The organism is Pseudomonas reinekei (assembly GCF_001945365.1).
In the GTDB taxonomy this organism is placed as follows: domain Bacteria; phylum Pseudomonadota; class Gammaproteobacteria; order Pseudomonadales; family Pseudomonadaceae; genus Aquipseudomonas; species Aquipseudomonas reinekei.
This window is the reverse complement of the sequence record NZ_MSTQ01000004.1, coordinates 1-113,598: the sequence shown is the minus strand read 5'-3', so window position 1 is coordinate 113,598 and position 113,598 is coordinate 1. Positions and strand designations below refer to the sequence as shown.

The following is a 113,598-nucleotide window of genomic DNA, read 5'->3' as shown; positions in this document are numbered from 1 at the left end:
TCATCGACGACAGCACTCCCATGTTCTTCATATACTGGCAATGGATCGGCGACACGCTGCGCAGGGTGGCGAAACTCAGGTCCAGCGGCGTGTTCGTATCCGGACGCAACTTTGGCACCAGCGGCACGGGCTGGTAATCGGCATTGGGGATGATCCGCAGCCAATTGGTGCGATACAGCTCGCGCGCTTGTTCGGGAATATCTGACGCCGGGAAAAACAAGCCATTGAACAATTCCATCGACGGGGAGGATGCTTCGGCGATGACCTGACCGTGGCCTTCTTCCTCAAAACGGTAGATCAGCACCCGGTCGTAGCCGGTCATGGCCTGGATTTCCTTGACGCTGATGTCGTACAGCGTCTGCAGGGTGGTGGCCGCTTGCAGACGCTGAAGCATGCGTCCCAGATGAGTCTGGTTACCCGCAACGTTCAGCGTTTGGAAGTTCTCGACGTTGATTTCCAGCTCAAGGATCAGAACACCCTGATGGCGATGCAGCAAACCCACGAACGCGGTGTCATTGAGTCGAAAGTGCAGCGGCGGTACGTCGGACAGCGCGGGGTGCAGCAAGGCTTCGCGTACTTGTGCCGCTTCGGCGTCGCCGATCAAGCTCTCGAGGGGCTGACCAATCAGGCCTTGCGGCGCCCGGGCCAACAGGGTTTCGACGTTGGCACTGACCTGGATGATGCCCAATGCAGGTTCGCTCAGGGTCAGCAGCACACCGTGGGGCTGGATCGCACCGGGAAAACGAATCGGCTCGTCGGCGCAGTTGGCCAGCAGCTCTTCAAACGCGTCCATGTCTTGCGGGGTCATACCAGTACCTCCTGGATTTCGAGCCAGCGCTCGAAACAACTGAATGTGGTTTGTGCCGCTGCGACGACGGCAGCGCGCTCGTCGGCGCTCATCGGGCGAGTGCTCAAGTAGTGGATGAAGTCACGCCAGCGGCGACCGGTGGCAGCGCCGTAGATATCGAGAAAGGCCGCGCCGTTATCGGCTTCCAGGCCTAGCCGTGAGGCGATTTCCCGACGCAGAATCTGCCCACCGAGCGTCGCGCCTTCGAGCACATATAGAACGCCAAGGCAGGCTGAACGGGTGGTGATGAGCGGCAGTTGATCGCACTGGGGCAGGCTTGCCAGCGCGTCGGTGGATACACCCAGGGCTCGCAGGTCGGCATGCAAGGTCTGTGCTTTGAGACGGGGTGTCAGATCAAAGTCGGCCGGGATCGAATGGCTGTCCAGCAATGCGTTTTCCAGCGGCAGATAGAAGCCGTAATAGGCCTGCATCAGCCGTACAAAAGCCGGCGTATCGAGGGTGTCGGAGAAAAAGGGAAGGCGTTTTTCCAATGTGATGTGCAGTTCGGCAGTGCCGGCTCTGAGATCTTTAAGCACCGGTGGCACACAAACTTCACGGGCCTTTGCTTGCATGTAGATCGCTCTTGGTGAGGCCACATGGGGCCAGGCTTGGAGTGGGGCGTATAGGTCATTTTACCGTTCCAGCATCATAAGCCGGAATGAACCCCGATCTGAATTTGAGCGAGCTCTCCAAGAAAAGTTCTAACGGACATGTCGGTGTTCAATCAAGGTTATCAAGCTGGAAGGGGATGGTTGCTGTGACCAGGGGGCCGGCAATCGGCGTCAGCGAGGTTCAATTTGCGCCTGCAACTGACCACCAACAATGGATATTTCTTTGAATTTTTCCCCCTCGCGCAGAACGAACAACGCGTCCATCCCGCGTTCCTGAGCCAGACGTGGTCCTTCGGTTTCCCCCAGGACCAGCAACGCCGTGGCCCAGGCATCGGCGAGCATGCACGAGGCGGCCACTACGGTGACGGCCGCGAGCGGGTTGCACAGCGGCGCGCCGGTGGCCGGGTTCATGGTATGAGCATAGGACTGACCGGCCACGTCGACCCAGTGTCGATAGTCCCCGGAGGTCGCGATCGCGGCGTCGCCAAGTTCCATCACACCCATGACTGCACGCACGCCCCGGTCAGGCTTTTCCACCGCCACGGCCCAGTTCTGGCCGTCAGGTTTGACGCCCCGGGCGCGCATCTCGCCATCGATGCCGACCAGGTAGCGGGTGATGCCAAAACCTTCCAGGCAACGGGCCAACTCATCGACGCCAAAGCCTTTGGCGATGCCATTCAAATCAAGGTGCAGCGGCGCGCGTTTGCGCACCTGATTGCGTAACGGGTCGACCACCAACGCGGCGCTGGCTGACAGCCGGGTGCGCGGCGGCATCGTCGCGAGCGCCTGTTCTGTAACGGTCGGTTCTGCGGGGCCGAACCCCCAGGCATTCACCAGATCACCGACGGCAATGTCGAAGGCGCCGCCGGATTGCTGACTGACACGCAGTGCCGCTGACAGCACCGTTGCCAGTTCCTGGGGCACCGAAATCCATTGCTGCTCGGGGGCAGCATTGAGGCGGTTGAGGTCCGAATCGGGTTTCCAGGTGGACATTTGCTGGTCCACCCGGGCCACCGCGCACGCCAAGTGACGACCCACTTCGTCGGTATCTATTCCGGCCCCGGCATAGAACAGGGCAGTGTAGCGGTTGCCCATGGTTTCGCCGTTCAGGCTGTAGCGCTGCAACTCAGTAGACGTCTTCACGGTAGCGTCCTTGTGCCTTGAGGGTCAGCACCGTCAGGTTGAGAGGTGCCAACACCTCATCGAGGGCATGCATCACGCCTTTGGCCATTTCGCGACTGCCACACACCAGCACCTGGGCGCCTTTTTCAATCAGCCGGCGCAAGGTCAGGGCATCGCCGATCAGCCGGTCTTGCACGTAGCAGCGGTCTTGAGCCTGAGAAAAGGCCGCGCGCAATGCTGTCAGGCGCCGGTCGGCCAGGTACTGCTTGAGTTGCGGCTCGTAGAGGAAGTCCGAGGCCGGGTTGCGCCCGCCCCAATACAAGTGCATTGGGTGGTGGGCCGTGTTGTTGCGGATAAAACCGGCCAAGGGGCCGATGCCGGTACCGGCGCCGATCAGGATCACCGGGTGCGTACCCGATGCCGGACGAAATTGCGGGTTGGGCTGGATGAAGGCTTCGATCTGCGCGCCGATGTCCAGGCCATGAAGGAATTGCGAGCACATGCCACCGTTGTGTTTACGTACGCAGATCTCCAGCACGCCGTCCTGGGAACCGCTAGCCAGCGAGTAGAAACGCGGGATCGGGCTGCCCGGGGGCAGAATCCCGACCAGGTCGCCGGCCAGAAAGTCCGGCAGCTTGCCGGGTGCCTTGAAGCGCAAGACGTGGGTCGGTGCGTTCACCTGTTCACCGTAGACAATACGCTCTGTCAGCTCCAAGGGATGGGTCTGTGGCCGCTGCGGCGTATGGATCAGTGTCAGGTCATGCTGGAGCACTTCGCCCAACGCGTGGCCCCAGCGCGCAAACTCCTGAGGGGACTGGCGGTTAACGGTTTCTAGCCCCAGCAATGGCGAGCCGCCGGCCTGCAACATAGCGTCCTGCACTTGATGGGCGTACTGACAGAACTGCGCAAACTGGCGGTCGCCCAGGCCCAGCACCGCAAAGGGCAGGCCAGGCTTGAGGCCGGTTTTGGCCAGTCGCGCCAGGAACTTCGAAGCCGAGGCCGGTGCATCGCCGTCACCGTGGGTCGCGGTGAGGATGAACACCCGTTGGGCATTGCGGTAATCGCCGACCCATTCATTCATCGCCGCGCTGTGCACCTGATGTCCACTCTGGTGCAGGGCGTCGTGCAAGGTTTTGGCAAAACCCCACGTGCTGTTGTTTTCACTGCCCACCAGAATCACGCTGTCGGCGCGGTGGGCAGGGCTGTTGTGGCGAATGTTCGGGCCAGCCTTGCGGCGGCGCCACCACAACAGGAGGCCGGTCACGCTCATCAACGGCACGCAGAGGGCGCAGAGCCCCAGCGGCAGGCCCAGCCACCACAGGCCTTCGCCGGTGTGCAACTGGTAGATCAATTCATGGAGGTTGTGCATCGAGTCGTGGGCTTGATAGGACAGCAAGGCGCCACTGACCTGATCCACGTAGCCGTCGCCCTGAGCCGTGCGCAGGGAAAACACATCGCGCGGGTTGCCGGGACTCGGGTAGACCAGCTCGCGCAGGTCGTTCAGGTCGGTGGCCTGCAAGGCTTGCAGCTTCGCCACCGGCAACGCCGGGCCGGCGCTGACGTGGGTGGGAAAGGCGGGTTCACTTTGACTGCCGTCGGCGATAAAACCAAAAGTGGTGGCGGACATATAGAGCCCGCTGAGTGCTGACAGCAGTAGCCCGGGCAAGGTCAGTCGCCCGACCTCAGCATGCCAGCGCTGGCTGAAAGTGCCCCGCAGCGGCCGCAGCAGGTTGCGCCAGCCACCCAGGCGCCGAACCAGTAAGAGCGCGCCGGACACTGACAGCGTCAGCATGAACAGGGCGCCGATACCCGACACGCCATGGCCCGGCGTGCCAAGGAACAGCGAGCGGTGCAGGTCTTTCACCCAGCGGGAGAACGCGGACGGCTCGTAAGGGCCGAGGCCCTCGCCGCTCAGCGGGTCGACCTTTTCCGCTCCGGCCTGGCCGTTCTGGTTGTAGTAAACGATCACCGTGCCGGACGCTGAACGCTGGATCTGCTCCACGCCCGCGAAGTGGCTGGCAACGCGCCCGGCCAGTTGTCCGACGCTGAGTTGTCGGGCAGACGTGGACGTGCTGTGCAGGCGCTCCAGCGCCGGGTCGACAGACAGGATCGCGCCGCTGATGGCCAGCACCATGACCAACAGGGCGGCGATCAGGCCGGGAAGGGAGTGGAACTGGCGAAGCATGTTCAGCCTCCAGAAAGGGCAGGTGCTACAAATCGTAAGTAAAGGACTCGACATAGGTGCTGCCGGTCGCCGGCTGGCCTGCGCCCTTGGACGTCAGGGGCACGCTGACATCGGCGCGGGCGTCACGTTTGTCCTCGACGGCACTGTCGATGCGGATCTGATACCCGGCATCGATCAGGGTGTCTGCCAGTTCGACGCTGACTTTGAGCGTGCGCCCACTGCCGACACTGGCGCCGCTGACGCCGTCAAACTCGCTCGGGTTCATCCCGCTGCCACGGGCCCAGTCGCCCAGGTGCTTGTAGTACTTGGCCTTCTTGCCGGCCACCCACAGGGTTTTCTGGTATTGGCCGTTGGCGTCGGTCACGTAGATCGCCAGGTAGGCATCATTGCCGCTGTAGTCCTTGAGCTGGGTGGTCAGGGTTACTACCCGGGCCTGGGCCAACCCCGGCAGGGCAATGGCGCCGGCGAGACAGGTGGCTGCGATGATCTTTTTCATGAGGGTGTCCTTGTGATCGTTAGGTCGAGAGCCTGGACCTGCTTGCTGACAGCAACCTGAATCGCAGGAAAAACTCATCGACGGGTGAGGCGTCACTCGGTGAGCGGGCTGCCGAGATAATCCCTGGCATCGCCGTCGTCGCGGAAATGGATCTCGAGCGTGCGCAGGCGCAGCGAGGCCGGTGAGTAGCTGGCTTCGATGGCATTGCCTTTGCGGTCCAGGCCCTTGAGCTCGTAACAACCGTCGTCGACCTTGATGCGCTGCACGCTCCAGCCGTATTGCCGCTCTACCTGCTGACGCAAGGTTTCGCGCGGTTGCCATTCGCTTACAGGGTCGCTGCAGTCGTCACCGGCCAGGGCGTAAGCGCTGAGCAGCAGGCTCACCAGCGTGGCATTGGCAATAAAACCTGATTTCATGATCTGTCTCCTGCCGAGGTCGGCGTCTGTGGCATACCCTAAGGTGCATTCCTGACAACCAGCTGAATCTTCAGATTCACGTCAGGTAAGGCGATTAAGGTGCAGCAGGACAACCATCACAGCAGGTGCCAGATGCGGGTTTTATTGGTCGAGGACGCTCCAGGTTTGGGGGAAGCGGTGCGCGAACAGATCGCCGATGACGGCCACGCCGTCGATTGGGTGCAACGGCTGGACCATGCGCGCAACAGTGTGCGTACTACGCCGTACGACCTGATCCTGCTGGACCTGATGTTGCCGGACGGGCGCGGGCTGGACTTCTTGCGTCAACAACGCTCGGCGGGGGACGTGACCCCGGTGATTATCCTGACCGCACAGGATCAGATTTCCGATCGAATCGCTGGCCTCAACGCCGGTGCCGATGACTACCTGGTCAAACCGTTTGACCTGTTTGAGCTCTCGGCCCGAGTGGCGGCGGTGGCCCGGCGTTACAGCGGCAACCCCAATCCACAGATCAAACTCGGTGATTTGCAGATCGATATGAGTGCCCGCACGGTACAGCGCAGCGGTGCGACGGTGGACCTCACGGCGCGGGAGTGGGCGCTGTTCGAGGCGTTTGTGCAACGCCCCGGCGCGCTGCTGTCCAAGTCGCAGCTTGAAGAGCGGCTGTATGCCTTCGGTGCCGAAATCGAGAGCAATACCATCGAGGTCTACATCAGCCGTCTGCGTAAAAAACTCGGGCGCGACCTGATTGAAACCGTGCGCGGCATGGGCTACCGGTTGGCGGCCGCATGAAGTCTTCTTCGAGCCTGCAAAAACGCCTCGGCCTGGGGCTGACCCTGGGCATGACCTTACTGTGGCTGGGCGCAACTGTCGGCGCCTGGCTGGTGGTGCAACATGAGTTGAACGAAGCGTTCGACAGTGCGCTGGAAGAGACCGCGCAACGGATCTTGCCGCTGGCCGTGCTGGAAATCAGTAACCGGGAGGAACCCCGTGAAGCGCAGCACGTCGCGACGTTGAAAATGCACAACGAATACCTGACATACCTGGTGCGCGATGCCAGCGGCAAGATCCTGATGCAGTCCCACGACGCCAACCCGAAGATCTTCAGTAAGCGGCCGACCGAGGGATTTTCCACTTCTCAAAAGTACCGCTTGTATGGCGCCAGTGCATTGCGCCAGACGCTGTTCATCGAGATAGCCGAACCGCTTGGCCATCGTCGTGAAGCCGCGCGGGAGGCCTTGTTCGCCTTGTTGCTGCCTCTATTTTTGCTGATTCCCGTCAGCCTGTTGGGCACCTGGTTATTTGTGCGTTTCAGCCTGCGCAGCGTATTGGCTTACCGTCGTGCCATTGAGGCGCGCGGTGTGGGGGATCTGTCGCCGATCAAGGTGGCGCGCCTGCCGGCAGAAATCGATCCGGTGGCTGAGGCGGTCAACCACCTGCTGGAGCGCTTACGCAACGCCCTTGAGGCCGAGCGCAGCTTTACCGCCAACAGTGCCCATGAACTGCGTACACCGTTGGCCTCGACCCTGGCGCAGATCCAGCGATTACACCACGAAGCGCCCGAAGGTCCGTTGCGAGTGCGTGCGCAGAAAATTGAGAACGCGTTGCGCGAGCTTTCACGGCTTTCAGAAAAACTCATGCAACTGGCCAAAGCCGAGGGCGGCGGTTTGTTGTCAGAAACGCCACAAGACCTCATACCGTTGCTTGCCCACGGAGTGGACGAGTGGAACCAACATAGCGGGCAGCGCATCGTGTTGCAGTTGCCCAGCCAGGCCAGCGTGTACTCGACCATCGACCCGGACGCCTTCGGCATCCTGTTGCGCAACCTGATTGAGAATGCGCTGAAGTATGGTGCAACGGACCAACCGGTCCAGGTCAGTCTCACCGAACAGGCACAGCTTCGGGTCGTCAATAGCGGCCCGGTAGTGCCAGAGTCGGTATTAGAGCACCTGACCGAGCGCTTTGTGCGCGGTCACAGTGAAATCAGTGGTTCGGGGCTGGGCTTGGCGATTGCCAAAACCATCGTGCAGGGGGTAAACGCCAGAATGAAATTGTTATCTCCGGCAACAGGTCGGCAAGATGGGTTCGAAGTCTGCGTCTGGTTACCACTTGCCCCATCATGAAAAACTGAGAGGCTCGCCAGCGTTCCGCCAGACGAGGGGCAGCGAGCTAAAGGATGCAAGCGCACGCAAGCGAAGGTAAAGATCTATTGCAGCCGCTCATTGGCGGAATCCGGCAAAGATCCGCCAATGAGTCAGGGTTTTATCAGTAATCGCCTGGTTTACCTTCTGGCGCTGTGGCCGCAGTGATCACTCCGTGCGCGCAGAGGATCAGGTCTGCTGCCCGTTCGGCGATGACGACGCACGGCGCCATCGTATTGCCAATGGTAATTCGCGGCATGATCGAGGCATCCGCGATACGCAGATTATCGATCCCGTACACGCGCAGTTGATGGTCGACCACCGACATTGCATCTCGCCCCATTTTTGCGGTGCAGGACTGGTGCCAGAAAGTGACAGCGGAGTTGCGGATGAACTGCTCCATAGCGCGATGTTCCTTAGGCCCAGGCACCACTTCTCGTTTGACCAGCTCACTGAAGGCGCCGCTGTTACCGAGCTCTCTGCACAGCTCGATCGACGCGTACGCCGCTTTCACATCCTCGGGCGCACTCAGGGAGTTTGGCTCGATGATGGGGGCATCCAGTGGTCCGGCGCCCGACAAGCGCAAGCGTCCTCGACTGGCAGGCCTGGCCAGCCCCGCGAACATTGTCCAGCCATGTTGTGGCGGTTCAATGGCGACTTCCGGCGGAGGCGGCACCGCGAACGCGAGCTGGCACTGCAACAGGTCCGGGGCTTCGAGGCGACTGTCGCTTTTCCAGAACAAAGTGGTTTCGCACCCGCTGCCACCAACAGCCTGGGGTTGCAGGTACTCCCAGGTACAGCCAAAGGCCAGATGGTCCTGTAGATTCTCGCCCACGCCGGGGAGGTGATGGGTTGCTGCGATGCCGTGGTTTCGCAGTTCGTCTTCCGGGCCGATTCCCGATTGCATGAGCACTTTGGGTGTTTGTACCGCGCCCATGGACAGGATGACCTCGGCTGCGGCATAGAAGCACTGCCGTTCGCCTGCGATCACCACCTCGACACCGATTGCCCGTGTACCGACCAGCAACACGCGGGTAACCAATGCCCCTGTCAGAACCGTTAAGTTTGGAGAGTGCAGCCGTGGCTGGATGTAGGCGTCGAAGATGGAATCGCGCTTGCCCTGCTTGATGCGCAGGTCGGTAATGGCGACCCCGCCCGGGCCTTCCATCATTTCCCCATTGGGACTGTCGAATCTGGGGATGCCCAGACGGCTGGCCGCCTCCAGCGTCGCCCACGCGAGGGGTTGGGGTGTCTCCGGCTGTTCGACATGCACCGGGCCACCCGAACCACGCCGGGCAGGGTCAGGGATACCTTGCCAGTTCTCGATCCGACGGTAGTACTTGAGGACCGAATCGTAGCCCCAGGCCGGGTCGCCGGACTCGGCAGCGAAATGGTCCCAGTCTGAGCGGTGGCCGCGCGACCAGACCATCACATTGATGCTGGAGCCACCGCCGAGTCCCTTACCCATGCTCAACGAGAGTCGTCGACCATTGAGGTGTGGATTGGGCTGCCCCTCGAATGCCCAGTCGCGCTTTGAACCCAGGTTCATTGGCCATAGCGCCGGCTCGGTAACCTCGGGGCCCGAGTACCCTTCGCCAGCCTCAACCAGCAAGACGCGTGCGCTTTTCTGATCGGCAAGACGAGCAGCGACCACGCTGCCCGCAGTACCGGCCCCACACACGATGAAGTCATAGTGTTGATCATGCAGATGTTTCATGCGCGCACCCCGACTCGTCGCACTGGTCACTGCTTGCCAACGCTGTGCACTGCCTTGAGGATCACTGCAGCGACCTCAGCGGGTTGCGACTGCTGGGGAACATGACTGGCGTGCACCTCTGAAAGGGTGGCACCGATACGCTTGGCTGCAGATCGCTGAACGTCGGGGTGAATCATCCGGTCTTCCGTGGCGAGCAGATACCAGGATGGTTTGGCCTTCCAGGACGACACTGTCGTTTTATCGTCGAAGGCAGATGCCTTGATGGGACCTTGCGTGGCGGTCATGACGGCGGTCTGCGCTGCCGGGAGATCCTGGGCGAAATCCTTGGCCATGCCTTCTGGCGTCAAGTAAAGAAAACCGTTGCCGTCTGCCTTGATCTGGCTGATGCCTGGGGGCGTGGGCGCACCTTTACCTTGTTCGCCGCTGGTTTGCCCCGCCTCTGGCGCGAAGGCGGCGACATATACGAGCGCGCTGACCTTCTTGTCACTGCCGGCCTCGGTAATCACGGTGCCGCCCCAGGAATGCCCGACAAGAACCACCTTGCCTTGCTGGTTGCTCAACGCACGGCGCGTAGCGGCAACATCGTCGGCAAGCGAGGTGAGCGGGTTTTGCACGACCGTCACGGCCACTCCTTGGGCCTGGAGCAGTGGCACCACTTTGGCCCAGTCGGAGCCGTCGGCGAACGCGCCATGTACGATCACCACAGAAGGCGTTGTATCCTGCGCGTAGCTGGCGCTTGCGATGAAGGTACCGGCCAGTGCAAAGGCGAGGGTAGCGACTTTTGATTTGAACGTTTTCATTGGATGAGCTCCTGTTCGGGAGTTCAGATTCTGCTGATTGACCTGCGTTGCGGGCATCGGTCAATTATCCGACCCCGGGACCTTTTTTATGGAAAGTGCTTTGCAACTCAACATCTCACTGGGCGGGGCACTGGCGACGATCGCCCAGATCGGTGATCTGAGCATGGGCCAACCACTCGGTCATTCCCGGCGTGTTGCCGCACTGGCGCGGATGCTGGCGCAGGCCCGGCACGGCGATGGTGAGCACGTGAGGGTAGCGGAGCACGTTGCCTTGCTGCGCTGGTCCGGTTGCACCGCCAATGCTGAAGGCTTTGCGGACCTGCTGGGCGACGACGTCGATGGCCGCCGCGCGATGCTCGACTTGACACTGGGCAATGAGCAAATGAACGCGGTGCATCAGGCGACCCCGCTTGCCGTCGTGCACTGTGAGGTGTCAGGAGCCATCGCTGAAACGCTCCAGCTCGGTGCCGCCGTCGAGGAGGGCTTGTGTCGCGTGTTCGAAACCTACGACGGCACTGGCCGGCCGCTGGGTCTGACCCATGAGCACATTCCAGAGGTCGCCTATCAGGTCGTGCTGGCAGGCGATCTGGATATTCTCAGCCGCGCACACGGCCTCGACGCGGCTTTACGCTGGATCAAAGAGCAGTCGGATCGGCGTTATCCCGCGTCGCTGGTATCGTTGCTTCTGGAGAACGCCAAGGAGTGGCTGGCGAATCTGGACACCCTTTCGAAAACGGTTGACCACACGCCGGGGCAGCGTTGCGTCTCAATGACGCTGGTGGGAGACATCATCGACTTGAAGCTCCCTTGGCTGGCAGGGCATTCGCGGCAGGTAGCGCATGTAGCCGTGGAAGCTGCACGCCTGTGGGGGCTGCATGAACCCACGTTGACTGAAATTGGCAAGTCGGCGCTCATTTACGGTCTTGGCCGGGCCGCCGTTTCGAACCACCTCTGGAATACCGCAGGGACGCTGCCATACGGCGCCGCGGAGCGGGTACGCCTTGTGCCTTACTGGACGCAACAAGCCCTCAGACCTATCTCTGAACTGGCCGTGCCCGCAGAGATTGCAACCCATGCTTATGAACGACTCAACGGCAGTGGCTACTTTCGAGGTGTGGCGGGCGATGCGCTGTGTGCCAAGTATCGGCTGTTTGCCACGTCAGTTGCCTGGGTCGCGCTAAGGGAAACCAGGCCATGGCGCTCCGCCCACGGCGAAGCGGATGCTGCCAGGTTACTCAAACACGATGCTGACAATGGTTTGTTCGATAAAGATGTTTGCGAAGCAGTCATTGCCGCTGCAGGTGGCGAGCGTCGGATGCGTCAACCGAAAGCTTCGTTACTGACGACTCGCGAGTGCCGCATCCTCCTGGAAATCAGTCGTGGCGCCAGCAACAAGCAGGTAGCGCGGCTGCTGAACATCAGTCCGAGCACGGTTCGTACGCACATGGAAAGCATCTTTCGCAAACTGGAGTGCTCCACCCGCGCAGCCGCCACGTTGAAGGGACTGACACTGGGACTGATTGCCTGAGTCAGGTCAGGGGCTTAATCATGCGACCCTGTCCTGATCGACTTGACGGGTGCGTGCCAGGTCGATGAATGCCTTGGCCGCCGCAGACGGATTGCGGCGGTTCGGGTAGTACAGGCACAGCGTGTCCCTGGGCGGCGTCCATTCTTCGAGAACCCGCACGAACTGTCCGGCGTGGATTTCCTGCTCAACGTCCTGCGCCATGAAAAAGCCGAGCCCCATGCCTTCCTGCACGGCCACCTTGACCACACTGGGTTCATCCAGCGTCAGCGGTCCGCGCACATCGAGACGAGTCACTTCTCCGTCCCGCTCGAAATGCCACGGGAAGATCGCCCCATTTGGTAGTCGCACGCGGATGCAACGGTGCTGGAGCAGCTCGGATGGCGTTCGCGGTTTGCCGTGCTTTTCAAAGTACGCCTGGGAACCGACCACGGCATACCGTTGCGGCTGGCCGAGGGGGATCACGATCATGTCGTTCGGAACGAGACTTGCCGAGCGCACGCCGAAATCGAAGCAGTCAGCAACGATGTCCACCAGACGGCCTTCGGTGACGAGGTCGATGTGTACTTTCGAGTGATGCTGCAAGAACTCCATCACCAGGGGCATGAGCGCTGATCGGGCTGCGCTGGCGAACGCATTGATGCGCAGCGTGCCCGAAGGCCCGGCGTTATGCGATCGAACGGCATCGAGTGCGGCACGCAAATCCTGCAAGGCGGGCCCCACCTGCTCGAGAAATATCCTGCCCGCTTCGGTAATGGCCACGCTCCGGGTCGTGCGATTGAACAACCGCGATTCGAGGCGGGCTTCGAGTTGCGCAATGGTGTTGCTCAACGCGGTGGGGGAGACCTGAAGATCGATCGCGGCTTGCCGAAACGATCCCCGGCGTGCGACCGCTATAACCGCGTCCAGCTCGCTGAGGCCTAAACGGTCGTGTGACATGGATTGTCCTGAATATCGGGATTAGTCATACAGGTTTGTCCCAGTTGAACAAACTATCCGTCAGGTAGCAAGATCATTGCCGGTTACCCATCCAGGAGATCAGCGAATGAGCCTTCAGCCTGTCAGCAGCGTCGAATCGTACTTTGACCTCATCAGCGCAAGCGATCTGGGGGCTACTGAATGCTTGGCACCTCAAGCCTGTCATGCGTCGCTGAGGCAGGCTGCGCTCGGCGAGCAGCAGGTTCAGCAGCCGGGCGGGCTTTTACTCACCGGGCGCGAGCGTCGCATTCTCAGGGAGATCAGCGATGGCGCCAACAACAAGCAAGTGGCGAGGTCGCTGGACATAAGCCCGAGCACCGTTCGCACGCACGTCGAAAGTATCTTCCGAAAGCTGGAGTGCTCGACCCGCGCGGCGGCCGCCTTCAAGGCTGCGAAACTGGGGTTGATCTCCTGATCCTCGAGCTGGATGAATGCTTCATTGCATCAGGTACGCTGACAAAAGCGCCCAAGATCGCTTCATACAACCAGATTCAGGAGTACGAAACATGCCCCTTCAACTCCCCGACATCGTGAAGACGTACTTTGCGCACAACAAGGGTGGCGATGCAGCACAACTTGCGAGCGGCTTCAGCCCTGGCGCCACGGTAGGCGACGAGAGAAAAACATACGAAGGAATCGCTGCTATCAATGGAGGAGAGTGCGTCCCGGGTTAACCGAAAACGCACTCCACCATCACACAAGCAAGCAGAGGCCTACGGTCCAGGCTTGGCCGGTGGCTGCCCTCGCATGTAGGTTTGATGCCTCATCATGTTATCCATCATCATTTGCTGCATCCCCGTGTATCTGTCCATCATGTACTGGCGTTGACTCTTTTGCTCCGGGGTCAAGTTTGTGTAGTCCTGCCACCCCATCATGTGGCCGCCCCCGTTCATGTGTCCTTTGCCCATCATTCCCGGTCCCCACATACGGTTCATCATGCTCATTCCGGCTTGCATCGTGTTCCAGTGTTCCTGAAGGAGCTTCTGCCGCTGCTGGGGATCCTGGGTTTGCTGAATGTTCTCCATCTCTGCCTGCATCTTCTTGAAGGTGTCTTGCGCCTGAACCATCTGTTTATCGAACTCGGCAACATTCGGAGCTTGTTGTTGCGTCGGTGTCACTTCAGTTTGCTCTGCTGCTAATGCCCATGGAGGCGCTAACGAAGCGGTGAGGAGGAGCACGGCCAACCTGGTATTTTTCATGATGAGTTGCCTTAGTGGGGGGGGAGCTGAAGCAATTTCTCAATTAGCCGATTGCGGGGTTTGTGTCAGGCCGCATTCGCCAGAGTCAAAGACTTCTGCATGACCACTAAGTCATTAACAGAGCTGTCGCAAGCGACCTTGACCTGGATCAGATCCTGAAGTGTCAGACGGGCTGATCGGCGAGGAAGGTTGCGATCTCGCCGACGGTGGCCCGTGCTGTTCGTGTTACACCGATCAGCGTGGCAGAAGCCGAACCGGTCCACTCTCCGTAACCGACCATCCACAGCCTTGGCTCTTTGGTCGAGTGAGTGCCCTCGACCTCGACGCGGCCCTCGGTGTTGACCACCCCCAGAGAGTCCAGATGCTGAAGGGCTGGCCGAAATCCGGTGCACCAAATCACCGCGTCCACCGCAGATTCGCAACCATCGCCCCAAACAACCCCGTTGCAAGTGAAACGATCGAAAGGTCGTACAGACTTGAGAACATTGCGCTCTCGGGCTTCGACAACGGGTGGCACCATGACGATATCGCCCAGCCCACCCACTGGCTGTTCAATGACCCGCCCCGCCAATTGAGCTTTCCAGCGCTCGGTTGCACGTTCGAACAATACTCGCCCATCCACATCGTCAGGCAGGAACATCGGTTCAACCGGGGTCACCCATGTGGTCTCGGCGACCTTTGAGACTTCGGCCAGAATTTGTGCGCCTGAATTGCCGCCACCTACCACCAGCACCTTCTTGCCCGCAAACGCTTGTGCATCGACATAGTTCGCGGAATGTAACTGCTGTCCGGCGAAAAGCTCGGCATTGGGGTGGTGAGGTATGTAGGGATTGCTCCAAGTGCCTGTCGCGCTGACAACCACCCTGGTATCCCAATGCTTGTCGGCAGAACGTACACGCAGGCCAGATTCCGTGCGCTCAACCGACGTGACCTGCACCGGACGTTCAACCGGGAACTGGTAGCGCTGTTCGTACTGGTTGAGGTACTCGATTACATGATTTCGTGGCGGGTAGCCATCTTGCGCAGGTGACATCATCCAGCCGGGGATCGAACTCCAGGTGGACGGGGAGAATAGACGCAGCGAGTGCCAGCCATGTCGCCAGGCACCACCAGGCGCTTCCTGCGCATCGAGGATAACGAATGAAAGCTGAGTTCGACGCAGGAAATACGCTACTGCCAGGCCTGATTGGCCTCCACCGATAATGACCACGTCTAATGAGCTGGCGAGCGAATGCGTCATGAGGAAATCCTGGAGGGTAGAAACCGACAATACCAGTCTCCACCGGTACTCGACCAATCCACCCTTTCAACGGTTGCGCCGGGTCTCCAGCGCCGTAAACACCCACATACCAGTCAGCATGGCCAACACGAACACGATCACTTGCCAGTGTCCTGTCAGCAGAATGGCGACGGCGGGGCCAGGACAGATGCCCGCAATGCCCCAGCCGATGCCGAACAACAGGCTCCCGCCAATCAAGCGTGGGTCCATCTCGCGTTTGATCGGTAGCTGCATTGGCCCTCCCAGCAGCGAACTGGATTGTCGTCGCGCCCAGGCCAGCGGGCCAAGGGCTATGCCAATGGCCCCGATCATGACCAACGCCAGGGAAGGGTCCCAGGCACCGGCTAAATCCAGGAAAGCCAATACTTTGCTCGGGTTGGCCATACCTGCCAGAAGCAGGCCCAAGCCGAACAGAAGGCCAGCAATGAAGGCGGTCAGTCTGGTCATGCTCAACCCCCCAGCAGATGACGCAAGACAAACACGGTGGCGAAACCACTGAACATGAAACACGCCGTGGCGACCATCGATCGCGGCGAAAGGCGTGATAGGCCGCACACGCCATGGCCACTGGTGCAGCCCGAGCCGTAACGGGTGCCGATGCCTACCAATACACCGGCGACGATCAGTCCGAACCCGCCACTTTGGAACTCGATCGGCGGCAGCGTGGCGAACAAGCCCCATAGCAGCGGCGCGATGAGCAGGCCAAGGAGAAACAGCGCTTTCTCACTCACCCCCTCGCTCCCACGCTGTAAAAGACTGCCGATCAGGCCACTGATGCCGGCAATACGCCCGTTGGCAACGACGAATAGGCTGGCCGCCAGGCCAATCAAGGCGCCCCCTGCAAGAGATGACCAGGGAGTGAAGTTTTGCCAGTCGACATTCATGAAACTGCTCCGGAATAAAAATGTTGAGGGAATGGATGACTGGCAATCGTTCAGATTTTTTCCGGGGACACCACCCACACGCTGCAGGGCAACTTGTACAGAAGATGTTCCACCGTGCTGCCAACCAACCGCTCCATGCCGTGGTGACCAATTCGTCCCATGACAATAACATCGGTGTCATAGGCCTGCGCATAGCTGGACAGCACTTTGGCGGGATTGCCCATGATCATGTGCTGGTGTTCCGGTGGGATACCATTGCGTTCAGAAAGGTCGCGAAATGCATCAGCCTGCGCATCGAATAACGTCTTGGCTTTTGCCGAGGAGAAAAACGCCGAGCCATTACTGAAACCGAATTCGTCCGCGCTGATGCTGGAAAGGTCATGGGCGTAGATCACGTCCAGTACTGCATTACAGGTGCTCGCCAGTTTGGAGGCCTCACGCAGAATTCTGTCGTTGAAGCCCTTGTACTTGTCATCAGAATGAAACGGGTCAACGGCTGCGACGATCTTGCGCGGTAAAGCATGGTGCATATCACTGACAAAATGCAGGGGCACCGGGCATTCACGTAGCAGGTGAATATCCAGCGGCGTAAACATCAGGCGTGACAGCAGCGATTCGCGCTCCAGCGCCTTGATCAATACGGCCATCGGCTGTTCTTTGAGATGAATGAGGATCTCCTGCAAGGGTCTTTCGACCCAGACGACTTCCGTGGTGACGTGCACACCGATCTTGCGCAAGGGGCGGGCCTGGTCTTCCAGCCACTGACGATGGCGCTCGACATAGCCCAGCCGCATCTGTTCCAGCGCCTGTTCGTTGACCATTCCGGCAGTCGCCAGCCCTTCGAGATAATCGAACGCCACGATGTGCAGTGCAGCACCTGAAGCCTTGGCCAAGGCAGCGGCCCGGTCGAAGGCAGGGCTGTTTTCCATCAGCGGTGAGACGACCAGCATGAAGCGTAGTTGATCGGACATGACAGATCTCCGGTAGGTAATCGCTTGCCCCGATGGCTGCGGTGTTCTTGGGCCGTGAAGCCTTGAACCTAGCCTGCCGCTGTTCACGACGCCGGGTTTGATCTTTGTCAAATCCAGGGGACAGGATGGTATTGCCTCGACGTGTGGTCATCCGGACTTCAACCCATGATCAGATTGGTTGACCATTATCAATCTTTCGTCCGTGTTCCCGGCGCAGTCTTTGGGCTCGTGGATTGTTTACCCACCAGCGGGACGGTGTCATGAAGGTCGCGATTACGCCGAGAGGCTGTGCGCGCTGATTTTCGAAGCAATACGGAGGTCGCTATGATCATTGATATCGCGCAGAAACCGGCAAGCCATTGCTGGGTCGTGTGCATGGATGATTTTAAAGTGAGTTTCAACAGCCTGGGAGAAGCGCAGGCATTTGTCGGCCTGCTCAAGGCACGTATCGCGGCACCCCATGTCTGGCCCGGTGCCGTTGACACTGGTGATAATGGCAGGCACGGGGATTTCCTGACGGGTATCGCGCACGGCACTGATAAAAATCAAATGCTCAAAACCGGCAGCGATCAATCTGTGCCTCTATTACTGGATTGATTGGCCGCGTGCCGAGGTGCCCCATGTCGCAGACTCAACGTTTACTCTTGATCGCCCCTCCCGCCATGACCCGCACCCCGGCCTTCGACCGGGCTGCGGCGTTGGCGCGGGCGATGCAATTGCCCGTGCACATCGTGGCGTTCGACTATTCACAGGCCCTGGCGGTGGCCGGGTTGTTCGACCCGGAACAATTCGCGCTGGCCCGTGATGGCTATCTGCAAGCCCATCGCCAATGGCTCGCCGATCAGGCCGGATTAATGAGCAAGCATGGCGTGGAGGTCACCAGCGAGGTGGTATGGGTTCAGCATCCTTTCGAGGAAATCCTGAGCTTCATCAAGGAGATGCCGCTGACGCTGATCATCAAGGACGCTCAGGAAGAGTCGGCATTCAAGCGCGTTTTTTTCACCCCGCTGGATTGGCAACTGCTGCGCGATTGTTCTGTGCCGGTGCACCTGGTAACCACGCCATTGAACGCCCGGCCTCGTAACGTATTGGCCATCATTGATGTGCTGCGCGATGAGGATCAGGACCATGTGTTCAACGATCAGATTATCGACGCGGCGACGAAACTGGCCGCTGTCTGTGATGCCAGTCTTGAACTGTTGCATGTATATGACTGGACGGTTGTCTACGCACAGGACATGGGTTTTGGCGCATTGCCGTTGGCCACCGGGCTCTATGAAATGTTGGGAACGGCCCAGCATGAAGCATTTGCGGCCATTGCTGAACGCCACGGCGTGCCACCGGAGCGCAGGCACTTCATGGAGGGAGCCCCCGTGCCGAGTATTTGTGAGTTTGTCAGTGAGCACGACATCGATGTCATCGTCATGGGCACGGTGCAAAACAAGGGGTTGAGCAAACTGCTGGGCACCACCGCCGAGCAACTTCTGCATCGGGCGCCGTGCAGTGTACTGGCGATCAAACCGGGGAAAATGCTGCAATCGTGAGGGCTTGAGCGCCCCGCGATGAGCCGTTGGCCGGCACATCGCGGGGCGCCTTTCGTATGCGTCCGGCAAAGTCATCTAGCCATCCCGGAAAAGCCAGGACATCGTGTCCACTCAAATTTAGGTGGGCACCCGTTTTAGCGTACTGAGTGGGTATTCCATTCAGCGAACACGCCGTTCGTATTCCACCCCTTCAAAGCCCAGGTTCAAGAGTGTGTCCAGCCCGGCGTTTCAATCACCAGCGTGGCCCTCAGCCACAGCCTCAACTCAAACCTCGTCCACAAGTAGATTCGGTTGTCATCGCAGAAGAATGCGGCAAGCTTAGCCACTCTCGGAGTACTACGAATCTTTGGTGAGTGTCATTCGACGGCCATAAAGTTGAACGCCTTTTCGGTAACGAATTGGCCCGATGCCTCCCCGGTAAGGATACGGTTCATGTCCACCCCGAGGTCGAGTTTTCGGACATGTGCACCTTCAGTGAAGTCAAGCTTCTTTAAGTCCACCCAGAAGACGTTGGGTGAAGTTGCCGATTCGCCATAGAAGAGCATGCTTTTCTGATCAGCAACCACACGCCAACGGGTTGTGGAAAGATTCGGTGCTTCAGGAAGGCTTACGCCATAGGGTACCGAAGCGTTGCGGATCACGCTGAATACAGCGGCGTTGGCGATTCGCGGGTCGTCGCTTTGGGTTACCGCGTTGATGTAAAAACCCGCGCGCACGAAGCGGTCTTCGGAGCGGCCACTGCCGGGCAGGAAGTTGAGTGGGTCGACCGCGCTCCAGTATTTCTGGTTGGCGAGTTGGCTGCCATAGGGTGGGTCGTTCGTCACTACTTGGTACTTGCGGTCATGATGAATGCTCAGCTTTCCGCCGATCCACTCCAGCACAGCGCTGTCGCCGGAGGCATCGGAGAGCGTCAAATGCAACGGCGCGAGGCTGCCGGGTCGGCCGGGTACTTCACCGCTTACCACCTGCACGGGATGGCTGCGCGTATATTCGACCGCCTCTGATACCGTCGCGAACTGATCAAGATAGAACTGTGCCCAGATTGAGAGTGACATGCGAGGCGTCTTCCCGTCGTCCTCGGGAAACTCTGTGGCGTTCAGCCAAAGCAGGCTGGCGTTTAGGCCAGCCTCGTTCATGCCGTCAACCGTCGAAATGTCATAGCCAGACACGGCGAGGCTGCCGAACTTAGATGTCCATTCAAGTGAGCGCGAACCGGAGGCTCCATTGCGCTTCATCCCGCGAGGGAAGACCCAGAAGTTGCTAACCATGGCATCCTTGAAGTCCATACTGCGGCCGGTAATATTCCTCCCATCAGGGCCATGATAAACAGCCCTTGTACAGGCCTGGACTTCGGCGCATAGCAGGGCGGCGGCTGCAATTAAGGTGGTGAGCGTGATTGCGAATTTAGACATGGCGAATACCAATCCTTGGGACGGCTGTGTGAAGCCTTAGCTGATCAAAACTGATAGGTCATTCCGAGTGCCGGGCCGCTGAGGCGCGTGTCGTAGAGGTGGCCGTTGTAATCGTAATCTACGTCGAGCAACTTATAGCCTACGGAGGTGGAAAGGCTATCTCTGAAAGCATAATTAACGGTAACCAGAGCCGACCATGTGAAGTCGGAGCCTGCGCCAAACCCACCGATGTCGGCCTGACCCTGAACGGAGAGCTTTTGCGTAATGGGAAGGAATGCACGCAGGCCGACCAGTGGGTCGACCCAGCCGAAGCTTTCGCGGTAGCTGGCAGACTTGCTTAGGCCGCCAAGGCTCCCGGTAACCTTCATCCTGTTAGAGATGTGCCAAACGCGGGCGCCGGCCAGGGCATCGAGGCTGAGCCCAGGTGCATTGATGACCCGGTAACCGCCCATGAGGGTTGCGGTGAATTGTTTTGTGTCGACCTTCGCATCGATGTTGCCGCCTGGCGGTATTACGCCAAGGCCGGGAATCGAAAATGCAGGCAGCGGGCCGACATTATGTATATCTGTCGTATCGACATACATGATGTCGCCCGAGAGGACGAAGCGGTCATAGCGTCCCCAAACATTTATGAAGCCACCAAAGTTCAGATCATCCACTACGTCGGAGAACGGCTTCTCAACGCTAATTGTAGGGCCTCGTTGGAACGGCGAAACGCGGCCATCTAGGCGGGCAGCCCAAATATAGGGCGTGACCTGCAATGCCGAATTTTGGTGTTCCAATGGGGCATGCTCTTGCGTCACGTCGAGGGAGGTATCCTCGCCATGCGCGGCCTGTGCGCTGCCAATGGACAAGGCAATGACGACGGCATACCACGACGATAGAGCTTCGCTGGCGCAGGTAAAAATGGTCTTACCTTCAGCCCGGTGACGGGGGCTGTCCCGACGATCGGCCAGACTGCGTAATGGGGGGCTGTATCGAAATCGCATGATGCCTCCTTGTTTCATCTGCGGTAGCTAAATTACTAATATTCCTTGGTAAATTAGCGATGACGAATACTATAGTTTCTAGAAAGTGGTTATGCGTTGTGGCATCACGCACTGCGTGATTAAATCGCTTGCCAGTTATGCGGCAGCAACTGATCGATCTCACTCGCCCGCTGCGTCGGCAACCGCGCCAGCACATCCTTGAGATAAGCATACGGATCATGCCCGTTGATGCGCGCCGACTGGATCAGGCTCATGATGGCCACCGCCCGCTTGCCGCTGCGTAGCGATCCCGCAAACAACCAGTTAGACCGCCCAAGCGCCCACGGCCGGATCGAGTTCTCGATCTGGTTGTTGTCGATGGGTACAGCACCATCTTCCAGGTAGCGCGTCAGCGCTACCCAGCGTTTAAGGCTGTAATCCAGGGCCTTGGCCGTGGCCGAACCCTCGGGCACCAGTTCGCGTTGGGCCAGCATCCACTCATGTAGCTTTTCAGCGATGGGCACTGTTGTTTCCTGGCGTGATCGCCAACGGTCTTCGTCGCTCATTTCCTTGGCGTGTCGCTCGACTTCGTACAGCCCGCCAATCGATTGAAGCGCCTGCTCTGCCAACGGGCTTTTATTGACTACATGCAGGTCGAAGAACTTGCGGCGCGCATGCGCCATGCAGCCGATTTCGGTGATGCCCAGTTCGAAGCTGGCCTTGTAGCCGGCGAAGTCGTCACAAACCAGCTTGCCGTTCCAGGTGCCCAGGAAGTTACGCGCATGTTCGCCGGCACGGCTGGGGCTGAAGTCGTAGACCACGGCTTTGAGTGCCGAAAACGGCGTAGAGCTGTAGGCCCAAACGTAAGCGCGGTGGGTTTTCTTCTCGCCGGGCGCCAGCATTTGTACCGGCGTTTCATCGGCGTGAACGTGCGCCAGCAGGCCCACCGTGGGGATGCCCTTGTCGATTACTTGAGGCGGCACCGGCGCCTGGATCAGCGTTTCGCAGTGCCGGCAGGCCCATTTCCCACGCACATGCTGTTCGACAGTGAACACGCCCGGCGTGTATTCCAGCTTCTCGCTGACATCTTCACCGATGCGCTAAAGCTGGCAGCCGCACGCGCACTGGGTGTTCTCCGGCTCGTGATGGATCACAGTGCGTGGGAACTGCGGTGGCAACGGCGCACGCCTGGGTTGCTGGCGTGGTTCTGCCTGCGCGGGTGCTGGATGAAGGGCTTTTAACTCGGCCTCGATGGCTTCGAGATCAGTATTAAGCAGGTCATCGAGCAAGCTGCCTTGCGCCGGGCTGATCTGCTCGCTGCGTTTGGCGAAAGCTGAAAGGCAGCGTTTAAAGCCATGTAATTGCGCCGCCAGCACCGACTCGTTGCCAAGGCAACCCCAGCACCAGCGCCTGGAGTTGTTCGGGGTCGAGTTCGACCTCCATCCCACGATGTATACCTGGCCAGTGAAGTTTGCCCTGGTTCAAACGTCGCGCCGCCAGCCAGATACCGACGCCGTCGTGCACCAGGACTTTCGTTCGGTTGGCCCGGCGGTTGGCAAAGAGGTAGGCGCAGTGCGGCTTCGCCGCACCGAATACCGCGACCACTCTGGCCAACGCGGTCTCGGTGCCGGCACGCATGTCCATGGGCTCGGTGGCGAGCCAGATGGCATCAACGCGAATCATTGGGCCAGGCCACGAATGAAACACGCGCAGCCGTCCGGATCAGAGGCTGGCCACTTTACGGTGATGGACTTATCTCCCAGGTGTAGCGAGATGATCACCCTCTCTTCTGTTGCGCGCCTTGGTGCTGGTTTTACGGGAACGAAAGCCGGCAGTGTTGCGGGTGATTGATCCCGGTAAATCGGTAGCCACTTGCGGATTACATTGGCGTTGATGCCGTGATGGAGGGCTACGCTGGAAATCGTCGCTCCGGGTTGCAGGCATTCCTGGACGACTTGAGCTTTGAATGGTTTGGGGTAAGAGCTTCGTTGGCGCATGGAAATCCTGGCGATAAGGGCGATGGTGTCCGCTTACGCGGACACCATCGCCCTTAATACTGGAGTTCGGTAGGTGACTTGGCCGGACGCTTACCGCCTTTCTACAGGTAAAGCCGATGGATCACCTGACGGCTGTCGTCAGGATCATTGTGCGTTTCGAAGCCGAGCGCCTTGGCCAGATCGCGCATGGGGGCATTGCTGGACGAGTCCACTGAATACATTTGGCGAAAGCCGTTTTTGCGGGCGGCCTTGATCAGATGCTCCATCAGTAATGTGCCCAGACCCAGATGAGTCCATTCATCGGCCACCGTTACTGCGCATTCACACTCATGCTCGCGGGTGGCCGCGTAACGGCTGATGCCGATCTCGACCAGTTGCCCGTTGTCATGCACCAGGGCGATATAGGCCACACGCTGTTTATTGTCTGTGTCCATCAACTGATTGAGCATGGCATCGCCGGGTTCGTTTATCTGCGCGAGAAAACGCATGTGCCGGGATTCGGGAGACAGCCGTTTGATGAAGGCATATTCACGGCCGCGATCCTTTTCCGCCAGCGGTCGAATCAGTACGTGACGACCGTCCCTGAGTGCTTCGATCCAGTATTGGCCGTGGACCGCAGCGTAGGCGGCTGCAGCCCGATCATTGTGGTCTTTGACGGTAAGCATGGGGTGTTCCTCCAGTGCGGTTTGAAAGGTTGGCCCGCGGCAGAAGCGCCGCGTTTGAATCCTTTCTACACCGCTGTCGACGCTTGAATCTGATCTGGATCAGACGCCGGTGCCGGCGGCATTGATTGGCTTGTGCTTGATGTAAATCAAACCGCACGCAGGGATGACGCGCAGTCTTCAAGCATGCCGGCACGGTATGACCGGCGTCGAACGGAGGTGTGTGATGGGGCAATATCAACGTTTTCTGCTGATCGCTGACCCAAGCCTGCATCAGTCTCCTGCCCAGTTGCGCGCCGTCGCATTGGCCAAGGCGGCCGGGGCCGTGCTGGATGTGCGGGCCTTTGTCGAGCCGGCGCCGGTGGTGCATTTATGGCAGGAAAAAATCGACGACGCAGAGCATCAGCGTTATGTGCGGCGCTACCGTCGCTGGGAGGTCGAAGAGTTGGATCGGCTCGGCGACCTGGGCCTTGAGGTAACGGTCAAAGCCGTGTTCACCACTCATCCGCTGCTGGACATTTTGAAGACGGTCGAGGATCTCAAACCCGATCTGCTGATCAAGGATGTCACCCTCGAACCCGTGCTCAAGCGGGTGTTCATTACCCCGATTGATTGCCACTTGTTGCGTGAGTGCCCGATCCCTGTGCACCTGGTCAACCAGGTTCGCTACAGCCTGCCTCACAGGGTTGTCGCGGCAGTCGACCCGTTCGACCCTTCGACACATATCAGCGGATTGAACGACACCATCATTCAGACTGCCAACGCCCTGGCCCTGCAATGCGATGCGCCGTTGCACCTGCTATACGCCTACGATCTATCGCCGGCCTTCAACGGCGAGGCGCCACTGATCGGGGGCGGTTGGGGGGTGGATTTGAGCGAAGAGCTGCGTCAATCCCTGCACCAGGCCTTTATTACCCTGGCAGAACGCTATGGAGTGCCACCGGAGCGTCGGCATTTCGTCATGGGTTTACCGGTGCCGGTGATCAGTGAGTTTGTCGAGCAATACCTGGCCGACGTGGTGGTGATGGGCACCGTGCATCGAGTGGGGATCGACCGGCTGATCGGCAGCAACACAGAGCGAGCGCTGTACTCTGTGCCCGGCAGCATTCTGGCGGTCAGGGCCAATCGCTGACGCCTGACCATTAGCGGTTTGCGTCGTAGGTCCCCGTCCTTTGGAGATGGATCATGAGCCAGTATCAACGTCTATTACTGATCATCAATCCGGCGCTGCGTCATTCCCCCGCCGTGAATCATGCCGCAGCACTGGCCAAGGCCAGCGGCGCGAGTTTGCATATCACGGCGCTGATCCCCTCGCTCAAATGGTTATCGCTGCTTGAGGCGGGTGATCGAACCCTGGCCCGCGAGCAATACCTGCAGGAGCATCGCGGCTGGCTGGAGGCTCAGGCGCAGAACCTGCGTGGCCGGGGAATTGAGGTGACCACGCAGGTCACGTGGGCGCAGGACATGAAGCAAGACATCATCGACCACGTCACGGACATGCAGCCGGACGTGTTGATCAAGGAAATTGACCATGCCTCGGTGCTCAAGCGGGCCTTTTTCACGCCGCTGGACTGGCATTTGTTACGTCACTGTCCAGTACCGGTTTACCTGGTTGGCGGCAGTGGCCTGGGCTTACCGCGTAAGGTTGTGGCGGCTGTCGAAGTCTCGGAGGTCGAGTCGGCTGACGATGAACTTAATGACCGAATCATCAAGCAGGCTTGCCGTCTTGCCATGCAGTGCAATGCCGAGCTGCATTTGCTTTTCGCCTGCGATATCTCGGCTGTTTTTCTGGCGGACATGGACGGCCTCACACTCGCGGACCTGACTAAAGCGCTGCGCAAGGACCTGGAAAAGTCTTTCCTTCGGTTGGCAGGACAGTTCGGTGTGCCCGCGGATCGTCGACATTTCATCGACGGACATCCGGTCAAGGTGTTGAGCGAGTTTGCTGATGAACACAACGTGGATGTGATCGTGATGGGCAGAGTCCAGTCCCATGGTCTGGACAAACTGCTGGGCAGCACGACCGAGCACATCTTGTATCAGGCGCCATGCAGCGTTTTGGCGATTTAGCTCGAAGGTGTTCAGCGTTGGATGGTGCAACTCGGCGCGATGGCGACTATTTGCGTTTCCAGTATTTCTGCATTTCCAGAAACAGGAAGGAAGCGGTCCAGGTGATAAGCACCAACCCGGTCAGGGCTTGCAGACCGGTCAGATACTTGATGTCGCCCACGGGTGAAATATCGCCAAAGCCAATCGTCGTGTACGTCGTGAAGGAAAAGTACACGCAGTCCATCAGAGATCCGTCGAAGTTGCCTGTCAAGCTGCCCCATTTACCGGCGTGCACCATGAGGTAGTAGACCAACGCGAAACACCAGACCTCTATTGCGTGGGCCAGCAGGGCGCCGAATACGCCAACGACAATTCTGAAACGGCTCCACAGTTTGAGCCGGGGCAGCCAATCGTTCAGCCGTAGCAGGCATTCGTAGTGGATCACGACCGCGATGATGACTACCAGCATATTGATCAACGTGACAGTCAACATGGCAACACTCCAGCGAGAGGGGCGGGTAGTCGTGGCCCCTTGGTCGATTCAGTTCTACACCTCAAAGCTGGAAAAAGGTTGAGTTGAATCAATCATGGACGGACTAACCGAACGCGCGTTGTTCCATTGCCGGCAGCGGCTGATTCGTTGATAAAAGTCAGGTTCGCCCTCGGTATGACAGCCAATAATCAATTGGCAGGCAGGACCCAGGGCGAGGTACATGATGCTCAAGCTCAAACGCATTCTATTGATAGCTCCCAGCGAAATGACCCATACCCCGGCATTTGAGCGTGCACACGCCCTGGCGTGCGCAACCGGTGCGTTGTTGCACGTTGTCGCGTTCGATTATGTTCAGGCGTTGGCGGTAGCCGGGCTGCTGGACCACGACGCGATGGCCCAGGCACGAGAAGGCTATTTGCAAGTGCACCGTCATTGGCTGGAGCAGCAGGCCCGTTTTTTCCGATGCGGCGGACTGCAGGTGAGCTCCGAAGTGGTCTGGGCCAAGTCGAGCCTGACCAACCTGCTGGAATACGTGAATGATTTCCATCCGGACCTGGTGATCAAGGACACGCATTACGTGCCAGCACTCGACCGAGCCTTTCACCGCCCCCTGGACTGGCGCCTGCTGCGCGAGTGTCCGACGCACCTGCATCTGGTGACCAGTGCGAGAAATCCCAAGCCATTGAAAATCCTGGCGGCGATCGATTTGTCCCATCTGGAGGAGCTGACGCAGGGTTTGAATGACCGGATAGTCGATCTGGCGTCGACCCTGGCGGCCAGTTGCGGCGCCGAGCTGCACTTGCTTAACGTCTGTCGTTGGTCAGAGATCAGCGATGCACTGATGAGTGTGCCGACGGGCAGTCTTGATGACAGCTTCAGGGACGCGATTGAAGATACTCAGCAAGAGGCTTTCGATGTGCTTGCCGAGCGCTATTGCGTCAAGGATGCACATCGACATCTCCTGACGGGTATTCCCCACAAGGTCATTGGATTGTTCGCGCAACAGCATGCCTTCGACATGGTGGTGCTGGGTACGGTTTATCACCAGGCGCCTGAACGGTTTATTGGCGATACCGCCGAGAGCCTGTTGAACCGGGCACCGTGCAGTTTGATGATCGTCAAGCCTTTACGCTCGTCCGGTTGAACGAGGCCCCATCGAGCCCGCAGTTGATAAAAATCAACTGACCCTCGGCCAAAAGGAGCGATCAATAGCGCTCCTCTGAATGCTCAAGGGCAACGGCCATGCGAATCACATTTCTAGGTGCCGCGGGTACGGTCACGGGTAGCAAGTATCTACTGGAACATGGCAACCAACATGTGCTGGTCGATTGCGGTCTGTTCCAGGGCTACAAGCAATTGCGACTGCACAATCGCGACCCGTTCCAGCTTCCGGTCAGCGACCTCGATGCCATTGTGCTGACCCATGCCCATCTTGATCACAGCGGTTATCTGCCCGTGCTGGTGCGCAATGGTTATCGCGGCCCGGTGTACGCCACGCCCGCCACCTGTGAATTGGTGAAAATCCTGCTGCTGGACAGTGGTCGCTTGCAGGAAGAGGAAGCGGAGTTCGCCAACCGGCATGGCTTCTCGAAGCACAGCCCGGCGCTGCCGCTTTACACCGAGCAAGATGCTGAGCGAGCACTGAAACTGTTGCGGCCGGTGGAGTTGCATCACAAGGTGGCAATCGCCGCGGACATGACCATCCTGATGCGTGGCGCCGGGCATATCCTGGGTGCCGCGACGGTCGAGGTGATTGCTGGCGGCCAGACCCTGGTGTTTTCCGGGGATTTGGGACGCCCGGACGATCCTGTGATGTTGGCTCCCGAAACGGTCGAGCAGGCGGATTACCTGCTGGTGGAGTCTACCTACGGTGATCGTCAACATCCGGTCGAGGCGCCACAGGCGCAATTGGCCGACATCATCACCCGCACGGCACTGCGCCGAGGGATTACCCTGGTGCCATCGTTTGCGGTCGGGCGCGCTCAGCTGCTGATGTATCACCTGTATCAGTTGAAGCGCAGACGGGCGATTCCCGATATTCCAATCTACCTCAACAGTCCGATGGCCACCGATGTCACGCTGTTGTACCAGCGCTTCCGGAACGAGCACAGATTATCGATGGAAGACTGCGAAGGCATGTGCCATGTGGCGCAATTCGTACACACGGTCGATGAGTCGAGAGCGCTTGATCAGCAACGCACCCCGGCGGTGATTATTGCCGCCAGCGGCATGGCGACAGGAGGGCGGGTGGTCCATCACCTCAAGGCACTGGCGCCCAATCCGATCAACACGCTGCTAATGCCTGGCTTCCAGGCCGGTGGCACTCGTGGTGCGCAAATTGTTGCGGGAGTTTCTTCGGTGCGTATCCACGGCAAGGACGTGCCGATCCGCGCCGAGGTGGTACCGATGCAAACACTGTCCGCACACGCCGACGCCGATGAAATCATGCAGTGGCTGCGCGGGTTCAAACGACCGCCAAAACATACCTTTGTCGTCCATGGGGAACCTAACGCGTCGGATGTGCTGCGCCGGCGCATCAGTCTGGAGTTGGGGTGGTCGGTGTCGGTGCCGGAGTATCGCGACAGTGTCGAACTCCCCGGCATCGACCTCACCGCAGGTGCATGACGCGCGCCCCCCAAAGCGACGGCCGTTTGTGCGCCCGGCTTGATCCAGATCAAACGGCATTTTTCAGTGAGCGCCATTGTTCTGATAAAAATGGTGAGAGATCCAGCCATGTCAAACCACAATTTTTTCAACCGTTATCACGCGGTTCAGGACTGGAGCAGGGGGGCGGCGCACAGGTGCCTTCACTGGACGGGCCTGCGTTCCTGGAAGCGTGAGGCAACCCTCTTGCTGTCGGTCTCGGTGGCGTTGATGGCAGGCTATCTCATGGTGTTGAACTTCGCCTCTCACGAGGTGCAGGATCTGGTCAACACGTGCACGGCACGATTAGAGGTCGAGTTTGAAAATGCCGAGATAGATTCCCTTCCAGACACCCTGCCTCGGTCGTTGTGTGAATGCGTGGCACATCACCTGGTCGACAAAAATGGCCTGGTACGCCTGGCCATGGTCAACAAACACCTGCTTGAACCGATGGCCCTTGAACCCGTTACGCAAAAGGACGAAGAGGCCTGCATCAACGCCCTGTGGCAGACCCATGACGAACTGGCCAGGCGCATGTCCCTTTGAGTGAGGAGGGGGCAGGCGCCGAGATGGCCGTCGAGCCCGCGCCGAAGCATCGCTGTGTGCGGCAGACATTCACGCAAACCGTATATCCCCAGACCGCCATGTTTTTTCACCATGCGCCGAGGTGTGTAATGATCCGTCCATTGCGTTTGCTGTTCCTTGCCCCCTTTTCCCAAGCGGCTCACTGCCCCGGCCTTGAATACGCGGGTGATCTGGCGCGCGCCCTGGGTGTGCCATTGCATATTGCCGCCTTCACCGATCTCCACGGCGCAGAGTCGGCCGGCCCGGCAGGCGCCGAATGCCCCGACGTCGTTCGCCAAAGCGTATTGGCACTGCGTCAAAAGTGGCTGAAAGACGAAAGCGCGCGTTTGCAGGAGAAGGGCGTCGATGTCCATCCCGAAATCGTCCGCGCGAGCTCCTCTGCAACCGAATTCGCTGCCTGTGCGCAACGCCTTGAGGCGGACTTGATTATCAAGGACATGCAGGCGCGGCCAGGTCAGGCGCATTGTGGATTGTCACCACAGGATTGGGAGTTCTTGAGCGTCAGTCCAGTCTCCGTGCTTTACGTCCAGCCAGGCCCGACGCAAATACCCGGCAAGGTTTTGGCCGCGATCGACATGGAATTTCAGGCGAAAGAAGGCGACAGCGACAATCATTCAATCATTGAGGCTGCCAGACGCCTGGCCAGCGCCTGTGGTGCTGCATTGCATGTGATCAGCATTTACGACACCGATGCTCCAGGTCAGGGCGACCTGTCCCGATTCGACGTCCGCAAGCAGGCTTTCGATGACTTTGCCCGTCAGCATGGGATTGCCCGAGAACATCGGCATTTCATACCCGGGGCGCCAGCGAATGCCATTTGTGCCTACCTGCAGCGCAGTGCCTACAACCTGCTGGTTATCGGTGCGGCCAATCACCATCTGCTGCCTTCCGGCATCGGGTTGACCGCTGAAGGGATTCTCGAACACGCCGGTTGCAGCGTCCTGGCAATCAAGGTGCCCGTTGCGGCTGCGCCCATCAAGACAACCGCGCCCGATTCTATTCGTCACGCGTCCAGTTGACGGTCAAGCCGTACTCATCATCGCCGTACTGGTAATCGACGGTTCCTTTGAACGCGGCTTCCAGGGCATGGCCCAGGCGGTTGGCGAGATGGATGCCGGTCGTGGTCACAATGAGATCTGCCGCTGAGTCGGTCAGGTTGATGATGCGTTCCAGGGCATGCTCGGCTTTTTCCTTCTTCTCGGTGTTTTCGATCAGGTTGATGATTTCTTTTCGATGCTTTTGCAAGAAGCTGCCCGATAACGTAAGCGTCCCTGCAGGCATGTTGTCAACGATGCGTCGGCAGGCTGGGCACTTCACGGTTCGCGCGTCATGAATGACCGTGTTTTCAGGGTGTTTCCAGGTCCAGTTGCCGCCTTGGTAGACCGCGTTGCACTGCGGGCAGATGGCTGCACCTTCAACCCGCGGCAGCCTGTAAGGGTCGTGGGTGGATGTTTTGAACAGGTTGTCTTTTTGACTTTGCTGAAACTTGTTCATGGCTTTTCTCCTCGCGCGTGAAATGGAAAAGTCTTGACGTGTCAGCATGACCGAAAAGAGATCACTGCTCCTTTCAGCCCTCTGAGAACACCTCACTTTTTAAGGTTTCATTTGGACTCGGTTTGTTGCTGCGTGAATTGATTTTTATCAATCCGTGGGCGCGAACGGACAGTCGGTCATGCCTGCGGTGCGTACTAAGGTCGTGTTCCGTGCTGCCGCTCGCGAGAAAATCCTCAGCGGCGCCACCCAGTTGGCGGATGCCATACGTGTGACGCTGAAGCCGAGATCCAGATCGGTATCGATCCAGAATAAGCGGGGCAACCCAACGGTCTGCAATGATGACCGATATTCTGGAAAAGGAATCTCCTGCCCAAACCCCTTTCCCTGAATAACAGCGCGGCTGGACAACACTCAGGTATAGGAGGCCGCACCGGTCATCGCCAAGTGATTGAGAATCGGGTTTTCACCCTGCAAGTCACTCAGCGCCTGGTGCATCAATTGGAGAGCCTCTGCTCTTTTCTCGTAGCGTTTGCACGGATCGGCATGACGGAGCGCTGCTCCCGCAAGGGAGAAACAGCGTGTGGCCGCTCGCAAAGAAAGGAAAAGCGCCAAGGGTTTGCAATCTTCCTCGACACCACTGTGGTTGATGTAACTGGACAGCAGGCGTGCACTTAACCTGTGCAGCCCATGGTGTTGCAGATCCATCAGCACAAAAGCCAGGTCGTACAGCACATCGATGCAGGCAATCCGCTCACTGAACTCAATCCCGTCAAAGAGGGTCGGCTGATCGTCGAGCAGGCAGATGTTGGCCAGGCGCATATCACCATGACAGCGGCGAACTCGGCCCGCGCGGCGGCGCTCTTCAAGGCAATCGGTCAACGACTGCAACAGGGTCCGGGAGGCGTGGGCAATGGCGGCGATTGTCGCGGCATCGAGGATAAGGTGATAGCGAGACATTTCCCTGTGGTTCTTCTCGATTTCTTCGTACAGGTCCGAGAGGCGACCGAAAGAAGGGGTGATTTGTGCTTTGGCATGAAAGCGGGCGATCTCGGCCCCCAGCTGTTCCATCATCGGTTCAGTCAGACGCCCTTCAACGGCCATGCGGTCAAACAGCCGATCCTGAGGAAAGCGTCTCATCACGACGAGCCAGTCAACCACTTGCCCGCAGCCGTTGAGCGCTAACTGACCATCCGTCTGGCGCGTGATCGACAGCAGGCTCAAGTACAGCGTCGGCGCCGTTCGCCGATTGAGTTGTAACTCTGCCTGACAGGCCTTTTCGCGGCTTTGCAGGCTGCGGAAATCCAGCTCGGCAAACGCCACGGCCCGCTTGAGTTTGTAGGCACGGTCGCCCTGCAGGAAAATCACCGAACCATGGGTCTCGATCCGCTCCACCGGCAGGTTTGCGTTGCCGTAGCTGGACGGTCTGGAGAGAAAGGCAATCACCTCATCTTGCAGGTTGTTCATTCCCGTCACCACGCGGTCTGCGGACTGTCGGCAGAGTGAAGAACGGAAGGGCTGCGCAAAATCGTCGCAGCGGTTGACGCCTCTCCATCCATTGATCCCCCTCTGCTCAAAGGCGAACAAATGCCCCGGTTTCTGCGAGAAAGGTCGCAATCAGCGCCGTGCTGTCCAGTACCTGTAACTGCCGCGTTATGCAGTCGGAGGAAAGGCGAAACGGTGGCACGGTGTCGGTGATCGCGACGTGTTCGAAAATCGGCGGGTCGAACAGTTGACCGCCCGCCGTAAACAAACCATGGGTGGCGGCCGCGAACAGGCGTCCGACGCCCGCCTTCAGGCAGGCTTGACCGGCACGTTTGAGGGTTTCCCCCGTGCTGATCAGGTCGTCGAAAACAATGGCTGTCTTGTCGCGGACATCGCCGACCAGGAGGCTGCCCGTCAGCGTGGTATGGGCACGGTGTTTTTCCATCAAAGCGCTGCCGACAGTACGTCCCAGTTCCTGCTCCAGGGCCTGCCGAAACTGCTCGGCTCGCTTGATGCCCCCCGAGTCCGGGGAAACCGCAACCACTTCGGCGTCGCCGACCACCTTGGCAAAGTGCTCGGCGAACAGTTGCGCGCACTGCAGGTTCCACGCCGGCAGGCGAAACGCGTTGTCGATCGCCGCCGGATTGTGCACTTCCAGGGTGATCAGGCGATCCACGCCACTGACTTCAAAAAAGTTCGCGACGTAACGCGTCATGATCGGGTCCTGAGGCTGGTTGCGGCGATCCTTGCGCCCGTAGCAGAGGTAGGGTGTCACCACCTGAGTCTGGCGAGCGCCTGCGTCCTTGAGTGCGCTGCAGAAAAACAGCAGACGACACAGCTTGTCGTTGGCGCTCTGTCGGCCATCCCCATACAAGACGTGGAACACCACGACATCGCGGCCGATGACCGGATCCAGCGGGCGGCATTTATGCTCACCGTCTTCGTAGTCACGCTCCTCATGGCGCGCCAATGGGCAGCCAAGCCGCTGCGCAACACGCAGGGCATAGGACTCACTGCCTTGCAGGGCAAAAAGAAGCGGGGGCAGGCTGAGCATGCGGAACTCCTTGGAGGCCGTTGGTGGATGGCCTCATCGCCGTGGTACGTGTCGCTGACCTTTGTTCGTTAGCGGGCGGCGCCATGGCGCACCACTTCAAGGCAAAACTCCTGCTCGAAGGGCGGCACGTTACATTCGACGATGTCGGTGGCAGCGACTTGCAGGTGCACGCCGACAATGTCGGCGCGGATCGGTTGCTGGCAGGTATGCCGGTCGACCAACACGGCGGTATGGACCCGACGCGCACCCAGTTGCGCCAGGTACGCGCACGTACGCAGCAGTGAATGGCCTTCGAACAGCACGTCATCGACCACCAGCAGCGTGGTATTGGCCAGGTCCACCCGGTCCAGGGCCGGGTTTTCGGTCAGTTGGGTGAAATGATGCAGCACTTGCAGGTCGTCGGCGTAGCGCTTGACCTTAAGCGGGTAAAGCGGCAGCGCTGGCTGGCCGGTCTGGTGCGCCATGTGCTGGCGCAAGCGTTGAGCCAGCGGTTCACCCCGGCGCTGGATGCCAATCAACGCCGCGTGAGCCGGGGGCAACAGGGCGCTGGCCTGGCGCGCCATCGCCTGCAGCACATCATCGAGCTCATGGCTGTCGTACAGGCGCACCCGCTGACTTGCCAATAGGATCGTCATTGCCTTCTCCTGCCACCGCGCCTTGCGCGTGCGTTTTCGGTCAATGTAGACCGTCGCGCGGCGGTGCGATTGACATAAATCAATGCCAAGGTCGCCGCGACAGAGGATTCTGAGTCATCAACGACGGTGTCTGATCCAGCGCTGAACACCACAGTGACCCGTCGGCAGCGGCGAGCGTGCCATCCCCTTGGAGTCCGATCATGAGCCAGTATCGACGGTTATTGCTGATCATCAACCCGGCCCTGCGCCAATCTCAAGCCATGAATCATGCTGCCATTCTGGCCAAGGCCAGCGGTGCCAGCTTGCACATCGCTGCCTTGATTCCGTCCTGGAAACTGTTGTCGCTGCTCGAAGAAGGCGACCGGGAAATGGCTCGCGAAGGCTATTTGCAAGACCATCGCGATTGGTTGAAGCATCAGGCGAGCCACCTGCGCGACAGGGGCATCGAGGTGACGTCAGAGGTCACCTGGGCCGACGACATTCAGCAAGACATCCTCGATCGCGTCGCCGACATCCAGCCCGACCTGCTGATCAAGCAAGTACAGCACGAGTCGGCGCTGCACCGTGCGTTTTTCACCCCGTTGGACTGGCGATTGCTGCGCCACTGCGAGACACCGGTCTATCTGCTGGCCGAAGGTGATCTTGGCTTGCCGCGCAAGGTTGTGGCGGCGGTGGATGCATCCGATACCCTGGCACCGGACAGTGAGCTCAATGAGCGGATCATCCGACAGGCGTCCAGCTTTGCCCTGCAGTGCGAAGCTGAGTTGCACGTGCTGTACGCCTGTGACATTTCCTCGCTGTATCTGGGCGATATGGGCGGCGCAGGCCTGGCACTTTCGGGTCTCGACAGGCAGTTGCGCAAAGCGCATGAAAAATCGTTCCTCACGCTCGCCGAGCGCTATGGCGTGCCCGCTGAACGGCGGCATTTCATTGAGGGACACCCGGTCGCGGTGCTGAATGCGTTCGCCGATGAGCAGCATATGGATGTGATTGTGATGGGCAGAGTCCAGTCGCACGGTCTGGACAAGCTTCTGGGCAGCACCACCGAACATATCCTGTATCAGGCGCCGTGCAGCGTGTTGGCTGTCTAAGGCGGCCGGGCCGCCGGGTGATGAAACGACAGGCGTCATCGCCTGGGGAGGTTTCCATGATTCAGAGTCCCTCAATGCAAACCACCTTGACGAACCGCGTCGAGGCCGGTCGCGGCTTGGTCGAACCCTTGCTCAAATACGCCAACAGGCCTGAGGTCATCATTCTCGCCTTGCCCCGTGGCGGTGTACCGGTGGCTTATGAAGTCGCCATGGCCCTGAACGTGCGCCTGGACCTGATGCTGGTGCGCAAGCTTGGCGTCCCCTCGAACCCGGAGTTCGCCATGGGGGCCATCGCCAGCGGCGGTGTACAAATCCTCAATGACGATGCCCTGCGGGCGCACCCGGTCGATCGAGCCAGTTTCGAGGCCGTGGTCGCCCGGGAAACCCAGGAGTTGTCGCGACGTGAGAAGGCGTATCGAGGAGCCCGCCCACCCTTGTACCTCAAGGACCAGGTCGTGATCCTGATCGACGACGGTCTGGCGACGGGCTCGTCAATGATGGCGGCGGTTCAGGCGGTGCGTGCGCAAGCGCCATCACGCATCGTCATCGCCGTGCCGGTGGCACCCCATGAAACGCTCGAAGCCATGCGCAGCGAAGTGGACGAGGTGATCTGCTCGCTCGTACCCGAGTGGCTGGTCTCGATCGGCTACTGGTATATGAGTTTTCCCCAGACCTCGGATGAAGAGGTGATCAATCTCCTGCAGCGAGCCTGGCAGCGAGAATCCTCAACCGGCTCCGCTGCACCGGAGCGCCATGATTGAAACTGCCTGCAAGCCTTCAACCTCGACGCAGGCCTGCACACGTGCGTATACGCCAAACGGATATCCCTGCACCGTGACCCAGAGGATTGGTTGAGGTTTATCAATAAAGAGCGCAAACGTGCGGGCGATGATGGTGATCCGCTAACACCAGGGGTAACAGCCATGAACGTATCCAGCATGCAACCTGCGAGTAGCCGGTCACTTCATGCTCTGGCGCTTTGCCTGGCCACGCTCATGGGCTGTTCGGGTACAAGCGAAGAGACGGTCCAGCAAACGTCGCCCCTGTCGGGGATCGCCATGGCGGACAACGTTTGTTCGCTGTGTCATGGGCTGACGGGGGAGTCTGCCTCGCCCCGGTTTCCCAAGTTGGCGGGCCAGCAAAACGAGTATTTGCAGTTGCAACTGAGCGACTTCAAAAACCATGGACGTAGCGCGGAAACAGACAGTCGGTACATGGGCGGATTGTCCCATTTGACCAAGACTCAGATTGCCGAACTGGCCGACTATTTTGCGAGTCAGCGAGCCATGCAGGCGGACAGCGGGACGCCAGACGCGCGAGGTGCAGTGATCTTTCACCAGGGCTTGCCTGAGAGGGGCGTCCCACCGTGCAGCGCTTGCCACGGGAAGGATGGCGGGGGCAATGGGGTGATTCCACGGGTGGCGGGCCAGCATGCCAGCTATATGAGCCATCAGATCATGGTGCTTCAGCAGACCGGACAGCGGCCCAACGGTGCGCCGATGTTGCCGGTGGATCATGCACTTACCCCGGCAGATGCCGAATCGGTCGCCCGTTATATGGCGGCGCTGGGTGCAAAGCAATGATCGTGCGCGGGGGATCACGGAGTAGCCGAAGGCGTCTCACGGCACTAGCACGATCGCGCCGTTGAACTGACCGCTGCGCAACAGCGCCAGTGCCTGATTGGCATCGTCGAGGGAAAACCGAGTGGTGTCGCAATGCACGGGCGTGTGCTGCAGTTCTTTAAAAAACGCGGTGCCATCGTCGCGGGTCAGGTTGGCCACCGATCGCACGCTACGCTCGCCCCATAGCAACCGATAAGGAAAGGCCGGGATGTCACTCATGTGAATGCCGGCGCAAATCACGCAGCCCCCCTTGACAGTGGCGGCCAACGCCAGTGGCACCAGCGCCCCCACCGGCGCGAAAATCAGGCTGGCATCGAGCAGGTGCGGAGGTGTCTGGTCCGACGAACCGGACCATGTCGCCCCCAGGGATCGGGCATACGCCTGTCCTTCGGTGTCCTCCGGTCGAGTGAAAGCGTACACCTCTTGACCTCGTCCCAGTGCGACTTGAATGGCCAGATGCGCTGCGGCTCCAAAACCATATAACCCCAGATGGTGGGCGCTTTGTGCCATTTGCAAGGCGCGAAAACCGATCAGCCCGGCACACAGCAACGGTGCAGCTTCAGTGATGGAAAGGGCCTGCGGAACAGGGAAACAGAAGCGTTGGTCGGCCACGGTATATTCGGCGTAACCACCGTCCAGATGACATCCGGTGAACAGGGCCTGATCGCAGAGGTTTTCCCGTCCGCTCTGACAGTATGCGCACTGCCCACATGTCCAGCCGAGCCAGGGAACACCCACCCGCTGGCCGATGCGCTCTGCGGCTGCATGGGGGCCGACCGCTACGACCTCACCGACGATTTCATGCCCCGGCACCCGGGGCAGCACCGCTTGAGGCAATTCACCGTCTACCAGATGTAAATCGGTGCGGCAGACACCGCAGGCCAGGACTTTGATCAACAGTTGATAGGCCCCGGGTGTCGGAATGGGCCGCTCTTCGCGTCGCAGCGGCTGACCGGGCGAGTGTAGAACCATGGCGCGCACAGGATGACCGGGATCAACAGGCAGGAGGGCGATGGCAGCCGGCAATCAACTGTTTGAGACCCTCCAGATCGAGGATCTTGACGTCACGGCCGGAAATTTCCACGAGTGCTTGGTCCCGCAGATGGGCGATGCCCCGGCAAATAGTCTCCAGGCGCAGCCCCAAGTAGGAGCCGATTTCCTCGCGGCGCATTTTCAACACGAAGTCCGTCGATGAATATCCACGGGTTTTCAAACGTTGCGACAGGTTCAGCAGAAAGGCTGCCAGGCGCTCGTCCGAGTTCATGTTGCCCAGCATCATCAACATGTCGTGATCGCGGACGATTTCCCGGCTGAGGATTTTGTTGAAGCTGTGCTGCAGGGACGGCAGCTCATGGGCGAGTTTTTCCAGGTGAGCAAAGTGGATGGGGCAGACTTCGCTGTCTTCAAGCGCAACTGCATTGCAGGCATGCAAGTCCGTGCTGATAGCGTCCAGACCCAGCATTTCGCCGGGGATCTGGAACCCCGTGACTTGCTCGCGTCCATCGATCGACAGCACGCTAGTCTTGAACGAACCGATGCGTACCGCATACAGCGATCGCAGCTCATCGCCGGCGCGGTAAAGTGCCGCGCCCTTTTTGACCTTCAAGCGTTGCACGATCAACGTGTCCAGACGCTCGATTTCCGGGCTGGTCATGCCGATGGGCAGGCACAGCTCCATCACACTGCAACTCGAGCACGCAGCCTTCAGGACATGTACTTGCAAAGCGCGAATGTCTGGCATGAGAAGTGACGTCAATAGGGATGACTCACTAAGGATAGGCGGCGTGGCGTCTGACACGCACCGGATTCCCGGGAATAGGGATGTAATAGACGAACGGGACATTCATTACCATCGTTTACCCCAATGTCGGCCGGCGCACTTGATGTAAATCAAGTCTTCAGCTTCCCGGACTCTCAGACTCAAGCCAACCTGCAACCTGGTCCTTTGGCGGAGAAATTCATGAGCGATTTCCTGAATGCTGAGCAGCTGGAGGGCCTGGATGCTTATTGGCGGGCATCCAATTATCTGGCCGTCGGACAGATTTACCTGAGAGGCAACCCGCTGCTCAAACAACCGCTGACCTTGGCGCACATCAAACCCCGCCTGCTGGGCCATTGGGGGACGACACCCGGTCTGAACCTGATCTATACCCATCTCAATCGTTTGATCAACCAGTACGACCTGAACATGCTGTTCATCGCCGGCCCCGGCCACGGTGGACCGGCGGTGGTTGCCCAGACTTACCTCGAGGGCACCTACACCGAGTTCTGCCCCTCTGTGGAGTGTAATGAAAACGGCCTGCTTCGCCTGTTTCGCCAGTTCTCCTGGCCCTACGGCATCTCCAGCCATGTCTCGGCGCAGATACCGGGATCAATCCATGAAGGCGGCGAACTGGGCTATAGCCTGGCTCACGCCTACGGTGCCGCGTTTGACAATCCGGATCTGATTGTCGCCTGCGTAATCGGTGACGGCGAGGCTGAAACCGGGACGCTGGCAGCCAGTTGGCACTCCAACAAGTTTCTCAATCCGGCGCGGGATGGGGCGGTATTGCCCATCCTGCACCTCAATGGCTACAAAATCGCCAATCCCACCGTGCTGTCCAGAATCAGTGAGGATGAGCTGTCGGCCCTGTTGTATGGTTACGGCTACGATCCGTACTTCGTGGAAGGCGATGACCCCACGCAGGTGCATCAGGCGCTGGCGCAGACCCTGGACACGATGGTTCTGAAAATTCGTGACATTCAGCTTGAGGCGCGTCGGCCTGGCCAATCCACGCCGCTGCAACGGCCACTGTGGCCCATGCTGGTCTTGCGTACACCCAAAGGCTGGACCGGTCCGAAATTCGTCGATGGCCATCGCGTCGAAGGTACGTGCCGCGCGCATCAAGTACCCCTGACCGATTTCCAGCAGCCGCTGCATGTGCGCCAATTGGAGGAGTGGCTCAACAGCTACCGCCCGGATGAGCTGTTTGATGAAAACGGTGCGTTGTTGCCCGAGATTACGGCACTGGCACCGACCGGACACCGTCGAATGAGCGCCAACCCCCACGCCAATGGCGGTGTGTTGCTGCGCCCCCTGGATGTGCCGCGATTCAGCGATTATGCCGTGAAGTTTGCAACACCTGGCAGCCTGCGCGCGGAGGCTACACGGGTGATGGGCAGGTTTTTGCGCGATGTGATGAAAAACAACCTGACTGCCGGCAATTTTCGCTTGTTCGGCCCGGATGAAACCGCCTCGAACCGCCTCGATGCGGTCTATGAGGTCAGCGCCAAGGCGTGGATGGAGCCGCTGGAGCCAGACGATCTCAATCTGGCCACCGATGGTCGCGTCATGGAGATTCTCAGTGAGCAGGTCTGCGAGGGCTGGCTCGAGGGTTATCTACTGACCGGACGCCATGGGTTCTTGTCCTGTTATGAAGCCTTTATCCATATCGTCGATTCGATGGTCAACCAGCATGCCAAATGGCTGAAGACAGCCGCCGACGTGCCATGGCGTCAACCCATTGCTTCACTTAATTATTTGCTGACATCCCACGTCTGGCGTCAGGACCATAACGGCTTTTCCCACCAGGATCCGGGGTTCCTCGATCTGGTGGCCAATAAAAAACCGGACGTCGTGCGGATCTACTTGCCCCCCGATGCCAATTGCCTGTTGTCGGTGACGGACCACTGCCTCAGAAGCCGCGATTACATCAACGTCATCGTCGCCGGCAAACAGCTGGAATGGCAGTGGCTGGATATCGATGCAGCCACTCGGCATTGCCAGAAGGGTATCGGTCGGTGGGACTGGGCGTGCCGCAATGATGAGGATCCCGACGTGGTGATGGCCTGCGCCGGTGATGTGCCGACCCTGGAAACGCTAGCCGCCGTTACCTTGTTGCGAGAGTACGTGGCGGATTTGCGGGTGAGGGTAGTCAATGTCGTGGACCTGATGGTGCTGCAGCCGTCGTACCAGCATCCCCATGGCATACCGGACAGCGAATTCGATGATCTATTTACGCTGGACAAACCGGTGATTTTTGCTTTCCACGGTTACCCTGCACTGATTCACCGCCTGCTGTACAAACGCACCAATCATGAGAATTTCCATGTGCGAGGCTTCAAGGAAGAGGGGGCGACGACCACCCCCTTCGACATGGCCGTGATCAACAACCTGGACCGTTATCAGTTGGCGCTGGACGTCATTGAACGCGTGCCTCGTCTGCAGGAGCAGATTGCGCTCGCCAAGGCGCGATATTGGTCGACGATGGAGCGGCACAAGCTTTATCTCATCGAGCATGGGCAGGACATGCCCGAGGTCTTGAACTGGCAGTGGACGCAAGTGGAATGTTGACCGTCGTCAGTGACGGCGCTGCGTAGTGAAGTCGAGGGTGTCTACACACGACGTCAGGGCCGGGTCACGATTGACCGTGGCGGCTTTGAACGGCAGGATCGGTGGAAATTCCTCAGGCGTGAGCGTTTCTTTCTCCAGTAGCAGAAGTGCACCGGCGTCCAGATCTGCCCGACGACTTTCGAGCAAGGCCGTTGCCCGATGGTAGCCTTCGTCGAGCAGGGCACGAATCTCCAGGTCGACCTCCCTGGCCGTTTGTTCCGAATAATCTTTATCCATGGCACTCGGCATACGCTCGCCAAGGAAGCTCGAGCTTTGCCGCTCCAGCACCGATTGGCCGAGTGTGGCACTCATGCCAAACCGGGTTATCAGCTGTCGGGCGATATCAGTGGCCCGCGCCAGGTCATCAGCCGCCCCAGTGGAGATCTGGCCAAACACGAGGTGTTCGGCGGCGCGTCCTGCCATGAGCACGACAATCCGGTCCTTGAGCATTTGGCAACTGATGAGGAAGCGGTCTTCGGTCGGTCGCTGCAGCGTATACCCCAGTGAACCTATCGCGCGCGGGACGATTGAGACTTTATGGACCGGGTCCATGGCCGGCAGGCTGCTTGCCGCCAGTGCGTGTCCCATCTCATGAAACGCCACCACCCGGCGTTCATTGGGGCGCAGCACGCTGCTTTTGCGCTCAACCCCGGCGACGATGCGTTCTACGGCAGCCGTGAAGTCGTCCAGGCTGACTGCATCAGCACCGCGACGTGTCGCCACGATGGCAGCTTCATTGACCAGGTTGGCCAAATCGGCGCCGGTGAAACCCGTGGTGATGTCGGCAATGCGCTCGTTGTCGAGGTCGGGCGAGACCGTTATTTTTTGCAGATGGACCTTGAGTATTGCCTGGCGACCTTTTCGGTCCGGGCGGTCGATCAGCACCTGGCGGTCGATTCGGCCAGCCCGCAGCAATGCGGGGTCCAGAATCTCCGGCCGATTGGTCGCGGCCAGTAATACAACGCCCTCACGTGGGTCGAATCCGTCCAGTTCGGACAGGAGCTGATTGAGCGTTTGTTCTTTTTCGTCATTGCCGCCAAAGGCGCCGACGCCGCGCATCTTTCCCAGGGCATCGAGTTCATCGATGAAGATGATGCAGGGCGCGGCCTGACGTGCCTGTTCGAACAAATCGTGGACTCGAGCGGCCCCCACTCCGACGAACATTTCGACAAACTCAGATCCCGAGATCGAAAAAAAAGGTACGCCGGCTTCACCGGCAATCGCTTTGGCCACCAGGGTTTTGCCGGTTCCGGGCGGACCCACCAGCAGTGTGCCTTTAGGGATGTGCGCTCCCAGGCGCGCATATTTTGTCTTGTCCTTGAGGAACGAGACGATTTCCACCAACTCAGCCTTGGCTTCATCGATGCCCGCCACATCGGCAAACGTAATGCCGGTATCGCGCTGGACGAAAACCTTGGCCCTGGACTTACCGATGCTCATCAGTCCACCGATGCCTTGTTTTTCCGCCAGACCGCGAAACAGGAAGTGCCAGATCACCATGATCAAAACGAAAGGCAGCAGCCATCCGAGTATTCCGCTCAGACGCGTATTTTCCTGCACCCCGGTAAACCCGACTCCCGAATGGGCGAGGTCCGCCGCGAGTGCCGGATCTACCCGGACGGTTGAGAATTGGGTATGCCCATCAATGGGGACCTGCAGCTTGCCGCTGATCTTTTCCTGTTCCACTCGCAAATCGCTGATTTTCTGCTCGCTCAGCAGTTGCAAAAACTCGCTGTATGGGATGGGCTGAACGACATGGCGTTCGACCAAAAGAAACTGCAACAAACCGATCACGATGAAGGCGATCGCGAAGTAAGACAGGTTCCATTGTTGATTTTTCTTCATGGCCTTGGCTCGTGGAAAAGGCAATGTGGAAGGGCACCCATTGTCAAAAAGCCCGGAGGAAACTGAATTTCTCCGGGCCCTTGGTTCAGGCGATCAGCAAATGATCTTCCACCTTGTTCACGCCTGGTACCGACCAGGCGGCCCGCTCCACGATTTGACGCTCACGCCACAGATGCACCTTACCTTCGAGTTTGACCACATTGCCTTCAACCTTGATATGAATCCCCTTGGCATCAACTTCGGCATTGCGCTTGAGCGCTTCTTCGATGCGTTTCTGGATATCGCCCACGTCAACCCGGGGACGAAGCGTGAGTCGGTTGTCCACGCCGACCACACCGGACAGTTTGCGTACGGCTCGTTCTACGATTTCCTTCTGGTACTGCCAGTCCACCTGACCTTCCAGGCTGACCCAGCCGTTTTCCACAATGACTTTGACGGCGCCCACGGGCAGATCGGAACTCCAGTCGATAATGTTCAGCGCACGATTGGCGATGGTGTCGTCCGCCGTGCCGGCCCCCTTGTCCAGCCTTACCTGAATTTCTTCGGCCAGTGCACGCACGCCTTTGACCGCCTTGACTGCACGTTCGGCGCTGACTTTCTGAGCGTAATTGTTAACGTGGCCGGACAGGGTGACCACACCATTGTCTACGGCAACGCCAATGTTGGCGGCATCGATGTCGGGCTGGAATTCGAGCTCTTCGAGAATGGTTTTGCGCAGGCTCAAGTCGTTCATGACGATGTCCTCGGTAGAAGGGCGGTATTTGCCCATCCCACTTTTCTACGCCTGAGCAACATCGGCGCATTGAGTTAAATCAAGAAGGCGCCAGTGCTCGTTTCCGCTGATCGCCAGCTGCTGTTTGATTGATAAAAATCAGAGAGGTCAGGCAATGCCCACCGATACTTGAATCGTCAATTGCAGTGTTTCAGGCGCAAGAGCCGAGGATAAAAAAATGAGCAGATACTTCACCGTTGCAGTCTTGAACATAGTCCTGGCGACGACGGCCGGGTGCAGTCATCGGCAGGCTCAGGAAATCGACGCTCGCCTGGAGTCCGCAGAAAGCAATGCTGCGTGGGCTCGAGTCAGGGCTGATGAGGCCTATCTGAAGGCACAACTCGCAACGGAAATGGCCGTTCGAGCACAACGCACGGCCGACGAAGCCAATGTACGCGCCAGCCGGATGAAGTAAGACGTTTCGCAGGTTTTACGTCCATGCGCCTCTGCAAATCTTGTCCTCGCCCATCGTATATCCTGCGCCGACACATCTGCCCGGACAGGGTTTAACGGTAACTGTTTTCGAGTATCGCGCCAGTGTCTGATTCATCGGTATCGAACAGCCTCGATACCGACGCTGCTGACAATAAAAAGCCCCCGGCCGGTTTCCCCGTCGGGGGCAAGCTGCCTGGGGTTCAATCGGCTTTGATCGGCACGACCTTATCCGCTTTCATGGCTTCAGGCTTTTTCGGCAGCGAGAGGCTCAGCACGCCTTTGCTGAAGCTCGCCTCGATCTTATCGGCATCGACGCCTTTGGGAAGGTTGAAAACCCGCTCGAAGGAACCATAGTGACGCTCGCTAAGGTAGTAGCCTTTGCGTTTTTCTTCCTTGTCTTCTTTCTTTTCCCCTTTGATGATCAGGCTGCCATTGGACAGTTTGACCTCAATGTTTTTCTGATCCATGCCGGGCAGTTCGGCAGTGATTTCGAAACTCTTGTCTTTTTCGGTGATGTCCACGGCAGGCAGGCTGTGACCGATGAGTTCTCGCCGCCAGAGCGGATCGATATCAAACAAGCCACGGCCTAAGGGTGACAGGCTTGAACGGTGATTGAAGTCTTCGAACAGGTGATCGACCTGTTGCCGGAGTTTTTCCAGAGGGCGCCAAAGATCAGTGACCACTGAATGCTCACTGGTTTTATCGTCCTGAGTCACGGGCATTTTTTTCACGGAATTGCTCATTTTTACACTCCTCTTGGATAAAGGTGGCTGCCGACAACCCATCCGTCGGTCCACCCTGAAAGAACAGAGCGAAGGCCCAGGGGCTGCACCTTGTTATCGATTGGTCGTGGGACTCTGCGCCTGACGCGAGGTCTGCAGGCATCGAATCTGATGATTCTGCGACTGTCTCTAATTTCTCCTGAACGTCCCGAGCCTGTTTGATTTAGATCAGAAAGAGGGCACACACCTGTTTATCCGAAAGTCGTCTTCCCTTGTGTTGAGCTTCAATGAGTGAGCCAAATCGGACACGTAACGCATTCGAGACCTAAGCTCTAGAGATGCGTCGCTGACTTGAGTCGTTGAGGTCATCCTCACGGTCCAGCCACCCGCGTGATGTTCAGCATGGGCAATGCCATTCGTTTTTGAGGTACTCGCTTCAATGCTCAGTAAATGGCTAGACCCCGCGCTGTTGTTGCTCACGGCCTTGACGTTGCTGGTGGGGGGCGCTGCGCAGCTTGGGCAAAAACCTGACTGGGCATCACTGTGCTGGGCTGCGGGAAGCGTGGTGATGGCGTTGATCCTGCTCGTCGAGATTGCCCGGCGACTGGCTCGAGGGGAGGCGGGCGTAGACTTGATCGCATTGCTGTCGATAGTCGCCGCGCTGATGTTCCAGCAGACATTGGTCGCAGCGGTGATCGCCTTGATGCTGGCATCCGGGCGGACATTGGAGTTTTTCACCACACAACGCGCCGAACGCGAACTGCGAGCCCTCGTCGACCGCGCCCCACGGACGGCCTGGTTGCAGGAGGAGGGCGGCTTACGCCAGATCCCCGTCGAGCAAATCCAGCCACATCACACACTGCTGGTACGGTTGGGAGAGGTCGTGCCAGTCGACGGCTGTCTTCTCAGTGCGGCAGCCATTCTGGACGAGTCGGCACTGAGCGGTGAGTCGTTGCCTGTCACCCATCGAGAGGGAGAGCAACTGCCCAGTGGGGTATCCAATGTGGGGGCGCCCTTCCTGCTGACGGCCACAAAAACGTCAGCGCAAAGCACCTATGCCGGTATTGTCCGGCTGGCCGAGGCCGCGCGCCGTTCGCGCGCACCTTTTGTGCGACTGGCTGACCGCTATGCGCTGTATTTCATACCGCTGACGTTGCTGATTGCCGCCGTGGCCTGGCAAGTGAGTGGTGATCCCTTGCGAGCATTGGCGGTGCTGGTGGTGGCTACGCCTTGCCCGTTGATTCTGGCGGTCCCCATTTCCATCATGTCTGGCATTTCGAGGGCGGCACGGCGCGGGATCCTGATCAAGGATGGCGCGACGCTGGAAGCACTGGCCGGGGTAAAGCAGATGTTTCTCGACAAGACCGGCACGCTGACCAGCGGCCATGCCCGCCTGCAGTCGATAGAGGTCAACGGGCTGGCCGACCCGGATCGTCTACTGAGCCTGGCCGCCTCGATCGCGCAGGCCTCGACTCACCCCATCTCCCAGGCCATTGTCGACGCGGCGCATCAGCGCCAGTTGCCCCTCAGCGTGCCGCAGGACGTGGAAGAAAACCCGGGCTCGGGGCTTTGTGGGCGGGTCGATGGCGTGCGGGTGCGTTTCGGTACGTTGACTTTTGCGCATGAACAAACCCCTGTGAGCGAATGGGCCTCAGCCATGCTGCGCCACATGGATTACCTGGCGTGCAGTGGCAGCTTCATCGAAGTGGACGGGGCGCTCGCTGGCCTGCTGGTGTTCTCCGACAATGTTCGGCGCGAAACCCCGCAAACCCTGCGTCGGCTGCGCAACAGAGGTATCGAAAGGATTGTCATGCTCACCGGCGATCGCCTGGAAACCGCGCAGATGATTGCGCTGTCAGCCGGGATTGATGAACTGCGTGCCGGGTTGACCCCTGAAGAAAAAGTGCGTGCTGTTCAGCAAGGTTGCCTGCGCGCCAGCACGCTGATGGTCGGCGACGGCATCAACGACGCCCCCGCGCTGGCGGCGGCCAACGTCGGTGTGGCCATGGGGGCAGGTGGTGCCACCGCTTCCGCACAAGCCGCGGGTGTCGTCCTGCTGGTGGATCGCCTGGATCGTCTGGTCGAGGCGCTGGACATTGCCCGCCGCACCCGCTACATCGCCCGCCAGGGGGTGCTGGTCGGGATGGGCCTGTCGTTGCTGGCGATGGTGGTGGCGGCCCACGGTTACCTGCCGCCATTGATTGGCGCCGTGGTGCAGGAGGGCATCGACGTGGTGATCATCCTTAACGCCTTGCGGGCACTGGGGCCATCGTGGGGGCGCAGGAAACGCAAGCTGAGCGCCGAGCACATCGATCACCTGCAAGACGAACACCAGCAACTCTCCACGGTGCTGAGCGATCTGCACCAGATGGCCAGCGACTTTGCCAAGCGCCCGTTTGCGCAAGCACAGGCCGACTTGCAGGCACTGGTCGACAAGCTGCAGACATCACTGGCGCAGCATGAACACGAAGATGAAAGCGCACTGTACCCGCTGCTGACGCGAAGCATGCCAGGCGAGGACCCGATGGCGGCCATGAGCCACGCTCACCGGGAGATTTTTCGTCTTATCCATTTGCTGGCGCGCATGAGCCGAGACTTTCGTTCCGACCCTGCGACGACGTCAGCTGATGAGGTTCAACACCAGCTGATTCGGCTCGACACCCTCGTGCAATTGCACTTCGAGCAGGAGGAAGAGCTGTTTCGTTTTCTGGATTGGCGCTAGTGGTTGAGCGGGTAGGCTGAACTCAGAGCATTTTCCTGTGCACCGGCCACAAGGTGCATGGACACGACCGGCTGCTGGTTATCCATGGAGGGGATTTCAAAACTGCCCACAATCTGAAGCTGTCGCTCGCCCAACCCGGTCGCCTCCAACTCTTTTGCCTTGGCCATTCTCGCGTGGTTCGCTGCGATTTCATTGAGAGTTGACACGTTACATCTCCGGTGACTGACCAAGCGTTTCGCTGGAGTCCTTAAGCATTAGTTTGAGGTGCTGCCGTGTCAGAATTATGTCATTCCGGGCAGCGACGCTCCGCCTGTGCAAGCCGTAAGCCAGACACGGTCATGAATTGCACCCCGTGTTTTGCTTTGCGACGAAAGGTTGTACAACGCCTGTGGCCCGGCTATTTCCGTTACTTGATGAACCATCCCTTTGAGTGTTCGACCGTTGACGGTTTGCAATCCATGGCTACAAGGGACGTTATGTTGACGGTAGCAGACGGCCGGGGAGTTGCCAGAAAGCCCAAACCTTTCAGATTGGGCTGTTTCAGGCGTGCAACAGACGGGTGATGTCACTGGTCCTTTTCGCAATTGACCATCCACGACACACCATACTTGTCGACCAGCATGCCGAAGCGTGCCGCCCAGAAAGTGGCGTCCAGTGGCATTTCCACTGTGCCGCCATCGGCCAGCGCCTTAAACACCCGCTCGGCTTCGGCGATGCTGTCGACATTCAGCGAGATCGAGCAGCCGCTCATGCCTTGGGTAGGGCGGTCGGGCGTGGTATCTGAAGCCATCAGCATCTGATCGCCGACCTTCAGGCAGGTGTGGATGATCAGGTGATGATGGTCTTTCGGGACGTGCTCGGCGGCAGGTGTTTCGCCGAAGGCCATCATCGCTTCGATTTTGCCTTGCAGGCATTGCTCGTAGAAGGTGAAAGCGGCTTTGCAGTCGCCGTTGAAGATGAGGTAGGGATTGATTTTCATGGTGCTGCTCCCGGTCAATGAAGGTGCACAACGGTTCGGACATCGCTTGGCGCGATGAATTCTGATGTTCTGACCGGGGACAGCAAAGCGCTAAAACGCGGCGGCTGCCTGAATATTGTTAGATGTTTTTTCGATAGATCGGCTGATGCTTATCGCCTCGCCCGTGCGCCTTGGCGCGAGCAGGCGTTCGATGGCACCGCCCACCAGGTTCTCCAGCAATTCATTGTGCTCGTGCTCATCCAGGGCATGAGTGGTCAGCCAACTGGGCGCACTGTTGAGCAGTGAGGCAATGGCGTGCCCGGCCGCCAGTTGGCCGGATTCACTGAAGCGCGAGCGTGCGCCGAGCACCACCAGCAACGTGCGTTCGTATTGCTCGCGCAACTGCCGGACCCGTGCCTGCTGCTCTTCATTCAGGCAGCCGCTGTCGCGTTCCACCAGGCGAAAATGCCACGGCATGTCGCGGTGCAAATTGAGGTGCGTGCGAATCAGGTTGTTGAGTCGGTCGCGTTTGGCCGGCGCCTTTTGCGGGATGCGCCCCAGCGTCGCCAGCAACTCTTCGTAGAATTCTTCGATGAGGTCCAGCAACAGGTGCTGTTTGCTCGGGTAATGGTGATACAACGAGCCCGGGGAAAGCCCCAGGCACGTCGCGAGCTCACGCATGCCGACCTGACCGAAGCCCTTGCAGGCGAACAGTTCCAGCACTTTGTCGCGGTATTCGGCGAAACGCGAGCAACGCTCAGGCATAGGCATGGAAGCCGCGCCCCGTTTTGCGTCCCAGGTAACCGGCGGCCACCATTTCCTTGAGCAGCGGCGCCGGCCGATATTTGCTGTCGTTGAAGCCTTCGTAGAACGCTTCCATGATCGCCAGCAGGGTGTCGAGGCCGATCAGGTCGGCCAGCGCCAACGGGCCGATGGGCTGGTTGCAGCCTAGGCGCATGCCGGCGTCAATGTCTTCGGCGCTGGCCAGGCCTTCCTGAAACACCAGGATCGCTTCGTTGATCATCGGCACCAGAATCCGGTTGACCACAAACCCCGGGCGGTTGCCGGCGGTGATCGCGGTTTTGCCCAGGGTGGTGGCCATGTCCAGCGCCAGTGCGTGGGTAGCGTCACTGGTCTGCAGGCCGCGAATGACTTCGATGAGCCCCATCACCGGCACCGGGTTGAAGAAGTGCAGGCCGATGAAACGCTCAGGCTGGCTGACACTGGCGGCAAGCTGGGTGATCGACAGCGACGAGGTGTTGGACGCGATCACGCAATCAGCGCTGACCTGCGCGGCAATCTGTTGCAGCACCCGCAGTTTCAGGTCGAGATTTTCGGTGGCGGCTTCGATCACCAGCTGCGCGTTGTGCAGGCTGCTGTAATCGGTGCTGGTGCGAATCTTGTCGAGGGCGAGGTTTTTCTGTTCGGTGGTCAGGGTGTCCTTGGCGATCTGTCGATCAAGGTTTTTGCCGACCGTCGCGAGGGCTTTTTGCAAAGCGCTTTCGCTGATGTCGAGCAAGGTCACGTTGAAGCCGGCGAGGGCGCACACTTGCGCGATGCCGTTGCCCATGGTGCCAGCGCCGATCACGCCAATGTTTTGCAGATTCATGTTGCCGTCCTTCCGATAAACCCTGCGATACCTTGGCCGACGGGGCGGCCGAAAGCGTACTATTGCCGCGAGTCTAGAACCGGCAGGGCGGTTGTTCTATGCCGAAACTGTTCAACGGGACTGATGTTTTTTGCCATTTCGGGTGATCGGGAGAGAGGCGTTCACATGCGGGAAAAGGATTCAGTGGCCGCCTACTTCGTGCAGGCAATGATCCATGGGCTGGCGGACGATCCGCAGCGTGTGCGTGGCGTGCTGGAACAGGCCGGCATCGATCCCGCCGTGATGCAGCAGCCGTCGGCGCGGGTGCCGGCCAGTGCCTTTGCAGCGTTGTGGCTGATCCAGATCCGCGAGCTCAATGACGAGTTCTTCGGCCTTGATTCCCACGGCATGCCGCCGGGGGCTTTTGCGCTGATTTGCCGGGCATTGATTCAGGAACCCGACCTGCACAAGGCCATGCGCCAGTGCCTGGCTAATTTCGGCCTGTTCCTGCACGACTTTCGCGGCACGCTGACCGTGCGCGGCAAACGCGCGGTGATCAGCTTGGACACCGATTCACAGCACGTCGATGCCAGTCGTTTCGGCGAAGAAACCTTCCTGGTGCTGATGATCAGTTTGCTCTGTTGGCTGGGCGGCCGGCGCATTCCCATCGACCGCGCGGACTTTCGCCATGAACGCCTGTCGCTGAGCGATGACCGTTTACTGTGGGGACCTAACCTGACCTTCGGTGCCGAGCGCACCGAAATCGAATTCGCCAGCCACTACCTGCGCCTGCCGGTTGTGCAGGACCTGGCCTCGCTGAAAGTATTTTTGCGCACCGCGCCGCAATGGCTGGTGATCCGTTTTCGCAATCAGCATGGTCTGGCGTCGCAAGTGCATCAACGCCTGCGCAACAGCCATTACAGCGAATGGCCGACCCTGCAGGCCTTTGCCCTGGAACAACACCTGAGCCCCAGCACCTTTCGCCGAAAACTGGAACGCGAGGGTTGTTCCTACCAGGAGATAAAGGACGAAGTGCGACGCGCAGTGGCGTTCGAGCAACTTCGCGAAAGCCGCGCGAGCATCAGTGACATCGCCGAGCAATTGGGCTTCCAGGAGCCGAGCGCGTTTCACCGGGCATTCAAGAAGTGGACGGGTGAGAGTCCGGGACGGTATCGGGCGCGCTACCAAACGGGCGATGCGAATTTTCTGACAGAGACTTCTGATTCGCTGCGCAGCTGATGTTTTTGCCAACGCCGGCCTGTACATTCGAAGCCTGCCACCGCGCCTCAACACTGCTGAAACAAGGATTTATTGTTCATGGAACTGGAACCGGTCGACGTCACCGATTGCGCAAAAACAGCTGAAGCTGCCTCCAAACATCCTTCGAGAAACCGCTACGCGCAATTGAGCCAAGGCTTGTTGTGGCTCAATGAGCGTGCCTGGCCGTTGGGCGGCAGCATTTTGCTGATCGCCGGGATTTACCTGTTCCAGTACATCCAGGTGGAAAAAATACCGCTAAGCATCACGTCTTCCGCCGTTGTCGCGGCCTTGCCGGCGATGTTCGCCATGCTGGTGTTCGTGATCGCGATGCTCGGGGCATTGATCGTCATGCCTGCGTTCATCCTGTTTCAACGGTTGAATGATTCCGGCGAACGCTTGAGTGACCACTTGAGTTTCGATCGGGGCAAATCCGGACTGACCCCGCTCCATCGACGTCTGATCTTGCACTGGTTGTATGGGGTGTTGTTGCTGGGCCTTTTCGTCTGGGTGATCGGCGCCTTTGCGGCCTATGGCTATACCAGTGGCGGCTGGATTGTCGGCATGGTGGGCTTGGGGATGCTCACATTATTGGGACATGCGTGGATTATTACCCGCGTATGGAAAACCCGTGTTTCCTTCGAGTTCTGGTTCGCTTGCGTGATGTCGGCCCTGGTGCAGTGGGTCGCGATCCTCAATGTCACGGTGGTGGTCGCACGGAGCGTCAGCGAGTACGTGGATGACGTCTGGCTGTTCTTGCCGTTCATGCTCCTGGAGCTGATTGTGCTGTGGTTGATCCAGTTGGGCGGCGCTTATTTTGTGGTGGTCATGCGGCGCCATGAGCACCCCGTCGCACACGCGGCGCTGGCGGCGATGGTTGTCATCTTTGTAGTGGGGCTCATCCCCCAGGCGAGCGCCAAATTGGCGGGGGTAACCTTGCAATTGCCTTCGTCCGGTGCTCGCAATTGCACGGTGATGACCTGGGCACCCGGCACCCAGTTACTGGGTGCGATCAAGGACCCGGAAAATCCGGGCAGCAGCATTCGGTTGCGTCTGCTGGCCGAGGCGGATGGCATGTACATCGTTCGTCCCTGGCGAACAGTATCCAAAGCCGTGCAGTTCGTCCCCCGAAGCAGCGTGACGGGGATCGACGATTGCGCGCCTGAACCGAAAGCGGAAAACGCAAGCCGCTAAGTCAAGCAGTTCTGGATTGGCCGACATCGGCGCGTGAAGCTCAGGAGTCCTGAGCGCTGCGCGTCGCCGTCGGTCCGGCCATCTGCGACGGTTTGGCTTTCATCAAGCCATCGAGTGCCTGTCGATACCGGGAGCCGCCCAGGCTCATGCTGTTGTTGTGCGTTCCGCCGGGGATCAGCAACAGGCTTTTCGGTGGGTTGGCCGCATTGAACAGTTGCTGGCTGAATCGCGACGGCATGAACTGATCGGCCAGGCCGTGGACCACCAGCAGTGGCATGTCGATGTCGACGATCTTGTCGATGGAATCGAACTTCTGTGACAACAACCAGCGTACCGGCAGCCAGTTCACCGGCAAGTTGTTATCGGCCACTTCCGCCACGGCATCGCCAAGCGAGGTGAAGGTGGACTCGATCACCAGGCCACGGACCGGCACCGAGCCATGATTCTTCTTCGCCTGCGCAGCCAGGTCTGCCGCAAGATCGATGGCCACCGCGCCGCCCAGCGAATGGCCGTAGATCAAGCGCTTGCCAGCATCAGGTTGCATCACCGTGAAACGCTCCCACGCCGCCCGCGCATCTTCGTAGACACTGGCTTCCGACGGCAGATCGCCTTTGCTCTGGCCGAAGCCCCGGTAGTCAATCGCCAATACCGAATAGCCCATGGCGCGTAGCTGCTCGATGCGGAACGCCTGGCCGGTGAGGTTCCAGCGCACACCGTGCAGATAGAGAATCGACGGCGCATCTTTGCGCGCGGCCGGCCACCACCACGCATGCAGGTTCTGCCCGGCCTTGAAACCGGCAGGCTTGATATCGAACGCCTGAACATCCTGCGGCAAGCCGCGATACCAACCCGCCGTGCCCGGTTCGATGCGGAACAGCAACTCGCGTTCCTTGTACTTGAGCGCGCCGCAACCCACAGGCAGACCGACAACCAAAGCCGCCATGCACAACAGTGGCAGCCAGCGTCGACGCAGGCGTGTGAGAAGGGCAGTGGGCATCGGGTGGTCCATGGGTGCAGACATGAAGTTCGCGTTTTAGCAGATGTGCGCCGGGGACGGGAATAATTTCGACTTGTGGGAGGCCGCTCGTCCACCGGGGAGAAAACTCTGGATAAAAAAGATTGAATAATCACATTAAATGTTATTTAAATAACAAAACAAAAAACGCCAGGTTCAAGCCTGGCCAGCCGGATCAAGGTGGGAAAGCAATGAGCAAGATCGCAGTCATCGGCAGCAACATGGTCGACCTGATTACCTACATCGACCGCATGCCGGCCCAGGGCGAGACACTCGAAGCGCCGGGTTTTGCCCTCGGTTGTGGCGGCAAGGGTGCCAATCAGGCAGTGGCGGCGGCCAAGCTCGGGGCGGATGTGCTGATGCTGACCAAGGTCGGCGATGACATGTTTGCCGACAACACCCTCGCCAACTTCCAGCGCTTTGGCATCGACACCCGCCATGTTCAACGGGTGCCCGGAGTGTCCAGCGGCGTGGCACCGATTTTCGTTCAGGCCGACTCCCATAACAGCATCCTCATCGTCAAAGGCGCCAACGCGCATCTCGTCCCGGCGGACATTGATGCTGCCGCGCAGGCGTTGCACGAATGCTCGCTGATCGTCCTGCAACTGGAGATCAACGTCGAAACCGTCTACTACGCCATCGAGTTTGGGCGCGAACACAAGATTCCAGTGCTGCTCAATCCGGCGCCGGCCTTGGCGGGGCTGAGCCGGGAACATTTGGCGCAGCTGGATTTCCTGGTGCCCAACGAATCCGAACTGGCACTGATCACCGGCCAGGTCGTGGATTCGCCGGCGTCAGCGCGCGACGCCGCGCAGACCCTGGTCAGCAGCGGTATTCGTCACGTCATCGTGACCCTCGGCCAGCAGGGCGCGCTGTATGTCGGCGAGGAAGGCGAATTCCAGATCCCCGGTCTGCGGGTGGCCGCCCGTGACACCACCGGCGCAGGGGACGCATTCATCGGTTGCTTCGTCCATCACTGGAGCCGCGACCGTGACATCCGCGCCGCGATGACCCAGGCCGTGGCGTATTCAGCCTGCTCGGTTACGGGGCTCGGCACCCAGACGTCCTACCCGGACGCCCCCGCATTCGCGCAATTCCAGCGCAGCTTCGGCGTCCCGACGACGGAGTGATTCAACGGCTGCACTTTTCCCAAGCTCACCACGGAGAACAACAATGACAAAGCCTCCGCTCCAACAGACGCCCGACGGTTTCTACCTCAATCGCACGCCCTGGTTCGCCTTCATCCTGCTGTGCAGCATCTTCGCGCTGTGGGCGGCGGCCGCGAGCATGAACGACGTGCTCATCGCGCATTTCAAAAAAGCGTTCCTGCTCAGCGATTTCCAGACCGCATTCGTGCAGTCGGCGTTTTACCTAGGCTATTTCTTCGTGGCGATTCCAGCCGCGCTGGTGGTCCGCCGTTTCAGCTACAAGACCACCATCCTGATCGGCTTGATGCTGTACATGTTCGGCTGCCTGTTGTTTTTCCCGGCGGCGTCCACCGCCAAGTACGGCATGTTCCTGCTGGCGCTGTTCGTGATCGCGGCCGGGCTGTCTTTTCTGGAAACCGCCTGCAACACCTATTCGACATTGATGGGGCCACGGGAAACCGGCACCCGTCGCCTGAATATTTCGCAGACGTTCCACCCGTTCGGTGCGATGGCCGGGGTGTACGTCGGCAGTTTCGTGATGTTCAAGGACACGGACGCGACCCACGAGCAACTGACTCAGATGAGCGCTGCGGACGCAGCGATCCAGCAACTGCAGATGATCCAGTCCACGTTGCTGCCATACAAATGGATGATTGCGGTGCTGGTGCTGATGTTTATTTTGATCGCCATCACCCGCTTTCCCGCCTGCAAGGGCAACCAGCCCGTCAGCAAGAAAACCACGCGCTTGAGTGAAAGCCTGTCGCGGTTACGCCGCAATCCGCGTTTCACCTTTGGTGTGCTGGCGCAATTTCTGTATGTCGGTGCCCAGGTCGGTGTGTGGAGCTTCACCATTCGCCTGGCCATGCAATTGGGTGGCATGAACGAGCGCAGCGCTTCGTGGTTCCTGCTGACCACTTTCGCCGCGTACTTCGTCGGCAAGCTGATCGCCAACGTACTGATGCGCAAACTGCACCCGGCCAAGGTACTCGCGGTATACGGCGTGCTGTGCATCCTGTTGCTGGCCTACACCATCCTGGTACCGAACATCACGGCCGTGTATGCGGCGGTGGGTGTGAGCGTGTTCCTCGGTCCCTGCTGGCCCACCATCTACGGCCTTACCATCGACGGATTGGGCGAAGACACCGGTGTCGGCGGTTCGCTGCTGGTGATGAGTATCGTCGGTGGCGGGGTGATTCCGATCTTCCAGGGTCTGCTGTCGGACTACAGCGGCGGCAACATGCAACTGGCCTATAGCGTGCCGCTGCTGTGCTTCATCGTGATCGTGACCTACGCGGTGCGCTGCCTCAAACACGCCGAGAGCGAGCGGGAGCCGGTCGGCGCGGTGGCTGCATCATGAACACGCGGATCAATCTCTATCCGTCGCTGTTTGGCGAAGCACGCAGAACCTTGTTGCAGTCCGAGTCCTTCAAGGTCAGCGCCTGGGTGTATCCCAGTGGTGTGCTGGCCGTGGAGTTGGCGAACAGGCGCGGGCATCTGGTGGTGTTGCCGTATCAGGGGCAGATGATCTGGTCTGCCGTGTTCGACGGTTGCGACCTGACCATGAAAAACCTGTTCAGCCAACCCCGGCCAAGCCCGACAGTGATCGGTACCTACGGCTGTTTCATGTTTCACAGTGGTCTGCTGCGCAATGGCTGTCCGAGCCCGCAAGACGATCACCCGCTGCACGGCGAGATGCCTTGCGCGGCCATGGACCATGCCTGGCTGGAGGTGGGTGACGACAGCGCCGGCCCCTACCTGCGCCTGGGCGGCGATTGCGAATACGTGCAAGGTTTTGGCGATCGCTATCGGGCGAACCCGAGCGTGACGCTGCGTGGCGATTCAGGGTTGTTCGATATCGACATGCAGGTGACCAACCTGGCGGCCAAACCGATGGACCTGATGTACATGGCGCACATGAATTACGCCTACGTCGAAGGCGGCCGATTCATCGAACCTCTGGGTGTCGAACGTGTGCGCTTGCGCAGCAGCATTCCGGCCCATGTAAAGCCGACGCCAGCCTGGAGTGCTTACATGGATCAGTTGGCGCCCGAGCCTGAACAGTTTCAGTGCCTGGAGCGCCCGGCACTCTACGATCCGGAAATCGTGTTCTTCTTCGACGGCGTGCGTGCCGACGCGTCTGGTCATGCGCATTTTCTGTTGAGTCGTCCGGATGGCGGGGCGTTCTACACCGGCTATCGACCCGACCAGTTCGAGCATGCGGCGCGCTGGATTTTGCACAACGCCGATCAACAGGTGGCGGCGTTCGTGCTGCCCTCTACCTGCGAGCCGGAAGGCTATCGGGCGGAATCCGCCAAGGGCCATGTGCGCTCGTTGGCGGCGGGGGACACGGCGGCGTTCAGCGTCATCACCGGTTACCTCAGCGCCACGGAGCAACAAGCCCTGGTCAGATGATCAACTGCGCACCGCTGGCGGTAATGGTGTCGCGGTAGGCCTTGGGAATTTTCTTGTCACTGACGACGTAGTGGAAGTCCTCCAGCGTCGCGAAATGTGCAGTGCGCACGGTGTCGAACTTGCTGTGATCGGCCAGCAGCATCCGCTGTTGAGCCTGGCGCAAGACTTTCTGCTTGACCTCCACTTCATTGAAATTGAAGCAGGTCACGCCGAAGTCCTGGCTGATTCCGGCGGCCGAAACAAAGGCCCAGGTCAGGCGCACGCCATCGAGAATGCCGAGCTCGCTCTGGTTCTCGAACACCTGGTTTTTGCGGTGGAACGTACCGCCGCACACCACGATATTGCAGTTGGGCTTTTGCGAGAGTTTGAGCAGGACGTTCAGGGAGTTGCACACGGCGGTGAACTCCAGTTCGTCGGGAATGAAGTCCACCACGAACGGCGTGGTGGTGCCGCAATCGAAAAATACCGTGTCGCCAGGCTTGATGAAACCGGCGGCCAGTTTTCCGATCCGGCGTTTTTCCTCGACGTGCCGGGTGTCCTGTTCGGCCACGCGGTAATCGCTGGGTTCGTTGCCATCGTGGATTTTGGTGATGTAGCCGCCGAGCAGGCGCAAGTGGTCGGTGTACTTGCTCAGGTCGCGGCGCAGGGTCATCTCCGAAACGTCGAGCAAGGCGGCCATTTCACGCAGGTGAATGGCGCTCTGATCTTGCAGGGCTTGTTGAATAAGCTTGAGGCGCTCGGCTTTTTTACTGTCCACAGGCATTCCGGGGTTGATTGTTGATGTTAAATAAGTAACATTATTTGTTAAATTTGTAACGTTTTTGCGCGATTGATCCTCGATTGTGGCGCAGGGGCATTTGAATACACAAACAGGAGTTTTTGCGATGGCACACCTCGAACCTCAGGCACTGGCGCAATTTATCGATCATACCTTGCTGGCGCCCGACGCTTCTCGCGAGCAAATCGCAACCCTGTGCCGTGAGGCGCAAGAGCACGGCTTCTATTCGGTGTGCGTGAACTCCGGGCAAGTGCCCCATGCGTCGCAGTGCCTGGCCGGGCAAAACGTCAAAGTGGTTGCGGTAGTCGGCTTTCCCTTGGGGGCCGGGCTCAGCGACAGCAAAGCCTTCGAGGCCGAGCGGGCAATTGCCGCCGGAGCGGGGGAGATCGACATGGTGTTGAACATCGGTTGGTTGAAGGACGGTATGTTCGATCAGGTTCACAGCGACATCGCGCGGGTCAAACAGGCCTGTGGCAGCGTACCGCTGAAGGTCATCCTCGAAACCTGTCTGCTCAACGACGCTGAAAAAGTGAAGGCCTGCGAGATTTGCCGTGAGCTGAACGTCGCGTTCGTCAAGACCTCCACCGGGTTCAGCCGCAGCGGCGCCACCGTGGACGACGTGGCGCTGATGCGTCGCACAGTGGGCGCCGGGGTGGGCGTGAAGGCCTCGGGCGGGGTGCGCGACTACCCGACCGCGCTGGCGATGATCGAAGCGGGTGCCACACGCCTGGGCACCAGCTCTGGCATCGCCATCATCAGCGGCGCGCAGGCGGCGGGCGACGGTTACTGAACAACGCTCAGGACAATCTTGCCGATGTGATCGCCGGCCTCCATTCGGGCATGGGCCAGCGATGCATCGGTCAGCGGGTACACCTGGTCGATCATCGGCAGGCAACGACCGGCCGCCAACACTGGCCAAACGTGCTCGCGCAATTGTTGCGCGATCGCGGCTTTTTCCTCGCGGGTGCGCGAGCGCAGCAGCGAACCGGTGACAATGGCGCGTTTAGCCATGATCGCCAGCAGGTCGATCTCATTGGCCACCGCGCCGCCGAGGAAACCGAGCATCACCAGCCGGCCTTCGAGGGCCAGGGCCGTGACGTTACTGTTCAGGTACGACCCGCCCATGATGTCGAGAATCACATCGACGCCGCGGCCCGCGGTTTTATCGGCAATAACCTGGGCGAAGTCCTGTTCGCGATAGTTGATCGCTTCGGCCCCCAGTTCGCCAATCACCGCACATTTTTCCGCGCTGCCCGCTGTCGCGAAAGCCTCGATGCCGAACTCGCGGCAGAGCATCAACGCGGTGGTGCCGATGCCGCTGGTACCACCGTGAATCAGCGCGCGCTGGCCTTTGCGGGCGCCGCCCATTTCGAACAGGTTGGCCCATACGGTGAAGAAGGTTTCCGGGATCGCCGCAGCCTGTACCCAGTTCATGCCAGCGGGGATCGGCAGGGTCTGGCTGGCCGGGACTGCGCAATACTGCGCGTAGCCACCGCCATTGGTCAGCGCACAGACTTTGTCGCCGATGACGAATTCGCTGACACCGGCGCCGACGGCGACCACTTCACCCGCCACTTCCAGCCCCGGGATCGGGTTCATGCCGGGTTTCATCGGGTATTTGCCGGCACGTTGCAACACATCCGGGCGATTGACCCCGGCGGCGTGCACGCGTATCAGCACTTCGCCGGCACCTGCCGTGGGCACGGGCACCTGACGTGGTTGCAGGACTTCGGGGGCACCGGGCTCGTCAATTTCAATCTGAGTCATGGTCTGGGGAAGAGACATGTTGGATACCTTTGGGGATGGGGAGTGATTTTTCATGCGGTGGTGGGTCGGGTGCAGGCATGTTCATTGGGTTGGGCCAGCAGGCGCATCGCCAGTTCCAGCAACAGCGCGACAACAATTGCCCCGGCCGCGATCACGAACATCAACTCGTGGTGCCCGCCACTGGCATTGAACAATGCCGAATAAGCAAACCCGGCGATTGCCTGGAACGTGGCAAAGGAAACGGTGGCGCGGCTCCAGGCGATCTGCTGCTGACGGTGCTCGGGGATCAGCTCATGAACCCGTGCCAATGCCAGGGGCACAATGCCCGGCGGAAAGGAACCGATGATCACGGCGAGCAATGCCAGGGCGGTGAATGAACTGGACATCGACAACAGGCCGACCGCGATTGCCTGCACCCCCAGCACGAGACGAATGCCTCGCTTGGCCCCGAGGTGATCCGCCAAAAAACCATAACTGACCGGGCCGATAATGGCGCCAATGCCATACATCACCCAAATCAGCGCCCCGAGGTGTTGCCCGGCGCCGAGCCCGCGAGTCACGTAGTCCACCAGAAACATCATCGCTGGCACCAGGCCCGTCGCCATGAACGCGTATTGGGCAAACAGCAGATACACACCGGGAGGGGTGGTGGCCTTGATCGGCGGCGCCGCTGCTTCAGGTACTGCAGTCGACGGCCAGCCGAACCAGCTTGCCGCCGTCAAAATCAGCGCCAACAGACCGAGGCCGAGCCAGGTTTGCTGTAACCCCAGGCTCAGCAGAGGCGGAACAACGGTCCCCGAGCCGGCAATGCCCAACCCGAGGCCGAGAAAAATTGCGCCACTGGCCAAGCCTTTGCGCGAGGCCGGTACGTGGGGCAGTACGGTGGCTGCGACCAACACCATGATCGCTCCTCCGGCAATGCCGGACAGCAAGCGCCAACCGAAGAACCAACTGACCGAGAGCGGAAAGGCGCACGCGAAAAACGACATCGTCACCGCGAGCATCATCCATCGCAGCGCGGTTTTGTTCGATGTAGCACGGGCGAGCGGGCGACCCGTCAGCGCGCCGAGCAGGTAGCCCACCAAGTTGGCGGCGCCGAGGTACACCACGTCGCTGGCGGAAAACCAATGGGCCTGGATCAATGAAGGGATGAGCGGCGTGTAGGCAAAACGCGCCAGGCCAATACTGACCAGACTGGCGCACAGGCCGGCAAAGATCGGCAGCCAGAAGCCTTGGCGGGGAGGGGTGGAGGCGTTGAGCATGAGAGCTCTCCTGCAGGATTTCCAATGGCCCCCAGCTTATCCACAACTTGCGTTGCATTAACGCAGCGAATTCGCGCTATTGTGATGCAAATATGCATCACTGGAGAGCCCTATGAATTGGGATGACGCACGGGTGTTTCTGGCGGTTTGTCGCGAGTCGACGCTCAGGGGCGCGGCACGGGTGCTGGGGGTCGATCAGGCGACGGTCGGGCGGCGCATCACCGCGCTGGAAAAGTCCTTGAGCGCGACGCTGTTCCTGCGTACCTCCGAGGGGTACGCGTTGACGGCTGTCGGTGAAGCGGCGTTGAAGGCCGTGGAGAAAATGGAGCATTCGGCGCTGGAGCTGGAGCGGCGTATACAGGGGCTGGATGATCGGCTGACCGGCACGGTGCGGGTGACCACCACCGACACCCTGGCCATCGATTTTTTGATCCCGGCCATTGCTCGATTGCATCAGCGACACCCGGACGTGCGGGTGCAACTGGATGCCTCGACGCAAATACTCAGCCTGGCCAAGCGTGAGGCCGATATCGCGGTGCGCAATACCCGACCGGACAACCCGGACCTGATCGCCCGGCGGATTGCCCGTTGGCCGTTGGGATTGTTTGCTTCGCACGCCTACGTCGAGGCGCATGGGATCCCGGAACCCGGGACGGCGTTCGACGGGCATGATCTGGCGGTGTATCAACCGTATCTGCAAAGCGGCAAGGACATGGTGCTGGTCGGCGAGCCGATTGGGCGTGGGCGCATCGTCTCGAGTCTGAGTTCCAGCCTGCTGGTGCGGCGGTCCATTGCCGCGGGGATCGGAATAGGGGAGGTTCCCATCCACATGGGTGAGTTGGACGGGCTGGTCAGGCTCTGGCCGCAGCGGACGAATCCGGTGCCGTATGACATCTGGCTGGTGACCCACGCCGATTTGCGGCATACCGCCAGGGTGCGGGTGGTGATTGACGAGATTGTTGCGGGGTTTGCCGGGACGGGTGAATAAAAGATCGCAGCCTCGGGGAGCGAGGCTGCGATCTCTTCGGTTACGGCATTTCAGGCAGTTCCTGCGGGCGCAGGTCGAACACCAGTACTTCGGCATCCACGCCGTTGTTCAAGGTCAGCACCTGTTCTTTGCGAACCCGCACGCCGTCGCCTTCCTGCAACGGCATGCCGTTGAGTTCGACACTGCCGCGTGCCACATGCACGTAGGCATAGCGGTCGGCGGCCAGTTCCAGGGTGGCGCTTTCCTTGCCGTCGATCAGGGCGGCATACACCCGCGCATCCTGGCGCACCTTCAGCGAACCCTTGGCGCCGTCGGGCGAGATGATCAATTGCAGGCGACCGCGTTTTTTCTGCGTGCTGAAGTGCTCTTGCTGGTAGCGCGGTTTGGCGCCACTGACCTGCGGCACGATCCAGATTTGCAGAAAGTGCACGGGCCGGGTGTCCGAATGGTTGTATTCACTGTGGGCCACGCCGCTGCCGGCGCTCATCAGTTGCACGTCACCGGGGCGAATCACCGAACCGGTGCCCAGGGTGTCCTTGTGTTCCAGCGCGCCTTCGAGCACATAGGAAAAAATCTCCATGTCGCGATGCGGGTGCTGGCCGAACCCTTTGCCGGCGGCGACGCGGTCATCGTTGATCACCAGCAGGTCGGAAAAACCCTGTTCTTTCGGGTTGCGGTAGTTGGCGAAGGAAAAGGTGTGGAACGACTTCAACCAGCCATGGTTGGCCATGCCACGATCAGAAGCTTTGCGAAGGGTCAGCATGATGGATTCTCCTGCGGGGACGTTGATTCGTCCGGGTGAGAAGAAGGTTAATGGTTACCCGTCGATGCAATAAGTAGATGAAAATTGAAATACTGTCTCGCTTGGGTTGACAGTAATGAGTGGATTCAATCGCCGATTGCATCAGATACGGCCATAATGAACGGCATCAAAACCTGTGGGAGTGAGCTTGCTCCCACAGTGAACTGCGTTCGCTAAGCCTTTCGTTCAATGACTGTGATCTCTAACCCATGAAAACCGTGGCAATGGTGCTGTTCCCCGACTTCCTCCTGCTCGACATGGCAGGCCCCATGGAGGTGTTCTCCATCGCCAATCGTTATCTCAAACCCGACGATCACTACATGCTGACGACCATCGGCACCGAGCCGGGCGCATTGCGTGCATCCAACGGTGTAAGCGTGCACGCCGACCTGTTTATCGATCAGGCCTGCGACGGCTATGACTTGCTGCTGGTGCCCGGTGGCCCCGGTGCCTACAACGAAAAACATCCGCCGTTGCTCGACTGGCTCAGGCACAACGTTGGCCGGTCGGCCGGTTACGGCTCGATCTGCACCGGGGCGTTTGTGCTCGGGCATGCGGGGCTGCTCGACGGGTATCGCGTGACCACGCATTGGCATTACACCGAACGCCTGATCAAGGCATTCCCCTCGGCCACCGTCGAAACCGATCAGATCTTCATTCAGGACCGCAACCTGATCACCTCCGGCGGCGTCACCGCCGGCATCGATCTGGCGCTGTCGGTGGTCGCTCGGGACCATGGTAAAAAAGTTGCCCAGGATGTGGCCAAGGTGTTGCTGGTGGTGATGAAACGCCAGGGGGGCCAGGCGCAGTTCAGCCCGCTGATGGCGGCGGTGGCGCCCAACGAAACGGCGATCACCCGCGTGCAGAATCACGTACTCGAACACCTCGACGAAGCCTTCAACATCGAACGCATGGCCAGTCTGGCGACCATGAGTGCGCGTCACTTCGCCAGGGTGTTTGCCCGGGAAGTGAACATGACGCCCATGGAGTTTCTGCAAAGTGCACGCATCGATTGCGCGAGGAATCTGCTGGAAACCACGGAGTTGCCGCTCAAGACCGTGGCTTTCAAAAGTGGCTTCGGCAGCGTGCGGCACATGCGTTTTCTGTTCGGTGAAAAACTTGGCTTGACCCCGACCCAGTACCGCGAGCAATTTAGCTAGCCTCCTTGGCCGTTGTGCGCACCGTTATGGCCGTGACGCTCCTCCCGTGGCGGTTGTACCGTCGCCGGGGTCTGCCAAGATACCGTTAAACTCTTTGCATGGACGGTACGGAGCCTGGATGGACCCACGTGTCGTGCAGGTTCCTGTGGGAGAAGCATGAACAGCCATAGAGATTTTCACGGTGAAACGGTACTGCGCTTCGGCCCCTACGCGTTCCACCTCAATCAGCGACTGGTCCTGCGCGGTGACCAGCCTCTGCGTTTGGGCGGTCGGGCCCTGGATATCCTGCAAGTACTGGTCGAGCACGCGGGCTCGGTGGTCAGCAAGGCAGCCTTGATCGCTCAAGTCTGGCCGCGCTCGATCGTCGAGGACATCAACCTGCGCGTACACATTGCCGCACTGCGCCGGGCCTTTAGCGACGGGCAGAACGGTGACTGCTACATCGTCACCGTGCCCCAGCGCGGCTACAGTTTTGTTGCCCCGGTGCAGCTCGCATCGCAGCCAATACCGCTGCCGATCGAGACCCCCTGTCAACCCCGGCACAATTTACCTGCGCGATTGACGCCGGTCACCGGGCGTGATGCGGTGGTTGGCAATCTGGTGCGCCTGCTGCCGTCGCGGCGCTTCATGACCTTGGTCGGGCCCTGTGGTATCGGCAAGACCACCGTGGCGTTGCGAGCCGCCGAACTGCTGTTGCAGCACTATCGCGATGGTGTGTGGCTGGTGGATCTGGCGATGATCGACGATCCGGCGCAGGTGGTGGATCATCTGGCGCGCACCCTTGGCCTGGACACGGGCGCGCCCCTCGAAGCCCTGGGTTCATGGCATGCGCTGTTGATCCTCGATAACTGTGAACACTTGCAGGACAGTTGCCGGACCCTGATCGAAGCACTGCTGTTTTCGGCGCCGTGCCTGTCGCTGCTGGCTACCAGTCGCGAACCGCTGTTGGCCCCAGGGGAAACGCTGCTGCCGTTGCCGCCGCTGGTGGTGCCACCGACATCGGCGCTCAGCAGTGTCGAGGAGTGCATGGGTTATTCGGCGGTGCAATTGTTTGTCAGCCGTGCCCGGGCACGCCAGCAGGGTTTTGCCCTGCGTGAACAGGATCTCAAGGCGGTGCGGGAAATCTGTCGGCGGCTCGATGGCTTGCCCCTGGCAATTGAGTTGGCGGCCGCGCAGATCGATGCGCTGGCGCTGGTGGGCGTGCGGGCGCAACTGGACAACTGTTTTCAACTGCTGACCCAGGGACGTCGCACCGCCGTGCCCCGGCACCAGACCCTCAAGGCTGCCCTCGACTGGAGTTACGAGCGGCTGAGTCCTCAGGAGCAAACCGCGTTGCAGCGTGTGTCGGTGTTCAAAACAGCGTTCACCCTGCAAGCGGCCAAGGGCGTGGTCAGTTGCGCCACGCTACAACCGGCGAGCCTGACCCTCGCGCTGGAAGGCCTGGTGCTCAAGTCGCTGTTGTCACAGGAAACAGCCAATGGCATCAGTCGCTATCGCTTCCTCAATACCACCCGCAGCTATGCCCTGGAAAAACTCGAAGCCAGCGGTGCATTGCGCACGTTCGAAATGCGCTATGCCGGTCACATTGATCACGCGCGGTCCTCAGATCGGCAGATGGCCCTGTAGCTCGTCGAGCAAGTGCTGCGCGGCCTTCAAGTCGGGCGTGGCATGACCTTCGGTGAAACGCTGGTAGATCGGCGTCAGTAACGTGTGGGCTTGCCGGTAGCGGCCCTGGCGCTGCCAAAGCCGTGCCAGCGAACTGGCGCTGCGCAGCTCCCAGGCCAAAGCGCCCTGGGATTTCGCCACGTTGATGGCCTTGATCAGCACGGTTTCGGCGGTGCAGTTTTTCACCGGGCAATCGGCTGCCAGCAGCGCATCGGCGCGAGCGCGCAGAATCTCCGCCGTGCTCCAGCCCGCGGCACCGCTGTCGGCGCGTTGCAGCAAATCGTTATCGACGAACGCGGTGTCCAGGGTGACCATGATTTCCTTGATCAGTCCGACCGCCGCACGGGGCAGGGGTGGCGCCTCTGCGCAGTCGATCACGTGCGCATAGTGTTGCGCCCAGGTGTAGAACAGTTGCACCGAATGCTTTTGCGCCTGTTCCAGCAGCAGCCGCAGCAACTCACGGGCGGTGCGGGTGTTGCCGTTGTAATGGGCGATCAGGCAGCCGGAGAGGGCCAGGGTGTAGCAGATCGAGGTGCCATGGTTGATCTGCAACGCAATATCCAGTGCTTGCCGCGCCGTGCGCCAGGCCTGTTCCGGTTGCCCCTGCAACCAGAGGGTGCGCGCGAGGATGGTCAGGGCGGCAACGCTCTGGTCGTATTGCACGCCAAAGCCATGGGTGAAACGGTTGAGATGGCCGCTGTGGGCCATGCGCTGGAGCACTTCCTCGGCATACACCCGGGCCCGGTGCTGATCCCCGGCGAAGTGCAGGGCCAGCACCCGCAAACGATGCATGCTCAGCGACAGCAGCGGATCACCGTCCAGCCCCAGCCGATCAAATTGCTGACTCTGTTCCAGGGCCATTTGATAGTTGCCACAACTGAGATTGACTGCCAGATGACCGGAGATGGCGCGCAACTCTCCGACCACGTCCTGACACTGTCTGGCCAGGGTTCGGGCGGTGACGAAGGCGCCAATGGTTTCAGCGCTGCCACCCTGGGCGTGATAACAGGCGCTGCCCAGCGCCAGTTTCAGGGACATTTTCAGTGGCAGGCAGGGCTCTGCTGATGCATCCAGCAAGGCCAGGGCCTTGCGCACGTAACCGCCGTGTTCCTTGAGCAGCGACAGTTCCTGCCAGAGAGGCGTGGACGCCGCGGCCAGGCGAATCGCCAGCGCCTCGGGTCCCCGGGCATTGAGGCCCCAATCGAGTGCCGCGCGGATGTCTTCAAGGCCCCGGGCATAGCGCTCGATCCACAGCGCTGTCGGAATGTGCTCCCAATCGGTCTGCGCTTGTTGCATCAGCGCCAGGCAGCGCTTTGCATGGCGCTCCCGAGTGTCGGGCAACTCGCGGGCCTGTTCGAGTTTTTCCAGCGCATAGCTGCGCGTGGTGTCGAGCAGGCGGTAGAACACCTCTTCGTCCCCGACGTCCACGCTCAGCAGGGATTTGGCCACCAGTTGCGTGATCGAGCCGAACACCTCGCGCGGCGCGATCTGCTCGCCGACGATCACCGCCGCTGCCGACGCCAGGGTAAAGCCGCCACGGAACACGCCCAATCGGCGCAAGCAGGTTTGTTCGCAGGTGTTGAGCAGTTCAAAGCTCCAGTCCAGCGTGGCGTGCAGCGTCTGGTGCCGGGCGAGCGCCGACTGGCCGCTGTGGGTGAGCAGACGAAAACTGTCTTGCAGTTGTGTGAGCAAACCGTCGAGGCCAAGGCTGGCGACTTGTGCCGCCGCCAGTTCCAGGGCCAGAGGAATGCCGTCGAGGCGCCGGCAGATGTCGATCGCCAGTGGCAACTCGGCATCGCTCAGTTCGAAGCTGTCATGGCTGGCCATGGCGCGTTCGACGAACAGCTGTAATGCAGAAAAGCTCAGTGCCTGGGCGCGGTCCCGCTCGGCAACGGGAGGAGGGCAGTCCAGGGACTCCAGGCGCTGGACGAATTCGCCCTCGGCCCGCAGGCTCTCGCGGCTGGTGGTCAGGATGTGTAAATGCGGCGCCCCGCGCAGCAGGCTTTCACAGAGCTGCGCGACGCTGTCGATCAGGTGTTCGCAGTTGTCGATCACCAGCAGCATCTGCCGATCGCGCAGGTAGGTGGCGAGGTCGCTCATCGGTTCGCTGTCGTGCAGGGACAGGTCAAGCAGCGCGGCCAAATGGCCGGGGATCAGCAACGGGTCGTTGACAGGGGCGAGGTCGAGCAGACGAATGCCGTCGCGGTAGCGGCCGATCAATTGTTCGGCGACGCGCAGCGCTACGGTGGTTTTGCCGATGCCGCCGGGGCCGATCAGGGTGATGAAGCGCTGTCGCGGCAGTTGCGCCACCAGGTTATCGACCAGCGCCTGGCGACCGATCAGGCGGGTGCGACGCAAGGGCAGGTTGTGACCGTTCGTTGCCTTGGGAGGGCGGGCCGGAGGGTGCTCGACCTGCTCCAGCGAGTAAGGCGCGACAAAACTGTAACCGCGCTGGGCGACGGTAATGATGTAGCGCTGCCCGGCCTGACCGTCGCCGAGGGCTTTGCGCAGGGCCGCCATGTGCACGCGCAGGTTGATTTCTTCGACCACGCTGTTAGGCCAGACTTCGGCGATCAGTTGCTGCTTGCTGACCACGTTCCCAGCGTGCTCCAGCAGGATCAGCAAAATGTCCATGGCCCTTCGGCCCAGGCGCAGTGGCTGGTCAGCCTCCATCACCAGGCGTTGTCCGGGGTAGATTCTGTAGGGGCCGAAAAGCACGGCCCGCTCATGGGAAAGGGTCAACAACACACTCCTGCCTGCATCCTTCCAGTTCGCGGTTTTCGAGCATGTTCCTCAGGTTTTTCGATCCACGCAAGGTGCTTTCGGGATGACTGTGCGGTGCCTGTCCCGACTGCTGCGTTCGCGCGCAGTCGGGCATTGCGCCAGCAAGATCGTGGAAAGGTTCTACGCTGAATCTCTGCCCCAGTACGCCGACGGCGTTACCCACGGGGGTGATACACCCCGACGCGGGCGTCGATCAGCGTCGGTTTTCGCTCCTGATGAGCCGCAGTCCATTGAGAATCCATTCATGAAAAAGCTGACCAACGCCACCGGCGCCCCGGTAGCCGATAACCTCAATATCCAGACCGCCGGGCCACGCGGCCCGGCGCTCCTGCAAGACATCTGGTTGCTGGAAAAACTCGCTCACTTCGACCGTGAAGTCATCCCGGAACGCCGTATGCACGCCAAGGGTGCGGGTGCCTATGGCACCTTTACCGTGACCAATGACATCACTCGTTACACAAAAGCGAACATCTTCAGCTCAGTGGGCAAGCAGACCCCGCTGTTCGTGCGTTTTTCCTCGGTGGCCGGTGAACGCGGCGCCGCGGATGCCGAGCGTGACATCCGTGGTTTCGCCGTGAAGTTCTACACCGACGAAGGCAATTGGGACATCGTCGGCAACAACACCCCGGTGTTTTTCTTCCGCGATCCGCTGCGTTTTTCCGACCTCAATCATGTGGTCAAGCGTGACCCGCGCACCGGCCTGCGCAATGCCACCAGCAACTGGGATTTCTGGACGCTGCTGCCCGAGGCGTTGCACCAGGTGACGATCGTCATGAGCGATCGCGGCATTCCCACCAGTTTCCGCCACATGCATGGCTTCGGCAGCCACACCTTCAGCCTGATCGACCGCGACAACCAGCGGGTGTGGGTGAAGTTTCACTTCGTCTGCCAGCAAGGCATCGAAAACCTGTCCGATGCCGAGGCCGCCGTGGTGGTCGGCCAGGACCGGGAAAGCAATCTGCGGGATTTGTACGAGAGCATCGAGCAGGGCCATTTCCCGCGCTGGAAGCTATGCATTCAGGTCATGGAAGAGGAGCAGGCCATCCACTATCGGCACAACCCGTTCGACCTGACCAAGGTCTGGCCACACGGCGAGTTTCCGTTGATCGAGGTCGGCACCATGGAGCTCAACCGCAACGCCGAGAACCATTTTGCCGAAATTGAACAGGCGGCGTTCTCACCGGCCAACGTGGTGCCGGGCGTCAGCTTCTCGCCGGACCGCATGCTGCAGGCGCGGCTGTTTTCCTATGGTGATGCCCAGCGCTATCGCCTGGGGGTGAACTTCAATCACATCCCGGTCAATGCACCGCGCTGCCCGCACCACAGTTACCACCGCGACGGCGCCATGCGCACCGACGGCAACCTGGGGGGCACGGCCAGTTATTTCCCGAACAGCGTCGGTGAGTGGGAGGATTCCAAGGAGTTGTCAGAGCCGCCGCTGCCGCTGGAAGGCTTTGCCCAGCACTATGATCATCGGCTCGAGGAGGATCACTACGAGCAGCCGGGCAATCTGTTCCGCCTGATGGACCCGGCGCGTCAGCAGCTGTTGTTCGAAAACACCGCACGGGCCATGAACGGTGTTCCGCAGTTGATTCGCCAGCGGCATATCGATAACTGCACGAAGGCTGATCCGGCTTATGGGCGTGGGGTGGCTGACGCGCTGGAGAGGTTGGTGCCGTTGGGCTGAAGCAAGGCGCGAGCCTGCTCGCGATAGGGCTGGCACTTCCAGCATGGATGTCGCCGGCCCGGCCGCCTTCGCGAGCAGGCTCGCTCCCACAGGTACAGTTTCGTCCTAACTGAACAGCATTACGCTCCCACACGCGGTTTTTATGTCCCGCATGACCTTGCAACGCCAGGCAAACGGATTGATGCCCTCGCTGCGGGTGAACATGTGGCAGAAGTGCGCCTGATCACAGAACCCGCACTCCAGGCTGATTTGCGTCAGGCTCAGGTCGGTGTGCTGGATCAGCAGCTTGGCGCGGGCGAGGCGTTGCCGGCGAATCCACTCTTGAGGCGAGCAGCCGGTGCTGGTTTTGAAGGCACGGGAGAAATGGCTGCGTGACAAGGCACAGGCCTGGGCCAGTTCGGTGACCTCAAGGGGTTCACCGAGGCGTTCGAGAATCAGTTGTTTCACCAACCGTTCGCGCTGGGGGCTGAGGCCGCCGGCGTTTTTCTTTGGCGCCTCAGTGACAGTCGCGCGGGCGGCGGTTTGCTGGAAGTGAGCCATGGTGAATGTCCGTGTCAGTAGGCTTCATTCTTTGATCCAGGGGCTCTGGCTTGCGAGTTAAACGTTGTTAATTCCTTCTGAGCAATGGGAAATCTTGTGCAAAGTCAGAGACAATCGGCACACTCGCACCTGACTGAACTCACTCACAAGGAACCCGTGTCCATGAACCGAAACGATCTGCGCCGCGTCGACATGAACCTGTTGGTGATTTTCGAAGCGCTGATGTTCGAGAAGAACCTGACTCGCGTTGCAGAGAAGCTGTTCATGGGCCAACCCGCGGTGAGTGCGGCGCTCGGTCGGCTGCGCGATCTGTTCGACGATCCGTTGCTGTTGCGCAATGGACGCGGCATGGAGCCGACGGGGCGGGCGCTGGCGATTCTCAAGGAATTGCAGCCAGCGATGGATGTGATTTCCGGAGCGGTCAGCCGGGCCAAGGAGTTCGACCCGACGACCAGTTGCGATGTGTTCCGCATCGGGCTCTCGGACGATGCCGAGTTCGGCCTGTTTCCACCGTTGTTGCGCCAGTTGCAGGAAGAGGCGCCGGGTATCGTCGTGGTGGTGCGGCGCGCCAACTATCTGTTGATGCCGGCGTTGCTGGCGTCCGGGGAAATTTCCGTCGGGGTCAGTTACACCACCGAACTGCCGGCCAATGCCAAGCGCAAGAAATTGCGTGATATTCCTTGCAAGGTGCTGCGCGGAGACGACCGGCCCGGCCCGTTAACGCTGGACGAGTACTGCGCGCGGCCCCATGCGATGGTGTCGTTTTCCGGTGACCTGAGCGGCAATATCGATCTGGACCTGGCCAAGGTCGGACGCTGCCGCAAAGTGGTGCTCGGTGTGCCGCAGTTCAGTGGGTTGCGGGCATTGCTCGCGGGCACCGAAATGATTGCCACGGTGCCGGATTACGCAGCCTGTGCGCTGGTCGAAGGCTGCGGCTTGCGCGCCGAGGACCCACCGTTCGAGATCGAAGCGGCACAGTTGTCGATGGCCTGGAGCGGGGTGCACGACAACGACCCGGCGGAACGCTGGCTGCGTTCGCGCATCAGCCAGTTCATGTCGGTGTCACTGGACATCCCGGAACACGCCTGAATATCCCCGCCCGATAAAAAAACCGCGACCCTCCCCCGAGGGCCGCGGTTTTTTACGCTGCGCGATTATTGTTGCAACACGGTTGCCTGGTTGGCCGAACCAAACTGCTGCACGTTGGCGGTTTGAGTCATGCCACTCTGGTCGACACTGGCGATGTTGCCGGTGCCGCCCTGGGTGACGTACGCCACGTTCATGGTGTCAGCCTGTTTGATGGTGATCATGTTGTCGTCGCCGTACAGCTGAGCGGTGTAGGCCTGGTTGCCGAGACCGTCCTGGTTGAACTCGGTGCTGTTGCCGCTGCCGGAGGTGCTGCCCTGGGCCAGGTTGGCGACGCCGCGCTGATCGGAGATCAGGATGTTGTCGCTGCCGTTCTGGTCGAAGTACAGCTCGTTGTACGAGTTGGCCTGGCTGACCGTGGTTTTGTTACCGGTCCCGGTCTGGTTGGTGGTCATGATGTGGCCGATGCCGTCCTGGGTGAAGTTGGCGATGTTGCCGGTGCCGGCCTGGTTGACGGTAGCGCGCTGGTTGCTGCCGAACTGGCCGCCCGATTGCGGGCCTTTCCAGTTGCTGGCGTAGACCTTGTTGTCGTTACCCACCGACGTGGCATTGAGCACATGGCTGTCGCCGGTCTGGTAGGTGAAGTGCACGTTGCCGGTGCCCTGTTGATACAGCGCGACGGTGGAGCCGAGCGACTCGAACTGGTCGGCGTAGATGGCGTTGAGGTCGCCGACTTGCAGCACGGTGGCGACGTTGTCCTGGCCGAAGCTCTGATCGACGATGGTTTCGTTGGCACCGCCGTATTGGTTGATGGTGGCCTGGGCGTTGACCTGGGTGTCCTGCCAGACTTCGGTGCCGTTGCCGTCGCCGTTCTGATTGATGGTCAGGTTGCCACCTTCACCATAGCGCTGATCACCATAGGCGTAGTTGGTGCTGCCGGCCTGGTTGATGTTGATCTGGCCGTTCATGTGGCCGATCTGTTCGGCGGTCGCGTAGTTGGTGGTGCCGTACTGGATGATCACCGCATTGTTGGCCATGCCCGGTTGTATCTGCTCGATGTTGGCTTCGTTGCCGTCGCCGAACTGGTAGGTTTGCCCGGACGTGTTTTCCTGGCTGTCCTGATAGACGAACGAGAAGTTACCGGTCCCTTCCTGTTGCTGAAGGGCTTCGCCATTGCCAACACCAATCGACTGGCTGGCGTGGGCGACGTTGAAGCTGCCGGTCTGGGTCTGGGTGATGGAGCTGTTGTCCTCGAACAGTTGCTCGGCATAACCAGCGTTGTAGTCACCGGTCTGGGTCTGGGTAATGACACTGGTGGCCGTGTCTTGCACGGCAGCCGCGTCGTTGCCCTGGCCGAGTTGCTGTTGGGTGGCGGTACTGAGCGGAGCACTGCTCTGTTTCACATCGGCGATGTTGGCGGTACCGAACTGGTTTTGCGTGGACACGCTGTCATCGGCCATTGCCTGGGCACTGACAATGACCAGGATGGCGGCAGTGAGGGGCGTCAGTTTGAACATGATGAAACCTCCAAGTGGTGCAGTGCTTAGCGATATTGAATGACCGATACGCTCATGCCATTGCCTGCCTGGGTCACAGCGCTTTGCTGCCCCGTGCCGGCCTGGACGATGTTGGCGTCGTTGTTGTTGCCGTTCTGGGAAATCTGCGCACGATTGTGGCTGCCGGTCTGGGTAATCGACGCGGCGTTGCCGGAACCTTGCTGGTTGATCAAGGCCATCAGGTCGCTGCCATGTTGCAGGATGAAAGCTTCCTGATTACTGCCTGACTGCACGATCTGGCCGAGTAGCGACTGACCGTTCTGTTGCAACAGCGCGACGTTGGCCTGACCGTTCTGGTCGATCAAGGCTTGCTGGCCCACAGGGGGTGGCAGCTCGCCGAGATCGGCACCGGGTGCCAGGTCGTCGTTCTCCATCAAGTCGTCGCCGCGCACGCCGGCACTGCTGCAAAGCAGAAGCAGGCAGAGCAGGGTGGCGGTCGGCGTATTCATGGACGTGGTCCTTTGGTTGAGGGCTTGCCCCACCAGCCGGGTCGGCCGGTGGGGCGAGCGTTTACTGCACGTTGACGTTGACTGTACGCACGGTGCCTTGGGACGAAGTGATGGTGGCTGTCGGGTTCGCCGACGGAATCACCGTTGTGCTGTTGCTCACGGTCAGCCTCCAGCGTCCGGTCAGCGGCACCGTGGTACTACCGAGCGTTACCAGCCCGTTCGGCGTGGTCACCTGGACGGTGATTGTGTTGCCGGTGGTCACCGATGAGGTCCCCGTGAAGTCCCAGTTGAAGCGGTTGTTGGAGCGGGCTGTCACCGTGGCCGCCGTGACCGCGAAGCTTTCCGCAGCAGGTCTTGGCGAGACTTGCACCGTGACCGTTGCCGGTGACGTCGCCAGGGCGCCGAAGCTATCCCGGGCGATGTAGGTGAAGGTCGTGGTGAACGCCGTGGTGACCGTGGCCGGTGGGTTATAGGTCAGGGTGGTGCCGTTGCTGGTCACCGAGCCGCGATTCGCAGGGGGTTGAGTGAAACTGGCGATTGCGAGCGGCACGTTGCCTTCCGGATCGGTGTCGTTGGCCAGCACGTTGATTGGAATCGACACACCCAGGGTCGCAATGCTGTCGGCGACGGCCACCGGAGGCTGGTTAGGCGCCACGGTGATGGTCACGGTCGCTGCAGTGTTCGAGGCCAGGCCTTTGACGTCTTGCGCCTTGTAGGTGAAGGTCGTGGTCAGCGGTGCATTGACCACGGCTGGCGGGGTGTAGACGACGGCCGTGGTACCGCTCAATGCCACGGAGCCCTGGCCATCGGCGGGTTGGGTCAGCGCCGTGATGCTCAACGGTGTGTCGCCGTCCGGGTCGCTGTCGTTGGTCAGCAGACTGAGGGTTATCGGCAACCCGAAGCTTGTGCTGCCACTGTCGGCGACTGCGACCGGCGCCTGGTTTTCACCGGTGTCCGGCGCGGTGCCGACCACCACGACTGGTTCCGTATCACTACCGCCCGAGGCCGATTTGATCGTCACGGTGGCTGGCGGTTGAGGCAGGTCAGCGACGGTCAGGCGTTGCAGGGTGCCGGATTTGGTCAGCCGTCCGAAGCCCTGGGCAACCATGTCCGGCACGACCACTTCGTCGGACGAGGAGGCTTCGATCAGCAGGCTTTGGTTGCTCCAGCTGTAGCGAGCGGTTTGCACTTTCACCACGTCAGAGACTTTGCTCGAGACGGCTGTCGGCCGGGTGGTACTCGTCGGGTCGGACGCGGTGAGCACCACCACCGACGGTACGCTGCTGCCGGTCAGACGCTGGCCGAAGAACTGGCCGGTGTTGTCGCCGAGCATGCTGGTCAGGCATGGCGTCTGCGGTGGTCCGGGAACCAGGGCCACGGTTTCGCGGAAACACAGGCTCGAGGTGTTCGCCGATTTGCCGAACACTTCTACTCGGGTACTGCTGGTGCCCGGACCTGTAGCGACGCGACGGTAAGTTGCGCGGTTGATTTGCGCAGGCGTTTGCGCGCGGCTGTCGAGGACTTTGCCGGACACGGTGAAGAGCGTGGTCTGGATGGTCCCGGGCGGGCCCTGGATACGCAGGAAGTTGGTGTTGTTGGGGCTGCCGGTGACCGCTTCGGTGAGGTTCGGATCGCCAATGAATGTTTCGATGGCACCGGTGTCGGGGTTCACTTCGGTGTAAGGGCCGTTGACACTGCGCAGGAAGGGGCCGACTTCACCATTGAGCGCGCCGGCGAAATTGCCCGGCGCGCCGATGCCGATGTCGCGGGTGATGTTGATCGCCCGACGACCCGGAGTCGTGACGTTGACTGTTTCCACGCCATACGGGTGAGTGATGGTGTAGGTGCCTGCAACCGGTACGTTCACCCGCAGACGAATCCGCGCGAAGCTTGCCTGGTCACCGTCGACCGGGTTTTCCGCCGCGAAGGCCGCTTCGATCCCGGCCACATACGCATCAACGCCATAGCCGCCGACATCGGCGATAGTGGTTTCGGCGAGGTACCAGAAGGTTTCCGGTGGCCAGTTATCCGGGAATACCATCGGCAGGGTGTCGTCATACACCCCGGGTTCCGGATTCAGGATGCACATATAGGCTGGTGCGCCAGGAGCGCCGGGTGAGCGCGAGCTCGTCGCCCGCGACTGGCACAATTCCAGCGACAGTGAATTGTTGTCCTGATACCACATGGGAAATTTCCCCGTGGCATAGGTGTAGGGGCCAGGGTCGACGGCAGCGAGTTGCGCGAATGCACTGCCGGACAACGATAGAGTCAGTCCCAGGGCGTTGAGCGCCAGGCGTGGCAATTTGTTCATGATGCCTCCTGATGAGGATCTGGGCATATGTGCGTTCATTGCACGACGACCACTTCTTCGGTATCGCTGCCGCCATTGGATGACGTCACTCGAACCTTGGCCGGTGGAATCGGCGAGATGCCGGTCGACAGCGATTTCACCGCGCCATCGCCGCTGAGGGCGCCGATGGCGACCCCGGTATCGGTGGTGACGGTGAGGACCGGCGGCGAGGTTTCATCGCTGGTCGAGGCCACGACAGTGATCTGCCCGCTGCTCAGGCTGTACTGGGCCTGCGAGATCACCACAAGGTCGGTCAACGGCATGGAGATGGAGGTTGGCGTGCTGGTGGGGATGGCCAGGTGGTTGTCGGCGGTGACCGCAAGGGTGCTCGGCAGCGTCGGGTTGGTGGCGGATTGCGCGTACCAGTGGCCTGTGGTGTCAGCCTCGGTGAGGTTCAACACCGGGCTGTTGCTGTCCAGCGTCACGGTGGCCGGCGGCGGCGGGGCCATCACGAAGACGTCCTGTTGCGCCACTGGTGCACTGGCGCCGGCTTTGCGCGAGTAGGTGCTGCGCTCGGCAATGATCGGCGTAGGTCTGACTACGGTCGACAGCTTGCCGGAAATGGTCATTACCGTCGTGCGCAAATCCAGTCCGTTGGGGCCTTCGATGCGAATGAAATTGGTGTTGAACGGGCTGCCGGTGAAAGCTTCGGCGAGGTTCGGATCGCCAATGAATTGTTCGGCGGCACCGGTGACCGGATTGGTCTCGGTGTAGGGGCCGTTGACGCTGCGCAGGAATGGACCGATGTCGCTTCTGAGCGCGCCGTCGTAGGCTTGCGGCGAGCCGATACCGATGTCCCGGGTCATGTTGATGGCGCGGGTTCCAGCGGCGGGAACGTCAAATATGTCTACGCCGTAAGGGTGAGTGATGGTGTAGACGCCGGCAGTGGGCACATCGACCCGAATGCGGATTCGGCCAAAACTGACCTGGTCGCCTTCTTTCACTTCTTCCGCGGCGAAGGCGGCTTCAACAGCGCTAACGTAGGTCAGGTCGATGCCACGGGCGGCGTCGACGATGGCGCCGTCGCCAGTGAACCAGAACGTTTCATCGGGAAAGTTGCTTGGGAAAACGATGGGTTGTGTGTCGTCGAAAACGCCGGGAGCCGGATTCAGGACGCACATGTAGCTCGGCGCGCCGGGTGCGCCTGGAACCCTGGAACTGACAGCTTTTGATAAGCACAGGTCGAGGGTTCGGCCGTGGGTGTCCTGATACCAGGCAGCGAACCCGCCGGTGGCTGGCAGATAGGGACCGGGATCTACAGCAAACAACGCTGCCTGGGCAGCGCCTTGGGCCAGAGCGGCCACAGCCAGTGCGAGCGCGGTTTTGGACAGTAAAGGGTGCATGTGTATTCCCTCTATCAGAGTACCTGCCCCTTGGATGTGGGTCAGTTGAGAGGTCTTCGGCAACTCCCATGCCAACCGGTAAAAATGCCCGTGAGAGGCCCGGAACAAAGGTATGTGCTCAACAAGTGATGGCACTTCCCCGATTTCGGGAACGGGCCTCTTTCCCCAGCATTGGGGGAGATTGGGCAACGGGAAAGGTGGGGGAACCGGGGAGGGGGAAAGCCCCAGCCGCCGGGCAAACTGCCAGCATTGGGCTATAAACCCTATAGGGCTTTTCCGGGAACAACATCCAATGACCACGCTTGCCAAACCCCTGGCCACCGACAAGGCCGACTTACACTTGAGCACGCGCAAACAGCCGTTCAACCTGCTGCGCTGGTTTTCGCTGATCAGCATGGCGGTGATCGGTACGGTGGCGGTGGCGTTGGGCTCGGTGTCCTCCAAATTCGTGATTACCGAAAGCGTGCAGCGCGATGCGTTATTGACCTCGCAGTTCCTTACGGCGATTGCCACGGCCGAGGTGCGCCATGTGTCGATCCCCAACGTGCGGACCATGGGCGAATTGCTCGACCCGCGCAAAGACCGCGACTTCCCCGATGTCGACCCGATGGCCCGGGCCAACGCCCGGGGGGAATTTCTCGATCACATCGAACATTTGCCCGATGTCATCCTGGCCAATGTTTACGCCCCCGACCGAATGATTATCTGGTCGACCAACCCGGCCCTGATGGGCACCACCATTCATGTCGATGAAGACCTGGATAAGGCCTTCGCCTTGAAGGCGCCGGTATCGGCCAGTTACCACGACGTCGACCATGCCCGCCTGGAACAGAAGTTCATCACGCCGCCGGAATACATCTTCATCGAAAACTACATTCCGCTGTTCGATGTCGAGGGCAACAACGTTACGGCGATGGTCGAGATCTACAAGGAGCCCAAGGACCTGATCAATCGCATGGAGCGCGGGCTGGTGTTGATCTGGTTGGCGACGGCGTTGGGCGGCGGGCTGATTTACCTGGGGCTGTACTGGATCGTGCGGCGTGCGGCGATTTTGCTGGCGACGCAACAGAAGCAACTGATTACCAACGAAACGTTCGTGGCGTTGGGCGAGATGTCTTCGGCGGTGGCCCACAGCCTGCGCAATCCGTTGGCGACCATTCGCTCAAGCGCCGAGCTGGCGCTGGAGTTCGACAGTGGTGCGGCGCACAAAAACATCAACGACATCATCGGTCAGGTCGACCGCATGTCGAAGTGGGTCCGGGAATTGCTGCAATCCCTGCGGCCGCTCAACGACGAAGCCGAACCGGTCGATCTGGTCGCTGTGCTGCACGACAGCCTCAAGGCGTTCGAGCAGCAGATCGCCAGGAACCGGGTCACGGTGGTGTTCACCCCCAAGGAAACGCCGATGGTCTTGAGTCAGTACGTGCAGCTGACGCAGATTCTCAACAGCTTGCTGGCCAATGCGCTGGAGGCCATGGAAGCTGGCGGTACGTTGACAATCACGCTCGATCCCAGCGATTCCCGCGGCGTGTGTGTGACGGTCAGCGACACCGGCAAAGGCATGACCGAAGAACAACGGCGCATGGCCTTCCGACCGTTCTTCACCACCAAGCAGGGCGGGCTCGGTGTCGGGCTGGTGCTGGTCAAGCGGATCATGGAGCGCTTTGGCGGCTCGGTGGCGCTCGATAGCCGTGAAGGCGAGGGCACGCGCGTGCGATTGGTGTTCAAGATAATCCCTTGAAGATGGGGAACGACTTTCCCCATTAGCGGGTGACATTCCCCAGTCGTTTTTCCAGTCGTGGCGCATTGATATTGATAAACCATTGTTTTGTCAGCTGTTAGTGTTTTTGTATAAAACAGTTACAAAGATGGCGAGCTCCTTGCAAACCTCCCATCACCCCTTCCCGTATCCGAGGCGGTTGGTGATGGTCAAAAACCTGGTTTCGACTCGCTCACGTGCCTTGGGCATGCACCTGGTGCTGGTATTGTCGGTGTGTTTACTGGCCAGCCAGTTGCTGGTCGCCAAGCCGGTGCCACCGACACCCGTACCGGCGAAAGACACCGCCGTCGCCGATACCGCCACCCCGTGGGGTGCGGACTATTTCCCCAACACCTTGCTGACCGACCAGGACGGTCGCCAGGTGCGTTTTTTTGATGACTTGATCAAGGGCAAAGTGGTGGTGATCAATTTCATCTTCACTTCGTGCAGCGACTCCTGTCCGCTGGAAACTGCACGGCTGCGCCAGGTTCAGACGTTGCTCGGCGATCGGGTCGGCAAGGACGTTTTTTTCTACTCCATCAGCATTGACCCCTTGAGCGATACGCCTGCGGTGCTCAAGGCTTATGCGCAACGTTTTCAGGTCGGGTCGGGCTGGCGGTTTCTCACCGGCGAATTCGCCGATGTCACCGAGCTGCGGCAGAAACTCGGGCTGTTCATCGAGGGCGTGGACAACGGCCGCAGCAAGGACCACAACCTGAGCCTGATTGTCGGTAACCAGTCCACGGGACGCTGGATGAAAGCGTCGCCGTTCGAGAATCCGTGGATTCTCGCCGATCAGTTGGCCAATACGTTGCAGAACTGGAAGCAACCGAGCGTTGAACACAGTTATGCCAACGCTCCCGCGATCCGTGCGCCGAGCAATGGCGAGGAATTGTTCCGCACCCGTTGTGCGTCCTGCCATAGCCTGGGGCCGCAGGACGGCCAGGGCATCGGCCTGCGCAGCATCGGCCCGGACCTGATCGGCGTGACCCGGCAGCGCGATCCTGCCTGGTTGAGTCGCTGGATCCGCGAACCGGACCGCATGCTCGCGCAGAAGGACCCGATTGCCTTGGAGTTGTTCGAACGCTTCGACAAGATCCCGATGCCCAACCTGCGCATGGATGAACATGCCGCGCAGTCGATCATCGAGTTTTTACAAGCGCAAACCGATCGCCAACATCCGCCGACCAGCGCGTTGGCTGCTGGCAATGATGAGCCCGAACACCAGCACGCTAGCGCCGGCCCCGCCAAGGCTACGCTGCAATAGTGGCTAAATAACTTCATTGCTCAGGCATTGCGATCAATGCCACCTACACTGATTCGAAACACAGCTGAAAAGGCTTGCAGAACCGCCACCAGGACAGTCCCATGCAGACACTGGAAGAACAAAAAACAGCGGCGCCGACAACACCGGCAGCCGCAGAAGGCAAGGATTGGCGTCCGCCCTTCAATCTTGTCCGCTGGTTTTCCCTGGCGAGCTTTTTCATCATTGCCGCGGTGGCATTGGGGCTGGGTTATATCTCTACGCGTTTTGTGGTTGAAGAGAGTATCGAGCGCGATTCGATGCTGACCGCACAATTTATTCAGGCCATCGGCGATGCGGAAGTCCGCCATGCCTCGATTACGCCGAACCGGACCATGGCCGAGATGCTCGACCCTCGGGATGAAAATGCCTATCCCGATGTCAACCCCGGCGCCCGCGCCGCCTCGCGCATCGAATTTCTCGATCATGTGGAGCATCTGCCGGACATTCTGCTGGCCACGGTGTACGCCCTGGACCGCACGGTGGTGTGGTCGACCAACCCGGAACTGATCGGTGTGCGCATCGAGGATGACGAGGAGCTGGACGAGTCCTTCGAGATGAAAACCGCGGTGACCACCAGCTACCACGAAATCGATGAGGAACGGCCCGAACAGCGTCTGTTGCGAGAGCCCCAGTATCTGTTCATCGAAAATTACATTCCGATGTTCAACGCCGATCGAAGCAAAGTCATCGCCATGGTCGAGATCTACAAGGAACCGGTGGATCTGGTTGAACGGATCCAGCGCGGGTTCAAGGCGATCTGGCTGACGACCTTGCTCGGCGGGGCGGCCATCTATCTGGGCCTGTTCTGGATCGTGCGCAGGGCGGCGATGCTGTTGCAGAGCCAGCAAAAACAATTGGTGGCCAATGAAACCTTCGTCGCCCTCGGAGAAATGTCTTCGGCGGTCGCGCACAGCCTGCGCAACCCGCTGGCGAACATTCGTTCGAGTGCCGAACTGGCCCAGGAAATTGCCAGTCAGACGGCGCAGAAAAACATCGGCGACATCATCAACCAGGTCGACCGCATGTCGCGCTGGGTCCGTGAACTGCTGGTGTCGTTGCGACCGGTCAACGACGACGTCGAGAACGTGGATCTGGTCCTGGCCATCGACGACACCCTGAGTGCGTTCGAGCCGCAGATCAAACGCTCGAACGTCGAGGTGCGCTTTATCCCCAAGACAGTGCCTCCGGTCATCAGCCAACAAGTGCTGCTCACGCAAATTCTCAATAGCCTTTTTGCCAACGCTCTGGAGGCCATGCCCAAGGGCGGCGTGTTGAGTATCGACATTGAACAGCCGACGGCCGATGAGGTGTGCATGATTCTCAATGACACCGGCAAGGGCATGAGCAAACAGCAACAGCAAATGGTCTTCAAGCCATTTTTCACCACCAAACAAGGGGGGCTGGGCGTGGGTCTGGCCCTGGTTAAAAGAATAATGGAGCGTTTCGAAGGCTCGGTTGAGCTGACCAGCCAGGAGCAGGAAGGAACCCGCGTTTGTCTCAATTTCAAAGTGGCAACGGGAGGGGAATATGGAACACAGCATACTGCTGGTCGAGGATGATGAGCTCCTCGCCGAGAATATTCAGACCTACCTGGAGCGCAAAGACTTCGAGGTAACAGTCTGCCACTCGGCTGAGGATGCACTGGAACAACTGAAGACGTTCGCACCGGATGTCGTGCTCACCGACAATTCGTTGCCAGGCATGAGCGGTCACGGGCTGATCCAGAAGCTGCGCATCAGCGCGCCGGATCTGAAAGTGATCATGATGACCGGCTACGGCAATGTCGAAGACGCCGTGGTGGCGATGAAAGAGGGCGCTTTTCACTACGTCACCAAACCCGTGGCCCTGCCCGAACTGAAGTTGCTGCTGGACAAGGCCCTGGCCACCGACCGGATGGAGCGCACGCTGTCGTTCTATCAGGAGCGCGAGGCACAGAAATCCGGGGTGCAGGCGCTGATCGGCGATTCCGCGCCCATGGTTTACCTCAAGGGCACCATCGCCCAGTTGCTCGACGCCGAGCGACGCATGGCCAACAGCGATTTGCCCCCGGTACTGGTGGAAGGCGAGACCGGCACCGGCAAAGAGCTGGTCGCACGGGCACTGCATTTCGACGGTCCACGCTGCAAAGGTCCGTTCATTGAATTCAACTGCGCCTCGATTCCGTCCAATCTGGTGGAATCAGAGCTGTTTGGTCACGAGAAGGGCGCCTTTACCGACGCCAAGGATCGTCGACTGGGGTTGGTGGAAGCGGCGGATGGCGGGACACTGTTCCTCGATGAAATCGGCGAGATGGATTTGATTCTGCAGGCCAAGCTGCTGAAGCTGCTGGAAGACCGGACCATCCGCCGGGTCGGTTCGGTGAAGGAGCGCAAAGTCGATCTGCGAGTGATCAGCGCCACCAACTGCAACCTGGAACAAATGGTCCAGCAGGGCAAATTCCGCCGCGACCTGTTTTTCCGCCTGCGCATCATTTCGATCAAGGTGCCGCGCCTGTACGCCCGTGGTGAAGACATCCTGTTGCTGGCCCGGCATTTCCTTGCGGCCCATGGCAAACGCTATGGCAAACCAAACCTGCATTTCAGCGATCAGGCCGAAGAGCTGCTGCTCAATTACACCTGGCCGGGCAACGTGCGTGAGTTGCGCAACATGCTCGAGCAAACGGTGTTGCTGGCGCAGACCGACACCATCGCCGCGCACCAGCTCAACGTCTGCATGAGCCTGGTGGATGAACCGCCCCTGTTTGCGCATGAAATGCCACCGAGCGAGCCACGCCCGACTTTCAACGGCAGCGAGTCGATGAACCTGCCGGAAGTCGAACGTGACATGGTGCGCAAGATGCTCGACAAGACCGACTGGAACGTCACCAAGTCCGCCCGACTGCTGGGTCTGAGCCGCGACATGTTGCGTTACCGCATCGAAAAACTCGGCCTTGCGCGTCCGGACAAACGGCAGTGGTAAGCAAGAGCGGCCGGGTTACAAGGACGGCCCCGGAGCACTCAGGCAGGCCAGCATGCAGGTCGGGTCGATGACCTCCTGGTTGACGTAGACGCCACGCACCTGATCGTAGGTGCGGATGAACACGCGCACGGTGGCATCCGCTACCGTCGGCAACTGAGAGTCGGAAAACACGTGCTCGCTGGACATCGGAATGAACGTTTGGGGCGAGGTCGGGATGTACGCCCCCGGTGGCACCGTACTCAGCGAGGGTGGCGCGGGGTGGGCGAAAGGCTGGTCAGCCCCGTAATAGCGGAATTGAGTGCTCGATTGGTCGGTTTGCATCAGGCTGTCATCCGCCTGCGCAATGCTGGCGGCAGTCAGGCAAAGGGCAAGCAACAGCGTGTGTCCGGATTTGTTCATGGCAGCACCTGCGAAGTCGGTTTATCCGCATTCCCCCGAGGCCATTAACTATAGCGCTCCCGTGGGCGAGCGTCGGCGAGCCTGAATTACAGGATCGCAACAAAGCCGCGATGGGGCTTTAAACCGCCATGATCTAGACTCGGGCCGTCAATCAATGACCCGATTCTGGCGCGTGCAATGGAAATGCCGACAAAAGAGCAAGCCATCACCAACGTGGTTGCGCACCTGGCTTAAAACGGCCAAAAGTGGTCATTCACCACATGCGTGACGAGGCAATGCAATCGAAATCAAAGCTGCAAGCAGCACAAATGCACTCGATATCCATAAACACGCACCCAGCCCATACAACTGATAAACCCAGCCAGAGAGCACTGTGCCGATAAGTCGCCCCATCGCGTTCGACATGTAATAAAAACCCACATCCAGCGACACGCCATCTTCCTTTGCGTAGGACACGATCAGATAGCTGTGCAGCGACGAATTCACCGCGAACAACGCGCCAAAGACCATTAATCCACCCAACAGCACCGCCTGTTGCGACAGCCCGGTGTTCAGCCCGAGAGCGATTGCCGCAGGCAGCCCCGCCAGTGCAATGGCCCACAGAAATGCCGCCCTACCATCCGGTGCGTGGCCGCGTTTCTTGCCAGTGATGTTGGGCGCAAACGACTGCACGATGCCGTAGCCAATCACCCAGGCCGCAAGGAAGCCGCCAACCTCCCAGAAGTCCCAGCCGAACACGCTACTCAGGTACACCGGCAAGGCCACCACAAACCAGACATCGCGGGCACCGAACAGGAACATCCGCGCCGCTGAGAGGATATTGATCGCCCGGCTCTTGGACAGGATGTCGCGAAATTTTGGCTTGGCTTTGGCCTTGCCCAGATCCTTTTTCAACAGAATCAAGCTGCTGATCCAGATCAACGCCAGGACACTCGCCATGGCCAGCAAGGCGCCTTTGAAGCCGATAAATGCCAGCAAGGCTCCGCCCAGAAAGAAGCCGACGCCCTTGAGTGCGTTTTTCGAGCCAGTGAGGATTGCTACCCACTTGTACAACTGCCCCTGCTGCCCATCCGGAACCAGCAGCTTGATGGAGCTTTTGGCACTCATCTTGTTCAGGTCTTTGGCGATCCCGGACAGTGCTTGAGCGCCCATCACCCACGGGATGGTCAGCCAGGCTAGCGGAACCGTCAGCATCAGCAGCGCCACAACCTGCATCCCCAGCCCGATGTTCATGGTTCGATTCAGGCCCAGCCGGGCGCCGAGGTAGCCACCCACCAGGTTGGTGATCACGCCAAAGATTTCGTAGAACAGAAACAACGCCGCGATTTGCAGTGGGCTGTAGCCCAACGCGTGAAAGTGCAACACCACCAACATGCGCAAGGCACCGTCGGTGAGGGTGAAGGCCCAATAGTTGCCCGTGACGAGCAAGTACTGCCGCACTTCCGGAGCGAGGGCTGACAACGCTTTCATGACCGCTCCTTAGTCCGCCAGACTGACCAGTTTGGCCAGTTCGACGGCGCGATTGGCATAGCCCCATTCGTTGTCGTACCAGGCATAGATCTTCACTTGAGTGCCATTGATCACCATCGTCGACAGTGCATCGATGATCGATGAGCGCGGGTCGGTGCGGTAGTCGATGGACACCAACGGACGCTCCTCAAAACCGAGGATGTCTTTCAGCTCGTTCTCGGAGGCGTCCTTGAGGAATTGATTCACCTCCTCAACAGTGGTGGCACGCTCGACTTCAAAGACGCAGTCAGTCAGTGAAGCGTTGGCCAGCGGCACGCGTACGGCGTGGCCGTTCAGGCGCCCACGCAGCTCCGGGAAGATTTCGGCAATGGCCGTGGCCGAGCCGGTACTGGTTGGAATCAAACTCATCCCGGATGCACGTGCACGGCGCAGATCCTTGTGCGGCTGATCGAGAATGCTCTGGGTGTTGGTCAGGTCGTGAATGGTGGTGATCGAGCCGTGGCGAATGCCCAGCTTCTCGTGGATCACTTTCACCACTGGCGCCAGACAGTTCGTGGTGCACGAAGCAGCGGTGACGATGCGATGTTCCGCCGCATTGAACAGCTGATGATTGACGCCCATGACGACGTTCAACGCCCCTTTTTCCTTCACCGGCGCGCAAACCACCACACGCTTAACGCCCTGATCCAGGTAGGCTTGCAACACCGCCACGGTTTTCATCTTGCCGCTGGCCTCGATCACCAGATCGCAGCCTGACCAGTCGGTATCGGCAATCGCCTTGTTGGCCGTGACTTTGATCCGCTTACTGTCGATGACGACGCTGTCGCCTTCAGCGCTGGCTTCGTTGTTCCAACGGCCATGCACCGAGTCGAAGTTGATCAGGTGCGCATGGGTCGCCGCATCACCTGCCGGATCGTTGATCTGCACGAATTCGAATTCTGGCCAGCCCCAGGCTGCTCGCAAAGCGAGACGACCGATTCGACCCAAACCATTGATGCCAACTTTGATAGTCATGTTGTTGTGCTCTGTATCTGCTGTCAGTGGGAGTTCGACTGAGTGTCGAACTGGCCGATGTATTCAATGTGGGCTGGATGCTGGATGGCCCGCGGACGCAACGACTGAACATCGCGGATGGCATCGCTGAATGGCACACCGCTTTCGATCAACAGTTGAGCCGCGATCAAACCGGTACGGCCCGAGCCGCCCTTGCAATGGATGGCAATGGTTTTCCCTTCGGTCAGCAACTGCTGGAGTCGCGGATGATGCTGTTCCCATGCGGCTTTGAATGCTTCGCCAGGCGCTTGATCGTCTTCTACTGGTAGGTGAAACCACTCGATGCCTAGCATTTGGCATTCTTCGGGCAGCAGGTCGATCTCGTTCTGACGCAACTCTTCGGTCGGCATCAGCGTCAGCAGCGCCGATGCACCCGCGTCCTTGAGGGTTTGCAGCGCCTCGAAAGGTTTGGTGCCCTTCGTGCCTGGACACGGGGTGAAGATCAATTGGCCATTGAACTGTGCCAGGGGCAGTACGGAGTATGGGTGTTGTTGCACGTTGAAAAATCCTCAGATGGAGCGCTGATTGACACGTTTCATGAGTTCTTCCGCCGACTCTTTGCGTTCGGAATAACGATCCACCAGGTAGTCCTGGCGGTCGCGAAGCAGCAGCGTGAATTTCACCAACTCTTCCATCACATCAACGACACGGTCGTAGAACGGAGAAGGTTTCATCCGGCCGTTATCGTCGAACTCCATATAGGCCTTCGGCACGGAGGACTGGTTGGGGATGGTGAACATGCGCATCCAGCGTCCCAGCACTCGCAGCTGATTGACCACGTTGAACGACTGCGAGCCACCGCATACCTGCATGACCGCGAGGGTTTTCCCCTGGGTCGGGCGTACCGCGCCCATGGCCAGTGGCACCCAATCAATCTGCGCCTTGAACACCGCGCTCATGGAGCCGTGACGTTCTGGAGAGCACCAGACCTGCCCCTCGGACCACAGCATCAGCTCGCGCAGTTCCTTCACACGGGGGTGATCGTCGGGAGCGTCGTCTGGCAGCGGCAAACCGGACGGATTGAAAATCCGCGCCTCGGCGCCGAAGTGCTCCAGCAACCGAGCGGCTTCCTCTACCAGCAAACGACTGAAGGAGCGCTCACGGGTCGATCCGTACAGCAGCAAAATGCGCGGCTTGTGGATGGAGGTTTTTTCGATACCGAGTTTGTCTGTCGATGGGAGATCAACCAGTTCGGTATGGAGTTGGGGGATAGGGTCATCAAACATAGTCTTTGTCCTGCGCAACAGCGCTCTTGGATTCATCAAACCAACGGCGCTTCAACCAAAGAGCCACACCGACCAGTGAAATCAGTACCGGTACTTCCACCAGCGGACCAATCACCGTGGCAAAAGCGACTGGAGAAGCCAGGCCGAAGGTGGCAATGGCCACGGCAATTGCCAATTCGAAGTTGTTGCTTGCGGCTGTGAAAGCCAATGCGGTGGTGCGCGGGTGAACGCCACCAACCCGGCGACGTACTGATTGTTGCCACCTGCGATCTGATTCCAGACCAGCACCATCGCGATGCAACGCGCCAAGCCGATCAGGATCAGGCCCGTCATGTATTCCGGCTGGTCCCGCAAGAAAATGATCGCCAGCGCGAACATTAGTACCGGTCCGATGACCCAGTTCTGCACCAAAGACAAAACGAGGATGCGCTTGTCCTTGAAGACTTCCGGCAGTTCCTCATAACGGACCTTGGCCAGAGGTGGATACATCATCACGATCAAGCCGATAGCGATGGGGATGTTGGTGGTGCCCACAGAAAGACTGTTGAGCCACTGCGGCCAGCCTTCGAACAGGCTCCCCAAACCGATGCCAATGGCCATGGCCATGGCAAGAAAAATCCACAGGGTCAGGTATCGGTCCAGGAAGGAAAGGCGGCTTTTACTCATGGGCATTGCTCCTGTTGTTACAGCGTGCCAATCAGGGCCAGCTCTGCCTTGAGCTGTTCGGCATTCAGTTGGGAATGCGGTAAAGCCAGGAAGGCTTCAATACGGGTTTTGCTCTGCTCCAACGTGGCTTCAAAAGCCGCCTCGATCTCTGCTTGAGTCCCCTGATATTCCGAAGGGTCGGCCAACCCCCAGTGGGCCTTGGTGGCCGGCCCGAAAAATACAGGGCAGGCCTCACTGGCAGCCTTGTTGCACACCGTGATGACGAAATCAGGTGTCAGGGTCACATGGACATCGCTGGACTTGCTGCACAGCCCGAGCGTCGACATACCAGCGTTTTCCAGAGTCTTGAGACTCAGCGGATGCACTTCACCTTTGGGCTGACTGCCCGCGCTGTAGGCTTTCATGCCTTGCGGTGCCAAATGATTGAAGACCGCTTCACAAAGAATGCTGCGGCAGCTATTGGCTGTGCAGAGGAACAGGATTTTCATCGAGCGATCTCGTAGTCGAAGGCGGAATCAGGCGATTTTGCTTTCACAGCACGCGGCTGCCCGTTCAGGACGGTCACCCATTTCATCAAGGCGTTTGGCGTCTGGGCTCAACCAATGCTTGTTGCTTTCCAGCACGGTGGTCAGCACTTGATGGACCCAATCAGGAAGGTTCGGGTGCAGCCGGTAATACACCCACTGGCCTTGCCGACGGTCCGACAGCAAACCGCAACTGCGCAGCTGTGCGAGGTGTCTAGAGACTTTTGGCTGACTCTCATTCAACGCACAGGTCAGCTCGCAAACACAAAGCTCTCCTTCACGGGTGATGAGCATCATCGTGCGCACCCGAGTGTCGTCAGCCAGGCATTTGAAAACAGTGGTCGGTGTCAGATGGTCAGCCATATCGTTTCTCAGTGTTTGTTTTTGACCAAGACGAACATCTTGATGCGCTCATGAATTTCGTGAAGGGTGTGACGGAAGGCATCGGGTTTGGTGCTGGTGACCGGATCTTCAAAACTCCAGGCCAATGCCTCACCCGCTCCAGGTAAAGACAGGCATTCCGTTGCGGCTTTATCGCACAAGGTGATGACGTAATCGAAACGCTCACCTCGGAATTCGTCTATCGACTTACTACGTAAACCCTCTGAACTCACTCCGAGGTGGGAGAGTGCATCGAAGGTGCGTGGATCCACCTGAGTTGGAGTTGTGCCGGCGCCGAACGCCTCGAAATGCTCAGAATCGGTATGCCTCAGCAACGCTTGGGCCAGCTGGGAGCGTGCAGCGTTGGCAGTACAGACGAACAGGACACGGGCTTTGCTGGCCATTGTGAAGCCTCAGCTCATATGCGGTTTAACGAATATATGTTTTTCCGCATGCAAGGTAAAGAGCCAACGACCCGTTAATCCATCTAAACGATTGGACCCCGCCAAGCACCTTCAATGAAAGCTGGGTATTACGGCGCTAACCAGCCTTCCGTGTCTCTTCGAATATCTGCGGCGGTGTATATATGGTTTCCGTAATGAATCTGTCACTCACGCAGAAATGGGTCGCTCCTTGGTTCCCCCATTACGTTGGCAGTAACAACATTATTGGCAAAAAAGGGGCAATTCTTCCCTTTTCAATCCTTGTTCTTCACGGCTGGGCAGCACTCGCTCGCGAGCCCGCAGCGAATTTCTGTGGCCCGCGTGATCTGCCTGAGCAAACTCAACGCTCCCTGTCTGGCTTCGGCCGAGAGGTTCTCGATCATCGCTCGTTCTTCAGCAATCAGGTCTGCCCTGATTTTTTCGTATAACTCACGCCCAGCATCCGTTGCCTGGATTCGCACTGCGCGCCGATCTTCATCATCCTCAACGCGGGACACATATCTCAGTGCACCTGCTCAATGTCCTCAAGCAATTGGGAATCGCGACTGCCGTGGCCTTGGCCATCGGCATGGTGATTGGTCCTTCGCAAGTCCTGGCACGGGTGGCGGAGTTTTCCATAGGCAGGAACCTCCATCCAACCTGGTCCGCACGAGCCGGCGTGTTCTGCGGCCCCATCGCCGCCGCTTACGTTCTGGACAGTTTCGGAGCATCGGTACTGCTTAGCGTGATGTGCGGGTTTCTGTTGCTGTGCTTCATCGCCACTTGGCGTCTGCCAATTACGCAAAAGGCAAGTAATTAAGATGTTCCGGTAGACGCAGTGTTGAGCAGAAGAAAGTTGATATCCGGCATCAAGCGAACACTGGGTGCGATGCATTGTGAATGAAGCGCATCAAGCTGGGGATGATGTGAGAAGCATCTGGCCCGACGCCTCTAAGAGTTGCCGAAGCGAAGTTGCGCTGCTTTGGCTATTCCACAAAATACAAACCCGGTACGTGTTCCGCCTGCCCATTTCGTCAATTCCCCAATCGCCACTTCGGATTCGATAGCCCATCCCTCCGGAGTTTCAGCTGATTAGTTACGCCATGTATTAACTGATATTTCAGATCGTCCGTTTATCTTGATGAGCGTCATAAATATAGTGACCCCATCGTTCTCCAGAATCACTGCCAAGTTCAATGTTCCATAAAAAACCGGCGATGTTGGCTGGCAGAAGGGGAAATCACAAAGTTGAGCATCAACATGACCATATCGCGCCTATATTTGCCAAAACGGTACTGCTAATTCGAGCATCAACTGGTGCTCGTGGTCCTGAACAGAACTCAGGTCATTCATCGCTGTTCATTCCATAAAATTGGAGTTCAACCATTATGAAATCACGACGTATCGTAAGCGCCACTCTCGCCTTTAGCATGCTGTTGGGCGGGAGCACCCTGGCTGGTCAAGCCCTTGCGGCCGACGCTGCTGCCAGCCCCCCAAAATCCGCCAGCTCCTCCCCCAACCAGTTTCTTATTGAAAAGGTCAGCCCCGAATACTGGCGAGTGCAGATCAACAACCCGCCTTTCAACATCTATGGCCCGGATTCTACCTTCCAGTTCGAGAAGGTGATCAACGCGATAGAAAACGACACCAAACTCAAGGTGGTGGTTTTTGAAAGCAAGGTGCCTGGCTTTTTCCTGACCCACTACGATTTTGCGGAGCCTCTGGAGCGGACCCTGGAAATGCCCAACGGGAAGACCGGCCTGCCGCCCCTTCCGGACATGTTGGTACGCCTGAGCAAGTCCCCGGTGGTGTCCATCGCGATGATCAACGGCCGCGCCTCTGGCGTGGGCAGCGAACTGGCCCTGGCCAGCGATATGCGTTTCGCCAGCGACAAGGCAGTGCTTTCCCAATTTGAAATTGGCGCCGGCTTTGTTCCAGGCGGAGGCCCAATGGCGCGCCTGCCACGCCTTATCGGCCGCGGCCGTGCATTAGAGGTCCTGCTAAGCGGTAATGACATCGACGGCAAGCTGGCCGAGCGTTATGGCTACGTAAACCGCAGCTTTCCCGAAAACGAGCTGAACAGCTTCGTCGATGCTCTGGCCCGCCGCATCGCCACCTTCGACAAGCAATCTCTGGGCGAGATCAAAGAACTGGTGAATGTCGCTTCCCTACCTTCAAACGAAGACATCGGGAAGGAATGGCCCGCTTTTCTCAACTCTGTTCGACGCCCTGCCGCCCAACACCATATCGGTCGCCTGATGGAACTAGGCCTGCAACAAAAAGCTGATGTGGAAATTAATCTGCCCAAATATACCGGCCAGGTCAGTGCCGAGAAAAACTGAGGCGCAGGGATCGTGGCTAGCATGATGACGCACGGTCGAGTGGCAATTATCGAGTCGCGTCGAGTGGCCGCTAATGGCCGTCAAGTGGGGCCGGGGTGGCCCCACTCGATTCGTTGATCAAGCCTGCGCCGCCGCCGTCACCACTGGCCGGCCCGGTTTGCGCAGTGGGTCCAGGCGGGAGCCGGTGTAGCGGGTTTCGCGGAAGAAGCGCCAGCGGCCGAAGAGGCCGTAGACGTGGGTGACCCGGCCCTGTTCCTGATAGCCCATGCGGATGTGCAGCTTCAGTGCGGGGATGTTATGGGTTTCGCACACATCCACCACCTTGTTGCAGCCTTGCGCCGCCATGGCTTCCCACAGGGCAACCTGCACGTCCACCGACAGACTGCTGCCGAAGTAGGCGCGGATCATTTCTCCGCCAAACTCGAAGAACTCGCCGGGTTTGACCGGAAACCAGCAGCCGTAATAGTGGCGGTCGTGATAGTCACGGGTGCTGCCCCAAATGAAACTCACTGCATGACCCTCTTCGTCCAGGTACATGTGCCCGGTGTGACCTTCGGCGGCGAGCTCGGCCATGGTCTGCACACGGTCACCGAAGTGCCTGGTGAACGCGACGGCGTTCTCCGGGGTGATGGTGACCTGGCGCACGCCGGAGTAGGGGCGCAACTTGTGCGGCGGGACCGGGCTGACCAGGTCGCGCTCCATCCACAACAACTCCCAGTGAAAAAACACATAGCGTTTCCACAGTGTGCTGAACGTGCGGCTCAAGCCTTTTTGTTTGATTCGTTCGCGGAGTTTGTCGATCAGGCTCATGAAGCCCTCCTTGGCCGGGATTGGCCGTGCTTTTGGGTGAAGGTACTGATGGGTATAGATCACCATGGCAATTGCATGGCACGTCCTTTAACAGCGATTTGTTTCAATTTGTGTTTCAGTATTGACACAGTTTTTCCGGCGTCAAAAAGCTGCGCTCCCGTACGTCTGGAGAGGCTTTGATCGGGCATGAAAACGGCGGCTCATGGTCAGTCCATTACGGTCACCACCCGTCTGAGGACACGGTTTGCGGCCTCGCCGTAGGCCACCCTCGGCACCCCGGGCAAGCGTTGTTCGAGCAGGGCGCTCAATGACTCGCCCTGTTCCAGATAAGCATCGCCAAAATCGGCGCCGAGCTGGTTGGGGTGGGCGACGATTTCCAGCAAACCGTCAGCGGGCGGCGCGGCGTTGCGCAGGTCCACCGGGGTACAGACGTAGTCGGCGGTCGAGCCGGCCAGGCTGTTCAAACGGTGGTTGAGCAATTGTTTGAACAGGCGCTTGAGCAGGCTGAGGTTTTGCCCCAGGTTACGCGCCAGCCGCACGGGGACGCCTTGCCGGGCGGCGAACCGCGCGACGATCTCGCCGATGGGCCAGATGTTGTGCACGTGCTGATGGGAGTCCAGGTGACTGGGGCGCACGTCGTTATCCAGGCAACGTTGCCATTGCGCTTCGAGTTCTTCCTCGACGGCCAGGCGGTCCTGAAGACCAAGCCACAGGCGGGTGCGCGATAGGTTCAGGTCGAACACGCCGGCACTGTCACAAAAGGTCGGGCGCGAGAGAATACGCCGGCTCAACGGACTGCCGTAGGTCAGGTTGAAATGCAGGCCGATACGCCCCGCGAGCAGCGGATGTTGGGCCAGGGCACACGCCGCTTCGAAAGCCGGCATGTTGGCCATGGCCGTGGCGGAACTGATGATCCCGGCCTGGAACGCTCCCAAAATCACCGCGTTTTCGCAGGCGCTGAGACCGAAGTCGTCAGCGTTGACTATGACTTGGTGTGGCATGTTCACCCTCCATGAGTGTGTCGGTGGATGCAGGCGGCTTGACCGTCGGCGCCGCGACAGGCGCAGGGCTGCTGGCCGCTGCCGCGCGCTTGGCCCGCCACTGTTGCAACCGCGGTTTGACGTGCTGCCACAAGCGCAACGCCAGGCCCAGGGCCAGGCCGCTCGGGCGCCAGGAATAGAAGCTCCAGCGCCAGTGTTCCATGTGCCCGGTCATGCGCTCATGCAGTTGATGACTGGAGTTTTCCAGGCTGACCCGCGACGCGTCGATCCAGAACCAGTTGTCGTCCAGGCCCCAGCGAATCCATTCGTCGAGCAGCACCCGGCCGCTGCCCAGGTTGGCGTATTGCGGCAGGAACGCGAGGTTGTAGTCGTACAGCCGGCCCTGTTCCAGCAAGCCGAGGCGATAGCTGATGCAGCGTCCGTCCAGCTCCAGGGTCACCACCCGTACCAGACCTTGGGCGGCGAGGGCGGTGAAGGCCGTGTCCATCCATTGACGGTGACGCTCATCGGCAAAAATGCCCACGCCTTCATCGCCTTTCCAGCTCACCGCTTCCACCTCGGCGATGGCCTTGAGCAACGGCCCCATGGTCGTTGCATCGGGGGTAATGCGGCGCACTTGCGCGCCACACGCGGCAATCCGCTTGCGTGCCCGGCGCAATTTGTAGCGCGGGTCGCCGGACACTTCCTGGCGATCCGCATCGGTCATCAGATGCACCGGCGCGCGACAGCTGAGGCGACGCTCGGCAGTTGAACTGCGCGCAAGCCACGCCGTCAGCACACTGTCTTCGCCAGCCAGTTCATTGAGTTGCAACAGGGCATGGGGCAAGCGCCGCCGAACCTCGGTCAACGCTTTGCGCAAGTCTTCGGCCTCCACGCACGCGAGCAGCGCAAGACGATCGGCCAATGGGTAGCCCAAGTGATGCAACACTCGAAACGGCAACCCGCCGAAGCGTTCGACGGACGCCACCAGGGGCAGACACAAGACCAGTTCGTCAGCCTGCCACCCCAGCAGAACGTGCAACCGTTCGCCAGCCGTCAGTGCCTGTTGCGACGCAACCATCCAGGCCAGTGCGTTGAATGGCGTGTGGTCCATCACTCGCAGACGCAGCGCTTCATAGGCTGCTGCGGGAAAGTCTGTGGCGCACAACGAAGTACGCCATTCAAATCGCACGGTCATAGGCTCAGGCCACCGAAGGTGTTGCAGGTGAACGTTCCGGTTTGCGCAAGGCATCCAGGCGCGAGCCGGTGTAGCGGGTTTCACGGAAAAAACGCCAGCGACCAAACCATTCATACACATTCATGATGCGTCCCTGTTCCTCGTAACCCGTGCGTATGTGCAGTTTCAGCGCCGGGACGTTGTGCCACTCGCACACATCCACCACCTTGTTGCAGCCTTGCGCGAGCATGGCTTTCCACAGATCGGTTTGCAGGTCCATCGACAGCGACGTGCCCCAGTACCCGCGGCTCAGTTCGCCACCGAATTCGAAGAACTCGCCTTCTTTGACCGGGAACCAGCAGCCGTAGTAATGGCGGTCGTGGTAGTGGCGTGCGGCACCCCAGATGAATGCCACCGCGTCGCCTTTTTCGTCCAGGTGCATGTGACCGGTGTGACCTTCGCGGGCCAGTTCGGCCATGGTTTCCACGCGGTCGCCGAAGTAACGGGTGAAGGCCACGGCGTTTTCCGGGGTGATGGCGACCACTTGCAGCGGCGGATAGGGCTTGAGTCGATGCGGCGGTATGGGACTGACCAGGTCACGTTCCATCCACAGCAGTTCCTGGTGGGAATACACGTAGTGTTTCCAGGTTTTTTTCAGAGTGGCCCGCAGGCCTTTCTGTTTGATGTGTTGGCTGAACTTGTGCAATGCACTCATGTTATTGGCTCCTGTCGGGTGGACCCGCAAGTGGAGTAAACCAGCGCGCGGCAGCATGCCTGCGCGGCCAAACAGTCGAGCGGCGGTCATGAAGCGCTCCAGCTCAGGGCGAACAGGGTTTGCCCTGGCAGCTTGAAGCGCACGCGACCGTCGGTGCACGTGAAAGGTGCGTCACGGCTGCGGTTGTCCGCGCCGAAGTAACGCAATGAGCCGTTGGCCAATGGGCACGCCGCGCCATTGACGCTGACATGCTGCACGCGCGAGCCTTTGTTGACCCCCAACAGGCTGCGTTTGTGATCGTCGGCCATGGCCAGCACGTCGACCTCGAACGCGTTGTTTTCCAGACGCATCACAGCATGCAGCCAATGCTGCTGGATGAACTGCTGGGCGAGGGCGACCGGTTTCAGTTCGAAACGGTCGTCGCCGAGCATTCGCAACATGCCCTTGGGGTACTCGGGCTCGTCGGCGGCCTGGAACCAGTTGAGCATTTCCAGCAAACCGTCCTGGGACGCGTTGATCACCACCGAGGCCCACCACAACGAGGTGAAGTGGGTTTCCTGATCGTAAGGGCTCAGGCTTGAACCGCTGGACAGGTTGGTCTGGTCCAGCAGCAATGCCTTGCGTGGTCGACCGTTGGCGTCGAGGCCGACGAGGTCGGCGGCGCGGCGTACGCTGTCGCGATAAACCCGGGTCGCCAGCAGATCGCGGATCATCCACTCGTGCCAGGCCAGGGCATCGATCTGATCGCCGGATTCTTTCAACAGGCGCGCGGCCCAGTCGATGCCACGTTTGTCCGCGGCGTTGTCGGCGAACGGGCCGTTGACCAGCCGCGAACTGGCCGGCATGGCGATGCGCACACCGGCCCTGGCGTTGTCGGGGTTGCTGCGCACCTGCCGGGCCATGCTGGTGAAAATGCGCTGGTAGCTGGCGTAGTCGGCGTAGTTGAGGTTTGGCTCGTCGGCAAAACCGATGTAATGGGTCCCTTTGCCGCCGAGGGCGCGGGTCGCGGCAAGCCAGGCATCGAGCCCGGCATTGCTGGTGCTGTCGGCGCGCAGATCGGCCTGGCGCTGGCTGCCGGCGAGCAGGGTGATGTCATGGGTGATGCCGAAGCGATCCTGATACAAACGACGGAACGCGTCTTCGTAATGCGGCTGTTTTGCCGTGATGTCGACGAAACTGTAATAGGCACCGGCCTGGGGCTTGATGGCGTCGAGCACGGCGTAACTGGAAGGCGGCGGCATCACGTAGGGCAGGGCGATTCCCAGCTTTGGTGTGTTGCCGACGACGTCCTTGTGCAAGGTCAGGCGGGTTTCACCCTCGTCCTCGCGCAGAGGCTTGAGCTGTTGCGGATTCTGCGCGAACAAATTGGCCGTGCCGTCGAGCCAGAACGCGGCCTTGCCGCTGCCTTGCAGGCGCAGGCGCCAGACTTGCTCGGTGTCGGCTACGGGCAAGGCGACCTGATCGAATTGCCAGTAAGCGCGGTACGGTTTCAGCGCCAACGAAACGTGCCGACCATCGCCGATACGTTGCGCTTGCAGGGCGCCGACACCCCCGTGGAACTTGCCTGCCAGTACCGCGTGTTCACCGGCGGCGACCTTGAAAAACAGCTCGTCGCCGTCGCGGGTTTCCGCGCTGAAATGCACCTTGGCCGGGGCGAACAACGCCACCGTGCGCTCGTCATGTTCGACCTTGTAGCGGCGAAAACTGTAGCCGGGAATCTCCAGTTGATAACGGCTGGCGCCCGGCAACAGCGGCCAGCTCTGGCTGCCCCGGGTTTCGCTGGCGGCAATCTTGCGTTCGCCCGACAACTTGCCCTTGCCGTCGAGCAGGTACAGGTGTTCTTCGTTGGCATCCGCCTGCCACGCCGGCACCCAGCGCACGGTCACGTTATCGGGGCGATCCGCTTGCAGATACAGGCTGCCGTCACGAATGTCGGCCCAGCGCATCGGCCCGGCATAAGCGTCGAGCGACAGACCCAGACCCACCATCAGGGCAAAATATTTCATGCCGATTTCCGTTGCAGGATTTGCAGCATCGGTGCCACGTCGCTGGGCAGGATGATCAGGGTTTGCCACAGCGGCACATGGCTCAGGCGGCAATACATCACCAGCAATGCGACGGTCACCGCCAGGTACGCGATGGACGAAGCGGCGGCCGCGCCGACGATGCCGTAGGCGGGAATCAGTAACAGGTTCAGCGCCAGGTTGAGCAAGGCGCCGAGGCCCATCAGCAGCGAAATCGAACCGGGACGATCCTTGCCCAGTAAATCCAGGCGCAGGATGCTCGCGTAGCACAAACCGAGCAGCCCCGGCAGCAGCGCGAGCAAGGCCGGATACGCGGGCTGATAGGCGACACCGAACAGCGTGACGATCAGCCATTCGCCGATCACCGCCATGGTCAGGCACGCGCCGAGCATCACCGTGGCGGTCAGGCGCAGGGCCAGTGGCGTGACTTTTTCGATGCCTTCTTCTTGTTGCAGCAAACGTTTCATCAACGGCGTGGTCACCGCTTCCGGGACGATCAGCAGCAACTCCGCGGCGGCGCTGGCCATGGCGTAATGACCCAGCGCGGTGCTGCCGAGCAGGGCGCCGATGAACAGATAGTCGGAACGCAGGATCACTTGCTGGAACAGCAGGTCCGGATGGCTGCGCGCGCTGAAACGCAGCAATTCGTTCTGACTGGCGCGGTCCCATTGCAGGCTCAGCGGTTGATTACGCTTGAGCCAGACCCAACCGACCAGCACCACCAGGCTGATGCCCGCCAGCCAACTGATCAGCGCAGCTTCCAGCGCGGCGCTTTTCCACATCCAGAATAACCCCAGGAACAGCAGCAGCGGTGCCAGCGACTCGATCAGGCGCAGGGCGTTGAACGCCACCACGCCGCCCGAGGCGTTGTGCAATGTCAGCAGCCCGCTCTTGAGCACGGTCAGCGGTACCGCCAGCAACAACAGCCAGGCCAGCAGGCCGAGCTGCGTGGTGATGTCCAGTTCGCTGCCGAATTCACGGGTCAGCGCCACCACCAGCAAGGTCAACAACCCCGCGAGCAAACAGCCGAACACCAACACCTGACTGAGCAACAGGCCCATCGGCCGTTGCTTGGCCGCCTGGTAACCCACCGCCGAATTCAGCCCGCCACTGGTGGCGGCGCTGATCAGGTCCGGCAGGGTGCTGAGCAACGCGAACAGGCCGCGTTCACTGGGCCCGAGAATCCGCGCCAACAGCACGTTACGCAGCAAGCGCAGGCTGATCATCGCCAGCTTGGTGCCCATGCTCAGCGCCAGGTGCTTGAGGTAATGGCTGCGACTCATGGGCGCGCCCCACGGTAGATGCGCCAGGACAACAGATCCGGATTGCGCGCGGTGCGCTGGCTCACGCCAAAACGCGGCAGGGCCCGCGGATCGTTGGCGCCGCGGTAGATGCCGGTGCCGGTGCCCAGGGCAAACGGGAAGTCGTGGTCGGCCACGTGTTGCCGCACCCGTTCGTCGTTGTCACCGTTGGGGTAGCAGTAGACCGGCAACGGCCGGTTGCAGCCATTCAACAGGGCCTGACGACTGCGGCTCAATTCTTCATCCAGGGTTTGATCGTCGAGGCCGGTAAGGATCGCGTGACTGGCGCCATGGGGTCCAAAACGGATCAGGCCGCTGGCCTCCAGCGAACGCACCTGTTGCCAGTCCAGCGCTTGCGGCAACGACTCTTGCGGGCACTCATCGGTCAGCCGATTGAGGTCCTGGGGCGACAGGGTTTTCAGGTTCTGCAGAAAGTGCAGCAATGCCAGGCTGCGCCGTTGCACATCCGGGTCATCACACTGTGCCGGCAATGGCCGACCCATCTGCTGCAAGCATTCGATCAGGTGCGCGCGGGCCTTTTCACCGTGGCTGTTCCACAGGGTTTCGCCGATGCTTTCCCACCAGAAACGCTGGCGGCTGCCGATGAAGTCCGTGGACAGGAAGATACTCGCCGGCACCTGGTATTTCTGCAGAAGCGGGAAGGCGTTCACCGCGTTATCGCGCCAGCCGTCATCGAAGGTCAGCGCCACTTTTGGCCGCTCGGACCTGAGACTGCCCGGTTGCAGGATTTCCATCAGCGGCACGCAATCGAAGTGTTTTTTCAGCCAGGCCAGCAGGTGCTCGAAAGCCTTGGGTCCGACGCACAGTTCATTGCGATGCGGCAGGTTGGCGGCGGCGTCGTTGGCCAGCACCCGGTGCAGCATCAGGATCACTCCGGCGCCATGCAATTGCTGGCGCCCCACCGAGGAATTGAGGTAGAGCCAGCCGCTGGTGCGCTTCAGTAATTGTTTGATCGCCATGGCAGGTGCCTCTCATCGATTTTGCTCGGGGTTCCATTGCGCATAACGCTGACCGCGCAGGAACTGCCACAGACCCATGCTCATTCCGGCGAGGGTCACCAGGAGGAACGCGGCGAGGCGAAAGGGTTTGGGCAAGCGGTGTTGCGAGTCGAGCAAACCGGCGATGGCCGCCGAGTACCCGAGCAGTTGCGCGATCAGGCTCAGGCGATAAAAACCGTGGTCGTCCCACAGCCAGAAGTTGCTCAGCAGCAGCGGCAGCAACAGGATCGGCGCCAGGCGGCGGATCAATTTGTGGCTGATCAAGGCAATCGCATAAAGGCCATGCTTCAGCGGATTTAGCAGTTCGCGGCGCTGGGCCAGGCTCTGCAAACCGCCCACGGTCACCCGCTGGCGCCGGCGAAATTGTTTGTCGGCCTCATCGACGCCGGTGTCGATCACCCGGGCTTCTGGCACGTAGATAATCCGCTTGAACGCCACCGGCGCGCAGGTGCTGATAAAGAAGTCGTCGTTGACCTCCGCCGGCACGTTCTGGAACAACTCGCGGCGCAGGGCGAGCAGGGCGCCGTCGGCGGACACCATGCAACCGGTGCGGTTTTCCACGTAGCGCAGCCAGCCTTCGTAGTGCCGATACAGACTGTCGCCGATGCTCAGACCCTTGCCGGTCACCGGGATCAGCATGTGCCCAGCGCAGGCACCCACCTGAGGGTCGGCCAATGGTGCGAGCAAATGGCCCAGGGTGTCGTGGGACCATTGGTTGTCGGCGTCGGTGAACACCAGGATCTCACCACTGCTCAGCGCGGCACCGGCATTGAGGGTCGCGGCCTTGCCCTGGCGGGGCAGGTCGAGCACGGTGATGCGCGGATCGACGACCTTGCGCGCGCAGGCCACGGTGTCGTCGGTGGAACCGTCGCTGGCCAGGATGATTTGCAGCGAGCGCGCCTGATAGTCCTGGGCCAGCACGGTGCGCAGTTTTTCTTCGATGTGCCGCGCTTCGTTGTGCGCGGCAATGACGATGCTCACATCCATCGGTGCCGCCGGGCCGTGGCGGCGCGCGGCGAAGAACGGCGCGAGCAAGGTCAGCAGCAACGGATAACCGACGTAGGCGTAGACCGGCAGCAACAGGCACAACCAGAAAATGAATTCAGCCACGGGCGGGCCTCCTGGCATTCCAATGACACAGACTGAGTAGGAACGCGGCACCGGCCAGGTGCAGGCGCACCCAATGCAGACCCCACAGTTGCACGGTCAGGCACGGGTTTCGGTGCTTGGCGGTCTGGCGCACGCTCAATACCAGCGCTGGAACAGTGGTTAGCAGCACCATGAACAACGCATGGTGAGGAAAACCATCCAGCAGCGCAGATATCGCCAAAAAGTCCAGCAGCCAGGCACCCAGTGACAGCAGCGGGAAGCGCAACAGACGCAGGCTCATGCCATGGGTGCGCAGTAACTGCAGATGGCTGCCCTGGCGCCACATTTCCTTGCCCATCCACTCGCGCCAGTTCATTTCGTAGCCCCAGTGCAGGGCGATGTTTTCGTTGATCGACATCAGCCGCGCGCCGTTGGCAGTCAGGCGCAAGGTGAAGTCCTTGTCCTCACCCGTGCGCAGGGTTTCGTTGAAACCGCCGACCTTGTCGAACCATGAGCGGCGCATCAGCAGGTTGGCGCTGGGCAGCCAGTCCACCGCCTGCACGGTGTGGCGCGAGGGACGCAAGGTGCGCCGTTGCCAGGCGGTGGCGTACCAGGGCGCTTGCGCCGGGGTGTGCAAGTCCAGGCCAAACACGTCGGCGACACCGGCTTCTTCCAGTTTCAGCAAATGGGTGAGCCAGTCTTCGGGCATTTCGATGTCGGCATCGATGAAGGCCAGCCATTCGCCGGTGGCGGCTTCGGTGCCGCGGTTGCGCAGGGCACCGATCAGCACGCCGGGCACGACCAGTACCTGCGCACCGGACTGGCGGGCAATCTCCGGGCCCTGATCCTGTGAGCCGTTGTCGACCACGATCAACTCGCACTCCAGGCCGGCAACATTGGCGGCGCGTTGCGCTGCCAGCAGGGTCCGGGCGATGTGCCGGGCTTCGTTGTACATCGGGATGACGATACTGATGCGGGTCATGCCTTGGCCTCCGGGATTGGGCTTTCTTCGGCTTTCAGACGCAAGACGCTGGTCAGGGCGAGCATGATCCATACGTACTTCTGGTTCGGTGCGCTGAGGAACATCAAGAACAGCGTCAACGACAGAAAGCTCATGCCCAGGTGCGTCATCAGGTCGGCCTGCTGCCAGTTGCGGCGCTGCATCCAGGCTCGACGGGCGCGCATCAGGTTGTACAACCCGAGGGCGAGCATGCCGACGAAGAACAGCCCGGCGGGAACCCCCAGTTCACTGAAGATCTCCAGATAGGTATTGTGAGCGCGGCGGTACAGGTCGCCGACTTTGCGGTTGGCGGAAAACGCCTTGGCGTAACCGGTGGTGGCGTAGTGCAGCGGGAAAGTCCCGGGGCCGGTACCCAGCAAAGGATTTTCGCGGATCATCTGGCTGCCGACGACGATGTACGAAGCGCGGCGGCCGAGGGATTCGTCCTGCGCCTTGGCGCCGGAACTGAGGATGCTCAAGGACTGGATGCGTGCCACGTAACCCGCCGGCATCGCATAGATGGCCAACGGAATCACGATGACCAGCCCGAGCATGGCAAAACCCAGGTGGCGCGGGCGAATGCGTGTCAGGTGTACGCGGTAGTGCCAGGCGCCGATGACCAGGCTGAGAAACAACACCACCAGGCCCGAACGGGATTCGGTCTTGGTCATGCCGCCCAGCAGCAAGATAAAGCAGCCCAGCCAGAACAGGCGATGCAACAGGTTCGGGCTGCGGATCACCAGCAGCAGCGCCAGCGGCACGGCAAATGCGATCAGCATGGCGAAGGCGTTTGGGTCTTCCAGCAGGCCGGCGGCGCGACCCTGGTCCTGATACTTGCTGGAAAACATTGCCAGCGCGCAGGTGAGGGTGACGCTGAGGGTGACCAGCCGGGCGAACAGGTCCAGGTTCATTTCACGGCCGATCAACAGCGTGATCACAAACAGGATCAACCCGACGCTCAGCTCCCGCAGATGCCCCAGCGACATGCCCAGGTCATCGGTGTTCAGCATGCTCAGCACATAAAACACCATGAAACCGATCAGCAAGCGCCAGATGTTGCTGCGCAAACGTTCGGATGGAATCTGATGCAAGGCCAGTTGCAGCATCAGGATCAGTGCCAGCGACGCGCCGATCAGCTTGGTGCCCGACAGCGCGCTGTCCTTGAAGAACCCTTCGAGCGGCACCAGCGCCGCAATGCCCAACAGGCCCCAGGCGGGCTTGCGGAACAGCACGGCAACGCCCACCAGGCCCAACACCGCTCCCGGCGCCAGAAAGGGATAGGGGCTGGCCAGCAAAGCGAGGCAGACCAGACCGAGGAAACTGACGATCGAGAGCGGAAAAATCACGCGCGTGCCTCCCGTGCAGTACGGATATAAAGCTGCGACCAGCGTTCGGCCAGGGCCTTGAGGTCGTAGCGATCCAGTTGTGTGCGTCGTGCGTTGTCGACCAGCTTGTGCGCCAGCGCCCGGTCACTTAGCAGGGTGCCGATCTGCCGGGCGAGGGCGGCGCTGTCGGCAGGTGTGGCCAACAGGCCGTTGTGCCGATCCTCCAGCACATCGGGAATCCCGCCGACACCAAAAGCCACCACCGGCACCCCGGCCTGCATGGCTTCGAGCAGAATCATCGGCGTGCCCTCGGTGCGCGAGCTGATCACCAGCGCGTCGAGTTGCCGCCACCACGCACGCATGTCGGTCTGATACCCCGGCAGCGTGATGCGCTCCTGCAAACCGGCCTCGTTGATTCGCGCCAACAGGCTGTCCCGTTCCGGGCCGTCGCCGAGCATCACGGCGTCCAGTTGCGGGTGCTGCTGACACAGCGGAATCAAGGCGTCGAGAAACAGGTCCGGGCCTTTTTCACTGCTCAGCCGCCCGACATAACCGGCCAGCCAGCGTGGCCGTTGTGCGTTGTGCGGTTGCAGATCGTTGGCGGCCGGCAGCCCGTTGGGGATCACTTGCAGCTTCTGCGCACTGACGCTGGCCTGACGGTGCAGCGCGGCAATGCTTTCGGCGACACAGACCACGCGATTGACCGACGCGGTCCGGCACAGTTGCAGGCTCAACCAGGTGTAGAACTTCTGCTTGCGACTGCGCGGGGTGAAGCCGTGCTGCGTGATCACCAGCGGCAGGCGCAACAAGCTCGCGCCCACCCAGCCGAACAACAGACCCTTGAAGTTATGTGTGTTGATCAGCGGCCGCTCGGCCCGTCGCTCACGCAAGTGCGCGATCAACGCCCCCAGCCCGGTGCAACCGCGACAGTCGACCCCCGCCTCGCGAAACCGTGCCAGCAACTCGTACGGTGCATCGAGAAACAGCACCTGGTGTTGCCCCGGTGTCGCCAGGCAGTGGTCGAGCAACATCCGCTCGGCCCCATAGAAGCCGCCACTGCTGAGCAAATGAATGATCGGCAGTGATGGGCTGCTGTGCCCGGACGACAGGGGCGCGTTCAATTGCGCACCCAATGAACGAAGCTCGGCACGCTCCAGTTCTTGTGCGGATTGCTCGGTTCCACGTTTTGATCGTTGATCACCAGCAGCACCGGCAAGCCCAGTTCATGGGTGATTTGCGCTGGATGCTTGAAGCGATGATCGAAGAACTCACGCACGTAGACGAAGGCAATCGCCAGCAGAAGACCGGTGAACAAGCCGAACGGAATGATCAACAGCGGTTTGGGGAACGCCGCCTCGGTCGGTTCGAACGGCGGGCTGAGTACCCGAGCGTTGGACAGGTCGTTGTCCAGCGAGCGGGCGGTGCTGCTTTCGGCAAAACGCTGTGCGTAGGTGGAGAAGGCCGCGTGCAGGGCATCGATCTCGGTGTCCACCTGGCGCAGCTTGCTCTGGGTTTCCTGCAACTGGTGGATGCGGTTCTTGAACTCGGCAATGCGCGCGGTTTTCTGGTCGATCACCGCACTGACAATCGCCAGGTCGTTGGTGCGCTCCTGAATCCGGTTGCTCACCACTTTGAGGAACTGCTGGCGGGTGCGGGCGATTTGCTCGCGGGTCAGCAGCATCGGCTCACTGCCAGGCTGGAAAATTGCCAGATCGTTCATGTAGCGGCTGACCTGGGTGGTCAGCGCCTCACCCATTTGTTTGATCTCGCGGTCTTCAAACGCAATGTTGTCGACGGTGGTGGTGAAGGTGTAGGGGAAGGTGTAGTCGTTGAGTTTGGAGTCCTTGGCGGCGGCCAGGCTGGTTTTCAGATAATCGAGCCAGCGTTGGCTTTGCAGCAGGCGATCACGGTACAGGTTGAGCGCTTGCTCTTCGGTATTGATCGCGTTCAGGCGAAAGGTAATCTCCTCCTTGGGATCGGACGCACCGATAGCGCCCAGCAAATCCTGGCGGTTGCCTTCCAGGCCATCGAGACGTACCTGATACTGGGTTTTCTTGGTTTCGTAGAAGCTCTGCGGCAGGTCGATCGATTGCAAGGCCTGACGGCTGACCAGGTAGTTTTGCAGCAGCGACGCGACAAACTTGGTGCCCTGGGCCGGGTCAGGAAAGCTGTAGATGATCGAGATCACGTTAGAGCCTGGCAGGGTTTCGATCTTCAGGCTGTCGATGGCTTGTTGCGTCAGGGCGTCGAGCGCGGTGTCGCGCACCGGATCGGTTTCCATGCCTAGCGCGGCTTTCATCGGGTTGATCACGTGCTCACGCAATGGCGTGCTGACGTAGTTCTTGAACGGTTGCGCCAGCAGTTTATTGAGCAGGCCCGGAGGCGGGGTGTACTCACCCTTGTCGCGCAATTCGCTGATGGTCTGCCGGATCAACGCCGGCGAGCGCAGGATATTGCTCTCGGTTTCCATGTCAGCCAGTGACGGTGGAATGAAGGTCGCGTTTTCCTGATTGAGCGACGTGGTGGCGTCACCCTGGGAGAGTTTTTTCGACTGCACGATCACCTGGGCGGTGATATCGAAGCTCTGCTTGAGCATCAGCGGCAGTACCAGTGCGATCACTGCAAAGACCAGGAACACGCGCTTCACCAATTGCTTGTTGGCGAAGAAGATCCTGAAGAACTCGTGCAGGTAATTTTCCTTTGGATTCATGTCGGGTCACCTGAGAGTTAGTTGCTGTCACTGTCTTTGTTGTCGACGCGGTAGCCGAAGCTGAAGCCCACACCCTGGAACAGCACCACATCCGCCAGTTGCCGTGCGAGCTCACCGGCGCTGGCCAGTTTGGTCTTGGGCACGTAGAGCATGTCGTCCGGTTGCAGGTAGGCGATCTGCGAGGCATCGCCGGCCAGGGCTTTTTCCACGTCGTAACGACGGGCTTGGACCTGATTGCCGTTGCGGCGCATGATCACCACCGAATCCAGGCGCGCCTTGACGTTGGAGCCACGGGCCAGGGTCAGGGCTTCGAGCACCGAGACTGGACGGCGGATCGGGTAGGAACCCGGCTGGCCGACTTCACCGAGCACGTAGATTTCGTTACCGGCGGTGGATTTGAGCAGCACATCGACGGTCATCCGCCCCGGCAGCTGTGCGTACTTTTTATTGAGGAAGGCTTCCAGTTGGTTGACGGTCATGCCTTGCAGCGGCACGGCGCCGATCTCCGGGAAACTGGCATAGCCGTCGGTGCCCACGGTGATCTCCCGGCTCATGCCGGTGGCTGGGTGGTTCAGTGCGTTTTTGAGGTTCTGTTCGTTGGTCAGCGGGCTGATGATTTGTACGGTCAGCTGATTGCGGTTGGGCTGGAACAACTGTTTGCGTTGATAGGCACGCTGGATTTCCTGGCGCGCTTCTTCACTGGTCAGCCCGGCGATCTTCACCGAGGTGTTGGCGCCCGGCAGTTCGATGGTGCCGTCGGGCAGCACCAACTGGTTGCCGTTGAGCTGGCTGGCAGCGGTGAAGTTCAGGCCGATCTGGTCACCGGACTGTACGCGGTAGGCATCCGAGCCACTGGTGCTGATATGGAAGATCACGTCCAGCACATCCTGCGGGCGCAAGGTCTGTTCGATCTTGGGCATGTCAGTGGCCTGGGCGTTGGCCGGTGAGGCCGTGAGGATATTCACCGGCATGTTCTGGGTTTCCGAAGTGCTGGTGCAACCTGCAAGCGGCAGCAACAGCAGGACAAGCAGTTTGGCGTTCATGGCGTCATCCTTTTTGCGAGGGCTTACAGGTTTTTGTAGAGCCACTTGGGCATGTAGTACTTGCGCCGGTTGAACACGCTGCCGACCAGTTTCGCGCCGGCCTGGGTCAGGCGTTGAACCGCCGCCTGCGCCACTTCCCAGCGCGTGTCTTCAGAGCGCACGACCATGATCACGCCGTCCACCTGAGTGCTGATGACCAGCGTGTCGGCGGCGGAATACACCGCGTCACCGTCGATCACCACGAAGCGGTACTGACTGCCGAGCTGGGCGAGCAACGGGCTCAGGCGCTCCGGTGTCAGGTGTTCAGTACCCCGCGAAAAACGCCCGAACGGCAAGACGTGGAAGGGCAGGCTCGACACGTTGACCACACAGTCCTGCAACAGCGGCGGGCTCTGCTCGTTGAAGAGTAGGTCGCGAAAACCGCGTTCCTTGCTCAGCCCCAGTTGTTGGGTAAGGTTGGTCGAAGACTGGCTGGCATCGACCAGCAGCACCTGGCCGCTGCTCATTTGCGCCAGTTGGCTGGCCAGCGCCAGGGCGCTGGTGGTAGTGCCCGCGCCGGGGTTGGCCGCGGTCAGAAACAGGATGCGCAGATCCTGATCCAGCACGGCCGACGTCAGGTTGGACTCGCTCGGGTTGGCGATGCTGAGGCTTTTTGCAGTTGAACCGTCCATTAGCTTGCTCCGTGGCCGCTGAATACTTTGAAGGGGGTTTTCAACAGGATCTTCAGATCAAGCAGCAGGCTCTGCTCGGCGATATAGCTGAGGTCCAACTCAACGCGCTGGTCGAAGTCGATATTGCTGCGTCCGGAGATCTGCCACAGGCCGGTCATGCCGGGGTAGATGCTCAGGCGCGCGAGATGATTGTCCTTGTAGCGATAGGCGTTGAACGATGTCGGCCGTGGGCCTACCAGTCGCATGTCGCCCGTCACCACATTGATCAGGTTGGGCAGTTCGTCGAGGCTGGTGCGCCGCAGGAAACCACCGATGCCGGTGATTCGCGGGTCCTTGTCGATCTTGAAGTCGATGGCGTCGGCACCGTGTTTGTTCAGGTGGCGCAGCGACTCCTTGAGCTCCTCGGCGTTGACCACCATGGTGCGGAATTTGTACATGCCGAACATCCGGCCGCGATAGCCGGTGCGTTTCTGCACGAACATCACGGGCCCCGGGCTGGTGAGCTTGATGGACAGCGCCAGTGCCAGCAGGATTGGCGAGATCAGCAGCAAAATCACCAGTGCGCCGAAGCAGGCAAACACCCGGTTGGTGCGCGACAACGTCCATGGCCGACCACCGTCACGGCCTGTCACCCAGCCGCGACCCTGCATATGAATGGCGGCGTCGAGGCGCATTCGGTGTTCGGGATCCAGGCGCTTGTCACGGCGCAGCTGTTGAAGCGGTACACCTTTTTCATGTCCAGTCATTGAGCAGTCCTCCGCTGGAATTCAGCCGCGAGCGGCGCTTGGGCGATAGGCAGTGGGTAGTAATCGCGAAACCAGGCGATGAACCGCCCGAGTCCTTCATCCAGTTCGATAAGCGGCTGGAAACCGGTGGCGCGGGCCAGGTCGCTGGCGTCGGCGCAGGTGTTCAAGACATCGCCGGGTTGCAGTGGCAGCAACTCGACCCGGGCTTTTTGCCCCAGGTGTTTTTCCAGCAAGGCCAGGTAATCCTTGAGCTCTACCGGGTGCTGGCCGCCGATGTTGTAGATCCGCCATGGCGCCATGCTGCTGGCCGGGTCCGGTTGTTCGCGGTCCCAGTCGGCGTTGGCTTGCGGCGCGCGGTCGATCAGCCGGGCGATGCTTTCGATGATGTCGTCGATGTAGGTGAAGTCGCGCTGATGCTCGCCGTAGTTGAACAGCTTCAACGGTTGCCCTTGGGCAATCGCCCGGGCGAACTGGATCGGCGACATGTCCGGCCGGCCCCAGGGGCCGTACACGGTGAAAAAGCGCAGGCCGGTGCAGGGAATGCCGAACAGATGGCTGTAACTGTGGGCCATCAGTTCGTTGGCTTTCTTGGTCGCGGCGTACAACGACAGCGGGTGATTGACGCCGTCCTGTACCGAATACGGGGTGTGCTGGTTGGCGCCGTACACCGAGCTGGACGAGGCGTAGATCAAATGCTTGACCGGGTGCCGGCGGCAGCTTTCGAGAATATTGAGGAAACCGTTCAGATTGCTGTCGAGGTACGCCCGGGGATTATCCAGGGAATACCGCACGCCGGCCTGGGCCGCGAGGTGAATCACCACGTCGGGTTGTTCCTGGGCAAACAGAGTCTCGATGGCCGGAGCATCGGCCAGGTCAACCGTCGAGAGCTGGAAAGGGCCGGCCTGCTCCCGCACCCATTGCACGCGGTCGTGCTTGAGTTGCGGGTCGTAGTAGTCGTTGAAGTTATCCAGCCCGAAGACCTGATGCCCGTCGCGCAGCAACCGCAACACACAGTGGGCACCAATGAAACCGGCGGCTCCGGTCACGAGAATCTTCATGGGCGCGGCGCCTCGGGCACGACGTGACGCAAACCGATGCCGCTGTAATGCAGGCCCGCCGCCGCAACGTGTTCGGGGTTGTACAGATTGCGCCCGTCGATGATCACCCGCGAACGCAGCTTGCTCGCCAGCAGATCGAAGTCGACCACACGGAAATTCTTCCACTCGGTGCAGATCACCAGCGCATCGGCATCTTCCAGGGTGTCGTCGCGGGTGGCGCACAGGTGCAGGTCATTGCGATAGCCATAAATGCGTCGGCATTCGGACATGGCTTCCGGGTCATAGGCCTGCACGCTGGCGCCTTCGGCCCACAACGCATCCATCAAATAGCGGCTGGGTGCCTCGCGCATGTCATCGGTGTTGGGCTTGAACGCCAGGCCCCAGATCGCGATGGACTTGCCGGCCAGCCCTTGGGGAAACTGCGCCTTGAGTTTGCTGAACAGGATGTGGCGCTGGCTGTCATTGACGTCGGTAACGCTGCGCAACAGACGCAACGGCATGCCGTTGTGTTCGGCGGTGTGCAGCAGGGCGCGCAGATCCTTGGGGAAGCATGAGCCGCCGAAGCCGCAACCGGGGTAGATGAAGTGATAACCGATGCGTGGGTCCGAACCGATCCCTTTGCGCACCGCTTCGATGTCGGCCCCGAGCAATTCGGTGAGGTTGGCCAGTTCGTTCATGAAGCTGATGCGAGTGGCGAGCATCGCGTTCGCCGCGTACTTGGTCAGCTCGGCACTGCGGTTGTCCATGAACATGAGTTTTTCATGGTTGCGGCAGAAGGGCGCGTACAGCTCGCTCATCTGGCTGCGGGCGTCGTCATCGTCGGTGCCGACGATGATCCGGTCGGGACGCATGCAATCGGCCAGGGCACTGCCTTCCTTGAGAAACTCGGGGTTGGACACCACGCGCACCTTGAGCGCGCCCTTGTCCCGGCGCTGCAGTTCCTTGAGGGCGGTGGCGGCGACCTGGTCGGCAGTCCCGACCGGCACCGTGGACTTGATGATCAGGGTGCGATCGGCCTCCATGTAGCTGGCGATCTGCCGCGCCACATTCAGCACATGGGTGAGGTCGGCGGAACCGTCTTCATCGGCGGGTGTGCCGACGGCGATGAAGATCAACTCGGCGTGCTCGACCGCGTCACTGGCCTGGGTGGAGAACAGCAACCGTCCGGCCTTGATGTTTTCTTCCAGCGTGCCGGAAAGTCCCGGTTCACTGATCGGTGGTACGGCTTGTTGTAGTTGCTTGATCTTGTTGGGATCAATGTCGACACATAAGACGCGATGTCCGACATCGGCCAGTGCCGCTGCTTGTATCAGGCCAACATAGCCCGTACCAAATACGCTCACGTCCATATTGGCGTGCCTCGTAAGTTCGCTGGAAAGATCAGAAATGAGACTGTCAAATGGGGTATAGCCCAGCCTCGGCAAACCGTGTCAGCAAAATGACATGTTAAAAGAGTAAGACACCCCCGCTATTGGGGGGCCAATTGCCATCAAAGGCTTGCCGCAGTTGGGTTTACGTGGAAGTTGAGCGGCTGGAACTATTTTCGGGAAAGCGATAAACGGTCGTAAGGCTTGAATTACAAGGCTTGTAGACACTTGAGTGTGTCAGATTTGAGACGTTTTTTTTTTGACGCTTTCGTCTCGTTTACGTCATCGCTTGCGCTTTGATGGCCCGGTGCTAGTGTCAAAAAATGGCCGACTGCTTATTGACCGTCGCCAACAACGAGTATTGGAAAACTAATGATTCGATATCTCAAACACATACTCATAGCTGTCTATTTTATTACCCATTACGACTATTACTTTGGGCGTATCAGCGCGATCGGAGTCGGCTATCCATTAGTTTTATTTGCGGGAATGTTCGTCGTATTGACAGTAGCGCTGTTCATGTCGGCTTATATTCGCCAAACATTTATTCGGCATTTCTTCGCCTTGGCCATATTCGGTTCGGCGGTGTTCTTCGATGTGTATTCGCGCGTCACTGCCGATTACCTGACCTACAGCAGCTTTGTCTCGCTGGTGTATTCCGGTGGTTTTATTCAAGAGGCGCTCATCCAGTACCGCGATGCGATCATCTGGGGGGTGCTGGGTGGTTTGCCGCTGCTGTTGGGTATTGGCTTGAAGCCGCGTCGGCGCTTGCCGGTGCCGGGAGCGCTGCTGGTGGCGGCACCGGTGCTGGGTGTGCTGCTGCTCAGTGCGGTGTTGTTCGTGCGCGCGGGCGAGGGAGCCCGCGGCCTGCCCCAGATGTACACGCCGCTGGCCTATCTAAACCTGTTCGCCTATGAATCCCTGCACAACACCGTCGGCCCGCGCGAACCGGTAAGCCTGGCGCGCGCCGAAAAAGCGGTGAGCCACGACATTGTGCTGATCATCGACGAGAGCATCTCCGGCAATTACCTGGACATCAACGCGCCGTTCGGCGTGCACAGCAACCTCAAGGCGCCGCGCCCCGGGGTCGACATCTTCAACTATGGCTACGCCGCGTCCATCGCCAATTGCAGCGCCGACACCAACATCACCTTGCGTTATGGCGGAACCCGCGCCGATTACACGCGCATCAACAGCACGATGCCGTCGATCTGGCAGTACGCGAAGAAGGCCGGGTTGCTTACGGTCTACATCGATGCCCAGCGCACCGGCGGCAATCTGCAGAACCTGATGAACGACACCGAAAAAAGGGACATCGACGAATTCGTGCAATTCGGCCAGACCAGCGTGCGCGACCGTGACATGGCCGCAGCGGCGAAACTGATCGAACTGCTCAACGACGACAAGGCGCAGCTGGTGGTGATGAACAAGGTCGGCGCGCATTTTCCGGTGCACGACAAATACCCGGATGCGTTCATGGCCTACCGCCCGACACTGCCTCGCGGGCAGTTCGTCGAGGTGGCCGATACCGGCAAGCGCGATGGCTTCAACGGCCAGCCTGATGACTGGGAGCTGTATCGCAATGCCTACAAAAACACCTTGCTGTGGAACGTCGGGGAATTTTTCTCGCGGGTGTTCGACCAGGCCAACTTGAACAACGCGCTGCTGATCTACACCTCCGATCACGGCCAGGACTTGCATGAGCGAGGCAACCCCGGCTTGAACACCCATTGCGGTGGCGACCCGGTGGAGGAAGAGGGCCTGGTGCCCCTGGTAGTGATCCAGGGCAGCGGTTTGAAAACCCTTGATTGGCAAGCGCAACTGGCCGGCAACAAGGATCGCTCCAGCCACTACAACATCTTTCCGACCTTGTTGCAGCTGATGGGCTACGACCTTGCGGGAGTGGAGGCGCTGTATGGCAAGCCGCTCAGCGTGGCCACCGGCGATGAATTCACGTTCAACTATCGGTTCAATGCACGGTTGGGGGCCAGGCCTGAGTGGAAGTTTATCGATCTGAACAGCATTGTGACGCCAACCGAGGCGCCAGCCAGTGTGGCGGCGGGGCAGTGAGGTTTTGAGCGGTTGGGCTGGCCTCATCGCGGGCAAGCCCGCAGGGATCTGAAGTGGACACAAATTTTGTGCACACATCTCGCCGTGGATGGTCCTAGGACATGGACCACGCAGTCCTACAACCTCGGGCTACGAGATTTACGGAATGCGCCGACTTGTGACAATTGTTTGCCGTCAGTACCGTTCGGGACTGATCAATTACAGGCCATTACACCTCCGCCCACTGTAGGCAGTTCCGCCAGGCCTGCAGCCCATTGAACACCCCGAAATCGGAGGCTTTAAGATGACCATCCCCACGATCACTGTCCCGATCGCCACCAGCAAAACCATGTCATGCCAGCTCAACCTGCCGTGGTTCGTGCAGAACACCGAATACCATCCGGTGCCCGCGACGTTCGAACCGCTGGTGAACGGCGCGCGTGCGTTCG

The 113,598-nt window shown here is 59.9% G+C and carries 105 protein-coding genes and 4 pseudogenes (1 of these 109 only partly in view); 37 read left to right on the top strand and 72 right to left on the bottom strand.

Annotated features, from left to right (window positions below):
* The 6 genes from BVK86_RS07490 to BVK86_RS07465 all read right to left on the bottom strand — a co-directional run.
* Nucleotides 1–808, bottom strand: the beginning of a protein-coding gene (locus BVK86_RS07490; protein WP_075945825.1) for an ATP-binding protein. Its footprint begins 1,433 nt before the window's first position; only the first 808 of its 2,241 coding nucleotides appear in the window; it begins with the start codon at nt 806–808; the stop codon falls past the left edge of the window.
* A complete protein-coding gene (locus BVK86_RS07485) occupies nt 805–1,419 on the bottom strand; it encodes a biliverdin-producing heme oxygenase (protein WP_075945824.1) in 615 nt (204 codons plus the stop codon). Before BVK86_RS07485 ends, BVK86_RS07490 begins: the two co-directional genes overlap by 4 nt.
* Nucleotides 1,420–1,629: 210 nt before the next feature.
* Nucleotides 1,630–2,601, bottom strand: coding sequence for an FAD:protein FMN transferase (locus BVK86_RS07480; protein WP_231977899.1), 972 nt, complete (start codon nt 2,599–2,601; stop codon nt 1,630–1,632).
* Nucleotides 2,585–4,765 carry a PepSY domain-containing protein gene (locus BVK86_RS07475; protein WP_075945823.1) on the bottom strand — a complete coding sequence of 727 codons (2,181 nt, stop codon included), beginning with the start codon at nt 4,763–4,765 and terminating at the stop codon, nt 2,585–2,587. Before BVK86_RS07475 ends, BVK86_RS07480 begins: the two co-directional genes overlap by 17 nt.
* A 25-nt stretch (nt 4,766–4,790) precedes the next feature.
* Nucleotides 4,791–5,261: a DUF2271 domain-containing protein gene (locus BVK86_RS07470; protein ID WP_075945822.1), complete on the bottom strand. Its 471-nt coding sequence runs from the start codon at nt 5,259–5,261 to the stop codon at nt 4,791–4,793.
* 92 nt (nt 5,262–5,353) lie between these two features.
* Nucleotides 5,354–5,677, bottom strand: coding sequence for a PepSY domain-containing protein (locus tag BVK86_RS07465; protein WP_075945821.1), 324 nt, complete (start codon nt 5,675–5,677; stop codon nt 5,354–5,356).
* Nucleotides 5,678–5,809: 132 nt separating this feature from the next.
* Here BVK86_RS07465 and BVK86_RS07460 point away from each other — a divergent pair, with 132 nt between their 5' ends.
* Both BVK86_RS07460 and BVK86_RS07455 read left to right on the top strand, forming a co-directional pair.
* Complete coding sequence (locus BVK86_RS07460; RefSeq protein ID WP_075945820.1) at nt 5,810–6,469, top strand: response regulator transcription factor; 660 nt, start codon at nt 5,810–5,812, stop codon at nt 6,467–6,469.
* On the top strand, nt 6,466–7,800 hold the full coding sequence (locus tag BVK86_RS07455) for a sensor histidine kinase (RefSeq protein WP_075945819.1): 1,335 nt from the start codon (nt 6,466–6,468) through the stop codon (nt 7,798–7,800). The genes BVK86_RS07460 and BVK86_RS07455 overlap by 4 nt, the downstream gene beginning before the upstream one ends.
* A gap of 142 nt (nt 7,801–7,942) precedes the next feature.
* On the opposite strand, the gene BVK86_RS07450 is transcribed toward BVK86_RS07455, so the two are convergent.
* On the bottom strand, nt 7,943–9,535 hold the full coding sequence (locus BVK86_RS07450) for a GMC family oxidoreductase (protein ID WP_075945818.1): 1,593 nt from the start codon (nt 9,533–9,535) through the stop codon (nt 7,943–7,945).
* 26 nt (nt 9,536–9,561) lie between these two features.
* Nucleotides 9,562–10,335, bottom strand: a complete 774-nt coding sequence (locus BVK86_RS07445) for an alpha/beta fold hydrolase (protein ID WP_075945817.1) — start codon at nt 10,333–10,335, stop codon at nt 9,562–9,564.
* Nucleotides 10,336–10,423: 88 nt separating this feature from the next.
* Here BVK86_RS07445 and BVK86_RS07440 point away from each other — a divergent pair, with 88 nt between their 5' ends.
* On the top strand, nt 10,424–11,863 hold the full coding sequence (locus BVK86_RS07440) for an HD domain-containing phosphohydrolase (RefSeq protein WP_075945816.1): 1,440 nt from the start codon (nt 10,424–10,426) through the stop codon (nt 11,861–11,863).
* 18 nt (nt 11,864–11,881) lie between these two features.
* On the opposite strand, the gene BVK86_RS07435 is transcribed toward BVK86_RS07440, so the two are convergent.
* Nucleotides 11,882–12,799, bottom strand: a complete 918-nt coding sequence (locus tag BVK86_RS07435; RefSeq protein ID WP_075945815.1) for a LysR substrate-binding domain-containing protein — start codon at nt 12,797–12,799, stop codon at nt 11,882–11,884.
* Nucleotides 12,800–13,019: 220 nt separating this feature from the next.
* Between BVK86_RS07435 and BVK86_RS07430 the strand changes: the two are divergent.
* A pseudogene (locus BVK86_RS07430) lies at nt 13,020–13,253 on the top strand (response regulator transcription factor); the annotation flags it as partial.
* Between the two features lie 91 nt (nt 13,254–13,344).
* Nucleotides 13,345–13,512 carry a hypothetical protein gene (locus BVK86_RS07425; RefSeq protein ID WP_231977897.1) on the top strand — a complete coding sequence of 56 codons (168 nt, stop codon included), beginning with the start codon at nt 13,345–13,347 and terminating at the stop codon, nt 13,510–13,512.
* Nucleotides 13,513–13,551: 39 nt separating this feature from the next.
* On the opposite strand, the gene BVK86_RS07420 is transcribed toward BVK86_RS07425, so the two are convergent.
* The 5 genes from BVK86_RS07420 to BVK86_RS07400 form a co-directional block, all read right to left on the bottom strand.
* A complete protein-coding gene (locus BVK86_RS07420) occupies nt 13,552–14,037 on the bottom strand; it encodes a hypothetical protein (RefSeq protein ID WP_075945813.1) in 486 nt (161 codons plus the stop codon).
* A gap of 163 nt (nt 14,038–14,200) precedes the next feature.
* Entirely contained in the window at nt 14,201–15,277 is a 1,077-nt protein-coding gene (locus BVK86_RS07415) for an ArsO family NAD(P)H-dependent flavin-containing monooxygenase (RefSeq protein ID WP_075945812.1), read from the bottom strand.
* A gap of 66 nt (nt 15,278–15,343) precedes the next feature.
* Nucleotides 15,344–15,763: a DUF6691 family protein gene (locus BVK86_RS07410; RefSeq protein WP_075945811.1), complete on the bottom strand. Its 420-nt coding sequence runs from the start codon at nt 15,761–15,763 to the stop codon at nt 15,344–15,346.
* A 2-nt stretch (nt 15,764–15,765) separates the two neighbouring features.
* Nucleotides 15,766–16,200, bottom strand: coding sequence for a YeeE/YedE family protein (locus tag BVK86_RS07405; protein ID WP_075945810.1), 435 nt, complete (start codon nt 16,198–16,200; stop codon nt 15,766–15,768).
* A gap of 50 nt (nt 16,201–16,250) precedes the next feature.
* Nucleotides 16,251–17,171, bottom strand: a complete 921-nt coding sequence (locus tag BVK86_RS07400; RefSeq protein WP_075945809.1) for a universal stress protein — start codon at nt 17,169–17,171, stop codon at nt 16,251–16,253.
* 324 nt (nt 17,172–17,495) lie between these two features.
* On the opposite strand from BVK86_RS07400, the gene BVK86_RS07395 reads away from it, so the two are divergent.
* Nucleotides 17,496–17,768 (top strand): hypothetical protein, encoded by a 273-nt coding sequence (locus BVK86_RS07395; protein ID WP_075945808.1) that lies wholly within the window; start codon nt 17,496–17,498, stop codon nt 17,766–17,768.
* A gap of 23 nt (nt 17,769–17,791) precedes the next feature.
* Nucleotides 17,792–18,715, top strand: coding sequence for a universal stress protein (locus tag BVK86_RS07390; protein WP_075945807.1), 924 nt, complete (start codon nt 17,792–17,794; stop codon nt 18,713–18,715).
* A 356-nt stretch (nt 18,716–19,071) separates the two neighbouring features.
* Here the strand turns inward: BVK86_RS07390 and BVK86_RS07385 are convergent, their stop codons facing one another.
* The 6 genes and pseudogenes from BVK86_RS07385 to BVK86_RS07360 form a co-directional block, all read right to left on the bottom strand.
* The gene (locus BVK86_RS07385; protein ID WP_075945806.1) at nt 19,072–20,127 is read right to left on the bottom strand and encodes a linear amide C-N hydrolase; all 1,056 of its coding nucleotides are present in this window, start codon (nt 20,125–20,127) and stop codon (nt 19,072–19,074) included.
* Between the two features lie 44 nt (nt 20,128–20,171).
* Nucleotides 20,172–21,116 carry a hypothetical protein gene (locus BVK86_RS07380; RefSeq protein ID WP_197678086.1) on the bottom strand — a complete coding sequence of 315 codons (945 nt, stop codon included), beginning with the start codon at nt 21,114–21,116 and terminating at the stop codon, nt 20,172–20,174.
* A gap of 119 nt (nt 21,117–21,235) precedes the next feature.
* Nucleotides 21,236–22,426, bottom strand: a pseudogene (gene tnpC, locus BVK86_RS07375) (IS66 family transposase); the annotation flags it as partial.
* Nucleotides 22,427–22,442: 16 nt separating this feature from the next.
* Nucleotides 22,443–22,778, bottom strand: coding sequence for an IS66 family insertion sequence element accessory protein TnpB (gene tnpB, locus BVK86_RS30095; RefSeq protein ID WP_075945805.1), 336 nt, complete (start codon nt 22,776–22,778; stop codon nt 22,443–22,445).
* The gene (tnpA, locus tag BVK86_RS30495) at nt 22,775–23,092 is read right to left on the bottom strand and encodes an IS66-like element accessory protein TnpA (RefSeq protein WP_075945804.1); all 318 of its coding nucleotides are present in this window, start codon (nt 23,090–23,092) and stop codon (nt 22,775–22,777) included. The genes tnpB and tnpA overlap by 4 nt, the downstream gene beginning before the upstream one ends.
* Before the next feature lie 101 nt (nt 23,093–23,193).
* A complete protein-coding gene (locus tag BVK86_RS07360; RefSeq protein ID WP_075945803.1) occupies nt 23,194–23,757 on the bottom strand; it encodes a GNAT family N-acetyltransferase in 564 nt (187 codons plus the stop codon).
* 223 nt (nt 23,758–23,980) lie between these two features.
* Here BVK86_RS07360 and BVK86_RS07355 point away from each other — a divergent pair, with 223 nt between their 5' ends.
* Both BVK86_RS07355 and BVK86_RS07350 read left to right on the top strand, forming a co-directional pair.
* Nucleotides 23,981–24,886 carry a universal stress protein gene (locus BVK86_RS07355; RefSeq protein ID WP_075945802.1) on the top strand — a complete coding sequence of 302 codons (906 nt, stop codon included), beginning with the start codon at nt 23,981–23,983 and terminating at the stop codon, nt 24,884–24,886.
* 53 nt (nt 24,887–24,939) lie between these two features.
* The gene (locus BVK86_RS07350; protein WP_075945801.1) at nt 24,940–25,824 is read left to right on the top strand and encodes a universal stress protein; all 885 of its coding nucleotides are present in this window, start codon (nt 24,940–24,942) and stop codon (nt 25,822–25,824) included.
* A 46-nt stretch (nt 25,825–25,870) separates the two neighbouring features.
* Here the strand turns inward: BVK86_RS07350 and BVK86_RS07345 are convergent, their stop codons facing one another.
* Complete coding sequence (locus BVK86_RS07345; protein ID WP_075945800.1) at nt 25,871–26,296, bottom strand: potassium channel family protein; 426 nt, start codon at nt 26,294–26,296, stop codon at nt 25,871–25,873.
* A gap of 223 nt (nt 26,297–26,519) precedes the next feature.
* On the opposite strand from BVK86_RS07345, the gene BVK86_RS07340 reads away from it, so the two are divergent.
* From BVK86_RS07340 to BVK86_RS07325, 4 genes are all read left to right on the top strand, one after another.
* Nucleotides 26,520–27,440, top strand: coding sequence for a universal stress protein (locus BVK86_RS07340; protein ID WP_075946104.1), 921 nt, complete (start codon nt 26,520–26,522; stop codon nt 27,438–27,440).
* A 98-nt stretch (nt 27,441–27,538) separates the two neighbouring features.
* Nucleotides 27,539–28,921, top strand: a complete 1,383-nt coding sequence (locus tag BVK86_RS07335) for an MBL fold metallo-hydrolase RNA specificity domain-containing protein (protein WP_075945799.1) — start codon at nt 27,539–27,541, stop codon at nt 28,919–28,921.
* 39 nt (nt 28,922–28,960) lie between these two features.
* A complete protein-coding gene (locus BVK86_RS07330; protein WP_224791255.1) occupies nt 28,961–29,485 on the top strand; it encodes a hypothetical protein in 525 nt (174 codons plus the stop codon).
* Nucleotides 29,486–29,613: 128 nt separating this feature from the next.
* Nucleotides 29,614–30,543, top strand: a complete 930-nt coding sequence (locus BVK86_RS07325; RefSeq protein WP_075945797.1) for a universal stress protein — start codon at nt 29,614–29,616, stop codon at nt 30,541–30,543.
* Here BVK86_RS07325 and BVK86_RS07320 read toward each other — a convergent pair.
* From BVK86_RS07320 to BVK86_RS07305, 4 genes are all read right to left on the bottom strand, one after another.
* Nucleotides 30,521–31,018: a BCAM0308 family protein gene (locus tag BVK86_RS07320; protein WP_075945796.1), complete on the bottom strand. Its 498-nt coding sequence runs from the start codon at nt 31,016–31,018 to the stop codon at nt 30,521–30,523. The two genes, BVK86_RS07325 and BVK86_RS07320, sit on opposite strands and share 23 nt — an antisense overlap.
* 411 nt (nt 31,019–31,429) lie before the next feature.
* A complete protein-coding gene (locus BVK86_RS07315; protein WP_075945795.1) occupies nt 31,430–32,482 on the bottom strand; it encodes a phosphotransferase in 1,053 nt (350 codons plus the stop codon).
* Between the two features lie 106 nt (nt 32,483–32,588).
* Nucleotides 32,589–33,554, bottom strand: a complete 966-nt coding sequence (locus BVK86_RS07310) for a ribose-phosphate diphosphokinase (protein WP_075945794.1) — start codon at nt 33,552–33,554, stop codon at nt 32,589–32,591.
* A 68-nt stretch (nt 33,555–33,622) separates the two neighbouring features.
* Entirely contained in the window at nt 33,623–34,189 is a 567-nt protein-coding gene (locus BVK86_RS07305; RefSeq protein ID WP_075945793.1) for a phosphoribosyltransferase family protein, read from the bottom strand.
* Nucleotides 34,190–34,389: 200 nt separating this feature from the next.
* Between BVK86_RS07305 and BVK86_RS07300 the strand changes: the two genes are divergently transcribed.
* The 3 genes from BVK86_RS07300 to BVK86_RS07290 all read left to right on the top strand — a co-directional run bounded on the left by BVK86_RS07300 (nt 34,390) and on the right by BVK86_RS07290 (nt 36,863).
* Complete coding sequence (locus BVK86_RS07300; RefSeq protein ID WP_075945792.1) at nt 34,390–35,280, top strand: universal stress protein; 891 nt, start codon at nt 34,390–34,392, stop codon at nt 35,278–35,280.
* A gap of 56 nt (nt 35,281–35,336) precedes the next feature.
* Nucleotides 35,337–36,041: a phosphoribosyltransferase gene (locus tag BVK86_RS07295; protein ID WP_075945791.1), complete on the top strand. Its 705-nt coding sequence runs from the start codon at nt 35,337–35,339 to the stop codon at nt 36,039–36,041.
* A 162-nt stretch (nt 36,042–36,203) separates the two neighbouring features.
* Nucleotides 36,204–36,863, top strand: a complete 660-nt coding sequence (locus BVK86_RS07290; protein WP_083659306.1) for a c-type cytochrome — start codon at nt 36,204–36,206, stop codon at nt 36,861–36,863.
* 36 nt (nt 36,864–36,899) lie between these two features.
* Here BVK86_RS07290 and BVK86_RS07285 read toward each other — a convergent pair whose 3' ends face one another.
* Together BVK86_RS07285 and BVK86_RS07280 are read right to left on the bottom strand one after the other, a co-directional pair.
* Nucleotides 36,900–37,883, bottom strand: coding sequence for a zinc-dependent alcohol dehydrogenase family protein (locus BVK86_RS07285; RefSeq protein WP_075946102.1), 984 nt, complete (start codon nt 37,881–37,883; stop codon nt 36,900–36,902).
* A 13-nt stretch (nt 37,884–37,896) separates the two neighbouring features.
* Nucleotides 37,897–38,643 carry a helix-turn-helix domain-containing protein gene (locus BVK86_RS07280; protein WP_075945789.1) on the bottom strand — a complete coding sequence of 249 codons (747 nt, stop codon included), beginning with the start codon at nt 38,641–38,643 and terminating at the stop codon, nt 37,897–37,899.
* Nucleotides 38,644–38,862: 219 nt separating this feature from the next.
* On the opposite strand from BVK86_RS07280, the gene BVK86_RS07275 reads away from it, so the two are divergent.
* The gene (locus tag BVK86_RS07275; protein WP_075946101.1) at nt 38,863–41,235 is read left to right on the top strand and encodes a phosphoketolase family protein; all 2,373 of its coding nucleotides are present in this window, start codon (nt 38,863–38,865) and stop codon (nt 41,233–41,235) included.
* A 6-nt stretch (nt 41,236–41,241) separates the two neighbouring features.
* Here BVK86_RS07275 and ftsH read toward each other — a convergent pair whose 3' ends face one another.
* Together ftsH and BVK86_RS07265 are read right to left on the bottom strand one after the other, a co-directional pair.
* Nucleotides 41,242–43,119, bottom strand: coding sequence for an ATP-dependent zinc metalloprotease FtsH (gene ftsH / locus BVK86_RS07270; RefSeq protein WP_083659305.1), 1,878 nt, complete (start codon nt 43,117–43,119; stop codon nt 41,242–41,244).
* A gap of 85 nt (nt 43,120–43,204) precedes the next feature.
* Nucleotides 43,205–43,852 (bottom strand): BON domain-containing protein, encoded by a 648-nt coding sequence (locus tag BVK86_RS07265; protein WP_075946100.1) that lies wholly within the window; start codon nt 43,850–43,852, stop codon nt 43,205–43,207.
* A 217-nt stretch (nt 43,853–44,069) separates the two neighbouring features.
* On the opposite strand from BVK86_RS07265, the gene BVK86_RS07260 reads away from it, so the two are divergent.
* Nucleotides 44,070–44,306, top strand: a complete 237-nt coding sequence (locus tag BVK86_RS07260) for an Lpp/OprI family alanine-zipper lipoprotein (RefSeq protein WP_075945788.1) — start codon at nt 44,070–44,072, stop codon at nt 44,304–44,306.
* Between the two features lie 220 nt (nt 44,307–44,526).
* On the opposite strand, the gene BVK86_RS07255 is transcribed toward BVK86_RS07260, so the two are convergent.
* Complete coding sequence (locus tag BVK86_RS07255; RefSeq protein ID WP_075945787.1) at nt 44,527–45,069, bottom strand: Hsp20/alpha crystallin family protein; 543 nt, start codon at nt 45,067–45,069, stop codon at nt 44,527–44,529.
* Nucleotides 45,070–45,487: 418 nt separating this feature from the next.
* On the opposite strand from BVK86_RS07255, the gene BVK86_RS07250 reads away from it, so the two are divergent.
* Nucleotides 45,488–47,770 carry a heavy metal translocating P-type ATPase gene (locus BVK86_RS07250; RefSeq protein ID WP_075945786.1) on the top strand — a complete coding sequence of 761 codons (2,283 nt, stop codon included), beginning with the start codon at nt 45,488–45,490 and terminating at the stop codon, nt 47,768–47,770.
* On the opposite strand, the gene BVK86_RS07245 is transcribed toward BVK86_RS07250, so the two are convergent.
* From BVK86_RS07245 to BVK86_RS07230, 4 genes are all read right to left on the bottom strand, one after another.
* Nucleotides 47,767–47,976 (bottom strand): hypothetical protein, encoded by a 210-nt coding sequence (locus BVK86_RS07245; protein ID WP_075945785.1) that lies wholly within the window; start codon nt 47,974–47,976, stop codon nt 47,767–47,769. The two genes, BVK86_RS07250 and BVK86_RS07245, sit on opposite strands and share 4 nt — an antisense overlap.
* A gap of 359 nt (nt 47,977–48,335) precedes the next feature.
* On the bottom strand, nt 48,336–48,749 hold the full coding sequence (locus BVK86_RS07240; RefSeq protein WP_075945784.1) for a VOC family protein: 414 nt from the start codon (nt 48,747–48,749) through the stop codon (nt 48,336–48,338).
* Between the two features lie 90 nt (nt 48,750–48,839).
* On the bottom strand, nt 48,840–49,499 hold the full coding sequence (locus BVK86_RS07235; protein ID WP_075945783.1) for a TetR/AcrR family transcriptional regulator: 660 nt from the start codon (nt 49,497–49,499) through the stop codon (nt 48,840–48,842).
* The gene (locus BVK86_RS07230) at nt 49,486–50,337 is read right to left on the bottom strand and encodes a 3-hydroxybutyryl-CoA dehydrogenase (protein WP_075945782.1); all 852 of its coding nucleotides are present in this window, start codon (nt 50,335–50,337) and stop codon (nt 49,486–49,488) included. The genes BVK86_RS07235 and BVK86_RS07230 overlap by 14 nt, the downstream gene beginning before the upstream one ends.
* Before the next feature lie 165 nt (nt 50,338–50,502).
* Between BVK86_RS07230 and BVK86_RS07225 the strand changes: the two genes are divergently transcribed.
* Together BVK86_RS07225 and BVK86_RS07220 are read left to right on the top strand one after the other, a co-directional pair.
* Nucleotides 50,503–51,555 carry an AraC family transcriptional regulator gene (locus BVK86_RS07225; protein ID WP_075945781.1) on the top strand — a complete coding sequence of 351 codons (1,053 nt, stop codon included), beginning with the start codon at nt 50,503–50,505 and terminating at the stop codon, nt 51,553–51,555.
* 78 nt (nt 51,556–51,633) lie between these two features.
* Nucleotides 51,634–52,767 (top strand): hypothetical protein, encoded by a 1,134-nt coding sequence (locus tag BVK86_RS07220; protein ID WP_083659304.1) that lies wholly within the window; start codon nt 51,634–51,636, stop codon nt 52,765–52,767.
* Nucleotides 52,768–52,807: 40 nt separating this feature from the next.
* Here BVK86_RS07220 and BVK86_RS07215 read toward each other — a convergent pair whose 3' ends face one another.
* Complete coding sequence (locus BVK86_RS07215; protein ID WP_075945780.1) at nt 52,808–53,764, bottom strand: alpha/beta hydrolase; 957 nt, start codon at nt 53,762–53,764, stop codon at nt 52,808–52,810.
* Between the two features lie 209 nt (nt 53,765–53,973).
* Between BVK86_RS07215 and rbsK the strand changes: the two genes are divergently transcribed.
* From rbsK to BVK86_RS07200, 3 genes are read left to right on the top strand one after another with little or no spacing between them, the layout of a single operon-like run.
* Complete coding sequence (rbsK, locus tag BVK86_RS07210) at nt 53,974–54,912, top strand: ribokinase (protein ID WP_075945779.1); 939 nt, start codon at nt 53,974–53,976, stop codon at nt 54,910–54,912.
* A gap of 43 nt (nt 54,913–54,955) precedes the next feature.
* Nucleotides 54,956–56,287: an L-fucose:H+ symporter permease gene (gene fucP, locus BVK86_RS07205; RefSeq protein WP_075945778.1), complete on the top strand. Its 1,332-nt coding sequence runs from the start codon at nt 54,956–54,958 to the stop codon at nt 56,285–56,287.
* Nucleotides 56,284–57,342 (top strand): aldose 1-epimerase family protein, encoded by a 1,059-nt coding sequence (locus BVK86_RS07200; RefSeq protein WP_075945777.1) that lies wholly within the window; start codon nt 56,284–56,286, stop codon nt 57,340–57,342. The genes fucP and BVK86_RS07200 overlap by 4 nt, the downstream gene beginning before the upstream one ends.
* Here the strand turns inward: BVK86_RS07200 and deoR are convergent.
* A complete protein-coding gene (deoR, locus tag BVK86_RS07195) occupies nt 57,335–58,099 on the bottom strand; it encodes a DNA-binding transcriptional repressor DeoR (RefSeq protein ID WP_075945776.1) in 765 nt (254 codons plus the stop codon). The genes BVK86_RS07200 and deoR overlap by 8 nt on opposite strands.
* Before the next feature lie 127 nt (nt 58,100–58,226).
* On the opposite strand from deoR, the gene deoC reads away from it, so the two are divergent.
* On the top strand, nt 58,227–58,910 hold the full coding sequence (deoC, locus tag BVK86_RS07190) for a deoxyribose-phosphate aldolase (protein ID WP_075945775.1): 684 nt from the start codon (nt 58,227–58,229) through the stop codon (nt 58,908–58,910).
* Here the strand turns inward: deoC and BVK86_RS07185 are convergent.
* Together BVK86_RS07185 and BVK86_RS07180 are read right to left on the bottom strand one after the other, a co-directional pair.
* Nucleotides 58,904–59,905, bottom strand: a complete 1,002-nt coding sequence (locus BVK86_RS07185; RefSeq protein WP_075945774.1) for an NAD(P)H-quinone oxidoreductase — start codon at nt 59,903–59,905, stop codon at nt 58,904–58,906. The two genes, deoC and BVK86_RS07185, sit on opposite strands and share 7 nt — an antisense overlap.
* 32 nt (nt 59,906–59,937) lie before the next feature.
* Nucleotides 59,938–61,149 carry a YbfB/YjiJ family MFS transporter gene (locus BVK86_RS07180; RefSeq protein WP_075945773.1) on the bottom strand — a complete coding sequence of 404 codons (1,212 nt, stop codon included), beginning with the start codon at nt 61,147–61,149 and terminating at the stop codon, nt 59,938–59,940.
* A gap of 112 nt (nt 61,150–61,261) precedes the next feature.
* Between BVK86_RS07180 and BVK86_RS07175 the strand changes: the two genes are divergently transcribed.
* Nucleotides 61,262–62,137, top strand: coding sequence for a LysR family transcriptional regulator (locus BVK86_RS07175; RefSeq protein WP_075945772.1), 876 nt, complete (start codon nt 61,262–61,264; stop codon nt 62,135–62,137).
* A gap of 40 nt (nt 62,138–62,177) precedes the next feature.
* Here BVK86_RS07175 and BVK86_RS07170 read toward each other — a convergent pair whose 3' ends face one another.
* Nucleotides 62,178–62,900, bottom strand: coding sequence for a pirin family protein (locus BVK86_RS07170; protein ID WP_075945771.1), 723 nt, complete (start codon nt 62,898–62,900; stop codon nt 62,178–62,180).
* A gap of 248 nt (nt 62,901–63,148) precedes the next feature.
* On the opposite strand from BVK86_RS07170, the gene BVK86_RS07165 reads away from it, so the two are divergent.
* Nucleotides 63,149–64,099, top strand: a complete 951-nt coding sequence (locus BVK86_RS07165) for a GlxA family transcriptional regulator (RefSeq protein ID WP_075945770.1) — start codon at nt 63,149–63,151, stop codon at nt 64,097–64,099.
* Between the two features lie 156 nt (nt 64,100–64,255).
* The gene (locus tag BVK86_RS07160; protein ID WP_075945769.1) at nt 64,256–65,725 is read left to right on the top strand and encodes an ATP-binding protein; all 1,470 of its coding nucleotides are present in this window, start codon (nt 64,256–64,258) and stop codon (nt 65,723–65,725) included.
* On the opposite strand, the gene BVK86_RS07155 is transcribed toward BVK86_RS07160, so the two are convergent.
* A complete protein-coding gene (locus BVK86_RS07155) occupies nt 65,702–68,506 on the bottom strand; it encodes an ATP-binding protein (RefSeq protein ID WP_075945768.1) in 2,805 nt (934 codons plus the stop codon). The genes BVK86_RS07160 and BVK86_RS07155 overlap by 24 nt on opposite strands.
* A gap of 286 nt (nt 68,507–68,792) precedes the next feature.
* Between BVK86_RS07155 and BVK86_RS07150 the strand changes: the two genes are divergently transcribed.
* Nucleotides 68,793–70,235: a catalase gene (locus tag BVK86_RS07150; RefSeq protein ID WP_075945767.1), complete on the top strand. Its 1,443-nt coding sequence runs from the start codon at nt 68,793–68,795 to the stop codon at nt 70,233–70,235.
* Nucleotides 70,236–70,340: 105 nt separating this feature from the next.
* Here the strand turns inward: BVK86_RS07150 and BVK86_RS07145 are convergent, their stop codons facing one another.
* Nucleotides 70,341–70,775, bottom strand: a complete 435-nt coding sequence (locus BVK86_RS07145) for a helix-turn-helix domain-containing protein (RefSeq protein WP_075945766.1) — start codon at nt 70,773–70,775, stop codon at nt 70,341–70,343.
* A gap of 162 nt (nt 70,776–70,937) precedes the next feature.
* Here BVK86_RS07145 and BVK86_RS07140 point away from each other — a divergent pair, with 162 nt between their 5' ends.
* A complete protein-coding gene (locus BVK86_RS07140; RefSeq protein WP_075945765.1) occupies nt 70,938–71,864 on the top strand; it encodes a LysR family transcriptional regulator in 927 nt (308 codons plus the stop codon).
* Nucleotides 71,865–71,929: 65 nt separating this feature from the next.
* On the opposite strand, the gene BVK86_RS07135 is transcribed toward BVK86_RS07140, so the two are convergent.
* The 4 genes from BVK86_RS07135 to BVK86_RS07120 all read right to left on the bottom strand — a co-directional run bounded on the left by BVK86_RS07135 (nt 71,930) and on the right by BVK86_RS07120 (nt 77,559).
* Nucleotides 71,930–73,378: a curlin gene (locus BVK86_RS07135; RefSeq protein WP_075945764.1), complete on the bottom strand. Its 1,449-nt coding sequence runs from the start codon at nt 73,376–73,378 to the stop codon at nt 71,930–71,932.
* A gap of 26 nt (nt 73,379–73,404) precedes the next feature.
* A complete protein-coding gene (locus tag BVK86_RS07130) occupies nt 73,405–73,866 on the bottom strand; it encodes a curlin (protein WP_075945763.1) in 462 nt (153 codons plus the stop codon).
* Between the two features lie 61 nt (nt 73,867–73,927).
* Complete coding sequence (locus BVK86_RS07125) at nt 73,928–76,177, bottom strand: Ig-like domain-containing protein (RefSeq protein WP_075945762.1); 2,250 nt, start codon at nt 76,175–76,177, stop codon at nt 73,928–73,930.
* A gap of 35 nt (nt 76,178–76,212) precedes the next feature.
* Nucleotides 76,213–77,559 carry a hypothetical protein gene (locus BVK86_RS07120; RefSeq protein WP_075945761.1) on the bottom strand — a complete coding sequence of 449 codons (1,347 nt, stop codon included), beginning with the start codon at nt 77,557–77,559 and terminating at the stop codon, nt 76,213–76,215.
* A 292-nt stretch (nt 77,560–77,851) separates the two neighbouring features.
* On the opposite strand from BVK86_RS07120, the gene BVK86_RS07115 reads away from it, so the two are divergent.
* The 4 genes from BVK86_RS07115 to BVK86_RS07100 all read left to right on the top strand — a co-directional run bounded on the left by BVK86_RS07115 (nt 77,852) and on the right by BVK86_RS07100 (nt 83,582).
* Nucleotides 77,852–79,300 (top strand): ATP-binding protein, encoded by a 1,449-nt coding sequence (locus tag BVK86_RS07115; RefSeq protein WP_075945760.1) that lies wholly within the window; start codon nt 77,852–77,854, stop codon nt 79,298–79,300.
* 184 nt (nt 79,301–79,484) lie between these two features.
* Nucleotides 79,485–80,585, top strand: a complete 1,101-nt coding sequence (locus BVK86_RS07110) for an SCO family protein (protein ID WP_075945759.1) — start codon at nt 79,485–79,487, stop codon at nt 80,583–80,585.
* Between the two features lie 101 nt (nt 80,586–80,686).
* Entirely contained in the window at nt 80,687–82,183 is a 1,497-nt protein-coding gene (locus BVK86_RS07105; RefSeq protein ID WP_075945758.1) for an ATP-binding protein, read from the top strand.
* Entirely contained in the window at nt 82,152–83,582 is a 1,431-nt protein-coding gene (locus tag BVK86_RS07100; RefSeq protein WP_075945757.1) for a sigma-54-dependent transcriptional regulator, read from the top strand. Before BVK86_RS07105 ends, BVK86_RS07100 begins: the two co-directional genes overlap by 32 nt.
* Before the next feature lie 15 nt (nt 83,583–83,597).
* On the opposite strand, the gene BVK86_RS07095 is transcribed toward BVK86_RS07100, so the two are convergent.
* From BVK86_RS07095 to BVK86_RS30090, 10 genes and pseudogenes are all read right to left on the bottom strand, one after another.
* On the bottom strand, nt 83,598–83,981 hold the full coding sequence (locus BVK86_RS07095) for a hypothetical protein (protein WP_075945756.1): 384 nt from the start codon (nt 83,979–83,981) through the stop codon (nt 83,598–83,600).
* Between the two features lie 249 nt (nt 83,982–84,230).
* Entirely contained in the window at nt 84,231–85,451 is a 1,221-nt protein-coding gene (gene arsJ / locus BVK86_RS07090; protein ID WP_075945755.1) for an organoarsenical effux MFS transporter ArsJ, read from the bottom strand.
* Nucleotides 85,452–85,460: 9 nt separating this feature from the next.
* Nucleotides 85,461–86,465 (bottom strand): ArsJ-associated glyceraldehyde-3-phosphate dehydrogenase, encoded by a 1,005-nt coding sequence (locus BVK86_RS07085; RefSeq protein WP_075945754.1) that lies wholly within the window; start codon nt 86,463–86,465, stop codon nt 85,461–85,463.
* Nucleotides 86,466–86,488: 23 nt separating this feature from the next.
* Nucleotides 86,489–87,001 carry a cyclin-dependent kinase inhibitor 3 family protein gene (locus tag BVK86_RS07080; RefSeq protein ID WP_075945753.1) on the bottom strand — a complete coding sequence of 171 codons (513 nt, stop codon included), beginning with the start codon at nt 86,999–87,001 and terminating at the stop codon, nt 86,489–86,491.
* Between the two features lie 12 nt (nt 87,002–87,013).
* A complete protein-coding gene (arsH, locus tag BVK86_RS07075; protein WP_075945752.1) occupies nt 87,014–87,730 on the bottom strand; it encodes an arsenical resistance protein ArsH in 717 nt (238 codons plus the stop codon).
* Nucleotides 87,723–88,396, bottom strand: a pseudogene (locus BVK86_RS07070) (arsenic resistance protein). Before BVK86_RS07070 ends, arsH begins: the two are co-directional and overlap by 8 nt.
* 17 nt (nt 88,397–88,413) lie before the next feature.
* A complete protein-coding gene (locus BVK86_RS07065) occupies nt 88,414–88,884 on the bottom strand; it encodes an arsenate reductase ArsC (protein ID WP_075945751.1) in 471 nt (156 codons plus the stop codon).
* A gap of 27 nt (nt 88,885–88,911) precedes the next feature.
* The gene (locus BVK86_RS07060) at nt 88,912–89,283 is read right to left on the bottom strand and encodes a metalloregulator ArsR/SmtB family transcription factor (protein WP_075945750.1); all 372 of its coding nucleotides are present in this window, start codon (nt 89,281–89,283) and stop codon (nt 88,912–88,914) included.
* An 8-nt stretch (nt 89,284–89,291) separates the two neighbouring features.
* Nucleotides 89,292–89,705 (bottom strand): arsenate reductase ArsC, encoded by a 414-nt coding sequence (locus tag BVK86_RS07055; RefSeq protein WP_075945749.1) that lies wholly within the window; start codon nt 89,703–89,705, stop codon nt 89,292–89,294.
* 293 nt (nt 89,706–89,998) lie between these two features.
* Nucleotides 89,999–90,244, bottom strand: a pseudogene (locus BVK86_RS30090) (MarR family winged helix-turn-helix transcriptional regulator); the annotation flags it as partial.
* Nucleotides 90,245–90,249: 5 nt separating this feature from the next.
* Between BVK86_RS30090 and BVK86_RS07045 the strand changes: the two are divergent.
* Both BVK86_RS07045 and BVK86_RS07040 read left to right on the top strand, forming a co-directional pair.
* Nucleotides 90,250–90,543: a hypothetical protein gene (locus tag BVK86_RS07045; protein ID WP_075945748.1), complete on the top strand. Its 294-nt coding sequence runs from the start codon at nt 90,250–90,252 to the stop codon at nt 90,541–90,543.
* 568 nt (nt 90,544–91,111) lie between these two features.
* Nucleotides 91,112–92,065 carry an enoyl-CoA hydratase/isomerase family protein gene (locus tag BVK86_RS07040; protein WP_075945747.1) on the top strand — a complete coding sequence of 318 codons (954 nt, stop codon included), beginning with the start codon at nt 91,112–91,114 and terminating at the stop codon, nt 92,063–92,065.
* A 117-nt stretch (nt 92,066–92,182) separates the two neighbouring features.
* Here BVK86_RS07040 and BVK86_RS07035 read toward each other — a convergent pair whose 3' ends face one another.
* The 17 genes from BVK86_RS07035 to BVK86_RS06955 form a co-directional block, all read right to left on the bottom strand.
* Nucleotides 92,183–92,875 (bottom strand): GNAT family N-acetyltransferase, encoded by a 693-nt coding sequence (locus tag BVK86_RS07035; RefSeq protein WP_075945746.1) that lies wholly within the window; start codon nt 92,873–92,875, stop codon nt 92,183–92,185.
* Nucleotides 92,876–93,081: 206 nt separating this feature from the next.
* A complete protein-coding gene (locus BVK86_RS07030) occupies nt 93,082–93,876 on the bottom strand; it encodes a ChbG/HpnK family deacetylase (RefSeq protein WP_075945745.1) in 795 nt (264 codons plus the stop codon).
* The gene (locus tag BVK86_RS07025) at nt 93,848–95,053 is read right to left on the bottom strand and encodes a GNAT family N-acetyltransferase (RefSeq protein WP_075945744.1); all 1,206 of its coding nucleotides are present in this window, start codon (nt 95,051–95,053) and stop codon (nt 93,848–93,850) included. Before BVK86_RS07025 ends, BVK86_RS07030 begins: the two co-directional genes overlap by 29 nt.
* A gap of 4 nt (nt 95,054–95,057) precedes the next feature.
* On the bottom strand, nt 95,058–95,747 hold the full coding sequence (locus BVK86_RS07020) for an N-acetyltransferase (protein WP_075945743.1): 690 nt from the start codon (nt 95,745–95,747) through the stop codon (nt 95,058–95,060).
* A gap of 86 nt (nt 95,748–95,833) precedes the next feature.
* On the bottom strand, nt 95,834–97,753 hold the full coding sequence (locus tag BVK86_RS07015; protein WP_075945742.1) for a hypothetical protein: 1,920 nt from the start codon (nt 97,751–97,753) through the stop codon (nt 95,834–95,836).
* Entirely contained in the window at nt 97,750–99,054 is a 1,305-nt protein-coding gene (locus tag BVK86_RS07010; protein WP_075945741.1) for a lipopolysaccharide biosynthesis protein, read from the bottom strand. The genes BVK86_RS07015 and BVK86_RS07010 overlap by 4 nt, the downstream gene beginning before the upstream one ends.
* Complete coding sequence (locus tag BVK86_RS07005; RefSeq protein WP_075945740.1) at nt 99,051–100,052, bottom strand: polysaccharide deacetylase family protein; 1,002 nt, start codon at nt 100,050–100,052, stop codon at nt 99,051–99,053. Before BVK86_RS07005 ends, BVK86_RS07010 begins: the two co-directional genes overlap by 4 nt.
* A gap of 12 nt (nt 100,053–100,064) precedes the next feature.
* Nucleotides 100,065–101,201, bottom strand: a complete 1,137-nt coding sequence (locus tag BVK86_RS07000) for a glycosyltransferase family 2 protein (RefSeq protein ID WP_075945739.1) — start codon at nt 101,199–101,201, stop codon at nt 100,065–100,067.
* Nucleotides 101,194–102,162 (bottom strand): glycosyltransferase, encoded by a 969-nt coding sequence (locus tag BVK86_RS06995; protein WP_075945738.1) that lies wholly within the window; start codon nt 102,160–102,162, stop codon nt 101,194–101,196. Before BVK86_RS06995 ends, BVK86_RS07000 begins: the two co-directional genes overlap by 8 nt.
* Entirely contained in the window at nt 102,159–103,526 is a 1,368-nt protein-coding gene (locus BVK86_RS06990) for an O-antigen ligase family protein (protein WP_075945737.1), read from the bottom strand. Before BVK86_RS06990 ends, BVK86_RS06995 begins: the two co-directional genes overlap by 4 nt.
* Nucleotides 103,523–104,638 (bottom strand): glycosyltransferase family 4 protein, encoded by a 1,116-nt coding sequence (locus tag BVK86_RS06985; protein WP_173668844.1) that lies wholly within the window; start codon nt 104,636–104,638, stop codon nt 103,523–103,525. Before BVK86_RS06985 ends, BVK86_RS06990 begins: the two co-directional genes overlap by 4 nt.
* A complete protein-coding gene (locus BVK86_RS06980; protein WP_075945736.1) occupies nt 104,623–106,215 on the bottom strand; it encodes a GumC family protein in 1,593 nt (530 codons plus the stop codon). The genes BVK86_RS06985 and BVK86_RS06980 overlap by 16 nt, the downstream gene beginning before the upstream one ends.
* Nucleotides 106,216–106,232: 17 nt before the next feature.
* Entirely contained in the window at nt 106,233–107,258 is a 1,026-nt protein-coding gene (locus BVK86_RS06975) for a polysaccharide biosynthesis/export family protein (protein WP_075945735.1), read from the bottom strand.
* A gap of 23 nt (nt 107,259–107,281) precedes the next feature.
* On the bottom strand, nt 107,282–107,929 hold the full coding sequence (locus BVK86_RS06970) for a CpsD/CapB family tyrosine-protein kinase (protein WP_075945734.1): 648 nt from the start codon (nt 107,927–107,929) through the stop codon (nt 107,282–107,284).
* Nucleotides 107,929–108,675, bottom strand: coding sequence for a sugar transferase (locus tag BVK86_RS06965; RefSeq protein ID WP_075945733.1), 747 nt, complete (start codon nt 108,673–108,675; stop codon nt 107,929–107,931). Before BVK86_RS06965 ends, BVK86_RS06970 begins: the two co-directional genes overlap by 1 nt.
* Nucleotides 108,672–109,733: an NAD-dependent epimerase gene (locus BVK86_RS06960; RefSeq protein ID WP_092267169.1), complete on the bottom strand. Its 1,062-nt coding sequence runs from the start codon at nt 109,731–109,733 to the stop codon at nt 108,672–108,674. The genes BVK86_RS06965 and BVK86_RS06960 overlap by 4 nt, the downstream gene beginning before the upstream one ends.
* Complete coding sequence (locus BVK86_RS06955) at nt 109,730–111,082, bottom strand: UDP-glucose dehydrogenase family protein (RefSeq protein WP_075945732.1); 1,353 nt, start codon at nt 111,080–111,082, stop codon at nt 109,730–109,732. Before BVK86_RS06955 ends, BVK86_RS06960 begins: the two co-directional genes overlap by 4 nt.
* 390 nt (nt 111,083–111,472) lie before the next feature.
* On the opposite strand from BVK86_RS06955, the gene BVK86_RS06950 reads away from it, so the two are divergent.
* Nucleotides 111,473–113,170 (top strand): sulfatase-like hydrolase/transferase, encoded by a 1,698-nt coding sequence (locus BVK86_RS06950; protein ID WP_075945731.1) that lies wholly within the window; start codon nt 111,473–111,475, stop codon nt 113,168–113,170.
* Nucleotides 113,171–113,598: the final 428 nt, after the last annotated feature.

Bases quoted from the DNA above. Each gene is read 5' to 3' on its own strand.
- BVK86_RS07485 (WP_075945824.1), bottom strand. From the start codon at position 1,419: ATGCAAGCAAAGGCCCGTGAAGTTTGTGTGCCACCGGTGCTTAAAGAT.
- BVK86_RS07475 (WP_075945823.1), bottom strand. From the start codon at position 4,765: ATGCTTCGCCAGTTCCACTCCCTTCCCGGCCTGATCGCCGCCCTGTTG.
- BVK86_RS07470 (WP_075945822.1), bottom strand. From the start codon at position 5,261: ATGAAAAAGATCATCGCAGCCACCTGTCTCGCCGGCGCCATTGCCCTG.
- BVK86_RS07465 (WP_075945821.1), bottom strand. From the start codon at position 5,677: ATGAAATCAGGTTTTATTGCCAATGCCACGCTGGTGAGCCTGCTGCTC.
- BVK86_RS07460 (WP_075945820.1), top strand. From the start codon at position 5,810: ATGCGGGTTTTATTGGTCGAGGACGCTCCAGGTTTGGGGGAAGCGGTG.
- BVK86_RS07455 (WP_075945819.1), top strand. From the start codon at position 6,466: ATGAAGTCTTCTTCGAGCCTGCAAAAACGCCTCGGCCTGGGGCTGACC.
- BVK86_RS07450 (WP_075945818.1), bottom strand. From the start codon at position 9,535: ATGAAACATCTGCATGATCAACACTATGACTTCATCGTGTGTGGGGCC.
- BVK86_RS07445 (WP_075945817.1), bottom strand. From the start codon at position 10,335: ATGAAAACGTTCAAATCAAAAGTCGCTACCCTCGCCTTTGCACTGGCC.
- BVK86_RS07440 (WP_075945816.1), top strand. From the start codon at position 10,424: ATGGAAAGTGCTTTGCAACTCAACATCTCACTGGGCGGGGCACTGGCG.
- BVK86_RS07435 (WP_075945815.1), bottom strand. From the start codon at position 12,799: ATGTCACACGACCGTTTAGGCCTCAGCGAGCTGGACGCGGTTATAGCG.
- BVK86_RS07425 (WP_231977897.1), top strand. From the start codon at position 13,345: ATGCCCCTTCAACTCCCCGACATCGTGAAGACGTACTTTGCGCACAAC.
- BVK86_RS07420 (WP_075945813.1), bottom strand. From the start codon at position 14,037: ATGAAAAATACCAGGTTGGCCGTGCTCCTCCTCACCGCTTCGTTAGCG.
- BVK86_RS07415 (WP_075945812.1), bottom strand. From the start codon at position 15,277: ATGACGCATTCGCTCGCCAGCTCATTAGACGTGGTCATTATCGGTGGA.
- BVK86_RS07410 (WP_075945811.1), bottom strand. From the start codon at position 15,763: ATGACCAGACTGACCGCCTTCATTGCTGGCCTTCTGTTCGGCTTGGGC.
- BVK86_RS07405 (WP_075945810.1), bottom strand. From the start codon at position 16,200: ATGAATGTCGACTGGCAAAACTTCACTCCCTGGTCATCTCTTGCAGGG.
- BVK86_RS07400 (WP_075945809.1), bottom strand. From the start codon at position 17,171: ATGTCCGATCAACTACGCTTCATGCTGGTCGTCTCACCGCTGATGGAA.
- BVK86_RS07395 (WP_075945808.1), top strand. From the start codon at position 17,496: ATGATCATTGATATCGCGCAGAAACCGGCAAGCCATTGCTGGGTCGTG.
- BVK86_RS07390 (WP_075945807.1), top strand. From the start codon at position 17,792: ATGTCGCAGACTCAACGTTTACTCTTGATCGCCCCTCCCGCCATGACC.
- BVK86_RS07385 (WP_075945806.1), bottom strand. From the start codon at position 20,127: ATGTCTAAATTCGCAATCACGCTCACCACCTTAATTGCAGCCGCCGCC.
- BVK86_RS07380 (WP_197678086.1), bottom strand. From the start codon at position 21,116: ATGCGATTTCGATACAGCCCCCCATTACGCAGTCTGGCCGATCGTCGG.
- tnpB (WP_075945805.1), bottom strand. From the start codon at position 22,778: ATGATTCGCGTTGATGCCATCTGGCTCGCCACCGAGCCCATGGACATG.
- tnpA (WP_075945804.1), bottom strand. From the start codon at position 23,092: ATGCGCCAACGAAGCTCTTACCCCAAACCATTCAAAGCTCAAGTCGTC.
- BVK86_RS07360 (WP_075945803.1), bottom strand. From the start codon at position 23,757: ATGCTTACCGTCAAAGACCACAATGATCGGGCTGCAGCCGCCTACGCT.
- BVK86_RS07355 (WP_075945802.1), top strand. From the start codon at position 23,981: ATGGGGCAATATCAACGTTTTCTGCTGATCGCTGACCCAAGCCTGCAT.
- BVK86_RS07350 (WP_075945801.1), top strand. From the start codon at position 24,940: ATGAGCCAGTATCAACGTCTATTACTGATCATCAATCCGGCGCTGCGT.
- BVK86_RS07345 (WP_075945800.1), bottom strand. From the start codon at position 26,296: ATGTTGACTGTCACGTTGATCAATATGCTGGTAGTCATCATCGCGGTC.
- BVK86_RS07340 (WP_075946104.1), top strand. From the start codon at position 26,520: ATGCTCAAGCTCAAACGCATTCTATTGATAGCTCCCAGCGAAATGACC.
- BVK86_RS07335 (WP_075945799.1), top strand. From the start codon at position 27,539: ATGCGAATCACATTTCTAGGTGCCGCGGGTACGGTCACGGGTAGCAAG.
- BVK86_RS07325 (WP_075945797.1), top strand. From the start codon at position 29,614: ATGATCCGTCCATTGCGTTTGCTGTTCCTTGCCCCCTTTTCCCAAGCG.
- BVK86_RS07320 (WP_075945796.1), bottom strand. From the start codon at position 31,018: ATGAACAAGTTTCAGCAAAGTCAAAAAGACAACCTGTTCAAAACATCC.
- BVK86_RS07315 (WP_075945795.1), bottom strand. From the start codon at position 32,482: ATGAACAACCTGCAAGATGAGGTGATTGCCTTTCTCTCCAGACCGTCC.
- BVK86_RS07310 (WP_075945794.1), bottom strand. From the start codon at position 33,554: ATGCTCAGCCTGCCCCCGCTTCTTTTTGCCCTGCAAGGCAGTGAGTCC.
- BVK86_RS07305 (WP_075945793.1), bottom strand. From the start codon at position 34,189: ATGACGATCCTATTGGCAAGTCAGCGGGTGCGCCTGTACGACAGCCAT.
- BVK86_RS07300 (WP_075945792.1), top strand. From the start codon at position 34,390: ATGAGCCAGTATCGACGGTTATTGCTGATCATCAACCCGGCCCTGCGC.
- BVK86_RS07295 (WP_075945791.1), top strand. From the start codon at position 35,337: ATGATTCAGAGTCCCTCAATGCAAACCACCTTGACGAACCGCGTCGAG.
- BVK86_RS07290 (WP_083659306.1), top strand. From the start codon at position 36,204: ATGAACGTATCCAGCATGCAACCTGCGAGTAGCCGGTCACTTCATGCT.
- BVK86_RS07280 (WP_075945789.1), bottom strand. From the start codon at position 38,643: ATGCCAGACATTCGCGCTTTGCAAGTACATGTCCTGAAGGCTGCGTGC.
- BVK86_RS07275 (WP_075946101.1), top strand. From the start codon at position 38,863: ATGAGCGATTTCCTGAATGCTGAGCAGCTGGAGGGCCTGGATGCTTAT.
- ftsH (WP_083659305.1), bottom strand. From the start codon at position 43,119: ATGAAGAAAAATCAACAATGGAACCTGTCTTACTTCGCGATCGCCTTC.
- BVK86_RS07265 (WP_075946100.1), bottom strand. From the start codon at position 43,852: ATGAACGACTTGAGCCTGCGCAAAACCATTCTCGAAGAGCTCGAATTC.
- BVK86_RS07260 (WP_075945788.1), top strand. From the start codon at position 44,070: ATGAGCAGATACTTCACCGTTGCAGTCTTGAACATAGTCCTGGCGACG.
- BVK86_RS07255 (WP_075945787.1), bottom strand. From the start codon at position 45,069: ATGAGCAATTCCGTGAAAAAAATGCCCGTGACTCAGGACGATAAAACC.
- BVK86_RS07250 (WP_075945786.1), top strand. From the start codon at position 45,488: ATGCTCAGTAAATGGCTAGACCCCGCGCTGTTGTTGCTCACGGCCTTG.
- BVK86_RS07240 (WP_075945784.1), bottom strand. From the start codon at position 48,749: ATGAAAATCAATCCCTACCTCATCTTCAACGGCGACTGCAAAGCCGCT.
- BVK86_RS07235 (WP_075945783.1), bottom strand. From the start codon at position 49,499: ATGCCTATGCCTGAGCGTTGCTCGCGTTTCGCCGAATACCGCGACAAA.
- BVK86_RS07230 (WP_075945782.1), bottom strand. From the start codon at position 50,337: ATGAATCTGCAAAACATTGGCGTGATCGGCGCTGGCACCATGGGCAAC.
- BVK86_RS07225 (WP_075945781.1), top strand. From the start codon at position 50,503: ATGCGGGAAAAGGATTCAGTGGCCGCCTACTTCGTGCAGGCAATGATC.
- BVK86_RS07220 (WP_083659304.1), top strand. From the start codon at position 51,634: ATGGAACTGGAACCGGTCGACGTCACCGATTGCGCAAAAACAGCTGAA.
- BVK86_RS07215 (WP_075945780.1), bottom strand. From the start codon at position 53,764: ATGCCCACTGCCCTTCTCACACGCCTGCGTCGACGCTGGCTGCCACTG.
- rbsK (WP_075945779.1), top strand. From the start codon at position 53,974: ATGAGCAAGATCGCAGTCATCGGCAGCAACATGGTCGACCTGATTACC.
- fucP (WP_075945778.1), top strand. From the start codon at position 54,956: ATGACAAAGCCTCCGCTCCAACAGACGCCCGACGGTTTCTACCTCAAT.
- BVK86_RS07200 (WP_075945777.1), top strand. From the start codon at position 56,284: ATGAACACGCGGATCAATCTCTATCCGTCGCTGTTTGGCGAAGCACGC.
- deoC (WP_075945775.1), top strand. From the start codon at position 58,227: ATGGCACACCTCGAACCTCAGGCACTGGCGCAATTTATCGATCATACC.
- BVK86_RS07185 (WP_075945774.1), bottom strand. From the start codon at position 59,905: ATGTCTCTTCCCCAGACCATGACTCAGATTGAAATTGACGAGCCCGGT.
- BVK86_RS07180 (WP_075945773.1), bottom strand. From the start codon at position 61,149: ATGCTCAACGCCTCCACCCCTCCCCGCCAAGGCTTCTGGCTGCCGATC.
- BVK86_RS07175 (WP_075945772.1), top strand. From the start codon at position 61,262: ATGAATTGGGATGACGCACGGGTGTTTCTGGCGGTTTGTCGCGAGTCG.
- BVK86_RS07170 (WP_075945771.1), bottom strand. From the start codon at position 62,900: ATGCTGACCCTTCGCAAAGCTTCTGATCGTGGCATGGCCAACCATGGC.
- BVK86_RS07165 (WP_075945770.1), top strand. From the start codon at position 63,149: ATGAAAACCGTGGCAATGGTGCTGTTCCCCGACTTCCTCCTGCTCGAC.
- BVK86_RS07160 (WP_075945769.1), top strand. From the start codon at position 64,256: ATGAACAGCCATAGAGATTTTCACGGTGAAACGGTACTGCGCTTCGGC.
- BVK86_RS07150 (WP_075945767.1), top strand. From the start codon at position 68,793: ATGAAAAAGCTGACCAACGCCACCGGCGCCCCGGTAGCCGATAACCTC.
- BVK86_RS07145 (WP_075945766.1), bottom strand. From the start codon at position 70,775: ATGGCTCACTTCCAGCAAACCGCCGCCCGCGCGACTGTCACTGAGGCG.
- BVK86_RS07140 (WP_075945765.1), top strand. From the start codon at position 70,938: ATGAACCGAAACGATCTGCGCCGCGTCGACATGAACCTGTTGGTGATT.
- BVK86_RS07135 (WP_075945764.1), bottom strand. From the start codon at position 73,378: ATGTTCAAACTGACGCCCCTCACTGCCGCCATCCTGGTCATTGTCAGT.
- BVK86_RS07130 (WP_075945763.1), bottom strand. From the start codon at position 73,866: ATGAATACGCCGACCGCCACCCTGCTCTGCCTGCTTCTGCTTTGCAGC.
- BVK86_RS07125 (WP_075945762.1), bottom strand. From the start codon at position 76,177: ATGAACAAATTGCCACGCCTGGCGCTCAACGCCCTGGGACTGACTCTA.
- BVK86_RS07120 (WP_075945761.1), bottom strand. From the start codon at position 77,559: ATGCACCCTTTACTGTCCAAAACCGCGCTCGCACTGGCTGTGGCCGCT.
- BVK86_RS07115 (WP_075945760.1), top strand. From the start codon at position 77,852: ATGACCACGCTTGCCAAACCCCTGGCCACCGACAAGGCCGACTTACAC.
- BVK86_RS07110 (WP_075945759.1), top strand. From the start codon at position 79,485: ATGGTCAAAAACCTGGTTTCGACTCGCTCACGTGCCTTGGGCATGCAC.
- BVK86_RS07105 (WP_075945758.1), top strand. From the start codon at position 80,687: ATGCAGACACTGGAAGAACAAAAAACAGCGGCGCCGACAACACCGGCA.
- BVK86_RS07100 (WP_075945757.1), top strand. From the start codon at position 82,152: ATGGAACACAGCATACTGCTGGTCGAGGATGATGAGCTCCTCGCCGAG.
- BVK86_RS07095 (WP_075945756.1), bottom strand. From the start codon at position 83,981: ATGAACAAATCCGGACACACGCTGTTGCTTGCCCTTTGCCTGACTGCC.
- arsJ (WP_075945755.1), bottom strand. From the start codon at position 85,451: ATGAAAGCGTTGTCAGCCCTCGCTCCGGAAGTGCGGCAGTACTTGCTC.
- BVK86_RS07085 (WP_075945754.1), bottom strand. From the start codon at position 86,465: ATGACTATCAAAGTTGGCATCAATGGTTTGGGTCGAATCGGTCGTCTC.
- arsH (WP_075945752.1), bottom strand. From the start codon at position 87,730: ATGTTTGATGACCCTATCCCCCAACTCCATACCGAACTGGTTGATCTC.
- BVK86_RS07065 (WP_075945751.1), bottom strand. From the start codon at position 88,884: ATGAAAATCCTGTTCCTCTGCACAGCCAATAGCTGCCGCAGCATTCTT.
- BVK86_RS07060 (WP_075945750.1), bottom strand. From the start codon at position 89,283: ATGGCTGACCATCTGACACCGACCACTGTTTTCAAATGCCTGGCTGAC.
- BVK86_RS07055 (WP_075945749.1), bottom strand. From the start codon at position 89,705: ATGGCCAGCAAAGCCCGTGTCCTGTTCGTCTGTACTGCCAACGCTGCA.
- BVK86_RS07040 (WP_075945747.1), top strand. From the start codon at position 91,112: ATGAAATCACGACGTATCGTAAGCGCCACTCTCGCCTTTAGCATGCTG.
- BVK86_RS07035 (WP_075945746.1), bottom strand. From the start codon at position 92,875: ATGAGCCTGATCGACAAACTCCGCGAACGAATCAAACAAAAAGGCTTG.
- BVK86_RS07030 (WP_075945745.1), bottom strand. From the start codon at position 93,876: ATGCCACACCAAGTCATAGTCAACGCTGACGACTTCGGTCTCAGCGCC.
- BVK86_RS07025 (WP_075945744.1), bottom strand. From the start codon at position 95,053: ATGACCGTGCGATTTGAATGGCGTACTTCGTTGTGCGCCACAGACTTT.
- BVK86_RS07020 (WP_075945743.1), bottom strand. From the start codon at position 95,747: ATGAGTGCATTGCACAAGTTCAGCCAACACATCAAACAGAAAGGCCTG.
- BVK86_RS07015 (WP_075945742.1), bottom strand. From the start codon at position 97,753: ATGAAATATTTTGCCCTGATGGTGGGTCTGGGTCTGTCGCTCGACGCT.
- BVK86_RS07010 (WP_075945741.1), bottom strand. From the start codon at position 99,054: ATGAGTCGCAGCCATTACCTCAAGCACCTGGCGCTGAGCATGGGCACC.
- BVK86_RS07005 (WP_075945740.1), bottom strand. From the start codon at position 100,052: ATGGCGATCAAACAATTACTGAAGCGCACCAGCGGCTGGCTCTACCTC.
- BVK86_RS06995 (WP_075945738.1), bottom strand. From the start codon at position 102,162: ATGACCCGCATCAGTATCGTCATCCCGATGTACAACGAAGCCCGGCAC.
- BVK86_RS06980 (WP_075945736.1), bottom strand. From the start codon at position 106,215: ATGAATCCAAAGGAAAATTACCTGCACGAGTTCTTCAGGATCTTCTTC.
- BVK86_RS06975 (WP_075945735.1), bottom strand. From the start codon at position 107,258: ATGAACGCCAAACTGCTTGTCCTGCTGTTGCTGCCGCTTGCAGGTTGC.
- BVK86_RS06970 (WP_075945734.1), bottom strand. From the start codon at position 107,929: ATGGACGGTTCAACTGCAAAAAGCCTCAGCATCGCCAACCCGAGCGAG.
- BVK86_RS06965 (WP_075945733.1), bottom strand. From the start codon at position 108,675: ATGACTGGACATGAAAAAGGTGTACCGCTTCAACAGCTGCGCCGTGAC.
- BVK86_RS06960 (WP_092267169.1), bottom strand. From the start codon at position 109,733: ATGAAGATTCTCGTGACCGGAGCCGCCGGTTTCATTGGTGCCCACTGT.
- BVK86_RS06955 (WP_075945732.1), bottom strand. From the start codon at position 111,082: ATGGACGTGAGCGTATTTGGTACGGGCTATGTTGGCCTGATACAAGCA.
- BVK86_RS06950 (WP_075945731.1), top strand. From the start codon at position 111,473: ATGATTCGATATCTCAAACACATACTCATAGCTGTCTATTTTATTACC.